Origin of the sequence: Vibrio sp. LaRot3 (assembly GCF_027587025.1) — a bacterium.
Lineage (GTDB): Bacteria > Pseudomonadota > Gammaproteobacteria > Enterobacterales > Vibrionaceae > Vibrio.
In genome coordinates this window covers 1-115,343 of the sequence record NZ_JAPPTI010000007.1, presented here as the reverse complement: position 1 = coordinate 115,343, position 115,343 = coordinate 1, and the positions used below count along the sequence as shown (strand labels likewise).

General features: G+C 43.3%; 115 protein-coding genes, 2 pseudogenes and 1 riboswitch (1 of these 118 running past the window's edge). Of the genes and pseudogenes, 30 read left to right on the top strand and 87 right to left on the bottom strand.

Annotation, left to right across the window (positions count from 1 at the left end):
- From tssM to OH461_RS14715, 5 genes are all read left to right on the top strand, one after another.
- A protein-coding gene (gene tssM / locus OH461_RS14735) for a type VI secretion system membrane subunit TssM (protein ID WP_270021329.1) crosses the window boundary here: on the top strand, positions 1-3,364 show its 3' portion. 32 nt of this gene lie to the left of the window's left edge; the window shows 3,364 of its 3,396 coding nt (coding positions 33-3,396); its start codon lies off the left edge, out of view; it ends in the stop codon at positions 3,362-3,364.
- Positions 3,364-4,008, top strand: coding sequence for a protein kinase domain-containing protein (locus OH461_RS14730; RefSeq protein WP_270021328.1), 645 nt, complete (start codon positions 3,364-3,366; stop codon positions 4,006-4,008). The genes tssM and OH461_RS14730 overlap by 1 nt, the downstream gene beginning before the upstream one ends.
- A gap of 216 nt (positions 4,009-4,224) precedes the next feature.
- Entirely contained in the window at positions 4,225-4,581 is a 357-nt protein-coding gene (locus OH461_RS14725) for a nuclear transport factor 2 family protein (protein WP_270021327.1), read from the top strand.
- Positions 4,582-4,630: 49 nt separating this feature from the next.
- Positions 4,631-5,191: a phosphoglycerate mutase family protein gene (locus OH461_RS14720; RefSeq protein ID WP_270021326.1), complete on the top strand. Its 561-nt coding sequence runs from the start codon at positions 4,631-4,633 to the stop codon at positions 5,189-5,191.
- 9 nt (positions 5,192-5,200) lie between these two features.
- Positions 5,201-5,752, top strand: a complete 552-nt coding sequence (locus OH461_RS14715) for a GNAT family N-acetyltransferase (protein ID WP_270021325.1) — start codon at positions 5,201-5,203, stop codon at positions 5,750-5,752.
- Here OH461_RS14715 and OH461_RS14710 read toward each other — a convergent pair.
- Both OH461_RS14710 and OH461_RS14705 read right to left on the bottom strand, forming a co-directional pair.
- Complete coding sequence (locus tag OH461_RS14710; RefSeq protein WP_270021324.1) at positions 5,742-6,659, bottom strand: helix-turn-helix domain-containing protein; 918 nt, start codon at positions 6,657-6,659, stop codon at positions 5,742-5,744. The genes OH461_RS14715 and OH461_RS14710 overlap by 11 nt on opposite strands.
- A 72-nt stretch (positions 6,660-6,731) precedes the next feature.
- The gene (locus OH461_RS14705) at positions 6,732-7,673 is read right to left on the bottom strand and encodes an alpha/beta hydrolase (protein WP_270021323.1); all 942 of its coding nucleotides are present in this window, start codon (positions 7,671-7,673) and stop codon (positions 6,732-6,734) included.
- 227 nt (positions 7,674-7,900) lie between these two features.
- Here OH461_RS14705 and OH461_RS14700 point away from each other — a divergent pair, with 227 nt between their 5' ends.
- The 4 genes and pseudogenes from OH461_RS14700 to OH461_RS14685 all read left to right on the top strand — a co-directional run bounded on the left by OH461_RS14700 (position 7,901) and on the right by OH461_RS14685 (position 11,224).
- Positions 7,901-8,803 carry an alpha/beta hydrolase family protein gene (locus tag OH461_RS14700; protein WP_270021322.1) on the top strand — a complete coding sequence of 301 codons (903 nt, stop codon included), beginning with the start codon at positions 7,901-7,903 and terminating at the stop codon, positions 8,801-8,803.
- 130 nt (positions 8,804-8,933) lie between these two features.
- The gene (locus OH461_RS14695; RefSeq protein ID WP_270021321.1) at positions 8,934-9,764 is read left to right on the top strand and encodes an AraC family transcriptional regulator ligand-binding domain-containing protein; all 831 of its coding nucleotides are present in this window, start codon (positions 8,934-8,936) and stop codon (positions 9,762-9,764) included.
- Between the two features lie 15 nt (positions 9,765-9,779).
- Positions 9,780-9,935 (top strand): annotated as a pseudogene (locus OH461_RS14690) (helix-turn-helix domain-containing protein); the annotation flags it as partial.
- A 116-nt stretch (positions 9,936-10,051) separates the two neighbouring features.
- Positions 10,052-11,224 carry an alpha/beta hydrolase gene (locus OH461_RS14685; RefSeq protein ID WP_270021320.1) on the top strand — a complete coding sequence of 391 codons (1,173 nt, stop codon included), beginning with the start codon at positions 10,052-10,054 and terminating at the stop codon, positions 11,222-11,224.
- A gap of 99 nt (positions 11,225-11,323) precedes the next feature.
- On the opposite strand, the gene OH461_RS14680 is transcribed toward OH461_RS14685, so the two are convergent.
- The gene (locus OH461_RS14680; RefSeq protein WP_270021359.1) at positions 11,324-11,662 is read right to left on the bottom strand and encodes a thiamine-phosphate diphosphorylase; all 339 of its coding nucleotides are present in this window, start codon (positions 11,660-11,662) and stop codon (positions 11,324-11,326) included.
- A gap of 308 nt (positions 11,663-11,970) precedes the next feature.
- Between OH461_RS14680 and OH461_RS14675 the strand changes: the two genes are divergently transcribed.
- Positions 11,971-12,510: a peroxiredoxin family protein gene (locus OH461_RS14675; RefSeq protein ID WP_270021319.1), complete on the top strand. Its 540-nt coding sequence runs from the start codon at positions 11,971-11,973 to the stop codon at positions 12,508-12,510.
- A gap of 68 nt (positions 12,511-12,578) precedes the next feature.
- Here OH461_RS14675 and OH461_RS14670 read toward each other — a convergent pair whose 3' ends face one another.
- Positions 12,579-13,061, bottom strand: a complete 483-nt coding sequence (locus OH461_RS14670) for a LabA-like NYN domain-containing protein (RefSeq protein ID WP_270021358.1) — start codon at positions 13,059-13,061, stop codon at positions 12,579-12,581.
- 132 nt (positions 13,062-13,193) lie between these two features.
- Between OH461_RS14670 and OH461_RS14665 the strand changes: the two genes are divergently transcribed.
- Positions 13,194-13,739: a GNAT family N-acetyltransferase gene (locus tag OH461_RS14665; protein ID WP_270021318.1), complete on the top strand. Its 546-nt coding sequence runs from the start codon at positions 13,194-13,196 to the stop codon at positions 13,737-13,739.
- Here the strand turns inward: OH461_RS14665 and OH461_RS14660 are convergent.
- From OH461_RS14660 to nirB, 5 genes are all read right to left on the bottom strand, one after another.
- Entirely contained in the window at positions 13,736-14,848 is a 1,113-nt protein-coding gene (locus OH461_RS14660; protein WP_270021317.1) for an HD-GYP domain-containing protein, read from the bottom strand. The genes OH461_RS14665 and OH461_RS14660 overlap by 4 nt on opposite strands.
- A gap of 244 nt (positions 14,849-15,092) precedes the next feature.
- Positions 15,093-15,848, bottom strand: coding sequence for a uroporphyrinogen-III C-methyltransferase (gene cobA / locus OH461_RS14655; protein ID WP_270021316.1), 756 nt, complete (start codon positions 15,846-15,848; stop codon positions 15,093-15,095).
- 134 nt (positions 15,849-15,982) lie between these two features.
- Positions 15,983-16,831 (bottom strand): formate/nitrite transporter family protein, encoded by an 849-nt coding sequence (locus OH461_RS14650; RefSeq protein ID WP_270021315.1) that lies wholly within the window; start codon positions 16,829-16,831, stop codon positions 15,983-15,985.
- A gap of 128 nt (positions 16,832-16,959) precedes the next feature.
- Positions 16,960-17,283, bottom strand: a complete 324-nt coding sequence (gene nirD, locus OH461_RS14645) for a nitrite reductase small subunit NirD (protein ID WP_270021314.1) — start codon at positions 17,281-17,283, stop codon at positions 16,960-16,962.
- 13 nt (positions 17,284-17,296) lie between these two features.
- The gene (gene nirB / locus OH461_RS14640) at positions 17,297-19,861 is read right to left on the bottom strand and encodes a nitrite reductase large subunit NirB (RefSeq protein WP_270021313.1); all 2,565 of its coding nucleotides are present in this window, start codon (positions 19,859-19,861) and stop codon (positions 17,297-17,299) included.
- Between the two features lie 341 nt (positions 19,862-20,202).
- On the opposite strand from nirB, the gene OH461_RS14635 reads away from it, so the two are divergent.
- The gene (locus tag OH461_RS14635) at positions 20,203-21,570 is read left to right on the top strand and encodes a hypothetical protein (protein WP_270021312.1); all 1,368 of its coding nucleotides are present in this window, start codon (positions 20,203-20,205) and stop codon (positions 21,568-21,570) included.
- A gap of 74 nt (positions 21,571-21,644) precedes the next feature.
- On the opposite strand, the gene OH461_RS14630 is transcribed toward OH461_RS14635, so the two are convergent.
- The gene (locus OH461_RS14630) at positions 21,645-22,070 is read right to left on the bottom strand and encodes a hypothetical protein (RefSeq protein WP_270021311.1); all 426 of its coding nucleotides are present in this window, start codon (positions 22,068-22,070) and stop codon (positions 21,645-21,647) included.
- 301 nt (positions 22,071-22,371) lie between these two features.
- Here OH461_RS14630 and OH461_RS14625 point away from each other — a divergent pair, with 301 nt between their 5' ends.
- Together OH461_RS14625 and OH461_RS14620 are read left to right on the top strand one after the other, a co-directional pair.
- On the top strand, positions 22,372-22,497 hold the full coding sequence (locus OH461_RS14625) for a hypothetical protein (protein ID WP_270021310.1): 126 nt from the start codon (positions 22,372-22,374) through the stop codon (positions 22,495-22,497).
- Positions 22,498-23,195: 698 nt separating this feature from the next.
- Positions 23,196-24,011, top strand: coding sequence for a leucine-rich repeat domain-containing protein (locus OH461_RS14620; RefSeq protein ID WP_270021309.1), 816 nt, complete (start codon positions 23,196-23,198; stop codon positions 24,009-24,011).
- Positions 24,012-24,446: 435 nt separating this feature from the next.
- Here the strand turns inward: OH461_RS14620 and OH461_RS14615 are convergent, their stop codons facing one another.
- The 3 genes from OH461_RS14615 to OH461_RS14605 form a co-directional block, all read right to left on the bottom strand.
- The gene (locus tag OH461_RS14615) at positions 24,447-24,917 is read right to left on the bottom strand and encodes a GNAT family N-acetyltransferase (protein WP_270021308.1); all 471 of its coding nucleotides are present in this window, start codon (positions 24,915-24,917) and stop codon (positions 24,447-24,449) included.
- A gap of 72 nt (positions 24,918-24,989) precedes the next feature.
- Complete coding sequence (locus OH461_RS14610; protein WP_270021307.1) at positions 24,990-25,268, bottom strand: hypothetical protein; 279 nt, start codon at positions 25,266-25,268, stop codon at positions 24,990-24,992.
- A gap of 79 nt (positions 25,269-25,347) precedes the next feature.
- Complete coding sequence (locus tag OH461_RS14605; protein ID WP_270021306.1) at positions 25,348-25,974, bottom strand: LysE family translocator; 627 nt, start codon at positions 25,972-25,974, stop codon at positions 25,348-25,350.
- Positions 25,975-26,350: 376 nt separating this feature from the next.
- Between OH461_RS14605 and OH461_RS14600 the strand changes: the two genes are divergently transcribed.
- Positions 26,351-27,169: a hypothetical protein gene (locus OH461_RS14600; RefSeq protein ID WP_270021305.1), complete on the top strand. Its 819-nt coding sequence runs from the start codon at positions 26,351-26,353 to the stop codon at positions 27,167-27,169.
- Positions 27,170-27,259: 90 nt separating this feature from the next.
- On the opposite strand, the gene OH461_RS14595 is transcribed toward OH461_RS14600, so the two are convergent.
- The 3 genes from OH461_RS14595 to OH461_RS14585 form a co-directional block, all read right to left on the bottom strand.
- The gene (locus OH461_RS14595) at positions 27,260-27,661 is read right to left on the bottom strand and encodes a hypothetical protein (RefSeq protein WP_270021304.1); all 402 of its coding nucleotides are present in this window, start codon (positions 27,659-27,661) and stop codon (positions 27,260-27,262) included.
- 625 nt (positions 27,662-28,286) lie between these two features.
- Entirely contained in the window at positions 28,287-29,318 is a 1,032-nt protein-coding gene (tdh, locus tag OH461_RS14590; protein ID WP_270021303.1) for an L-threonine 3-dehydrogenase, read from the bottom strand.
- A 95-nt stretch (positions 29,319-29,413) separates the two neighbouring features.
- Positions 29,414-30,607: a glycine C-acetyltransferase gene (locus OH461_RS14585; protein ID WP_270021302.1), complete on the bottom strand. Its 1,194-nt coding sequence runs from the start codon at positions 30,605-30,607 to the stop codon at positions 29,414-29,416.
- Positions 30,608-31,016: 409 nt separating this feature from the next.
- On the opposite strand from OH461_RS14585, the gene OH461_RS14580 reads away from it, so the two are divergent.
- Positions 31,017-31,943, top strand: coding sequence for a LysR family transcriptional regulator (locus OH461_RS14580; RefSeq protein ID WP_270021301.1), 927 nt, complete (start codon positions 31,017-31,019; stop codon positions 31,941-31,943).
- 51 nt (positions 31,944-31,994) lie between these two features.
- On the opposite strand, the gene OH461_RS14575 is transcribed toward OH461_RS14580, so the two are convergent.
- The 20 genes from OH461_RS14575 to OH461_RS14480 all read right to left on the bottom strand — a co-directional run bounded on the left by OH461_RS14575 (position 31,995) and on the right by OH461_RS14480 (position 49,939).
- Complete coding sequence (locus OH461_RS14575; protein WP_270021300.1) at positions 31,995-32,366, bottom strand: VOC family protein; 372 nt, start codon at positions 32,364-32,366, stop codon at positions 31,995-31,997.
- Between the two features lie 35 nt (positions 32,367-32,401).
- The gene (locus OH461_RS14570; protein ID WP_270021299.1) at positions 32,402-33,259 is read right to left on the bottom strand and encodes a DMT family transporter; all 858 of its coding nucleotides are present in this window, start codon (positions 33,257-33,259) and stop codon (positions 32,402-32,404) included.
- Between the two features lie 17 nt (positions 33,260-33,276).
- Positions 33,277-33,642, bottom strand: coding sequence for a nuclear transport factor 2 family protein (locus tag OH461_RS14565; RefSeq protein ID WP_270021298.1), 366 nt, complete (start codon positions 33,640-33,642; stop codon positions 33,277-33,279).
- A 20-nt stretch (positions 33,643-33,662) separates the two neighbouring features.
- Positions 33,663-34,199 (bottom strand): hypothetical protein, encoded by a 537-nt coding sequence (locus OH461_RS14560; RefSeq protein ID WP_270021297.1) that lies wholly within the window; start codon positions 34,197-34,199, stop codon positions 33,663-33,665.
- 100 nt (positions 34,200-34,299) lie between these two features.
- The gene (locus tag OH461_RS14555; RefSeq protein ID WP_270021296.1) at positions 34,300-35,070 is read right to left on the bottom strand and encodes a carbon-nitrogen hydrolase family protein; all 771 of its coding nucleotides are present in this window, start codon (positions 35,068-35,070) and stop codon (positions 34,300-34,302) included.
- Between the two features lie 3 nt (positions 35,071-35,073).
- Complete coding sequence (locus OH461_RS14550) at positions 35,074-35,838, bottom strand: metallophosphoesterase family protein (RefSeq protein WP_270021295.1); 765 nt, start codon at positions 35,836-35,838, stop codon at positions 35,074-35,076.
- Positions 35,839-35,952: 114 nt separating this feature from the next.
- Entirely contained in the window at positions 35,953-37,389 is a 1,437-nt protein-coding gene (locus OH461_RS14545; RefSeq protein WP_443088464.1) for a PepSY-associated TM helix domain-containing protein, read from the bottom strand.
- Between the two features lie 81 nt (positions 37,390-37,470).
- Positions 37,471-37,854, bottom strand: a complete 384-nt coding sequence (locus OH461_RS14540; RefSeq protein WP_270021294.1) for a hypothetical protein — start codon at positions 37,852-37,854, stop codon at positions 37,471-37,473.
- A gap of 75 nt (positions 37,855-37,929) precedes the next feature.
- The gene (locus OH461_RS14535) at positions 37,930-38,544 is read right to left on the bottom strand and encodes a histidine phosphatase family protein (protein WP_270021293.1); all 615 of its coding nucleotides are present in this window, start codon (positions 38,542-38,544) and stop codon (positions 37,930-37,932) included.
- The gene (locus OH461_RS14530; protein ID WP_270021292.1) at positions 38,544-39,845 is read right to left on the bottom strand and encodes a cobyrinate a,c-diamide synthase; all 1,302 of its coding nucleotides are present in this window, start codon (positions 39,843-39,845) and stop codon (positions 38,544-38,546) included. The genes OH461_RS14535 and OH461_RS14530 overlap by 1 nt, the downstream gene beginning before the upstream one ends.
- Before the next feature lie 19 nt (positions 39,846-39,864).
- Positions 39,865-40,908, bottom strand: a complete 1,044-nt coding sequence (locus OH461_RS14525; RefSeq protein WP_270021291.1) for a threonine-phosphate decarboxylase — start codon at positions 40,906-40,908, stop codon at positions 39,865-39,867.
- A gap of 23 nt (positions 40,909-40,931) precedes the next feature.
- Complete coding sequence (gene cbiB, locus OH461_RS14520) at positions 40,932-41,975, bottom strand: adenosylcobinamide-phosphate synthase CbiB (protein ID WP_270021290.1); 1,044 nt, start codon at positions 41,973-41,975, stop codon at positions 40,932-40,934.
- Positions 41,893-42,666, bottom strand: coding sequence for a precorrin-4 C(11)-methyltransferase (gene cobM / locus OH461_RS14515; RefSeq protein WP_270021289.1), 774 nt, complete (start codon positions 42,664-42,666; stop codon positions 41,893-41,895). Before cobM ends, cbiB begins: the two co-directional genes overlap by 83 nt.
- Complete coding sequence (gene cobJ / locus OH461_RS14510) at positions 42,663-43,493, bottom strand: precorrin-3B C(17)-methyltransferase (RefSeq protein ID WP_270021288.1); 831 nt, start codon at positions 43,491-43,493, stop codon at positions 42,663-42,665. Before cobJ ends, cobM begins: the two co-directional genes overlap by 4 nt.
- A 13-nt stretch (positions 43,494-43,506) precedes the next feature.
- Complete coding sequence (locus OH461_RS14505) at positions 43,507-44,346, bottom strand: sirohydrochlorin cobaltochelatase (protein ID WP_270021287.1); 840 nt, start codon at positions 44,344-44,346, stop codon at positions 43,507-43,509.
- Positions 44,339-46,039 carry a cobalamin biosynthesis protein gene (locus tag OH461_RS14500; RefSeq protein ID WP_270021286.1) on the bottom strand — a complete coding sequence of 567 codons (1,701 nt, stop codon included), beginning with the start codon at positions 46,037-46,039 and terminating at the stop codon, positions 44,339-44,341. Before OH461_RS14500 ends, OH461_RS14505 begins: the two co-directional genes overlap by 8 nt.
- Positions 46,036-46,842, bottom strand: a complete 807-nt coding sequence (gene cobI, locus OH461_RS14495; protein ID WP_270021285.1) for a precorrin-2 C(20)-methyltransferase — start codon at positions 46,840-46,842, stop codon at positions 46,036-46,038. Before cobI ends, OH461_RS14500 begins: the two co-directional genes overlap by 4 nt.
- Positions 46,843-46,854: 12 nt before the next feature.
- Positions 46,855-48,090, bottom strand: a complete 1,236-nt coding sequence (gene cbiE / locus OH461_RS14490) for a precorrin-6y C5,15-methyltransferase (decarboxylating) subunit CbiE (RefSeq protein WP_270021284.1) — start codon at positions 48,088-48,090, stop codon at positions 46,855-46,857.
- Positions 48,087-48,752 (bottom strand): precorrin-8X methylmutase, encoded by a 666-nt coding sequence (locus OH461_RS14485; RefSeq protein WP_270021283.1) that lies wholly within the window; start codon positions 48,750-48,752, stop codon positions 48,087-48,089. Before OH461_RS14485 ends, cbiE begins: the two co-directional genes overlap by 4 nt.
- A complete protein-coding gene (locus tag OH461_RS14480; RefSeq protein WP_270021282.1) occupies positions 48,749-49,939 on the bottom strand; it encodes a cobalt-precorrin-5B (C(1))-methyltransferase in 1,191 nt (396 codons plus the stop codon). Before OH461_RS14480 ends, OH461_RS14485 begins: the two co-directional genes overlap by 4 nt.
- A gap of 238 nt (positions 49,940-50,177) precedes the next feature.
- Positions 50,178-50,292, bottom strand: a riboswitch (cobalamin riboswitch).
- Positions 50,293-50,537: 245 nt separating this feature from the next.
- Here OH461_RS14480 and OH461_RS14475 point away from each other — a divergent pair.
- Positions 50,538-50,975, top strand: a complete 438-nt coding sequence (locus tag OH461_RS14475) for a GNAT family N-acetyltransferase (RefSeq protein ID WP_270021281.1) — start codon at positions 50,538-50,540, stop codon at positions 50,973-50,975.
- A 47-nt stretch (positions 50,976-51,022) separates the two neighbouring features.
- Here the strand turns inward: OH461_RS14475 and OH461_RS14470 are convergent, their stop codons facing one another.
- Together OH461_RS14470 and OH461_RS14465 are read right to left on the bottom strand one after the other, a co-directional pair.
- Positions 51,023-51,574, bottom strand: coding sequence for a GNAT family N-acetyltransferase (locus tag OH461_RS14470; protein ID WP_270021280.1), 552 nt, complete (start codon positions 51,572-51,574; stop codon positions 51,023-51,025).
- Between the two features lie 130 nt (positions 51,575-51,704).
- Complete coding sequence (locus tag OH461_RS14465) at positions 51,705-52,712, bottom strand: tetratricopeptide repeat protein (protein ID WP_270021279.1); 1,008 nt, start codon at positions 52,710-52,712, stop codon at positions 51,705-51,707.
- A gap of 226 nt (positions 52,713-52,938) precedes the next feature.
- Between OH461_RS14465 and OH461_RS14460 the strand changes: the two genes are divergently transcribed.
- Positions 52,939-54,165: a hypothetical protein gene (locus tag OH461_RS14460; RefSeq protein ID WP_270021278.1), complete on the top strand. Its 1,227-nt coding sequence runs from the start codon at positions 52,939-52,941 to the stop codon at positions 54,163-54,165.
- Positions 54,166-54,259: 94 nt separating this feature from the next.
- On the opposite strand, the gene OH461_RS14455 is transcribed toward OH461_RS14460, so the two are convergent.
- From OH461_RS14455 to OH461_RS14435, 5 genes are all read right to left on the bottom strand, one after another.
- Positions 54,260-55,858, bottom strand: coding sequence for a methyl-accepting chemotaxis protein (locus tag OH461_RS14455; protein WP_270021277.1), 1,599 nt, complete (start codon positions 55,856-55,858; stop codon positions 54,260-54,262).
- Between the two features lie 437 nt (positions 55,859-56,295).
- A complete protein-coding gene (locus OH461_RS14450) occupies positions 56,296-56,670 on the bottom strand; it encodes a GFA family protein (RefSeq protein WP_270021276.1) in 375 nt (124 codons plus the stop codon).
- A 51-nt stretch (positions 56,671-56,721) separates the two neighbouring features.
- Complete coding sequence (locus OH461_RS14445; protein WP_270021275.1) at positions 56,722-57,237, bottom strand: GNAT family N-acetyltransferase; 516 nt, start codon at positions 57,235-57,237, stop codon at positions 56,722-56,724.
- A 409-nt stretch (positions 57,238-57,646) separates the two neighbouring features.
- The gene (locus OH461_RS14440) at positions 57,647-58,840 is read right to left on the bottom strand and encodes an acetate/propionate family kinase (protein ID WP_270021274.1); all 1,194 of its coding nucleotides are present in this window, start codon (positions 58,838-58,840) and stop codon (positions 57,647-57,649) included.
- A gap of 488 nt (positions 58,841-59,328) precedes the next feature.
- Positions 59,329-61,368, bottom strand: coding sequence for a TonB-dependent siderophore receptor (locus OH461_RS14435; RefSeq protein WP_270021273.1), 2,040 nt, complete (start codon positions 61,366-61,368; stop codon positions 59,329-59,331).
- A gap of 117 nt (positions 61,369-61,485) precedes the next feature.
- Here OH461_RS14435 and OH461_RS14430 point away from each other — a divergent pair, with 117 nt between their 5' ends.
- Complete coding sequence (locus tag OH461_RS14430; protein WP_270021272.1) at positions 61,486-62,466, top strand: helix-turn-helix domain-containing protein; 981 nt, start codon at positions 61,486-61,488, stop codon at positions 62,464-62,466.
- Between the two features lie 64 nt (positions 62,467-62,530).
- Positions 62,531-62,917: a Cu(I)-responsive transcriptional regulator gene (gene cueR, locus OH461_RS14425; protein ID WP_270021271.1), complete on the top strand. Its 387-nt coding sequence runs from the start codon at positions 62,531-62,533 to the stop codon at positions 62,915-62,917.
- Positions 62,918-62,976: 59 nt separating this feature from the next.
- Here the strand turns inward: cueR and vctC are convergent, their stop codons facing one another.
- From vctC to OH461_RS14400, 5 genes are all read right to left on the bottom strand, one after another.
- On the bottom strand, positions 62,977-63,732 hold the full coding sequence (vctC, locus tag OH461_RS14420; RefSeq protein WP_270021270.1) for an iron chelate ABC transporter ATP-binding protein VctC: 756 nt from the start codon (positions 63,730-63,732) through the stop codon (positions 62,977-62,979).
- Between the two features lie 7 nt (positions 63,733-63,739).
- The gene (gene vctG, locus OH461_RS14415; RefSeq protein WP_270021269.1) at positions 63,740-64,690 is read right to left on the bottom strand and encodes an iron chelate uptake ABC transporter permease subunit VctG; all 951 of its coding nucleotides are present in this window, start codon (positions 64,688-64,690) and stop codon (positions 63,740-63,742) included.
- On the bottom strand, positions 64,680-65,615 hold the full coding sequence (vctD, locus tag OH461_RS14410; protein WP_270021268.1) for an iron chelate uptake ABC transporter permease subunit VctD: 936 nt from the start codon (positions 65,613-65,615) through the stop codon (positions 64,680-64,682). The genes vctG and vctD overlap by 11 nt, the downstream gene beginning before the upstream one ends.
- A gap of 68 nt (positions 65,616-65,683) precedes the next feature.
- Positions 65,684-66,589, bottom strand: coding sequence for a siderophore ABC transporter substrate-binding protein (locus OH461_RS14405; protein ID WP_270021267.1), 906 nt, complete (start codon positions 66,587-66,589; stop codon positions 65,684-65,686).
- Positions 66,590-66,738: 149 nt separating this feature from the next.
- Positions 66,739-67,209: an RNA-binding S4 domain-containing protein gene (locus OH461_RS14400; RefSeq protein WP_270021266.1), complete on the bottom strand. Its 471-nt coding sequence runs from the start codon at positions 67,207-67,209 to the stop codon at positions 66,739-66,741.
- A 539-nt stretch (positions 67,210-67,748) separates the two neighbouring features.
- Here OH461_RS14400 and OH461_RS14395 point away from each other — a divergent pair.
- Positions 67,749-69,449: an EAL domain-containing protein gene (locus OH461_RS14395; protein ID WP_270021356.1), complete on the top strand. Its 1,701-nt coding sequence runs from the start codon at positions 67,749-67,751 to the stop codon at positions 69,447-69,449.
- A 22-nt stretch (positions 69,450-69,471) separates the two neighbouring features.
- Here the strand turns inward: OH461_RS14395 and OH461_RS14390 are convergent, their stop codons facing one another.
- The 6 genes and pseudogenes from OH461_RS14390 to OH461_RS14365 all read right to left on the bottom strand — a co-directional run bounded on the left by OH461_RS14390 (position 69,472) and on the right by OH461_RS14365 (position 76,301).
- A complete protein-coding gene (locus OH461_RS14390; RefSeq protein ID WP_270021265.1) occupies positions 69,472-71,058 on the bottom strand; it encodes an ABC transporter ATP-binding protein in 1,587 nt (528 codons plus the stop codon).
- A gap of 2 nt (positions 71,059-71,060) precedes the next feature.
- Positions 71,061-72,101 (bottom strand): ABC transporter permease, encoded by a 1,041-nt coding sequence (locus OH461_RS14385; RefSeq protein WP_270021264.1) that lies wholly within the window; start codon positions 72,099-72,101, stop codon positions 71,061-71,063.
- Positions 72,101-73,195 carry a microcin C ABC transporter permease YejB gene (locus tag OH461_RS14380; protein WP_270021263.1) on the bottom strand — a complete coding sequence of 365 codons (1,095 nt, stop codon included), beginning with the start codon at positions 73,193-73,195 and terminating at the stop codon, positions 72,101-72,103. Before OH461_RS14380 ends, OH461_RS14385 begins: the two co-directional genes overlap by 1 nt.
- Before the next feature lie 10 nt (positions 73,196-73,205).
- Positions 73,206-74,954: pseudogene (locus OH461_RS14375) on the bottom strand (extracellular solute-binding protein); the annotation flags it as partial.
- Positions 74,955-75,232: 278 nt separating this feature from the next.
- Positions 75,233-75,751: an NUDIX hydrolase gene (locus OH461_RS14370; RefSeq protein WP_270021262.1), complete on the bottom strand. Its 519-nt coding sequence runs from the start codon at positions 75,749-75,751 to the stop codon at positions 75,233-75,235.
- Positions 75,752-75,833: 82 nt separating this feature from the next.
- Positions 75,834-76,301, bottom strand: a complete 468-nt coding sequence (locus OH461_RS14365; RefSeq protein ID WP_270021261.1) for a GNAT family N-acetyltransferase — start codon at positions 76,299-76,301, stop codon at positions 75,834-75,836.
- A gap of 197 nt (positions 76,302-76,498) precedes the next feature.
- Here OH461_RS14365 and OH461_RS14360 point away from each other — a divergent pair, with 197 nt between their 5' ends.
- Positions 76,499-77,497 carry a 2-hydroxyacid dehydrogenase gene (locus tag OH461_RS14360; protein WP_270021260.1) on the top strand — a complete coding sequence of 333 codons (999 nt, stop codon included), beginning with the start codon at positions 76,499-76,501 and terminating at the stop codon, positions 77,495-77,497.
- A 75-nt stretch (positions 77,498-77,572) separates the two neighbouring features.
- On the opposite strand, the gene OH461_RS14355 is transcribed toward OH461_RS14360, so the two are convergent.
- Complete coding sequence (locus OH461_RS14355) at positions 77,573-79,933, bottom strand: Lon protease family protein (RefSeq protein WP_270021259.1); 2,361 nt, start codon at positions 79,931-79,933, stop codon at positions 77,573-77,575.
- 251 nt (positions 79,934-80,184) lie between these two features.
- Here OH461_RS14355 and OH461_RS14350 point away from each other — a divergent pair, with 251 nt between their 5' ends.
- Complete coding sequence (locus tag OH461_RS14350) at positions 80,185-80,679, top strand: tetratricopeptide repeat protein (RefSeq protein WP_270021258.1); 495 nt, start codon at positions 80,185-80,187, stop codon at positions 80,677-80,679.
- A 12-nt stretch (positions 80,680-80,691) separates the two neighbouring features.
- A complete protein-coding gene (locus tag OH461_RS14345) occupies positions 80,692-82,317 on the top strand; it encodes an ABC transporter ATP-binding protein (protein ID WP_270021257.1) in 1,626 nt (541 codons plus the stop codon).
- 123 nt (positions 82,318-82,440) lie between these two features.
- Here OH461_RS14345 and OH461_RS14340 read toward each other — a convergent pair whose 3' ends face one another.
- Positions 82,441-83,340, bottom strand: coding sequence for a LysR family transcriptional regulator (locus OH461_RS14340; RefSeq protein ID WP_270021256.1), 900 nt, complete (start codon positions 83,338-83,340; stop codon positions 82,441-82,443).
- Between the two features lie 157 nt (positions 83,341-83,497).
- Between OH461_RS14340 and OH461_RS14335 the strand changes: the two genes are divergently transcribed.
- Entirely contained in the window at positions 83,498-85,189 is a 1,692-nt protein-coding gene (locus tag OH461_RS14335; RefSeq protein ID WP_270021255.1) for an L-lactate permease, read from the top strand.
- Positions 85,190-85,237: 48 nt separating this feature from the next.
- Here OH461_RS14335 and OH461_RS14330 read toward each other — a convergent pair whose 3' ends face one another.
- Positions 85,238-85,387, bottom strand: coding sequence for a hypothetical protein (locus OH461_RS14330; protein WP_270021254.1), 150 nt, complete (start codon positions 85,385-85,387; stop codon positions 85,238-85,240).
- 65 nt (positions 85,388-85,452) lie between these two features.
- Between OH461_RS14330 and OH461_RS14325 the strand changes: the two genes are divergently transcribed.
- The 3 genes from OH461_RS14325 to OH461_RS14315 all read left to right on the top strand — a co-directional run bounded on the left by OH461_RS14325 (position 85,453) and on the right by OH461_RS14315 (position 87,900).
- Entirely contained in the window at positions 85,453-86,118 is a 666-nt protein-coding gene (locus OH461_RS14325) for a prepilin-type N-terminal cleavage/methylation domain-containing protein (protein ID WP_270021253.1), read from the top strand.
- A gap of 87 nt (positions 86,119-86,205) precedes the next feature.
- The gene (locus OH461_RS14320) at positions 86,206-86,829 is read left to right on the top strand and encodes a lipase family alpha/beta hydrolase (RefSeq protein ID WP_270021252.1); all 624 of its coding nucleotides are present in this window, start codon (positions 86,206-86,208) and stop codon (positions 86,827-86,829) included.
- A gap of 108 nt (positions 86,830-86,937) precedes the next feature.
- Entirely contained in the window at positions 86,938-87,900 is a 963-nt protein-coding gene (locus OH461_RS14315) for a helix-turn-helix domain-containing protein (RefSeq protein WP_270021251.1), read from the top strand.
- Position 87,901: 1 nt separating this feature from the next.
- Here the strand turns inward: OH461_RS14315 and OH461_RS14310 are convergent, their stop codons facing one another.
- The 3 genes from OH461_RS14310 to OH461_RS14300 all read right to left on the bottom strand — a co-directional run bounded on the left by OH461_RS14310 (position 87,902) and on the right by OH461_RS14300 (position 94,123).
- Positions 87,902-89,098, bottom strand: coding sequence for an MFS transporter (locus tag OH461_RS14310; protein ID WP_270021250.1), 1,197 nt, complete (start codon positions 89,096-89,098; stop codon positions 87,902-87,904).
- Positions 89,099-89,146: 48 nt separating this feature from the next.
- Positions 89,147-91,207, bottom strand: a complete 2,061-nt coding sequence (locus OH461_RS14305) for a TonB-dependent receptor (RefSeq protein WP_270021249.1) — start codon at positions 91,205-91,207, stop codon at positions 89,147-89,149.
- Positions 91,208-91,366: 159 nt separating this feature from the next.
- A complete protein-coding gene (locus OH461_RS14300) occupies positions 91,367-94,123 on the bottom strand; it encodes a M16 family metallopeptidase (protein ID WP_270021248.1) in 2,757 nt (918 codons plus the stop codon).
- Between the two features lie 186 nt (positions 94,124-94,309).
- Here OH461_RS14300 and OH461_RS14295 point away from each other — a divergent pair, with 186 nt between their 5' ends.
- Together OH461_RS14295 and arsB are read left to right on the top strand one after the other, a co-directional pair.
- Complete coding sequence (locus OH461_RS14295; protein WP_270021247.1) at positions 94,310-94,648, top strand: ArsR/SmtB family transcription factor; 339 nt, start codon at positions 94,310-94,312, stop codon at positions 94,646-94,648.
- A gap of 78 nt (positions 94,649-94,726) precedes the next feature.
- Entirely contained in the window at positions 94,727-95,794 is a 1,068-nt protein-coding gene (gene arsB / locus OH461_RS14290; protein ID WP_270021246.1) for an ACR3 family arsenite efflux transporter, read from the top strand.
- An 855-nt stretch (positions 95,795-96,649) separates the two neighbouring features.
- On the opposite strand, the gene OH461_RS14285 is transcribed toward arsB, so the two are convergent.
- The 27 genes from OH461_RS14285 to OH461_RS14130 all read right to left on the bottom strand — a co-directional run.
- Positions 96,650-97,027, bottom strand: a complete 378-nt coding sequence (locus tag OH461_RS14285; RefSeq protein WP_270021245.1) for a hypothetical protein — start codon at positions 97,025-97,027, stop codon at positions 96,650-96,652.
- A 153-nt stretch (positions 97,028-97,180) separates the two neighbouring features.
- Positions 97,181-98,071, bottom strand: a complete 891-nt coding sequence (locus tag OH461_RS14280; protein ID WP_270021244.1) for a hypothetical protein — start codon at positions 98,069-98,071, stop codon at positions 97,181-97,183.
- A 133-nt stretch (positions 98,072-98,204) separates the two neighbouring features.
- A complete protein-coding gene (locus tag OH461_RS14270) occupies positions 98,205-98,969 on the bottom strand; it encodes a hypothetical protein (protein ID WP_270021243.1) in 765 nt (254 codons plus the stop codon).
- 126 nt (positions 98,970-99,095) lie between these two features.
- On the bottom strand, positions 99,096-99,542 hold the full coding sequence (locus OH461_RS14265; protein ID WP_270021242.1) for a GNAT family N-acetyltransferase: 447 nt from the start codon (positions 99,540-99,542) through the stop codon (positions 99,096-99,098).
- A 148-nt stretch (positions 99,543-99,690) separates the two neighbouring features.
- Positions 99,691-99,975, bottom strand: coding sequence for a hypothetical protein (locus OH461_RS14260; protein ID WP_270021241.1), 285 nt, complete (start codon positions 99,973-99,975; stop codon positions 99,691-99,693).
- Between the two features lie 142 nt (positions 99,976-100,117).
- Positions 100,118-100,498: an MmcQ/YjbR family DNA-binding protein gene (locus OH461_RS14255; RefSeq protein WP_270021240.1), complete on the bottom strand. Its 381-nt coding sequence runs from the start codon at positions 100,496-100,498 to the stop codon at positions 100,118-100,120.
- Positions 100,499-100,638: 140 nt separating this feature from the next.
- Positions 100,639-101,088: a C-GCAxxG-C-C family protein gene (locus OH461_RS14250; protein WP_270021239.1), complete on the bottom strand. Its 450-nt coding sequence runs from the start codon at positions 101,086-101,088 to the stop codon at positions 100,639-100,641.
- A gap of 153 nt (positions 101,089-101,241) precedes the next feature.
- Positions 101,242-101,688: a hypothetical protein gene (locus OH461_RS14245; RefSeq protein WP_270021238.1), complete on the bottom strand. Its 447-nt coding sequence runs from the start codon at positions 101,686-101,688 to the stop codon at positions 101,242-101,244.
- Between the two features lie 30 nt (positions 101,689-101,718).
- A complete protein-coding gene (locus tag OH461_RS14240) occupies positions 101,719-101,931 on the bottom strand; it encodes a hypothetical protein (protein ID WP_270021237.1) in 213 nt (70 codons plus the stop codon).
- A 331-nt stretch (positions 101,932-102,262) separates the two neighbouring features.
- Entirely contained in the window at positions 102,263-102,958 is a 696-nt protein-coding gene (locus OH461_RS14235; RefSeq protein WP_270021236.1) for a hypothetical protein, read from the bottom strand.
- Positions 102,959-103,124: 166 nt separating this feature from the next.
- Positions 103,125-103,472 (bottom strand): SH3 domain-containing protein, encoded by a 348-nt coding sequence (locus OH461_RS14230; protein WP_270021235.1) that lies wholly within the window; start codon positions 103,470-103,472, stop codon positions 103,125-103,127.
- A gap of 154 nt (positions 103,473-103,626) precedes the next feature.
- Positions 103,627-104,007, bottom strand: a complete 381-nt coding sequence (locus OH461_RS14225; RefSeq protein ID WP_270021234.1) for a GFA family protein — start codon at positions 104,005-104,007, stop codon at positions 103,627-103,629.
- A 143-nt stretch (positions 104,008-104,150) separates the two neighbouring features.
- Positions 104,151-105,128 carry a hypothetical protein gene (locus OH461_RS14215; protein WP_270021233.1) on the bottom strand — a complete coding sequence of 326 codons (978 nt, stop codon included), beginning with the start codon at positions 105,126-105,128 and terminating at the stop codon, positions 104,151-104,153.
- Positions 105,129-105,272: 144 nt separating this feature from the next.
- The gene (locus tag OH461_RS14210; RefSeq protein ID WP_270021232.1) at positions 105,273-105,590 is read right to left on the bottom strand and encodes a hypothetical protein; all 318 of its coding nucleotides are present in this window, start codon (positions 105,588-105,590) and stop codon (positions 105,273-105,275) included.
- Between the two features lie 167 nt (positions 105,591-105,757).
- Positions 105,758-106,258: an opioid growth factor receptor-related protein gene (locus tag OH461_RS14205; RefSeq protein ID WP_270021231.1), complete on the bottom strand. Its 501-nt coding sequence runs from the start codon at positions 106,256-106,258 to the stop codon at positions 105,758-105,760.
- Positions 106,259-106,424: 166 nt separating this feature from the next.
- A complete protein-coding gene (locus tag OH461_RS14200) occupies positions 106,425-106,700 on the bottom strand; it encodes a hypothetical protein (protein WP_270021230.1) in 276 nt (91 codons plus the stop codon).
- A gap of 183 nt (positions 106,701-106,883) precedes the next feature.
- On the bottom strand, positions 106,884-107,171 hold the full coding sequence (locus OH461_RS14195; RefSeq protein WP_270021352.1) for a hypothetical protein: 288 nt from the start codon (positions 107,169-107,171) through the stop codon (positions 106,884-106,886).
- Between the two features lie 196 nt (positions 107,172-107,367).
- On the bottom strand, positions 107,368-107,814 hold the full coding sequence (locus tag OH461_RS14190; protein WP_270021229.1) for a GNAT family N-acetyltransferase: 447 nt from the start codon (positions 107,812-107,814) through the stop codon (positions 107,368-107,370).
- 159 nt (positions 107,815-107,973) lie between these two features.
- Positions 107,974-108,378 (bottom strand): hydrolase, encoded by a 405-nt coding sequence (locus OH461_RS14180; protein WP_224721380.1) that lies wholly within the window; start codon positions 108,376-108,378, stop codon positions 107,974-107,976.
- Between the two features lie 159 nt (positions 108,379-108,537).
- Complete coding sequence (locus OH461_RS14175; RefSeq protein WP_270021228.1) at positions 108,538-108,960, bottom strand: hypothetical protein; 423 nt, start codon at positions 108,958-108,960, stop codon at positions 108,538-108,540.
- 152 nt (positions 108,961-109,112) lie between these two features.
- A complete protein-coding gene (locus OH461_RS14170) occupies positions 109,113-109,370 on the bottom strand; it encodes an antitoxin Xre/MbcA/ParS toxin-binding domain-containing protein (protein WP_270021227.1) in 258 nt (85 codons plus the stop codon).
- A gap of 831 nt (positions 109,371-110,201) precedes the next feature.
- The gene (locus OH461_RS14165) at positions 110,202-110,744 is read right to left on the bottom strand and encodes a YniB family protein (protein WP_270021226.1); all 543 of its coding nucleotides are present in this window, start codon (positions 110,742-110,744) and stop codon (positions 110,202-110,204) included.
- 114 nt (positions 110,745-110,858) lie between these two features.
- Positions 110,859-111,287 carry a hypothetical protein gene (locus OH461_RS14160; RefSeq protein ID WP_270021225.1) on the bottom strand — a complete coding sequence of 143 codons (429 nt, stop codon included), beginning with the start codon at positions 111,285-111,287 and terminating at the stop codon, positions 110,859-110,861.
- Positions 111,288-112,479: 1,192 nt separating this feature from the next.
- On the bottom strand, positions 112,480-112,998 hold the full coding sequence (locus OH461_RS14150) for a GNAT family N-acetyltransferase (protein ID WP_270021224.1): 519 nt from the start codon (positions 112,996-112,998) through the stop codon (positions 112,480-112,482).
- A gap of 136 nt (positions 112,999-113,134) precedes the next feature.
- Positions 113,135-113,668, bottom strand: coding sequence for a shikimate kinase (locus OH461_RS14145; protein WP_270021223.1), 534 nt, complete (start codon positions 113,666-113,668; stop codon positions 113,135-113,137).
- A 358-nt stretch (positions 113,669-114,026) separates the two neighbouring features.
- Positions 114,027-114,362 carry a hypothetical protein gene (locus OH461_RS14140; protein ID WP_270021222.1) on the bottom strand — a complete coding sequence of 112 codons (336 nt, stop codon included), beginning with the start codon at positions 114,360-114,362 and terminating at the stop codon, positions 114,027-114,029.
- Positions 114,363-114,506: 144 nt separating this feature from the next.
- The coding region (locus OH461_RS14130; RefSeq protein WP_270021220.1) for a hypothetical protein at positions 114,507-115,343 on the bottom strand (837 nt) is incomplete at its 5' end.

The following is a 115,343-nucleotide window of genomic DNA, read 5'->3' as shown; positions in this document are numbered from 1 at the left end:
GGCCAAACCTAACATCGCCCTTTGGTCACTGGTTTTTGCCTTGGTTATTTTCGCCATTGGTATCGGCATCACTTGGTACTTTAGCACCATAGAGCACTTATGGATTGGCGCACTGCTTTCTCTGTCTGCCAGTCTCTTACTTAGCCTTTGTCTTTATTGGCTGTGGAACCGAAAGTATCGTCCTAGTGAACAACCCGACCCGCATCAATTACTCATAGAGAAACGAGCCAAACTTCTGGCCGCCCACTTTAAAAAGATGTTGGCGCTACAAAAAAGAAAACGCCGCTTAACAAGCCGTTACGATCAACCTATTTACCTAATGCTGAGCGATCAACCGAGTAAAGAACGATCCATCATTACGCAGATGGGCTACGAAGCATACAAGCTCGATGGCTTTGGTAACGACATCGAATTTCCTATCCTATTTTGGCTCAGTGACCATTCAATTCTTATTACACTGAGCCGAGGTGATGACCAACATCCTTTATATCTGAAAACCCTGTGCGATAGCTTAAAACGTTGGCGACCTCGCCAAGCAATTAATGGAATATTACTCACCACAGATGTCGAACAACTGATCAACTATAACGAAGAGTCAGCCCAATACACTGATCAGCTAAAATCGCAACTAAAGCAGTTTAATCAAACCTTTGGCCTTAATTTACCGATCTACAACTTAGTCAATAACATGGGGCAATTGAGCGATTTTTGTCAGTTCTTCTCTGGGTTTGATGAATCAAAACGTCATGAAGTGTTTGGCGCTACAAGCCCTGTACAAAATCATGGCGGAATTGATGCTGACTGGTTTAACAACGAGTATGACCATTTGATTAGCCAATTGATCTCTAATATGAGCCATGCGCTAGGTAACCAACTCAATCAAGATTACCGCAACGCCATATGCAGTGCGCCCTATCAATTTGGTCTACTGAAACAGAACTTATGGCACTTTTTACAAAGGCTGCATCGAGGGGACCAATACACCGATGGCTTAAACTTCCGAGGCTTCTATTTCACCCATAGTGGCGAGGATTTCCCGCAGCTCGATATGCTTGCCAACGTGGTTAATCAAGAGCTAGGCAACGAACAATATCAACAGCCGCAGCAGGTGCCTGTTCAGCAAACCTTGTTCGCCCAACATTTAATGTCCCATGTCATTTTGAATGAAAACGCGCTTGTTGGCGTTAACAAGAAAAAAGAGAATGGTTTATGGGCAATGCAAACAGCCTATACCTTAATCTGGGTTGCTCTGCTCGTTGGAACTCTAACCTTACTCAAGCTTGATTTTGATTATCAAACCGCTCGTGAAGAGCAAGCCGACACCATGCTTGAACGATATAAAGAAGCAATTGCAGCGCAGCCATATCAAGAAGATGATTTAGCGGCAAACATTCCAAACCTCTATACCATGCATCAAATTTATGCGCTCTATAATAAGCCTGAGCCTTGGTATAGCTTATCGGTTTTGCCTACCGCTACCATTCGACCTCAAGTTGAAGCCGCTTATGTCAAAGAGCTACAGCAAGTGTTACTGCCATCAATGGTACACAGCATTGAAAATGATCTGTACGTTTACGTAAACCTTGAAGACCAAGCCAAAACCTTGGCACTTCTCAACGATTACCGACTATTGTTTGATGCTGAGCGCAGCAATATTGATGAGCTTAAAAGCTACTTCCTAGCCAATTTAGAGCATGAAGGTGAAGCGGACACCACCAACACAGCTCAGCTCAAAGTGTTGCTTGATGACTTGTTTGAGCAACATCTCGTGGCCGAGACACCCAATCAAGAATTGGAGGGTTTAGCCACTGCGGTGATTAACCAATCCAACATCGAAACCTTGATATACCAGCACATACTCAACGATCAAGCATTTGAGCGCCGAATTGATGTTCGTAAAGAGCTCGGTAGTAATTTCGAGCGAATCTATCAATTCAAGGAAGGTTTTGTTGGCTACTTAGTGCCCTATTTATACACTCCGACCGGATTCAATGAACTCGATTTATCGGTGGACTCCAAGGTACTAAAACAAGCATTAGTGGCTTATGAAGGCATTGCCGGCCATTCACCAAGCGCATCCGAAATGCACCGTATTAGCCATGACCTCAAACGGATGTACCAAAACGACTATATCAATTATTGGCGTGACTTCATCGCCAATGTGGAAGTCAAACCGATTACCGAACCAGAACATCTAACCAGCAGTTTAGACGCCTTAACTAACGCCTCAAATCACCCTATTAATAAGCTGTTCACTACCGTAAGCAGCTATACCACGGTGACCATGCCCGAACTTGAAAATAAGGAACAGAAAACAGACGAGCAAATTGCTGATAGCGCACAAGACAATGAGAAAGCAGAATCTGCCCGACTCATCACCTTGGCTTTCAACGATTTTCACCAACAAGTTACCGCTGGCGAACAAGGCACTACGCCTTTAGATTCTTTAGCTGCAAGCCTAACAGCGACAAAACAATGGCTCGACCAATTTTATCAATCTGAAACGCCAGACAAACTGGCCTATCAAACACTATCAAGTGGGCTGAAAGTACAAAGCCCGGTACCAAAACTGGCGGATATTGCAGACGACCAACCTCAGCTTTCCGGAGAGCCAGCTAGCTATATTGCCACCCAAGCCAATGAGTTGATCATGCAAATGGCACATCAATACATTAATCAGCTTTGGCGCTCTGAGGTGTTCCAACCGTATCAAACCACCATTGCTAGCTATTATCCTTTTGCGAAAAACGCAAATAACGATGCCAGCACAGCAGATGTAGCAGCTTTTTTCAAAACCAACGGCACGTTAGATAATTTTTATCAGACGGTTCTCAAAGACTTTTCTTCAAACAAGCGCCTACCTTATATGTCTGGGTTACTCGCAAATACGGGTTTTTCACTCGACTCTGGGATTTGGCTAATGATCAACAAAGCCGAAGATATTCGCTCAGCATTGTTCTTGTCTGACCCTCAGAAAGTCAGTATTCAATTCCAGCTTAAGCCGCTAGAGATGAGTTCAGACCTAACCGAGTTTTCTATTCGTGCCGAAAAGCCCATTTTCACCTATCAGCACGGCCCGATGTTATGGTCAAAACAGACATGGTTGGGAGATTCAGCTCAGCAAGATGAACTATCAATCCAGCTACAACAACAAGCGACAGCGATAGCCAATGAAGAGTTTAAAGGCAGTTGGGCGTGGTTTAAGTTAATTGAGCCAAGGGTCACTAAAAGCTCTGCGCAAAATACTCAAGTGGAGTTTGATTACGGTGACAGCAAAGTAAAACTATCAATAAAAACACAAGGGCAGAATAACCCCTTTGTCCCAAACTTCTTTGCTGGCTTTGTACTGCCTGAGAGCATCTAGTGGATAGTCTCGCCAACCATCAGTTACTGTTCAAAGCCTGTGGTGTCGTTGCTCAGCATGCAATGGCACCCAAAGTCTTTGCCTGCACGCATCCACACTATGGTGACGTGGTGGTTAAAATCGCTCAAACGACTGCAGAGAAAATTGCTCTAATGCGTGAAGCCAAATTTCTCAGCAACTACATGAGCAATTATTGGCCTGCGATTTGGGATTCAGGCTCATTGAATCAAACAGATTGGCTACTACTTGAACGCTTTTCTGGCGTTCATCTCAACAAACTCAGTTGGCAAACCCGTTTGAATCCAATTGCAATTAATCTAGAAGTTGCCTTGCAGCACTTGCACCTCACAGGAATGATTCATGGTGATATCAAACCTTCAAATATCATTGTTACTTCAGAGCACGAGGTAAGGCTGATCGACTTTGGTAGTGTGTTACCTATTGGCTCTCGATACCAAATCCACGCCTCTACCAGCATCACACCAAAATACAGCTCACCTAACGCCAAGCTAAGACTGGGCGTAGTTTCAAGCAAAGACGATTACTACGCCCTTGCACGAAGTATTATTGATACACAACTGAATCAGCAAGCTCACAGCTGTCAGGGGGTATCTGCCAAGTATTACGAAATAACAAGGATTTAAAAATTCACTTGTGAACTATTCAATTTCATTCACTTTTATGAGTCGAGGGAATACTAAAACCACTAAGCGTCCTTTAAAAAGATAACGAAAAAAACACTAACCAAGCTTCCCTCATCAAATAATAGAAAGGCATTTATATAAATTAACACCTCCATATTGCAATCAATATAAATTTGGAACATATTGAATTTTGGCTACTTTCCGTGAGGACATCCAATGGAACCAAAACAAATTGTTGAGAAATGGGTAGATGCTTTTAACCAAGGCGATGCAGAAAAGATCGCTGAGTTTTACAGCGACAACGCAATAAACCATCAGGTGGCCAATGAGCCTGTAATTGGAAAAAGCGCGATCAAGCAAATGTTTACCGATGAGTTTTCTGCGGCAGAGATGGTATGTATTGTTGAGAACATTTTCCAAGATGGAGAATGGGCAATCTTAGAATGGAAAGATCCTATTGGCCTCCGTGGTTGTGGTTTCTTTCAATTTGAAAACGGCCTGATTGTATTTCAGCGCGGATATTGGGATAAGCTCAGCTTCCTAAAAGCACATAACCTACCTATTCCGAATTAGTTTTTATACGCCTTCGATAACATAGCGATACAAAATACAGGGAGGTATTTTGAATATTACCTTAGTTCGTCACGGTAAACCGACAGCAAGCTGTAACCCGACGGTCAAAGCGTCTGGGTTTGCCAATTGGGTTCGAGCATATAACCACTCCTATATAGCTGAAGATAGCCAGCCAACTAAACCGTTACAAGACAAACTGACGGGGCATTTTATCTTCGCAAGCAACTTAAATCGCGCCCGCCACTCAGCACAACTTTGCATTGGCAAGCAGCCAGATATGGTTTTGCCTGAACTTCGAGAGCTCGACATTCCTCGTTTGAAAATTCCATTAAAAATGAAGGTTAACCACTGGCTCGCAATCTCACGGATACTTTGGTTATTTGGCATATCGGGTAACAGTGAATCAATCACACGCGGACGAGCACGAATCAGAAAAGCAGTCGACTCACTTGAACAGCAAGTTACGCAAACACCTAATATTGCTGTTTTTGGACATGGCCTAGCCAATCGGTTCATAGCAAAAGAGCTCGTTAAACGTGGTTGGCAAGTCAAGCAAAAAGGCAGTGGTTTTTGGAGCAGTATCGAATTGACCAAACCGGTCCCGTCTTAAAGGAAATCTATGTTTACTCTAACTATCGATGACAATCTAACTCTTGCTCTTGTCGAGCCTTCATTTGCGCAACTCTATTTGCAAATCATCTCTAAGCAGCGTGACTACCTAAGCCAATGGCTTGCATGGCCACCTCATGCTCATGATGAAGCCTTCTTCCTCTCGTTTGTTGAACGTTCACTACGTGAATACGCAGAGGGCAAGTCCATGGTTTGTGCGATGGTTTATCAAGGACAAGTGGTGGGCAACGTAAGCTTCAACAAAATTAATCAGCAGCTAAAAAGAGTCGAAATCGGTTATTGGTTGGATGCAGACTATCAAGGCAAAGGGATTGTTAGCCGCTCGGTCGCTAAACTGACGGAATTCGCTTTTACTAAGCTAACGATGGAAAAGGTACAAATCTCTGCGGCTACCGACAATCAACCAAGCCGTAACGTATGCGAACGACTTGGTTTTAAACTTGAAGGAATCATTACGCGCAATGAAAACCTAAATGGTCGAATTGTTGATCACGCAATATATGGTTTAAGTCGAGAATCATGGCTAAAGCTTAATGCCTAATATTCTCTGCGCGATACTCTGAAGGGGTTAGACCCACCTTGTTTTTGAATAGACGCGAGAAATATTGCGGATATTCGAAGCCAAGCGCGTAGGCGATTGTCGCGACAGAATCTTTCGTTGATAGCAATAGATCTTTTGAACGTTCGATCAACGCTTTATGTATCCAATCTTTGGTTGTTTTGCCGGTTTCAGCTTTAAGCGCATCACTTAAATATCGGCTCGTCATATTCATATTGCTCGCCAACTCTTCCACTTCAGGAATACTTGTCGACTCTTGCTCAATCGCGGCCATACGTTGTTCTAGCAGTACAGCAAACTTATCGTAAACCGAACTATCAGCTTGCTTACGCATCAAAAACTGACGGTAATAATACCGGTTGGCATACATCAACAACGTTCCTAACTGAGACAAAATCAGCTCTCTGGTAAACTCATCGGTATTATTTTGATACTCCGCATCAATCGCATCAAAAATAGTCGCCATTTGTTGTTCTTCTTTAGGGGAAAGATGCAAAGCCTCATTCACTGAATAATTAAAGAAATGGTATTGCTTTAGCTGCTCTTGTAGCTTGTGGCCTCGGATATAATCTTCATGAAAACAGATCGTTCTCGCGACTGATTCAACTTTAATTCCTACCCCTGTAAGCTCTTGTTCGGGGGCAATAAAGATCATCGTACCATTAGAGCAATCGTATTTAGTTCGGCCATAGAGCAGTTCGCCTGACGTAATATGTTTGAGCGATATGGAGTAGAAGCTTGAACTGATCGTAAAACCACCGTCACAGCTAAGCGGATTATCATCCCGCTTAGAACTCATCTTAATGATGTCGAACAACGGGTGCTCTGGGGGACGAACGCCCAGCGCTTCATTTTGCTCTGCAATGGTATTGAACTGATACTTTTTCATATAACGACCTTATAGAAATTCAAAGAGCATCCCTGCTCTTCGATATCTCAATCAACGTATTTTGTTGGTGAGTTAAGCATTATTACCCGTATGTAGACTGTCAAAGAAATACGCAATTTTCTCTGCGGCGACGGTGACATACTCTTCTACATCATACAAGTCTACATGATTCGCGCCCGGCACTTTAAACAGCTCTTTAGCAGATGTGACCTTGTCATAAAATAACTCTGTTGCAATCGCGGTATCCGCCAGCTCACCCACCACTCCTAGGAAAGGTTGAACCATGCGATCTGCGTATTGCTCACCAATGTTAATCACCGCAGACTCATAGATGTTACTCAAAACTTGGTTAGAGAACCTAGGGTAAGTCTCACTCCCTGCGCGACTTGTTCCGTAAAAATCATAGCCATCTAATTGAGCGCCAGAAAGGTTCGGGTTGTTCTCCAGATAATGTGGGTCATCGTATCCAAACAAGTCGAATGTTTCGGTTTGTTGAGTATCAAACATACGTTGGCGAGCTTGGTTAGCCGCGGTAATCATGCCTTGAAACGCAGAGCTATCAGCAAAAAACATCGCATCCGTTGCTAGCATGGCACTAATAGAAGCAAAGGCTTTAACGCGCATATCCGTTATTAGCACACTACTCATGATATTACCGCCACCACAAATACCAACGCCATAGAGTTGATCATTATCGACAAATGGCTGAGCACTTAAATAAGAGATCGCATTGCGTAAATCTTCATGTTTACGGAAAGCATTTTCGTCATTGCGGAAACCTTCAGCATAGCCTTCTGATTCACCTTTGCTGTTGTAATCAAATGCGAAATATACAAAGCCCATGTTTGCAAAAAGAGGCCCATATACTGCCGGTGTTTGTTCTTTAATTTGATGAGCAGGAGGCGTAACGACTATGGTTTTGTACTGCTTGGATTGATCAAAACCTTGTGGTAGGTAAAGCTCACCGATAAGTGTTAGACCTGCACTTTTAAATTCGACCTTTTGTACATTCATCTTGGTATCTCTCTTTGCTGTTTCGATGTAGCCATACTAAGCAATGCTGATGACTTGGTCAGTGCACAAAACACCGCAATGTGTATACAAAAATCCGCAACAAGCCATTTTCTACATTGGCACGGTTTGCATATTAACTGGCACGCTTGGCTAGTTACCCTCTATCAAAGTCGCGATAAAGTTACCTCATCAACCAAACAGTGAAACACCCCAAAAGAGAGGTAGATATGTTAGACGAACAACAAGCCCTACAAGCCATCAAAAATATCGCTGGCTCAGTAAAACCAATACGTGCTCCTATTCTAAAAACACCAGCTGATTATGGATTGGAATACCAAAATGTGTTCTTCCAAGCTATGGATGGTGTCCCTCTAGAAGGTTGGTTCATTCCGGCTGACTCCAACAAACTGATCATTTTTAACCACCCAGGGACGTTTAACCGTTACGGCTTCCCAGGACACTTAGAACCTTGGAGCAATTTCAGCGACGTTGAAGTAGACCTAGTAAAAATCCAAGCTGAGCTACACAAAGCGGGCTATAACGTATTAGCTTATGATATGCGCAATCACGGCCACAGTGGTGATGCACATGGTGGTGCAGTTGGCCTTGGCTTTTATGAATGGCGCGATGTGATTGGCGCAATGCAATATGCGCAAACCCAACCGCATTTAAAGCAAATGCAAGTAGGCCTATTTAGCCCATGCGCGGGTGGTAACGCCACTATGGTTGCAATGAGCAAACATCCGGAATTTTTTACCGATGTGAAAGCGCTCGTCTGCCCACAACCTTGTTCTGCTGGAGTTCCGGCCCAAATCTTTGCCAATATGGCCGGCGTTGGCGATAGAATGGATGAAATCGACTTAGAACAACGCAAGCTTGGTGGCTTACCAAATTCAGAAATGACGCCACATCCATACGCGGTAAACGTGCATACGCCTACCTTCATTATTCAGGTAAGAGACGATGCATGGACTAAGCCTGACGATGTACAGACAACGTTCGACCTACTCGGCACCAAAGAGAAAAAACTATTTTGGGTAGAAGGCACAACTCAGCGCTTTGATGGCTATAACTATTTTGGTGATAATCCAGAACAAATGATTGAGTTTTTTAATCAATATATGCAGTAATAGCTTTGAGCAGGTGAGAGACACCTGCTCAGCTATTCCTATTTTTTCGTCAATGCGTTGCACAGATTTTCAGATGAGAAAATGAACATATGAACATCACCTAGGTGATTGTACTGAATGGGTAGAAACCATGGTTAAACAATTTAGCGAAGACAAAGTGCGTGTTAATGACGGTTTCTGGCTGATGCTTGAAAAACTTGGAGCATCTCGTCAAGCCATTGCCCAGCATGCGCAAATTCCAACGTCGGTATTGCTGAATCAAGCAACACCGACTACGCAGCAGTTTTTCTCCATTTGGCAATCCTTACCTGCTATAACAAACAATGCAGATATTGGTTTTGATTTCGTTAAAACCATCAAAGTGACACGATTACCTCCTGAGTTATTTGCCGCATCGTTAGCAAAGGATTATCGCAGCGCCCTGTTAAGAGTAGCGCGCTTTAAGCGATTGTGTGCGCCAGAAATCATTACCGTAAACGAGAGTAATGGTATGGCTAAGATCAGTATTGAATGGCTCAATCATCAGCGAATACCCGATTCGCTTGTCGATACTACTCTGAGCTTTTTGCTCGCCCTTGGCCGTGATAATAGCGCGACAAAAATAGAGATTGCGGCCATACATCTACAACGGTCACCATCTAACGAGTGGGACTTGGAACAGTTATACAGCGCGCCGATCAAATTTAACTGCGACCACAATGCTATTGTTTTAAAAGCATCGGAACTGGACACCCCGCTAGAAGGCTATAACCAAGCCCTATCCGACATGCTGTTGCCACAACTTGAACAAGCCATCACTCACCAGCGCCAATCGCAAAGTTATTGCGAACAAGTAAAGTGGATTATTGAACAAGTTCTAAGTGCTGGCAGCCCCACATTAAATGACGTGGCCAAAGAGCTTGGCGTTAGCGTACGTACCTTGCAAAGACGTATTACCAATGAAGGTCATACGTTTAAATAGCTACTTAACCTTGTTCGTTTAGAGATGGCTAAACAGTATCTATTACAAGAGGGGCTCAGCCTCTATGAAATTGCGGTATTGCTTGGTTATGAAGATCAGAACTCATTCTTTCGTGCTTTTAAGCAGCAAGAAGGTAATACGCCATCCAATTGGCGCGAACAAAACAAATAAAAATTGCTGATTCGGAGTTTTGTATACAAGTTACGGCATTTTGTGCACTGACTCGACGACAGCGAGTGTTTACACTCTCTCCACTAGCATCACACTTTGTATTTGAAGTAAACATTATGAAGACACTCCCTTACATTGCCATTTTGCTTGGTTTTGCATTGTCACTTTTAGGCTGCGCTTCAAGTAACCCAATGCCATTGAACCAATCAGAACAGTATTACAATTACATTCAGCCGACGTTTTCAGATTACCTAACGGAAACGCACTCTTGGCTTGTAAAGAATCGTGGCTACATGAGCGATGAGCACGACCAAGAAATTGCCATGAACATGCCGTTTGAATTAAAACCAGATACGGTGACCAATAAGGCCATTTTGCTAGTACATGGCTTGGGCGATTCGCCTTACAGCTTCTCTGATGTTGCTCAAACGCTTCGCCAGCAAGGCTTTTACGTACAAACCTTGTTGCTGCCCGGTCATGGTAGTAAACCATCTGATCTCAACCTACCCCATTACCAAGATTGGCAACACATAGTCGATCACTACGCCAACCTACTAAAAAATGACTATCAGCAAGTATGGTTAGGAGGGTTTTCGACTGGGGGTAACCTTGTAACCATTCATAGTGTTGAACAAGGAGAGATTGATGGCTTAATCCTGTTTTCACCAGGCTTTCAGTCTCGCGCTCCAATCATGGAAAAGTTCGCTCCACTCGCCTCCATTTTCATTGATGGCTATGATGCCGAAGAGAACAACAAAGCACGTTATACCTCAGCCCCTATCAATGGTGCTATTGCGTACACAGAGAGTGCCGTACAGCTACGAAAAAGTCTCAAAAAGCACACGGTGGCTATACCAACACTTATCGCAGTGGCGGAAGCGGATAGCATCATCGACCCAGAAGAAGTCAAAGAACTGTTCGATCAACGATTCACCAATCCAAATAACCAACTCCTTTGGTATGGCGAAACACAATTTGACTCGTCGTCGGTTCAATCTAACACAATGAAGCTAGACAATTTACACATCAGTACGGCGTCACACATGAGCCCACTGTTTGCACCTAGTAACCCTTACTACGGCCAAAATGGTGAACACAGGATGTGTATGAACAGCATGAGCCAAAAAGCGACGGATTATTGCGAGCAAGGGGGCGAGGTTTGGTGGTCTGCATGGGGGTATGAGGAAGAAGGAAAAGTACACGCTAGACTCACTTGGAATCCATATTATCAGCAACTCACGGACAGTATGTCGAATATTACCGCCATTCACTACGTCGCTGAAAATTAATATGAATAGATGCTAAAACGGCCACTCGAACTACGCATTTCGAGTGGCCGTTTTATATGCAAATACAGTAAAAATGCAATTATTAACGTTAGGCAGTGATTAGATGTAGAGCGCTACGATGGCACAGATCATCACAAACACAGCGGCGTACCAGAAGATCTGAGCTTTGCTGTCTGCTACGTTGACTTTAATGTAATTGATTTCCTCATTCGCCATCGTCACAAACTCGTTGTAGGTTACCGATAGCTCTTTTCCTGCTTGCTTCACATCGCTTTGCAGTTTATTAAACGCGGTATCAACAAAGTTAGCTACGCTTTCAACAGAACCTGTTGAAAAAACTAAGTTATCCCATACCACCATTCGCGATTCATACTCGCCTTCACTGACACAATTCAACACACGAAGATCATATTCGCGTTTCGTGCGTTCACTGCCCAAACGATTTGGACAAAGATTAATTAGGTCATTCAAGACAGATACTCCAAAAATTTAGATAGATTTTAGTCTGAGGGATGATCAAAACACCCTCAAAAAACTGGGTAATAAAAAGTGATCCAGCCAAATTTTGTCTCAGTAACAATCTGTGGGGCATATTAGAGTCGTCGCTAAAACGCAGCAACACGCGGTTTTTATCCAAACGACAAACAAAATCAGTTGAAATCAAAGCAAGGTATTGATTTTGATTTTCTCTATCGCCGCAACTACATTTTTACAGGTTCCGGATAACTCAAAAGTACGAGGTAAGAATGAACACATCAATCAAACTCAAAGCTGGCAGTCCATTTCCGAATTTAAGTGCGACGCTGCTCAATGGTGACTCTGTCACACTAGGCAAACCACGCGAGGGCGCGAGTTGGCAGGCGGTATTCGTTTATCGCGGAAAGCATTGTCCGTTGTGCACAAAATATCTAAATGAATTAGAAGGTTACATACAAGAGCTTGCAGATATTGATGTGGATGTATTGGCCGTTTCAGGCGATGCGAAACATCAACTAGAACAGCACTTAGAGAAGTTAAATATCAGTTTTCCTATCGCTTTTGGACTGACTGAAGAACAGATGAAAACGCTTGGTTTGTATATTTCAATCCCCCGTTCAGAACAAGAAACAGACCATAACTTCTCCGAGCCCGGACTATTCGTGATCAACGAAAAAGGCCAATTGCATGTGGTGGATATTTCCAATAACCCCTTTGTCAGGCCGGAGTTAGGTGCGCTAGTTCGTGGGCTTGCGTGGATTAAAGATCCAAATAATCATTACCCAATACGTGGCACGTCAGATTATTAACCTCATAAGCTCTCTAACGAAATGAGCTCAGCACCAAAGCGTTGAGCTGATAACTATTGAAAGGCAAGCTATCCTCGCTGAATGAGAAACGCATGGTCAATTTCAATGTAACGATCGCTCGCGTCAATCAGGTTTTGCGCAGTCAACCCCGGTACGCCATACACATCCACTTTAGTACCAAATCGCTGCTGAATACGTCTTACCAGCAGCTCAAAATCACCATCCCCTGACAGCAATATAATTCGATCAACATTAGCGGCGGCTTCATAGACGTCGAGAGTAATACCAACGTCCCAATCCCCTTTCGCACTGCCATCTTTACGCTGAATAAATGGCTTTAGCTGAACATCAAAGCCGATACCACGCAAAATATGGTGGAATTGACGCTGCTTAGGGTCGTTCGACGCAATAGCATAGGCATTCGCAAGCTCAACTTGATTACCTTGAGTCGCCACATACCAGAACTGGTTGTAATCAAAATTTGATTGGTATTTCTGTTTGGTGGTGTAGTAGATGTTTTGCACATCGACAAAAATGGCCACTTTTTCCATTGGAGTACTCACTTTCATTCAATATCTTATGGTAACAACTGAGTAGAAGAGAAGAAACGTTTTCCTTGTAATATATGCCTGTTGAATACCATTCCATATAATGTTCTACTGAATGAAAACAAGGAGTAATCAATGGAACTGCGCAAAGCAAACTTGAGCGATATCCCCGCTATCGTCGAACTGCAAAACCAATGTCATGTGAGCCAGCTCAATGCGGCTGACAAACAAGATGGTTTTCTCAACACTGTACTCAATGACGAGTATCTCGCACCAGCGATTAACGACGAGCAAAGCGTCTACATTGGTTTGGTTGAAAACCAAGTGGTTGCTATGGCCGTCTGTGCAAGTTGGCACTACTGGCAGTTCTCTGCAACGCTTAAATCTGTGGGTGAAAAACTCGTGCAACCGCAACACAAAGCCTTTGGTATTACCCAAGACAACAGCGTATTTTGGGGCCCAGTTTGCATAGCAAAAGCACACCGAGGACAAGGTAGCTTTGAGCAGTTGTTTGAGTTTGCGAAGAACGCCTGTCAGGTTGACTGTATCTACACCTATGTGCACCAAGATAACCAACGTTCGTTAGCCGCGCACGTAAATAAAGCGCATTTCACGCCTTTAGGGGAACTGGATATCAATGGCCAGCCCTTTATTGAACTAGCCATTAAAACCAACCGTTAATGATGAAGTGACGGCTCAGGGAATTTGATAATGATTTTTTTCAGGTATTGCTGACAACTTCTCAACGCATCCACGCATTCACTGTCGAGCTTACCTTGGTGAACCATTTTCTCCATTTCGAGTAAAGCATGACGTATCGACCAAGCTTGGCGATAGCTTTTATGGGTTGTCATAGCATCAAATATATTGGCGACCGTTATGATGTGGGCTGGGATCGGTAACAGATCCCGAGAGACACCATTGGGATAACCAGAGCCATCCATAAACTCATATTGATTATGCATAATCTGATTAAGCATCATGACGCTTGGATGAGAAGGGCTGCCCACTGAGTCAACGATCTCATTCATAATGCGGATACCGTTATCAATGTGCTCGCGAACGCTATCAAGCTCTGTTTCGCTCAGGCGTTGATCGGTATAAAGCATCTTTTCCGAAACTTCACTTTTACCAATATCGTGAAACTGGGAAAACAGCGCGATGGCTTCTACTTGCTCATCATCCAAACCATAATCGTCTGCAACATATTCGGCGATAAGGCGAGTATAAAGCTTCATTCGTCGGCCATGATAATAGGAGTCGATGCCAAACAATTTTTGCCCACTGATCAACCGCTCTGCAAACGTCGCAATGGTATCGACCACCTGATATTGCGACTCAACCGTAAATTGAACCATCTCAAAGTAAGGGGCTAACGCGCCCAACTGGCGAGAATTAAACGCATTGGTTTGATAAGAGTTGAGGAACACAAAACCGCTAAAGCGACGATTTTGATAACAAGGTACAGCGGCAGAAGATCGATAGCCTTTTTGCAGTAGAAATTGCACTCGTTCACAATGGCTAATCTGACGTAAGTCATTGACGATTCTCGCCACGCCCGTTGAGGCACTGCGTTTTAAATGATTGAGCTTATTAAACCTGTGTTCATGATGAAGGTCATTCCACAAATCAAATTCACTGTCTGCATAGGTGGTCAATCGATCTGTTTCTTTATCGTATTTTGCGAACGAAAGCCGAGCTATTTCTGGCGCGCAAGCGTGCATGCGCTGCATTAAGTCGTGGAGCTGTTGATTGAGTGGTTTGGTGGTTTGGTAATAACGGTTGTTCATCCTTTCCCCCGACGTTTCCATAATCAGCAAATAGCCAATACCGGAACGAGGAATAGGAGCGCGAATTGAAATTATCCTAACCGGCGAGAAAAGAGCCTTTGCTGCTTTATTAGTTGTCTATAAAACATACAAAACAAACCCGAGGTTCAGCCAGTAGAATCGTATAGAATTCGTCCATCTCGTGATCATTATCAAAACTCTATACGATTAGTAAAGCTTCCTTGTTAAATCGGCGCTGCTAGCCCTATTCAAACCAGTTTAATTTTTCGTGTAGCGAGGTCACGCTACCTACCACTATCAAAGCAGGGCTTTGAGCATTCTTGGCCATGTGTGGTAATTCATTAAGGTTACCACGCAGTACTTTTTGCTCGCGGCGAGTACCATTCTCGATGATGGCACACGGCATATCTGCTGCAAGGCCATGAGTCAGCAACTTATCAGCAATGTAACCACTTTGCTTCAAACCCATATAAAACACTAAGGTCGCGTTCGATTGGGCTACTGCTTGCCAATCCACCTCTTTGCCATCTTTTTGAACATGACCCGTGATAAACTGAACCGCCTGAGCATGATCACGATGAGTAAGCGGGATACCCGCATAGGCCGTTGCACCCGCCGCTGCGGTGATGCCCGGAACCACTTCAAATGACACACCATTTTCTGCCAAGGTTTCTAGCTCTTCCCCACCTCGACCAAAGATAAAAGAGTCACCACCTTTAAGACGAACGACACGTTTACCCTCTAACGCTTTGTCTACCAAAATTTGGTTAATTTGATCTTGAGGAACGCAGTGGTAATCCACTTTCTTACCTACGTAGATCATCTCAGCGTTGCTGTCCGCTAGTGCCAAAATTTCAGGCGAAACCAAACGGTCGTAAACCACCACTTCAGCTTGCTGAATGACACGATATCCCTTCATGGTTAATAGATCTGGGTCTCCCGGGCCTGCGCCAACCAAAGAAACAAAACCAGTGTTAGTAGAAGTGCGGGGAAAGCTCATAACATTGCTACTCGTTGTAAATTTGAATATAAGAAGTAAGACTATTTCGAATCACTACTTTTTATAAGCAAACAGATACAAACTATTGAATTTCAATGCCCTACGCCATGACATAGGGCATATACTCTCCAGTTTTATTCTGCGTTTACTGGGTTTAGTGCTGCGCTTTCTTCGCTGTTAATTGCTGGCGCTGTCTTCGCGTGAGTTAGGTAAAGTGGAATACAAGTCATCACAAGACCACCCACAATATTGCCTAAGATAGTTGGGATTAGGTTGAAGTTAAGCCATGTTGCTACACCAAAATCCGCGCCTAAAATCATACCTAGTGGGAACAAGAACATGTTCACTACCGTGTGCTCAAATACCAACGCAAAGAAGATAAAGATTGGGAACCACATCATTGCAACACGACCAGATACCGAGCGTGCAGTCATGTTACCGATAACGCCTAAACACACCATTAGGTTACAGAAGATGCCGCGAACGAAACAGGTGATCCATCCGTCCATTCCCATCGCTTCAAAACCTGCGCTACGCGCTGTTGATACCGCGATGAACTTCTTCGCTACCGCATTCAACTCTAATGAGAAGTTACCTGTTAACGATACTGCGACTAAGTAAGCCACAATCAATGAGCCAATCAGGTTACCTAAACCAACCAGTCCCCAACAACGGAAAATGCGACCCCAAGTAATACCCGGACGATTCGAGAACTTGGCTAAAGGAGCTAGACCAAATACACCGGTTACTAGGTCATAACCCATAACACTCAAAATCACGAAGCCCACAGGGAAGACAAGCGCACCCACAATGCCGACGCCGGTTTGAACGATGGTCGTAATCGCGACCACAACCGCAAGCGATAAAATTATGCCCGCCATCGTGCCGCGCAAAATCAGATCGCGCGTGCTGGTGTTGGTTTTCGCTTCACCCACGTTAATCATGGTTTGAACGAATTCAGCAGGTTTAAAGTCTGTAGACATGAGAGTGTCCTTATTCAAAAGTGAAAGTTAAAAATTAAAAGATTGAATAGTGAAAGGCTCCCTACCCCTTTCCCGATCCCTACGGGCAGGAAGCCTTATAGCTATTAAATCTCTTGGTTAACGCACATCTAAGCCGCTATTTCCACTTTGCCATTTACGACACGAGCAGAAAAAGATTTCACATTAAAACGTTCATCTTCCATGCACGTACCCGTCGCTAGGTTAAAGCGCTGCTTCTTAAGTGGGCTTGCGACCCAAAGCTCATCTTGATGTTCAACAATCAGGCCACGAGATAGCACATTTGAATGAGCAAACGGGTCAGTATTGCTTATCGCAAACACTTGCTCTTCGCTGGTTGGGCGAAAGATTGCCACTTGCTGGCCTTCCACCAATGCACAAACCCCAGTGCCCGGTACGATATCGTTGATGTCGCAAACAGTTTCAAAAGTCATGGTTCACTCTCTCTTAAGCTTCAGTTAGCGCTACGTGTAAGATGTCGCCTTTCGCTTCTGGATGTTTTTCAACATAGGAAGCTGGGCGGTGTTGATCTCGTTCAGAGACAAACACTACGTTATCGTCACGCTTGTCTGAGTTGATGAAGTGTGCAAAACGAGTAAGCTGAGATTCATCATTGATGGTATCTGTCCACTCACAGCGGTATTCTTCGACCAATTTCGCCACATCCGTTTCAAGCTGTTCATTGATGCCCAGTTTGTTATCAACAATCACTTCGCGTAGGTAATCAACGCCGCCTTCCATGTTCTCAAGCCATACTGATGTGCGCTGTAGTGGCGCAGCTGTACGGATGTAGAACATCATGAAACGGTCGATGTATTTAATGAGCGTTTCTTGGTCTAGATCGCTTGCGAGTAGGTCTGCGTGGCGAGGTTTCATGCCGCCGTTACCACATACGTACATGTTCCAGCCAGCATCGGTAGCGATAATGCCTAAATCTTTACCTTGTGCTTCTGCACACTCACGCGTACAGCCTGATACACCAAACTTCATCTTGTGCGGAGTACGAATGCCTTTGTAACGGTTTTCGATATATGAACCTAAACCAACAGAGTCTTGAACACCGTAACGACACCAAGTTGAACCCACACAAGTTTTCGCCATACGCAGTGCTTTCGCATACGCTTGACCCGTTTCAAAACCTGCGTCAATTAGCTTGCGCCAGATATCAGGTAAGTCATCTTTTTGCGCACCAAACAGGCCGATACGCTGAGCGCCGGTTACTTTGGTGTATAGGTTGTATTCTTCAGCCACTTTCGCTAGTTCACCCAACGCCTTCGGTGTCACTTCACCGCCCGCCATACGAGGGATCACAGAATAAGTGCCGTCTTTTTGGATGTTGCCTAAGAAGTTGTCATTGGTATCATGAAGCTTCACAAGCTGTGGCTTCAAGATGTGCTCACCCCAGCAAGAAGCCAGAATTGAACCTACAAGAGGCTTACATACCTCACAGCCGTAGCCTTGACCGTATTTCTCTAATAACTCTTCAAAGGTTTTGATTTCTTCGATGCGGATAAGATGGAAAAGCTCTTGGCGCGAATAAGCAAAGTGTTCACATACGTCGCTTTTCACTTCAACACCAGCTTTAGCAAGTTCTGCATTTAGTACTGATGTCACCAGTGGAATACAACCACCACAACCCGTTCCTGCGCCAGTCACGGCTTTAATATCACCAATTGTATGGTGGCCATCGGCAACCGCTTGGGCAATTTTGCCTTTGGTTACATCAAAGCAAGAACAAATTACCGCGCTTTCAGGCAGTGCGTCTGCACCTAGAGACGGTTTTTCAGCACCGGCATGGGCGGGAAGAATAAGCGTATCTGGATGTTCAGGAAGATCGATTTCATTGAGCATTAATTGCAGCAAATCACCGTAGTCTGCGGTGTCACCAACCATGACAGCGCCAAGCAGCTTCTTGTTGTCTTCAGATACAATCAGACGCTTGTACACTTCTTGCTCTTCGTTTTGATAAACGTAGCTCTTACTGTTTGGAGTTCGGCCATTAGCATCGCCAATTGAGCCTACTTTTACGCCAAGTAGCTTAAGTTTTGCCGACATATCTGCGCCTTCAAACTTGCTCTCAACGTTGCCAAGTAAGTGGTCTACTGCCACTGTCGCCATTTTGTAACCCGGAGCAACAAGGCCGTAGAACATTTCGTTCCAAGAAGCACATTCACCAATCGCGTAGATGTTTTCATCGGATGTTTGGCAGTGGTCATTAATTGCGATACCACCACGTGGCGCAACATCTAGCTCCATCTGACGAGCAAGCTTATCTTGTGGGCGAATACCTGCTGAGAATACGATGAAGTCGGTCTCTAGCTCAGTGCCATCAGCAAAGCGCATAACATTGCGAGACTCTTTACCCTCTGGCGCAATTTCTAGGGTATTTTTACTGGTGTGAACGCGCACACCCATGCTTTCGATTTTCTGACGAAGTTGATTACCACCAGCAAGGTCAAGCTGCTCCGCCATCAGCTTAGGCGCAAACTCTACAACGTGAGTTTCCATACCTAGCGCTTTCAGTGCACCCGCCGCTTCTAGGCCAAGTAGACCACCACCGATAACCACACCGACTTTGCTTTTCTTCGCACACGCTTCGATCTCTTTTAAGTCTTCGATAGTGCGGTAGACAAAGCAATCTTTGCTTTCACGGCCTTTGATAGGTGGAACAAACGGGAATGAGCCAGTCGCCATGATCAGTTTATCGTATTGAATTTCACGGCCAGAGCTGGAGTAGACGATGTTTTTATCCCGGTTAACGTTAATCGCGCGCTCACCGAGTAACATGTTGATACCGTGTTTTTCGTAAAAGCCTTCTTTTACTAACGACAACTCAGCCGCCGTATGGTGAGAAAAGTAAGAAGATAGGTGGACACGGTCATAGGCAACACGCGGTTCTTCACAAAATACGGTGATATCGTATTGAGTTACATCGGTTTTATCTACCAGATCCTCGATATAGCGATGGCCGACCATCCCATTACCGACGACGACTAGCTTCATCTTGCTCATAATTAATTCCAGTCATTAATTTTAGTATCTGACTGGATTGTCATTTATGAAGAAAAATGAATACATGATGTAAATCAATTACCAATTTAAACTACCCTAAAGGGGTAGATAACTCTCTAAAGAGGTAGATATTATTTATTTCGACAAAAATCACGTCATTTACTTTCATAAATTGTCATTTAGTTAGAAATTTACGACCGAAGTGATTAAAAACATTTAAGTGACACACATCACATTCTAATATCTTATTTTGCGGATTTTTCGCTAATTTTCGTTCATTGTTCGCACCTTTGAAACTGACATACTTACGACCATTCTCAATACATAACGGAACAAAAATAATGAAGAAGTTCGTATTAGTTAGCTCAGCAATCCTTGCGCTTAGCGGCTGTTCAGACGTACCAAGTAGCGCCAAAATCACTGGTCAAACCGATCAAATTCAGCGTGAGCTAGATAAAGAAGGCTTATCACTTGGCATGATTTACGTTAGCCAAGAATCGGTAGATGAAGCGAAGAAAAACCGCAAAGTACTCTCTGCGCTGAGAGACTTCTCTCAGTACCGTGAGTTCACCACCGAAAACGAAGGCGTACTAACGTTCGATACCGAAGCATTCAATAAACAATTGGCGGCGTTAGATTCAAGCATTAAATCGGATGTTGAAGACATTTATGCCAACTCTGCGCAGATCACGACTGATCTAAACAACATCTTAAAAGCTCGTAAACAAGAGCAAATCAACAAGCTCAATGGTGATCTTGCGGCTGTACGTGCCAGTGCCGAAAAAGATTACCTCATCTTTGACCAACACACTGCTCACCTAAAGCCTTATCAGCTAAAAGTGGAAACCGCTAAGAAAGCAATCGAAGAAACAAAAGCTAAATTTAACGGCCTAAGCCAACCCGCAATGGTTGCATACAACAAAGAGATTGTTGACCGTGAACTACCTATTCGTAAATATAACGACAACTCGAACATGCTGCGCTACCGCCATGGTAAAGTGAACAGCAATGGCCAATGTCGTGATGGCTACGCGAAAAGCTGGATCATGAACAACACTTGTTACTACATCAACCACCCACACGAAAGCCTAACAAGCGAAGCTGGCTTGAATGCGATTAAAGAAGGTGTAACAGTGAATGTTCAGCTTAAAGAGAAGCTAGGCGAAAACAGTTGGCGCAGATCTTCTGGTCTTTATGGTGAGCTTAAAACCGCTGAGAAAAACCTGAAAGATCAAAAAATTATCGCGGAAAACAAATTCGGTCAGTACAACACGCGCACCATTCGCAATGCTGAGTACAAAGTAAAATCACTCAATGACCAGATTGCCCGTATCAATGACAAAAAATCAATTGGCTATGATGACTGGCAAGTGCTTGATTCAACGATTGCTAGCAACTACAAAGTGCAAGAAAAGATCAAAGCGATTAAAGATGAGTTCGTTAATAACATCGATATCAGCTACTCGACAGAAGACGTTAATCTAAACAAAGAGTTTGATTATGACGCATCTTCAGCAGCGGCTATCCTCTACACCATCGACGGTGACACAATGAGAATGGTTTATGGCTGGAAGCTAGAGTCTGAAGAAAAGCTCGCGAAACAAGAGCTAGACGTGGTCGAACTACCTATTGATCGTCGTTCTTCAATCAACGTAAGCCATCGCAAGTTTACTGACATTGAAAAAGCACTACGCGATTCGTTGTACTAAGTAAGAATCATCGCTCATTTCTCAGGCCACCTTGCGTGGCCTGTTTCTTATTGAACGTAACGCCAGTTCCCAGTTTAAGGCCTTATTCTGTTTTCCACCGAAATGGACAGCGCATACGCTTGTAAAGCCGCAATCGCACCAATAACCAAAGGAACGATGATAGAAACAAACGCGATCGCAATATAGAGCCCTGCCATTATCAATTTATCAAACACACTTACGCTATGCGTCCACCCCATTTGCCCATCAATAAAAAGGCCAAATACACTCATATAGAAAACAAAATACATCACCGCAGATTTTTGCCATGGCTCTCTTTGCAGGTCGAGTACCGTGTAAGATGATAAATAGATCGACAGGCTCACCACGCCTCCCAGAAAAAGATAATCCAACGGGTATTCAACAGCCGTTTTTCGAAAATCGCCCCAAGAGACAAGCCAAACTAACCCAATAGTAATGGCGAGTGTAAAAAGTGCATTTTTAACAATTAATACGTTCATACTCACTGCGGGTCATTTATTAAAGACGCACCAATTGGTTGCGCCCATCATTGCGCAGCCGTCTAATAACGACAGATTGAAGTATGCCTTCCCTGCGCCCTCATCCTCAAAGGCTTTACGTACATGCTTCAGCTTTACCTCAAAAATCATGCTAGTCCCTTCAATTCCATTTAATTAAAGAGAATCTAACACCATGCTCAACATCGTACATAAACTTTCACTGGGTAAGCTCAATCTTTATAAGTAACTTCACACACATACAACGAGATTAATGTAAGAAGACATTCTAGATGGTGTATTCATGTACAGGGATAGTGCCACTAGCTTGTTTATTTATGCGCGGCGCAACATAACGATTGAGCAAGTAACCATCACTATCCAAGATTTAATTGGCAATGTAGAAATCGAGCTCGTTGCTGAAGAGTAACCGCAAATAATTGAATCAATATCAATACGCTATACACGTTAAGACGAGATGCACTCAAGCGATGAGATGGCAGAAAAAGAGTTCGTGGAAGACAACGAGAGCCAGTCTACCATCCACTATTTCGCCTACAACAGGACCATTAATTGGATCATCAACCTAGCAATTTTAGGTGGTTTGTTTTACCTCAATAGCTAATGGGACTGGATATATGTAGTTTCCCTATATTTATTACACGGTTTGATACTAAAATCGCTCCTTTCAAATAGTGCTTGTAAGTTATCAGATGTTAGAAGGCCTGGTCGCATAGCGACTGGGCTTTTTTTGCTTTCGAATAACTTTTATCTTGCCTATCTGATAACGTAAAACGTTCAGCCATATCTAGGATGTAATTCATCACTTCTAGGATTCGAGTAGGCCCTGCGGCGGGAACAAATTGTCGCTCTCCTATCAAGAACAGCGAAACTTGTTTGAACCCTATCTAGTAGGGCTTTACCTTGTTTGGGTCATAAGCCATTTAGCACATTAAGAACCGAAGTTAGTTATAGGATAAAAACATTAAAGTAAGGCGGTGGCGATAATCCATAGCTTCTGCGTCTAAGTAAACGCCGTATCGCCTAAAAGCTATTGACTATATTGCTTATGGGTATGACACTTGTTGGCCAATTCTACGATTGTGCGCCCTTATATTGGATAGAGGAATGATCACTAACACCCGCTTATCTCCGCAATTAATTGTAGTTGCAGCCGCCATGTTCCTCGGGCTTTCAGAAAGCTCAGCTCAACAAATAACAGAAGTCACAGCGCCTAATACAAACAAAGGGGAATTGACCATGAGTCAGTCGCATATACTCACATTAAATGATGTATCTTTTGATAAAACGCAAGGCAGCATTGATGCCTACACGGGCAACCATCAGCACATTATTATCCCGGACAATTTTGCTGGCATTGCCGTTACTGAGATCTCAGATTACGCTTTTTCAGAAGTGGAAGATATTGATGAAGATACCACACCAGAAAATCAGCTTGTAAGCGTTGTCCTTCCTAACACTATTACACATATTGGAGAAGGTGCCTTTCAGCGCAATGCCTTAAAACAAATCGCCATCCCAAGCGCTGTTAAGCGCATCGGTTACGATGCCTTCGCGGAAAACGCCCTCACCCAAGTGGATATCTCAGATTCCGTGACTGAAATTGTTGAAGGTGCATTTCGCGATAACACTATTGAGCAGCTTACTCTAGGTAAGTCAGTGTCGATCATTGACGACTACGCCTTTGCCAACAACGCTATTAAAGAGTTAAATCTACCAGACTCATTAACCGAAATTGGTAGGGAAGCCTTTGCCAACAATGCCATCACTCAGGTGTTAATGAGTAAAAACATCACTTATATCGGCCGTGACGCCTTTATTGGCAATCCACGAATTGGTAGACCAATAAGAGCCTTTGGTGAGAAAAAACCACCAAAAGAAATGACAGATGAAGAGTTTCTAGAAGCGTTTGGAGACTTGTAAGCGCTCAGAGTGCTATTGCTTATGCCCGGTATCCCATATCCCTCTGTTCAAGCGTTCAATACAGTGGAATTAGCAAAGGTGTATATGTGGATTCAATATAAGCAACAACTAAGTGCGGCTCGCTGATGGTGAAGGTTAGTTTAATATTGACTTGTTGCTTGATCAGATCGAGTCTCACTTGGCGAAAATGCGTTGAGCATGAAACTCTCTTAGACTGACAAGAGCGAGAAACATGGGACGGCTGTCAGGAAGCATGCTTTCATTTAATTGGCAGCCGTAGCTCAGTAACCATGGCGTCAAACCGCTATGAAAGCTCTCTTTAATTAGCATCAACATACCTGATACCGAACACCTAACGTAAATCATTCTGCCGCAAATACTAAAGCTCAACCAACCCAAAAGTGCCAAACGTTGCGAATCCATCTTAAACGCTTATTATACGAATTTTTCTAACAGCTCCCTTGTCATAAAGTAACTATGTGGATCGACTTCATAATCAGCAAACGGCTCACAATATGTGAACCCAAATTTCTCATAGAGGTTTCGAGCTGGTTGGAAAAATTCTTGAGTGCCTGTTTCTAGGCTAACTTGCTCAAAACCGTTATCGATAGCTGAATTCAAAGCATGAGTTAGAAGCTTTGTGGCAACGCCTGATTTACGAGAAGAGCTAGACGTTCTCATTGATTTCAATTCAATGTGAACAGGGGTTAGTTGTTTTACCGCAAGACAACCTTGTAGCTCTCCACCGACCCAGCCACTGAAAAATGTAATGTCCGATGATTTCAATGCATCAACGTCTAGAGCATGAACACTTTCTGGAGGAGAAGTGGCATGCATATCTGCTAAGTGCTCTTCGAGAAGCTTAATCACCTCACCGCCCGACAAATCATCTATTTTAATTTCCATATTCCGAATTTTCCTTATTCTGATAACGTCGCATTAAGTAGTAAGCACCATTAGTCTGCCTTAAGCGCCTTGTTATTCGGCATTTCTTCGTTGTAGCTCGGCCTTAAACTTACTTTCTCTATGTAACCAAATACCCCAGTTAACAAACAGCATTAAACATGGAAAAATTAAGTATTCCACAACATGAGCTTTTACGTACATTAATACGCTTTCTGCGTCTGAGGACGGGTAGTTAAACAAGATATTAAACACTATAAAAGCAGATGCCATTACCGCTGTACTTTTAAAAGCCCAGACGAGAAATCCCTGCTTTCTAACCTCGTTCCAGTACCCAAAATCCTTATCATTCATACGTATTCCCTAACCCATTGCTGGTAATGAAAGCGACAACCGTCGTGAATCACTCTTAAATGTATTGTTAGCACTTAAACTATCGCTGCTTCATAAACGCCACTGCTAACCCAGAAGAAACGAATGTAATTCCTGCACCAATATTTAACCCCGACACCAGTCTAGGTTTGTTTCTAAACCACTCAGACAGTTGAGACGAGAAAACACCCATTAAACTAAAGCCAACTGCCGTTAATACCGCAAACCACACTCCATAACCGATCATTTGAGTTGTCACTGACCCTAAGCTTGGGTTTACAAATTGAGGCACAAAGGCAAGAACAAACATACCTGGCTTCGGGTTAAGTGCGGCTGATAAAAAACCAGTTGAGAAGATAACTTTCAGAGACTGTTTTTTCGCTGGTTCCAATGAGAACAGATTTCTCGAACGAAGTACTTTCAAACCTAGCCATATCAAGTAAGCAGCACCAACGAGTTTTACAACGTAAAATGCCACTTCAGAGGTTTGAATTAGAAGAGTTAACCCGAAGGTAGCGGCGACGACATGAAACAAGATACCCGCTCCAGAAGACATCCCTGACATTACTGCTGCTAGCCGACCTTGACTTAAACCGCGACCGATGGCGAGCAAATTATCAGGCCCCGGCGAAATAACTAACAGTAAACAAGCCAATGTATAGGTAGCAAACACCTCTAATGGAAACATAACACCTCCTTTTTGTATGATTCTAAGAGCTAACGCCGGTTAAGTAGTGAGTATGGCTAATCACATACCTTCCCCCAATTACACCGTATATACAAGAGTCAATTAATACCAAATGCTTCATAGCGTTATTCATCAAATCACTCTATACGCTAAAATACACGATACGCTTCCTATTCATAATTAGTAGAATAACCAATTAGCTTAACTGAGCCTTTTAGATAATTTAAAATTTATAAAGTTCTTAATTTCGGCAATATGGTTCGATGAAAATAATACTAGATGTGATTCATATCACTAAAGATTGGCATGATGGCGATGACCCTCCTTATAATTAACATATAATGTTTCGCTAGATTAAACCCTCACGGAAAGAGAAATGATTAAACTACCGAAAACCATTCTTGCCCTTACTCTAAGTGCGGTATCACTTCCCTCATTTGCCAACATGTACTCTACAAACCAAGGAATCAAGACGGACACATTTGATAGCAATTACTTCTTTGGTCAGTGGGACGTTAATTTTAAGCAACGTCCGACGCCACTTGAAATATTCGAACGCAACCCTAAGTTCGTCGTAATATACCCTGGCGACAGAGAAATAACTGAAAAGCGAATGGACAATCTAAGAGAAGCAGGCTTAAGAACAGAATATAGCGTTGCTTCGAAGATTTGGGATGAGTCCCGCAGTGTTTCTTACAAAGTATTTAAGAATAAGGTTATTAGCGAGAACCTCACTCAAGAAGAAACTTTTGAGCACATGAAAGAATACAACCTCATGCAAAACGTTGATGATGACATTGAGAGAGCATTCATCAAGTCTAACGGTAAAAATGTGATTGGCTTTGAGACCTACAGTAAGCACGGTACAGTATCTAACGCTGATGTTATCTCTTTCTTTGATTATCGCAATCTAGGTGCTCTAGAATCTCGTTTGTATGAGAAAGTGCAAAAGGCACAAAAATACCATAAAGAAAACTTCAATTACGACATTAACAAGAACGTTGATCTCTACATGCTATCGAGCGGTTCAAATCTAATGGGCGTCGACATTATCTCTGATAAAAAATTCGTTCTTTACAACTTCACCGAACGTAAACCTAGCGCTCTTGAGTTTACTCGACCGGCAAAGGAATACGATGTTAAATCGTACAATCAGTTCTTCAAAGAGTTTGACGCTCAACAGAAGGCTAAATAATCCCTTCCGCTCACATTAAAAAAATAGGGCCGAGGTGTACTCGGCCCTATTTAAAATAATACACTTAGCGGTATCAGTTCAGACTAAACATTACTTATAACGTTCAACACAAGTTTGAATAGCTTTCTCAGTCTCTTCTTTGTTATTAATTTCTTCGATGATTTTTTCTGCTTTCTCAGGGTGCTTATCTATCTGAGTTAGCATTCTTTCTAATTTCTTAGGTGTTACATCACTAAAATCTCTCAGTACCTTGTTAGCTACTTTGTCCTCAGTGCCTCTTGGTGTGCTATCAGAGATTTCTTTTGCCATCTCAACGGCTGCATCCACATCTTTATCTTCAACAATTAGGCGAGTCACTTCAATTTTAGTATCTGCTAAGAATTGACAACGTTCTTGAATAGAGCCATCAGTAGGGTAATCAGTATCAACACCACCACAACCTACTAATGCCAACGTCATAGCCACTGCGCTTAATTTCATGATATTTTTCATTTAAAATCCTATGGTAATACATTCATATGCAAAGGAAATAAAAATACAAGATATAATGTTAAATATCAATAAATTATATCGTCAAATCAAAAACTTCGTATCCACGTCATACGCTTGTTGAAACGAGTAAGAAACATGATGTATCTGCACTGACTAATATTTCCTGATTGATGTGAATGCCATCCTCTAAGCCAGCTGACGCCAAGGCATACTATGTTAAATATAAGAGCAAAAGAAATTAAGTAAGCATTAGACCCTCACTTAATTTCTCTTTGAGGAAAATACAATAAAACTTGTAGGTATATTACTATTAACCATGCAATATATTATAATTAATCAATTAAAATCATCTATTTTATAAACTACCATTTAGAGAAAAATGAATAAAAGAATTATGTATTAAATAGAATTTTTTAAGAACGGCATCCATGACTTCCAAAGTAACCATCTATTAAATCGAATAATACTTGTACCCAATAAAAAACGACGCATCAATCTCAATTGAGGCGTCGTTCGATTATCTTGGGCATTTATAGGTGTAACGTAGGGTTAGTCTTGCCATTTCGCTCATCGAATAGTGAGTATTCGTATTAACAGAAGTAAGCCCTCTTAACCTAAATTCACCCTACTCCCAATCAAGGATAACTTTACCAGAAGCCCCGCTACGCATAGCATCGAAGCCTTTTTGGAAGTCATCAACTTTGAAGTGGTGAGTGATAATTGGCGTTAGATCTAGACCTGATTGGATAAGGCTTGCCATCTTGTACCAAGTTTCGAACATCTCACGACCGTAAATGCCTTTAATTACTAGGCCTTTGAAGATCACTTGGTTCCAGTCGATGCCCATATCTGATGGTGGAATACCTAGAAGAGCGATGCGACCACCGTGGTTCATGGTTTGCAGCATAGAGTTAAACGCTGATGGGTTACCAGACATCTCTAAACCAACATCAAAGCCTTCTGTCATACCAAGCTCAGCCATAACGTCTTCAAGCTTTTGCTCTGCAACGTTGACTGCGCGAGTCACGCCCATCTTACGAGCAAGGTCTAAACGGTATTCGTTTACGTCAGTGATAACAACGTGACGTGCGCCTACGTGTTTAGCTACCGCTGCTGCCATGATACCAATTGGGCCAGCACCAGTGATTAGCACATCTTCACCCACAAGGTCGAAAGAAAGAGCCGTATGTACTGCGTTACCAAACGGGTCAAAGATTGACGCTAGGTCATCTGAAATGCCTTCTGGGATCTTAAATGCGTTGAATGCAGGGATCACTAAGTATTCAGAGAAAGAACCGGTACGGTTTACACCAACACCAATGGTGTTACGACAAAGGTGAGTACGACCACCACGGCAGTTACGACAATGACCACAAGTAATATGACCTTCACCCGATACGCGATCGCCGATTTCAAAACCGCGAACTTCTTGGCCGATGCCAACTACTTCACCCACGTATTCATGGCCTACAACCATAGGTACAGGAATCGTCTTTTGTGACCATTCATCCCAGTTGTAGATATGAACGTCTGTACCACAGATAGCGGTTTTCTTAATGCGGATAAGCAGGTCGTTGTGACCCATTTCTGGCTTATCTACTTCCGTCATCCAAATGCCTTCTTCAGGCTTTAACTTAGATAGTGCTTTGATTTTCATATTCTTTACCACATATCAGCGCATAAGGTTGGCACTGAAAAATCTATACAATGTTCAAAACACTCCGCTTACATAGAGGTAAGCGGAGCAACAGATTAGATAATGCCCATGTCCTTACCCACTTGGATAAAGGCATCGATAGCGAAATCAAGTTGTTCACGAGAATGAGCCGCAGACATTTGAGTACGGATACGAGCTTGGCCTTTTGGCACAACCGGGAACGAGAAGCCCACGACATAAATGCCTTTCTCTAGCGCGCGTTCAGCAAACTCAGCCGCTACTTTTGCATCGCCAAGCATGATTGGAATGATCGCGTGATCTGCGCCGCCCATAGTGAAACCCGCATCTTCCATGCGAGTACGGAAGTGAGCCGCGTTTTCCCATAGCTGGTCACGTAGGTCGCCGCTTTCTTGAAGAAGATCCAATACGCGGATAGACGCATTAACAATTGCTGGTGCAACTGAGTTAGAGAACAAGTACGGACGAGAGCGTTGACGAAGCCAGTCAATCACTTCTTTCTTACCAGAAGTGTAACCGCCTGAAGCGCCGCCCATTGCTTTACCAAGTGTACCCGTGATGATATCGATACGGTCAACTACATCGTGGAACTCATGCGTACCAGCGCCTGTTTTGCCCATAAAGCCCACTGCGTGAGAGTCATCAACCATCACTAGTGCGCCGTATTTGTCAGCCAAGTCACAAATAGCTGGTAGGTTTGCTACCACGCCATCCATAGAGAACACACCGTCAGTAACAATAAGAGTATGGCGAGCACCCGCTTCTTTTGCGGCGATCAGTTGCTGCTCTAGCTCTTCCATATTGTTGTTTGCATAACGGAAACGCATTGCTTTACATAGGCGAACACCGTCAATGATTGAAGCGTGGTTCAATGCATCTGAAATGATCGCGTCTTCTTTGCCCAAAATGGTCTCGAATAGACCCGCATTTGCATCAAAACATGAGGTGTAAAGAATCGTATCTTCTTTACCAAGGAATTGTGAAAGCTTAACTTCAAGCTCTTTATGAATATCTTGCGTACCACAGATAAAACGAACAGAAGCCATACCAAAGCCATGTTCATCCATACCCGCTTTGCCCGCTTCAATCAACGCAGGGTGGTTAGCTAGACCTAAGTAGTTATTGGCACAAAAGTTAAGTACTTCTTGACCAGTAGAGATTTTAACAGCCGCTTGTTGCTGCGAAGTGATTACGCGTTCAGACTTATACAGACCTTCAGCTTTTACATCTTCGATTTGCTGTTGGATCTGTTGGTAAAATGCAGAAGACATTTCAAATTCCTTCCTAGTTATTATCTTTATGTCAGCACTTGAATCTAAGCCAAGCACTTTGGTTTTTCCTGCTGCTCTAACAAGAAAAACCACTATGGACTAAGTGTAATCTAGGATGAGGATTTGAATTATCCCACGAGGTGGAAAAACATTATTGAATCTCAGGCACAAATAAGATTTACTTACGGTCAGCAAGGACCAAGTTCACACTTGCCAAGATAAAAATAGCGATTGTGACTAAGGTAATGTTTTCGAGTATCGACCAAAGGTCGAACAAGATATTTGCATAAGGCATTTTTGGTCTCCTCTCTTGTTTAAGTGCGCTAACCATACCGCTCGAAAGCGTTGCAAACAGAGAGCTAAATCTCAAAAATCCTTTATTTTCATATATATCACTATATTAAAAAATATGATCAACACTAAGTTAATTACACTGTTACCCGACCTTGCTTCATTCATTCTCGTTGTGAATGAAGGCAGTTTTACCGCTGCGGCAAAGAAGCTCAATGTCACCCCTTCTGCACTGAGTAAACTGATTACCCGACTAGAAAAGTCGCTATCAGTAAAATTGTTTGAGCGAACAACGCGCAAACTTGTGATTACACCTGCGGGGAAAAAAGTGTTCGACCAAGCGGTATTGATGGTAAACGCGGCGCAACAAGCCGTTGAAATATCCACCAGCGATCATACCGAGGCATCGGGGTCATTAACGGTTGCCGCGCCTGAAGCGTTCCTAAATTCGGTATTACAACCTTTAGTAATTCCATTTTTAAATCAATTTCCTGAGATACAGCTGAGATTACGCGTCGCTGATGGTCAAATCGACCTGCTTAGAGAAGGGATTGATGTGGCGTTTAAACTCACCGATAAACCCGATGAAAACTTGGTTTTACGAGAGATAGGTCAAACGCACTTAAGACTGTGTGCCAGCCCGAATTATATCGAAAAGTTTGGCATGCCAAAGCACCCTACAGAATTAATGCTGCATGACTGTTTGTATCTGGCAGAGACAGAAAAAGACAATATATGGGACTTTTTTAAAGACGATGAATACCACTCTGTGAGCGTGTCAGGCCGATACGCCGTCAACCACTCGCAAATGCGTTTGACTGGGGTTAAAAATGGTTTAGGTATTGGTATCTTTCACGACTTCGTGATTGCAGACTCTCTTGCTAACGAAGAAGTAGTCGCGGTCTTACCCGATTGGACCATCAAAAGTAACTATCATGGCTCGATTGCTATGCAGTACGCGCAAACTCAATATATGCCAGCAAGAATGCGAGCATTTATAGATTTTGCGCTTGAACATCTAGTTCACAAGCTCGTTAAGGCTTAACAAATCAACAAGCGCTTAGTAATAGCTGAGCGCTTATTATCTACACCAAAACTAAAGTTGCACTACAGCTTCAAGCTTGTTGCCATCGAGATCAAGCACGTAAGCGGCAAAATAACCCGGTGCATAATGTTCTCGTAACCCCGGTTCTCCCGCACACTGACCACCCATTTCCAACGCTTTTGTATAGAACGCCACTACAGATTGTTCACTTGTTGCATTAAAGGCAATATGTACGCCACTCCCTGCCGTAGAAGAAGTTTGGCAAGAGCACCCAATCCAAAATTCGAACTGGTCACCATAACAAGCGGCTTCACCTTCAATAGTGTGCGTCCTATTCACCGATAAGGTTGCCAATACAGAGTCGTAAAACGCTACTGATTTCTCAAATTGACTCACACCCAGCGACACATGATTAAGAATCATAAAACCTCATATATACATACAGTTAAGTGAATAAATTATTCATTTAACTTAGCATTTCTTGGCTTAAACGTATTGATAAGGTTTCCTGCTAACATCAGTAGTGCACCGATAATTAGAGCGACTTCTATTTTTTCCCCATAAGCGACAGCTCCAACCACCGCTATTGCAGGAAGCCTTAGAAAGTCCATTGTGACAACAACGGTCGCATCTGCATACTTCATCGCTGAAGAGATACAATAATGAGCACTCAATGAGGTAACACCAATAATCCCTAGCCATCCCCATTGGTAATCCTGAGGCCACTGCCAGTCAGAAGCGGCTAGAGCTCCTGCAATAGGTAATTGAATTAAGCTCATGTAAAAGATAATGCTGAGAGGAGATTCTGTTTGGGATAAAGACTTGGTCGCGACATGGGCAAGGGAATATCCAACCGCTGCTGCCAACATAATCATGGTACCGTGGTTAATACTTTCAAACCCCGGTTGGACGATAACAACTACCCCAGCAAAGCCAAAAGCAATTGCCGCTATCTTTCTAACGGTTAGCTTCTCTTTCAATAGCAGAAAGGCTAATACTGCTGTCCATAAAGGGACGGTAAATTCTAACGCAAACACTTCTGCCAACGGCAGCAAAGCAATGGCAAGAAACCATCCATATTGCCCAGCAAGGTGAACCACATTACGAGATAAATGTAAAAACCAACGTTCTGTTTTTACCTCAGTCCAACGCCGAGTAAAAAACAAAATCGACAACACCACCAAAAGGCCTGTTGCACTGCGGAAGAATAAGACTTGAAAAGTATCGAGAGACGAAGACAACTCTCGAGCTGCTACTGCCATTAGACAAAATGACAGCAGCGCCCCTAGCATCCATGCTACGGCTTTATTAACCATGACTACCCTTGAGTGATTTAGTTTACAGCAGAGCTGTGCGCCGCGATCACTTTCAATTGGTTTTCTACTTGGAGCCACAAGCGAGTAAACATGAACGTACCGTTCGACTGTTGCCCATCAAACATGCCTTCCATATCAACCTTTGCATGCACGACTGCGCCATGATTTAGAGGCTTAATCGTCACTTGTGATGTATGGATGTTAGTAATGTCGATCAAACCTAGCTCATGAGCGGCAATGTCTTGTTGTTTGCTAATCACCTGTCCTGTATGACTGACAAACATGAGATCATCTGCCAATATCCCTTGTAATGCTTGAACATCAGATTCCAACATTGCGCGTTTTAATTCTAACTCTGCTAGCCTTACTTGCTCTATTTCCATCGACAAACTCCTTTCTCGTCTTAGCAATTTATCGAACTGTAATAGATATCAGACACTTGCTTGAACTCAAAATGATAGCTTTCGATCAACTTCTCATATTTATGTAACTTAAACTCGATGTTTTTCAGAGCCGGATTCTCAATCTGCTGTTGAATTGAGAATTCCACGTTGATCCAAACTTTAAAGGATGCATCTTCGCTCATAATATGGCTCAGCGTTGTCGAGTTTGGTTGCCAAAGTGTGCCCTGAGCATCCTTTAGCTCAAAATCAAACTCATGCCATTGTTGCTGATCGCTTAAACCATCAACCACAACCATAAAGCTTAGTGGCGAAGTAAAATCGTTATCTGGATATATTCGCACTTCATTCTGAGGCCAAACGCTCATCAGGCCATCTTCAGCCGCTTTGTGGTAACCACAACTCTGGCTTTTCACTTTAGTTTGGTTGTCGAATGGTATGGGTTGGTAATAACTCCGCTTAGTTGGGTAAACAACACAACCAACCTGAAAGCAAACCAGTAACAAGACAATCAACGGCTTCGATAATTTAATGTTCATAACTCTCTCCTTTCAATAAATTATGAACACTGTTTTATTATTTTTAAAGCTTACCTTACATGACCTTACAAATGGTTTTAGTTTCCTAAAACAACTTGCATCACTGTGCACCTTCCAGTTGCAGTTCTATCGATTTGCTCTCTACCAGTGTCCCTTCAATTTGGCATATCAACAGCTGCGTTTGTTGGTTATTCGCGCAAGCGACTTGCTCGCCATTTTGATCCCACATAGCACTTTTACCTGCGGTGTCCCATCCACCCGTTTGACCGATGTGGTTGGCGAGCATGACTGGCATTTGATAGCGCTGAGCCATGGTCGACAAAATTGCGCTATCCGACTCGTAACCGTTGGGTGAAATCAGCGCACTGGAAATATAAAGATCAGCTTCCGCGTCATGAGCATCTTTTGCATGCTCTGGTTCAGAAAAGTCAGCGCATATAGACAGGGCCAATTTGTAGCCATTCAAACGTAAAAAACCATTACTCAGCCCAGAACTTACATGGCTTTCTTCACCTGCATGCAGATACTGCTTCGAATAGAACTCGACTTCTCCGGTCGGCAAACATATCGCCATCGATATATATGGCTTACCAACGGGATTTTTTACTGGGCAACCGACCATGGCGATAATTTGCTTCGCCACAACAAGCTCTGACAATTGGCGAATTTCATCAGACCTTTTATCTAGTGCATTGGCGGAGGCATTTGCTAAGTCATATCCCGTTAAAGAGAGCTCAGGGAAAACCACCAAGTCAGCGCCATGTTCAGCGGCTTGTTGAATGGCTAAGATATGTTGCTTCAAATTATATTGAACATCGCTATCACGCACTGGGACTTGCGCTAAAGCGATTGAAACCTGATTTCTGTGCATCTGTTACTGCTCCTCAACGACAAGGCCTCGGCCAGTCTTTAGAAAATGAACCCAATCTGAGCGATTTCTCAGCTCGGCTTGTTGGATGGCTGAGCCAAAATCATAAGTGACTTTGTGTAAGCTAACCTGCCACCTAGCTTGGGCATCTTGATACAAAGTGGCGTAGCTCGCTTGACTACTGAATGTTTCCATTGAATGGATGCAAGGTTCATCATCGGTATAAGCAGGTAGGCCAACGCTACCCGGGTTAATGACTAACTGCCCTGTCGATAACTCTACACAGCGGGGAGTATGAGTATGTCCACAAAGGATAATAGGCGCTGAGCACCCGGAAAGAAGTTGAATGATCGCGGCATCATCTCGTAGTTGAGCTCTACCTGATTCAACCTCTTCCAACAGATAGATTAAGTCATCTTTCGGCGTGCCATGGCATGCGTAAATCTCGCCATCGATTCGGGCATCAAAAGGCAATGACTTCATCCAATCCAGAGGCTCCTGCCCCAAATCCTGCAATATAAACTGCATGGTAGGGTTGCCTTGTACTTCTTGCTCTGTCGATTGATAAATCTGGCGGTCTTGATTTCCTGAGATAGTGATGGCGTCTAATTGCTGCAAATATTCAAATGTTGCCCTTGGGGCGATTGGGCCATAAAGAATGTCGCCCAGATTAATAAAATGCGTCACACCTTGTTGCTTGGCGTGCTCTACAACGGCTTGCAAGGCGTACACATTACTGTGAATATCTGAAAGAACTGCGTATTTGGTCATTGCACTCGCTCCTTGAGTGGCGTTGTACGTAAATGCTCTTAACCCCTTGATAATATCAGTATTTATAAAATAAATGCACGCTATATTGCGTGCATTCTCAATAATTACTTCTGGTTAGCTCAATGCATATTGCAAACTCTTCACCCGACTAAACAGCACCCAATCGAGTAGCAGCATCGCCACGATGGTTAGCCCCGCTAAAGGAAAACAAACACCAGTCAGCACCACAGTAAACACTCCTGTACGCCACAGGCCATTGTGTTCAAAGCGAGGGGGAACGCCTAAGCGTTTTTGTCCACTCGGGCGACGTTGCCACCACATAATCACACCGGATATGGAAACAGCTATGAACAAAAGGCAAACCAATACATTTGCCCATTTGTTTACTGGCGTAATGTCACCGGTATGCAACGCAATTCCTGCAGCCATTGCTTTGGCCATTAGGTTGTAATCTTGCCAAGTCACATCCGCCAAAACTTGATGGCTATATTGGTCAATATGAGTGGTTCGATCTTGAGTAGGGTTGGTAATATCGCCGCTCATCGTATTAGCGGTAAAGGTAAACACACCCGTTTCTGAGCGAGGTAGATTCAATCGATAATCAGTAAAACCTAGTTGCTGGCCTTGCCTAACGATATGATCAATCTGAGAAGCAAATGAACGATTTGTCTCCATTGCCTCATGCCCCATATTTGCATGATCATGTGAGGCTGGAACAGGAGTTTGTTCCAAGTTCCAAGGCAACTCCTCTTCACTACCGTGATTTAAGTCCTTATGAGTTAAATTAGACAAAGGAACCTCATCCCACTTTTGTGCAGGAAAGCTGCTCCAAGCTTGCACCATTTTTCCTCCCCAAAAACCGGCCCATGCAAGCCCAGAGAGAACAAAGAAGAGCAAAACCAATGCGAATACGCCGCCAATATTAGCGTGGAGATCACGCAGCAATATTCGGCTTCCTTGACTGAATCGAAGCCTCAAAAAGCCTGACTTTGTTACATTGTCCGTCGGCAGCCACATATAGACACCTGTAACCAGTAAAAGAATAGAAAGGCTTGCTGCCACCTCAATCAAGTAATCTCCCATATCGCCAATTAACAGTGTGCCGTGAATATCGTTAGCTAACTGATACCAACTGTCACTGCGATCTATTTCACCTAGAACCTCTCCACTATACGGATTAACGGTCACAAACACGCTACTACCATCTTGATGACGAACGTTGAACCGATTGGCTAAATCAGCTTGCTTGGCAGGTATAAATTGAGTAACAGTACTGTCAGGAAATTGCTTTTCTACGGCCAACAATTGCTCAGATACCGCAGCAGCTTGCTCTCCAACATCAACACTAATGATAGATTGATAGCGAAACTGTTCGATCTCGTCATCAAACAACATGACGATACCGGTAAAACACAGCATCAACATGAATGGCACAACAAACAAGCCGGCATAAAAATGCCAGCGCCAAGTAAGAAAATAACGCGATTTTTTGATCGTTTTGTGCTCTGAACTGGAGCCAGTTGGAGCCATCTTTTTATTTATGCTCGACATGAACAAATCCTTTTTTAGACATAAGCCTCCTCCTTCGAATCAGAAGATGAAGCTTGCTTTGACTTTATATTTTTCTAATTTTTATTGGATTGATGACGAATACGGAGGAGCTCTAGGAAATGCACTCTTATATCGAGAAGAAAGAGTCAAAATTGTGGTCGAAAAGGCCGTGGAAAGCGTGACGACACGGTCAATAACCACAGGTGAAATACTACCTATTTCTAAATACGTGAAATGGCCAAAAGGACATGGTTTACCATGCGGCTTTATTGAGTGGCCTTCTTCTACCTGAACAAGCTCGAAGCCATTAATAGTACAAAGTGTCGCCCATACACCGGCACTTTGACCATGTGCATTAATAACAGGCATAGCAACAACTAACGACCAGCTCAACGCAGTCGCTAAGATAAAACTAGAATAGAGCCTTCGGGGCCATCTTATGGAATAATGAATTGGTTTTAACATTGCTTTCACTTATATGAAAAGCAAATATATAACCTTTTAATAACAAGAAAAGAGAAAGATCGTAAAATTTCTTATCTACGCACGCTTTTTATAAAACCCACCAACAGTCGAAGCGGATTGTTCGCTCATTAGAATATCGCTAGGGAACAAGAATAGCCGACTGTTTTCGGCCATATCCCCTCTAACTTGCCAAAATAGCCGACCATTCAAGAGGCTCTCAAACGCTAACCACCATTCCCCATGCACAATCAACAGTAACGGCTGGCCGCCCCGTTGAATACGAGCAATCAGTTCCAGAGAGGCATTAAGCCTTTGAGAAAATACTCGGCCAGATTCGCTGCCAACAATATTGAGGTTCGGCTGCTGGTAACGTTTATGATACGACTGCCATTGAACGTGCAGATGGGGCTTTTCATCGACGACCTCTCCTTGCAACACACCAAAACCTCGCTCTCTTAAAAGTGAAGAAACCACGATGTTCCCACCAGAACGACGTGCAACAAGCTCGGCGGTTTGGGTTGCTCTGCCAAGATCAGAGCACAAGATAGTGCCACCAGCTAAATTAGGCAGGTTCATTTCATACAGTTCCGCTATTGCAGCCTTGGTTAACGGGCTGTCTAAGTGACCTTGTATGCGGCTTTGCTCATTCCAACGCGTTCGACCATGACGCATGACCCAAATGTGCGCCATTAGTCCAACTCACCTAAAAACATCTTCGCGGTAAGTGAAGGGTTTGAAGCAAAATACCAATGAACATAACTGGCGATTAGGTTGTTAACCCTATATATCGCCTCACTAGGTCGACCATACTGGCTAACGCTTTGCTTCCAAGCCGACAAGGAGGTTGTCGTTTTCGAGTAATGGAAAGTGTGGCCTCTTAACACCTCGTCACTTGCCAGCTCTGCTTCAACGAGCCCTAATGCGGCTAACTTTGTTTGCATTTTGGAGTTGGCCTTTAAAGCCCCGCACATTTGCAAGCTTTTGCCATTCGTTGCTTCGATTGAATCTTGCAAGAACAGCATGCCACCGCATTCTGCGACCACTGGGATACCATTAGTGACAGCGTCACGCAGTATTTCGCGTAACTTGCAGTTATCATGTAATTTCTCTAAATGAAGTTCAGGGTAACCACCAACCAAATAAACCGCATCACACTCAGGCAAACTGTCCCCCGCGACAGGAGAGAAGTAACTCAGTTTTGCGCCCAACTGTTCTAAACAGTCAATGTTGGCTTGATAAAGGAAGCTAAACGCGCAGTCTTGCGCTATCGCAATAGTTTTGCCTTGTAATACCGGTTCGATTGAATGCACAGGTAGGTGCGAAAATACCGTTTCACGGGCGGGAAGCTGCCAATGTGCACCAATACTTTGCGCAGCACTTTCTAAACGCTGCTCAAGATCAGTGAGCTCTTGCGCTTGCACCAAACCTAGATGACGATCTGGAAACGAAAATTGTTCAGACTTAGGAAGATAGCTAAGCAATGGCGTGTCTGATGATACGCTTTGTTGCAGCATGTCAAAGTGCCTTGGTGACCCTACTCGATTAGCAAAACAAGCGGCGACTTCAACATCTTGGCGGAAGTTTGCTAAGCCATACACTATTGCACCAAAGGTTTGAGCCATTGCCCCAGCATCAACCACTACCATTACAGGAATACCGATTTTTGCAGCAATATCAGCGCTAGAGCATTGACCATCGAACATACCCATCACACCTTCGATCAGTATCAAATCTGCCTCTTGAGCGGCTTTGTATAGGAGTTGCTGACAGTGCTCTAAGCCACACATCCAAAAATCTAACTGATAAACAGGCGCACCACTCGCATGAGACAGAAACGCAGGGTCAATAAAATCTGGCCCTGTTTTGAACACGCGTACCTTTTTACCCTGATTTCGATAATATCGGGCAATCGCGGCCACAACGGTTGTTTTCCCTGCACCTGAGCTTGGCGCAGCGACCACCAATGCTGGGCATATCGCTTCATTCACCATCAAACGTCCTTATGTTCAATCATTTATATTCTATTGAAATCGTATTTAACGCACAGATAAGCCGCTCTAATTGCTCAGCATCAGCACATAAGCCAAATCTCAATGCATCTTGTTCGTCAGTTAAACGCACCAGAATGCTTTGTTGGCAAAGCGCTTGATACAACTCGGGAGATTTAGAGTGTTCTAACCGAATAAACAGACCAGCACTCGAGACAATACAGCCAGCAAACACAGACTGAATTCTCTCCAATTGCAGTTCGCTCGCGTATTTGATCTTACTTCTAGCTTGCTGCTGCCATTGTGAATCTTTTAAAGCTTGAGTAACCACCCAACGACTGGCTCCACAAATTGTCCAAGGGCCGAGTTCGCTTCTTAACTGTTCAAGCCAATTTTGATGAGCAGCCACAAACCCAACCCGCGATCCCGCAAGGCCAAAGAACTTACCAATCGAGCGCAGTACAATCACATTATGCGGTAACGCACTGCTCGCGACTTCGTCATGCTGCATTCGCGAGATCGAAATGAGGCGAGATGATTGATCTTGCTCATCCATAAACGCTTCATCAATCACTAATACCGCATGATTTGGTAAATGGCTTTCAACATAGTCCAACTGCTGAGGAGAAGCTAAGAACGTTGATGGGTTATTGGGGTTAATAATTAACACCGCATCACAAGATTGCAATTGTGCTTGGCTAGGTAAGGTTTGGTATTGCTCGATATGCCAGTATGACTTCTGCCATGCTTGGCGATGCTCTTGATACCCTCTTTCCGGTAATAGTACTGTACCCTTTCGGCCTAACTTATGTTCAATCACTCTTGGTAGTAATTGAATTGCCGCCTGAGAGCCCGCTACTGGCAGTAAATCCTGATAACCATAATACGCTTGCGCTGCTTGCAATAAGCCATCTTCCTCTTCAGGCAAGCGATGCCAAACATGCTGAGGAACATCACCGACTTGATAACTAAAAGGGCTAATACCGGTACTAAGGTCAAGCCATTGACTAGGTTGAGTGTTGTATTGCGCCGCGACTTGCTGCAAGCGGCCACCATGATGAAGCATAAAATCCTCGAATTAACGTAAACCTAGACTAACAATGCGATAGCCCAAATAATGACTAAGGCGAGCCAAACAGAACGTTCCAATAACCGACAAGCTCTTGGGATATCTTGAGGCGTGATCTTTTGCTCGCTTCCCATATTGGGTTTATCAATCCATTCGCCGTGATAGCAAACACGCCCACCTAAACGCACATTGAGTGCACCGGCACCCGCGCACATAGCGACACCGCCATTTGGGCTAGAGCAATATTGGGCTTGGGTTTTAACACAATCAATCGCGCGTTTGGTATCACCTAGTATTGCGTAACCAAAAGCCGTAATTCGCGCTGGAATAAAACCAAGCTTATCGTCTGTTTTTGCGGCGAAGCGGCCAAACGATAAATAACGCGGGTTCTTATACCCCCACATCGCATCTAAGGTATTCACTAACCTAAAAAGCACGGCGCCGGGTGCGCCAAAAAGCAGCCCCCAAAACAAGGTACCAATCACAGCGTCGTTACCATTTTCAAGTACAGACTCGACCGCTGCAATGGCGATCTGTTCGTCATCCATTTGCTGCGCGTCTCGGCTAACGATCATTTGTACTGCATGTCGCGCTTGGTTCATATCCCCCTGACTTAGCGGTGCATAAATCGCCATCGCATGCTGCTCTAAACTCTTACCACCTAAACACAAATAGATGATTGCAGCGTGTAGCAGCAATAACAGCCAAGGCCACAGGCCGGCATTAGCTAGCAATAAGAACAACCCGCCAACAACAATAACAATTGGCACTACAGCAATAAGCCACGCGAGGCGACCTTGCCAGTTTGGTGGGCAAGACAAAGCTCGACACCACTTCTCAACTCTGATCGCCCAATTGCCAAAGCCAATTAATGGATGGCATCGACTTGGTTCTCCTAACCATTTATCCAATAACAGTGCACAAGTTAACGCTAATGCTAACTGCCATAGGCTAAGCCCAAGTAACATCTTGCTGTCATCCCTATTGTTCTGATTCCACAACTGAGGCCTTGCGACACGCATGACTAAACGAAGCGTCATAAAGCTTAGAATCGGGGAAATCATTAATTGCCAACACTTTCGACACAATGATCATCGCCGTCGAACGTACATTCGCATCATGCAATTGCTGAGCGATATCGGCCAGTGTACCACGAAATATTCGTTGCTCAGGGTGAGAGGCTTTTTCAACGACGGCAACCGGCCATGTTGAAGGGTAAACTTCACTCAGTTCTCTTACGACTTTACGAATTAAAGTCGCACTTAAAAACAAACAAAGCGTCGCTTCATGAGAAGCAAGGCTTTTCAAGTTCTCTTTTTCAGGCACTGGAGTGCGCCCTGAAGCTCGGCTCAAAATGATGGTTTGGCAGTGCTCAGGTAACGTCAACTCTTGGCTCAATGCAGCCGCAGAGGCTTGAAACGAGCTAACACCGGGAATTACCTGCCAATCAATACCTAATGCTTTCAGTCGGCGCGTCTGCTCAGCTAAAGAGGAATAGATAGACAAGTCACCCGTTTGAACTCTTGCTACATCATCACCCCTGCTATGGGCATCTAAGTAAACTTGCGTAATTTCATCCAAATCCATTCCTGCGGAGTCTAAAACTAACGCATCAGGACGAGCGCGTTCAATTACCGCTTTTGGTACTAAGCTGCCGGTATACAGTACCACTGGGCACTGCTCGACCAACTTTGCTCCTTTGACGGTAATTAAATCCGGATCACCTGGCCCTGCTCCAATAAAGTACACGGTCATTTTAGTACCTCGCTCTCCACGGTTTTAACAGGCTCTGTCACCAAGGTTCTGCCCGGTCGCTGACCTTCTTTTACCGCGCCATCGTCTAAATCATATTTATGCTGATAGCCGCGCGGCGTCACAATCCAATTTTTGTAACGGTAGCTATTGCTGTTACCAACAATCACCGAAGCACTCATGGCAAACTCTAATTGAGTAAAGTCTTTCAAGGTTGTCAACTGCACCTTTTGTTCATCGCGATAAGCGCTATCAATCACCGCAACCGGAGTATCCGGCGAGCGATGTTTAAGCAAAATATCCTTGGCTATTTCGATTTGATTAACTCGCTTTTTAGAACGAGGGTTATAAAAGGTGATGACAAAGTCTGCGATTGCCGCCGCTTCGATGCGCTTTTCGATCACCTGCCAAGGTGTCAATAAATCGGATAACGAGATGGTGCAGCTATCATGTCCCATCGGCGCTCCGACCAAAGAAGCACAAGAAATTGCTGCGGTTACTCCGGGCACGACTTCAACGTTAAAATCCAGCGCTCTTTCCGCCATGATCTCAAACACCAATGGCGCCATAGCGTAAACACCCGAATCCCCCGAGCAAACTAGAGCAACGTTTTTACCTTGTTGAACTAATTCAATGGCTTCATCTGCACGTTGCCATTCTTTGGTCATTCCGCTGCGAATCACATCTTGATTATCTAGTAACGGACGAACCAATCTAACGTACAAACCATAACCTACTACAGCATCAACAGAGCGCACAACTTGCTGCGCTCGCTGAGTCATTTGCTCAATCGAACCGGGGCCTAAACCCACTAAATAAAGCGTTGCCATAGTCAAGTCACCCTTATGCTTGCTTATCGAGTTGAACGTCAAGCTGCATCAAGCCATGTTCAATTTGCTGTGTAATTAGGGTGTACAATGGCTCGAAGCCCAATAAATTAAAGGCTTCACCGTTTTCATCACGGGCTAGTGTCACATCAAATTCCGCTTCTAAGTGCTGCTGAATATCGTGTAGATCATTCATAAAATGGTTACCCGATGCCAGTAGCAACGGGATCACTTCAAGCTCAGGCCTATGATCATCAGCATAGCCAAGTTGTTGCTTCATCTTGAGCAGTTTTCTTTCCACCAACTTAAATGGCCATGCGCCTTCTAGTGAGCAAACCAGCGCATTGGAATCAAGCAGTTCAAGATAATCGCGAACGTAACCAATAGACTGATGTCCCGGGTTGTCCAAATATGGTGCTCCGTGGAATACGTACAGTTTAAGTGGCGCATGATCAAAACGAGTATCTAACTCATCAAGCAACTTACCCGTTTGCTGGCTTTGGTTAAATAAAGCAGGCGTATAAGCGTAATTGGCAAAACTAAATTGAGAGAACCCTTCTACTACCTTTTTGAGTTGAAGATGCTCATCAGTCGGGAATAGGTAGGCACTGACCACCAACACTTGTTTGTATCCAGAGAACTCTAAATCCGCCAACACTTGCGGCAGTGTCTTGAGTGACAATTGTGATTTCTTGATCACCATCTTAGAGCTTACCGCCATGTGTACATCACACTCTGGGTATTCTTGAGCTAAACGATCGGCGAGTTGTTGATAGCGCTGCTGAGCAACGACCGAGCCGAAACAACAAAGTACAATCGCGCATCCTTGCTGATAGTGTCTTAATCTTTTAATCATGCTGCCCTCCTTGGGGGCTGATATCGTGCATTAATAATGGCGAATCAGGATCGGCGAGCGCCGTCTTAAATTCCTGATGGCTAATGACTGGAGCTAGAAAATGAGAAGATAATTGCTGGCGAAGATCGATTCCTTGCGCCAACGATAAAAATAAATCGCACCACTGTTGATGGCTAAACTCTTCAATATTGCGTAACCAAAGAGCATGGTTTGGCCCTATTTGTTCGGCGTTGGCTCGTTCGTAAATCACCAATGTCGCCTTTTGTCGGCACGCACCAACGCACTGAGTACGAGAAACTTTGATTCTCTGCTCGCCAGAGTTCAACCCAACATGCTTCAATATGTCTCGCAGCGCGTGAGTCATCGCTTTGCTGCCTTTCTTGGCGCAGCGTCCACCTTCACACAGCATAATGTGAAAGCGATGATGCAGCATAGGGCGATTCAAATCTGGGTGCCTTGGTTTACACGCAAAGCCCTCAACCACCGGGTTGCCATAAGCATTTAACTTATCGGGTACAGGCGCGACTTCGCCATCTTTTTGTTTAATCAGTTTATTCTTAAACTTTTCACTGCGTAAGCTTTCACTGAACTCTCTGCGGCCGATTGCTAATGTGACGTTTTTTCCATCCTTGCAAAACTTTTGCTTAGCAACCACTAGTTGTGTGGTGTCACTTGATCGAAGCGCAGCCGCTTCGGCTACTGAGCAACTGCCTGTTACTTTTTTCACGTACTCCGATGGATGCAAGATACCCGGCTGAGTGTCTAATTGCTCAGCGGAATAGCAAATAAACTCAACACCAAGCTCTCGCGCATTGGAGACAATCCCTTGCTCATTGGCCTTGAGCTCGATGCTAGAGACGTTCTTTATCGCTGCACTGTGAATGTTGTATTGCTTCAATACCTCATGCAACGCTGCACCAATCACTGTATGTGGCGTATTTCTATCGCAACCTATCCCTATATGGATGCTATTAGGCACCCAGAAAACGGTTTTATCTTGCAAACCCAATTCGACCGCTTTCCTATATGGCTCAATCGAGTCTGAAACAATGATCACCCCAGCCCACTCTCGACCTGAAAGCGCCGCTAGGTCTTGGCTGTAACACAGATGTTTTGGCATTGCTTTATCATAAGGCCACCAAGTTAGATCGCCCGAATCTTGGTAAATCAAAACCGGCAAATCATTCACTACCGCTGCGGAAACTGTAGTCACGGCATGCTCACAACATGGAGCTAGATACCAACCAAACGGCGCACCCATCAAGTCAACCGACAAGGTTTGCTGAACGTCTGAAGCGGTGGTTAAAACAGCTTCACCACGAACGATTCGGGCTAAGCGCTTTGCCAACGCGTTACCACCGCCACGATGGCCACTCACTAATGGAATGACATGCCTTCCCGCTTCATCTAAACACAATACGGTTGGGTCACTACGTTTATCATCAAGTAAAGGAGCAATGGTTCGAACCGCAATACCACTCGCGCAAACAAATACGTGCGCTTCAAAATCAAGCCATTGCTGAGCAACCTGTTTGGCGATTGGCGGTTCCATTACCGTAACAGCATCATGTTCCACCGCTTTTGGCGCAGCAAACACTTGGCTGTAAGGTAGGCTTCTTGCCAAGACCTTCGCTTGTTTTAAGCCACCTTTTGTTAAGGCATAAATGGCGACCTTGTTATGGTTCAACCTCATTCCAGCACCGTTTCAATCTGCTGTTCAATGGGCTGTAAGCCACGAAGTGCGCCGCGCTGTTTGCGGATCGATAATTGAACCATTGAAAAATAACGATGTTCTTTAGGCACTTGCTGTAAACAAGAATAAACCGCCTGTTTATCTGTCGTCGCGTGAGAGACATATTGCGCATATTGGAGCAAATTGAGTTCTTTTAGGCGGTCAGTAAGCTTTTGCACCACACGGCCGACTTTAATAAAAATGATGGTATCAAACTGGGTTGAAAGTTCGGCAATGTGCTCTAAGCCATAGGTTGCAGGCACCACACAAAAGCGCTCTTTTCCATCCGCTAGAGGCTGTTGCGTCACACTCGGAACTGCAGTAATCGAGCTAACTCCGGGAACAACTTGAATACATGAACGAACATTCTCATCCATCTCTAGCAGCTCTTCTTGAATATAGCTCCATGTACTATAAACCGACGGATCTCCTTCAGTCACAAATGCAACACTCAGGCCTTGTTTTAAAAAACCGTAGATTTGCTGGGCGGCTTCTTGCCACGCCGGAACGGTCACTCCGCAATCACGGGTCATCGGGAAATGTAAAAAGCACCGCTTTGTTCCAATCTCCTGTTCACACACGCCAACACTGGCAAATGCTTGTTGAAGGATCTCCCATGCAAAGGAGTCTTGCTGACCTTTATTTCGCTCCGGTATCGCTAATACATCGCACTGTTGAATCAACCGCATTCCTTTTAAAGTCAATAGCTCACCATCTCCGGGGCCAAGACCAATTGAAAACAACTTAGCCTGAGTTAAGGCCATACTTTTTCTCCGTTAATTATTTTTATGAAAGACATACAGATAAACAGGGTTCTCTGCTTGCAGTCTTTGATAGCCGGCTAGCGGCTGAGTGTTCGCTACATTGAGCACTTGTAGCTGATATTGTTGGTTATTGAGTTCAGCCCAAGCTTGAACTTGCTGCTGAGTTTCTAACGTCACTGCGCTGACTACAATTCGGCCATTCACCTGCAATACTTGCCACGCAGCATTCAAAATATCGCTCATCTCTCCTCGAGAGCCACCAATAAAAACACCGTTTGGCGCATCGAAATTGTCAAGACCTAAAGGCGCTTTAGAATGAATTAATGCCACGTTATCAACGCTATGGCTTTGAAGGTTATGCGTTATGGCCTCAATGCATTCGATTTCCGATTCAATCGCCCAACCTTTGCCTTTGTAGGCTTGTTTAGCGAGCTCAATCGCAACCGACCCTGAGCCTGAGCCTATATCCCAAAAGCAATCTGTAGGTGCTAGCCTAAGCCATGCAATTGCCTGATTTCGTACTGCATATTTTGAAATAAGCCCTCGTTTAGGCACTTTTTTGGCAAAGTCATCATCAAAAGCAAACACGCCATACCCACCCCAACGCTCATTTAAGCCGCGCTGCAATAAAACAACGTTGAGGGGGTCAAACTCGTTACTCGATAACTTAGCTAACTCAGCAACGCTATATTGACGTACACGCTGTTTTGCTGAGCCCAATTGCTCGCATACCGCGACACGCCAATCTTGTTGATTATATAGCTCTAAGTGCTGCGCAATCCGCGCTGGGTGATTGGTTTCATCCGTTAGTACGGCGCATAAATCGGTATGCTGCAAAGCGCTGGTTAAGCCGAATAAAGGACGACCATGCAACGAAACAAAGCTGGCTTGCTGCCATGGCCAGCCGAGCTCTGCACAAGCTAACTGCATGCTACTCAAACTTGGAATGTAGCGTGCCGAAACACCTAACCGCTGTTGCAACGTTGCGCCAATGCCAAAAAACAATGGGTCACCAGAGGCGAGAACAACCACCTCTAGACCATCATCCAACCGAGACGAAATAGCGCTTAACCAAGCGTTAAAGCCCATTGCCATATCGAGAAATTCACCCTGAAACTGGGGAAACCAAACTTTATGCCGAGCATGACCCGCTAACACTTCCGCGTTTGCGACACTATTTACCGCTTTACTGGTTAGGCTTAAACAGCCATCTTCCGCGATACCGACAACGGTCAACTGAGGGTTCATAGCGCCTCCGTTAACAAAGCATGAATCGTTGAAACCACCAATGGGCTACCGCCTTTTCGACCGAGACTGGTGATATATGGGATATCCGTTTCAGTGAGCATTTGTTTGGATTCTTCGGCCATCACAAAGCCGACCGGGATTCCTATGATTAATGCCGGCTCTGGCCCACCTTCTTTGGCGATTTCTAAAGCTTCAATAAGAGCTGTAGGCGCATTGCCGACGGCTAGGATTGCGCCTTCTAACAACCCTTGCTCTGCGCAGTAGCGCATGGCCTCAAGCGATCGAGTTCGACCGCTTTGCTTCGCTCTCGCGATCACTTCAGGATGGCTCACAAAGCATACCGCCTCGTTGCTATTTACTGCCAAACGCTTTTTATTCAACCCACTGACAATCATACTGACATCACTAATAATCAACGCGCCGCTTTTTAATGCGACTAAGCCTTGCTCCGTCGCTTTTTCGCTGAACTTAAATAGCTGTTTGAATTCAAAATCACCAGTGGTATGAATCGCTCTGCGAACAATGTTCCACTGACTCGGCGTAAAACCATGCCCACCGTGAATCCGCTCTATTTCATCATCGATAATCGCAAAAGAGCCACTTTCTATCGCTCGTCCTTGCGCCGTCATTTGCTGCATGACGAGTTCAGTATCTGTTGTCATTGTGCTTCCTTATCCATAATTTCAGTGTGATCGCTGCAACCAGATTGGCTGACCATGGATTTACTTTCGTTATCACGCTGGTTAATTGGAAAACTGTTAGCGAGTTGAGGCCCATCGAAATCAACTAAGGTCACCTCTACCGGGAACTGATGTTTGATGTATTCGCTTGCATGCTGTTGTGCAAGTAAACATAAGTCAGCCAGAAACGCTTGCTGTCGCTCCGTTCCCCGAACTAAATCCAGCACTTGTCGACCAGTTCGACTATTGGCTATCTCATTAACTAAATGGCTTGGATAACCACAATGATCCGCTCTATCTGCAAGCAAACCAAAATCGATACCATGGCCAGAGACATGAGTCATCATCCTCCCAGATATCAACTTGCAAAGCTTACCAATCATGACCACTAAATGTATTGAGTTGGCATTACAACGCTTTGCACAGCGCAGCCCAACACCAATGAAATCCCCCGCTTGAATAAACTGCATCGGTACAAACTGCGGGTAAATCTTCATCGCGGCGGCTTCTGTTCGGCCACCCGTGGTCAAACAAAATGCTCGGTGACCATTCTCAGTACCAATTTCAATACTCTGTCTAACCGAAGCAGCGTAAGCGGAAGTAGAGAATGGCTTAACCGTCCCCCGCGTCCCTAATATTGAGATACCGCCAATCAAGCCAAGCCTTTCACTGATGGTCTGCTTGGCGGCTTCTTCTCCTTTGGGCACTGAAATAGTAATGACTAGACCTTGAGTCGGTTGCTCCGAGTGCTTACGCTCTCTTTCGACCATTGCTAAGATATTTGCTTTGGGTACGGGATTTATAGCTGGTTGGCCTACCGCCAGCTCTAAACCGGGTAAAGTAACCGTAGCCACGCCTAGACCACCCTTCACTTCAATGGCATGCCCATTGATCGGTTCAATTAATGCGTGAATGGCTAAGCCATGAGTACAATCAGGGTCATCGCCACCGTCTTTAATCACTTGTGCCAAGACTCCGCTATCCGCAGGCAAGTAGTTCACTGCAAACTCAGCGTTATCACCATTGGGCAAAGTGATCGTAATGTTCGAAGGGTTTTGTTTACTTAACAGGGCACGAGCAGCGGCTGCACTTGCTGCAGCTGCGCAAGCACCCGTTGTGAAACCGGTTCTTAGTTCACCTTTATGGCTTGAACGTTTGAGACGAGACATGATCAGCTACTCAAACGCATCACCAGATTATGACAATTGAGGCTAACTTTATTGAAAGATCGCGAAAAGACCCTGCCATGGTTCGGATGCTGACAGAGTAGAAAAATTGTGGCTAACACGTTCCGTAGCGCCATAAAACACTCCTGTGTTTAACGCCAACAGCTCGAACCGATACCTAAGCATCAACAAATCCGAAACTGGGTGCTCCCGCCCATACTGCCGGCCAACGTTAAGCTTAGGTACTCTGACTCGGTAGTGGCGATAACTCGCATGCAATAAAACAGCACATCTTCGATGTTATCGATCTCTACCTTACAGTTGCGGGTACAGTTTAGGCCTTTCACCTAATTCCCCTAAACTCAGTGGATGCAGCGATAATGACAGGAATGAAAATAGTTCTTATTGATTCAGATCAGTTTGAGAAAACGATTGCGGGATTTTATGTGCTTTGGATTTAAAAAGAGAGTAATCGCCAATCTTTTGCGCTTAAGGTCGATCATTTTCCTGCTCTTTGTAGAACAAAAATCTCTATAAAGCGTTGACCATAAACTCAATTTACGTATGGTTATTATTTATCCATCAAGAAAAGGAATTCTTTGTGACGCAGTATTATGTCAGTGACGATCGCAGCAAAATCGACTTTGACGTCGTCCATCACTTTTTATCCAATAGCTATTGGTCAGCCGGTATTCCTGCAGAAACCTTGCGTCGCGGCCTAAAGCATTCACTCTGCTTTGGCGTGTATGACCAGCAAGATAATCAAGCCGGGTTCGCGCGAGTGATCAGTGACTACGCAACTTATGCGTATATCTTGGATGTGTTTGTATTGGAACAGCACCGTGGACAAGGCTTAGGTAAAAAGCTGATTGATACCATTTTAAAGCATCCTGACTTGCAAGGATTGCGACGTGTTTCGCTCGGCACTAAAGACGCGCATGGCTTGTACGCTCAATATGGTTTTACGCCAATCGATAATCCAGAAAATGTAATGCACATTTGGCAGCCTGAGCTCTATCAATCCAATGAACTAATTTAGCATAAACATAAGCCCTGCGTTTTGCAGGGCTTCATTTTAGCGGCCAATTACCAGTATTTAGCATCATTCAGGGCTTCTACACATCTTGTCGTCCCTGAAACGGGAGTAATGTTGCTCCCGGTTAGTGAAACAGCAAGCCATCCATTTGGGTAGCTTAGTGGGAAAGGAGCTGGAATAATGCTTTCTGCGATCTGCTTGAACCCCACTTTGCTATAAAAGCTTGGGTCCCCATAAGTAACGGCTATAAAATTGCCTGCCTTTGACATTTGATTCAACCCATAGTTAATCAATGCCTGCCCAATCCCTTGCCCTTGAACTGACGTTGAAACAGCAACAGGAGACAGCAAACACATCCTTTCTCTTTCATTTGAGTCAACTTCATTGTCGAGCGGCGTAAAGACAATCGCTCCCATGATTTGTTCATCTTCACTAATAGCGACAAAGCACTCTAGATCATGGCTCGCTGTCTTGACGAATAAATCTTTGACTAGCATTGCAATTACTTGGCCTTCTTCAGCACCTTCAGAATCGGCAAACGTATCTAAAAACAACTGTTCAATCTGGCTTGTTTGGGTGGCTAGGTAACGCGAGAACTTCATTTAATTCCATAATCACTTCAAATAGACCCCGATATTATATAACCAGTTTAATTGTATGTAGAAACAAAAGAGCCCAAGCATGGCTTGGGCTCTAAAAATACAATCACGAGTGATAGTAAGGCGAAATCAGTTACCAGATCTCATCAGTAATGGTTTCTTTATATTGCTCAGATTTAGCAATATCTTCCTTCGACATGTATTTCTTCACATCGCGAATCTCTTTCACTGCATCTTCATCACCATTCTCTTCGGCAATCTCAAACCAAGCGAGTGATTTCACAAAATCGCTAGGGATACCATGACCATTGCGATACGCGTAACCAACCATATATTGAGCGTAAACATTGTCTAGCATGGCCGCTTTTTCAAAGAACAAAAACGCTTGGGCGTAATCTGTCTTTTTAAAGCCACAACGTTGTTTGTATTCAGGGTAGTAATAGATATCGCCCATCTTTGCAAACGAACGTGGGTGCTCGTCAAATTCAATCGCACGTTCTAGCCACTGCATCGCTTTTTTACAGCTGGTTTCAACACCTTCGCCATTCAAGTAAGAAATACCTAGGTTGTACATTGCGCTGATGTTTTCTTTTTCAGCTGCTTGCTCAAACCAATAGGCGGCTTTGGCGTAGTCTTGAGTCACACCTACGCCATCATTGTAAGAAAACGCTAGCTGGTACATCGCATCGTCAGAGCCTAACTTAGCGGCTTTTAGGTAGTAATCGTTGCCTTTGCGAACATCTGCCTCTGTGCCTTCACCGTCGAAGTACATAACGCCAAGGCTGTATAAAACATAAGGATCGTTGCCAGCTTCTGCTTTATGGAAAAGCGCTAATGCTTCTTCATAGTTTCCGTCCATGTACTCCATGTCCGCTTTAACGGTTTCTGCACCATCATGGCCAGTTTTTACCGCGCGTTCGATGTAGTCATGACCAAGATCTATCCCATCTTGCATAATTGAGTTATCAATCAGCAGTTGGCCGGCTTGGAACAACACGTCGGGATCATTTGAGTTTTGAGCCTGCTTTAACAATTCTAAGTCTTCGCCTTCGAATTCTTCCCAACTTAAGTCATAGCTATGAGCTTGATATGAGATCAACAACGCAGCAGAGGTGAGGAGAGCTAATGAACGTTTTTTCATAATTACCTAAATATAATTTATTGAATTTATTAGTTTTAGCCAATCCTATAGATCAATCCTTCCAAGCTCCAGACAAATAATAGACAATGAAACTTCAATCATTACAATGTGATAAAAGTCACACTAAGAGCCTTTAATTTACGGATTTCGCCTTCAATTACGTTCATTGTTTCCCTTTTTTAACCCCTTCATACTCTTCATCAAACTCAATAGATGCATGAAAAATATGAATAAATTAAAACTTACTACCCTCTCTATTGCTATTGCACTTCTCGCTGGTTGTGGCAGTGACGAAGCTAGCGATAACACGTCAAACAATGGCAATACTCCTAACACGTCAAAGAACCAAGTCTTGTTGGATAAAGCTGCGAACGTTTCCATCACCGATTCTGGCTCGTTTCTAAGTAAATGTACCGGCGGCGTTGGAAACACTTACCAAACCGAAAACCTCTTCATTGAAGCAACGGCTGCCAATATTACAGCAAGCCAGCTGCAACAAGCTGGTCAAATTGCGCAGGTCGCACTAAACGAGTTGATGGCAGATGCTAACCTAACTTCCGCAGAGCTTGGATTAAACAACAGTCGTTGGACAGTATGTTTTAACGACCCTAACGGTGCGGGTTACTCTGGTTCTGCTTACGAGAATCGCTGGGAACAACACCTTAAATCCGATCCTAGCGATCTGTACCGCCTAGCGAAGCACGAGATGACACACGTTGCGGGTTTTGAATTCTTTGGCGGTGAGACCAACAGTGGTGAAGTGTATAAGTGGTTCACTGAGGCACTTGCAGTTTATATTGCCCAAGCAGATAAAATTGTCCCTGCACGCGAGATAGACAATTACGCCAGCACTTCAGGCATTGTTTCACCAATCACTGTTGACACTTACTTGACCGAAGACACCGTTAAACAAAAATACGAGAACGTCTACGATGTTTACGTGACAACTATTGCCGTGCTTAGCAAAAAATACGGTATTTCGGTACGAGAATGGTTCGATCTTTACACACAAGCTAAGTCATCTGGCGACTTTAAAACCGCTTTTGATGCCTTTATGGCTGCAAAGAGTGCGACAGGGATTACACATACTCATCTAGAAAATCTGACAAACTGGAAAAACCTAGTAGCAGATTACGTTGAAAGTGATATGTCTAATCAGATAAACATCGAAGCAGACTACCCTGCAGAATTTGTGTTTATTGAGGCAATCAACTACAAAAATAGCGGTGTTTCAGCCCAAATTGGCCGCAGCGATGTAGCTGCTACAACAGGAACGGTCTACTACAATGGTGACAGCATCGCCGATGGCACGCACAAGGTCTTCACTGAAAGCGAAATCAGCGGCAAATGGTACATGATTGGTCCAGTAAACGTCGAGTTTAGCAATGGCGACGTGGTCAATACCAACACCATTAACTTTAAAGGCGCACCTAAGGAAGAATATACTGACTAACCTGATTAAGAACTCAATCGACTTAGATGAATTCATCAAATAAAAACAAAGCCCTTAGTAGGGCTTTGTTTTCTCTATATAAACTCAATACAATTTAACTACGCTCGTTAAAGGTATCTCTTAGCCCGGTAAGCTCAGTCGCTTTAACCGAAATATCACTTGATTGAGAATTTACTATCTCAGCTTGTTGCGCATTGTGCTGAGAGAGACTGTCAATTTGTTCAATGTTACTGCTGATCTCTTTCGAGAGATGGGCTTGATGCTGTGCTACTTCACTGATCTGCTGTGACAGTTCAGAAATACTTGCCATTGACCCCATGACAGCTGATAAAGATTGCTGAGATTGCAGTGCTTGATCAACACAGTGATCGACCGTCTCTTTCTCTTTACCCATTTCAGATTGCCAATGACGTAGTGTTTCTTGCATTCCAGAAATAGAAGCCTGAATTTGCTCTGTTGCAGAATTCGTTCGAGAAGAAAGGTTTCGCACCTCATCAGCTACTACTGCAAAGCCACGGCCAGACTCCCCTGCCCTTGCTGCTTCAATTGCAGCGTTGAGTGCAAGTAAGTTAGTTTGTTCAGCAATGCCTTTAATCTCTACCATGATGGCATCGATTCGTTCGGCTTCTTGAGTCAGCTCAGCAGAAGATTCGCTCGATTTCTGAATTTGACCCGACAAAGAATCAATCGCCGTTTTGGTTTGATGCATATTTGATTCTGCATTAATGCATTGCTGATTCGCTTGTTCCACTTGCTCGGAAGCTTGCGTAATGCGCTGTTCAACATCATCAATAGCGGTCACGATTTTCTCTACCGAATGGCTAATATGATGAATCTCTGTTGCTTCTTGCTCTACGCCGCCTTGTGTATCTTCAGCGGCCTTTTTCAAATTCAGCACGTTTTGCTCAAGGCCGCTGCATTGATCCTGAACACGGCCAAGTATTGTATGGATTTTCCCGTGCGCCATTTTCAAGTGGTAATCTGCAACGCCATGTGGTTGAGCCCCCGAGAAAACCAAACGAGAGACACTGTCGTATTGACCTAATAACTTGGTGTAGAACTGCGGAGCTGAGAAAATTTCAGGTTGGAAGCAGACAAAAGGCAACGCCAACAGTAATACGCTTAATAACGGTAACCAATAGCTACCAGCGACAATTGCAGCGCCTAAAGAAATAAAAGCCACCAATCGAAACTTAAACTGACTCCAGAACGGTACGAGTGCTTTACCTGCATTTACCTTTCTGTATAGACGTTCAGCCCGTTGTTTAAGCTTATCATCAAGGGGAGAACGTACCGACTGATAGCCCACTACCGAACCATTGCGTAAAATAGGCGTCACAAACGCATCTACCCAATAGTAGCGACCATCTTTACAACGGTTCTTCACCGCTCCACGCCATGAAGCGCCAGCTTCAAGGTTAACCCATAAATCTTTAAATGCGGCTTTGGGCATATCGGGATGACGCACAATATTATGATTAGTGTTCACTAATTCTTCTTGGCTGTATCCGCAAACCCGAGAAAATGCCTCATTGGCGTAAGTAATTACGCCTCTCTTGTCAGTAGTAGAAACCAGTTCTTCACTAAATTTAACTTCTTCATCTACGACATTCTTATTTCTGCGACCCATTTCTTGTCTCATCTCTGCGATAAACGCCGCATAAGTTACACTTTTTGGGTAGTTGATATCCACATTTTCCGTAGAGTTAATTCTATAAATTTGAAGTTAATAGAATTAGTGCATTATTTAGACAAAATGTTGCATACAAGTTTGCATAAATTGCATCAATAAGCGCCTAAATTTTCTTGATTAAGAAGGAGGGAAATTGAAGTTTTAACAAGAACTTAAGGAAGGAAAAATAAATAAAATGATCAATTAAACAATTATAAAACAAACACTTTTTCCAAAAGTTAAATAATCAAACACCTGTAATCATCTCAAATTATAGAAGCAAAACACATTCATAAAATCTATGCGTGCGACGTACATCAACATGCATGTGCCACAAGCGATCAAAAAGCACCCAACAAGTTACTGTTTTGTAAATACTTTAGATTAATAAATAGTCAACTTTCATGCACAAAATGAGTAAGCACGAAAATCGTACTCATATCGACCAAAAATAACGTTTAGCGATCTGAGGGATGATTAATACCATCGTTAATCGGCACAGGCTCAAGATCATAAGGATTAATATCATCTAAACAGGCGACATTAATTGCGTATTGATATGGATTGGATCGACGTTGATGATGGGTGTATATACCACAAGTCTTACAAAAGTAATGTTTTGCGGTCATAGTATTAAATTGATAGCAGGTCAGATTGTCTTCCCCTTCAATCACCTTTAAGTTTTCTAACAGCACTGATGCTGCCATAGCACCACGTTTCCTACACATCGAACACGTACAGCGCCTTGGGTCTTCAATTCCATTCGGCAGAGTCAGTTCTAATACCACAGTGCCGCAATGACAGCGGGCTTGGTGTACAGGCTTAACATCCATATCTAGCTCCTACTTAAAAAAATCAGTGCCATTAAATTGAGTTGCAGATTTTTAAATTGAAACCCAATATCTTGCCAATTGACACTGAAAGGTTGCGCCAAAAATAACGTTATCTAACTGACCTCCGTTAGCCTCTATAACACGACGTGAAGCAATATTGTCCTCATCAGCGGTAATCAATGCTCGGGATATATCTAATGATTTTAGTTCAGGTAGTACAGCTGCCAACATTGCCTTTCCGTACCCCTGTCCACGCTGGGATGGAGCAATGTCATAACCTATATGACCGCCTTCTTGGCTAAGAAACGTATTATCTATGTTATGACGTACTCGTATCACTCCCACGATCTGCCCTTGTGGATTGATAAACCAATGATGAGAACAAGGAACATAAGTCGGTTTTAAGTTGATTCCTTGCGCTTCATCTAGCAAAGAGCGTACATAGGCAGAGAAATTCGACATACATTCCGCATAGCACTCACCATTTACTGGATCGTTCTTCACGTAGTCAAAGTAGAATTGCTCAAATGCGTGTTGATAGTTTGGGGAGGGAACAACTAGCTCCATGTCTTATCCTCTCATTACATCAAATAACTAAGATAAGACAAAGAGTTAGTAAGGGGAAGTAATAAGACTAAAAACCCAACGCAGATATCAGCCGATAAGGCCAAGTCACACTACCAGAATTAATAACGTCGAAAAGAGTGAAAAACACCACACAAATCACTGCCAGCTTAGCTAGCCTCTTAAACAAAAACATAATCTTATCCGTTACTGATCAATGCCTTCACGCATCATGAGGCAGGTATGACGTTAGTATATCCGAAACTGATTAGCATGCATGAAGATAATCAAGTCGATTCGTTAGTAGATGTAAACTCATACTCTATCAGCACACCTCTTCATCTGGCAGATAAAAGAAAAGCCCTTTCCAAACGGAAAGGGCTTTAGCTTAGTTCCCAAAATGAGTAGAGTTTTATAGCAGCTCTACTGACTGCTGTGCAATTACGAATTCTTCGTTAGTAGGGATAACCATTGCAACTGCATCTAGCACTGCAGATTTCGCGATAACACCTGCGTTACCAAAGCGAGCATCTTCATTACCCTTAGCGTCTTCTACAAAACCAAGAAGTTTCAGATTGCTTAGAATCTCACGGCGAATTGGCAGTGAGTTTTCACCAATACCACCAGTGAAGATGATGCCGTCGAATGAATCTAGCGCTGCAAGGTAAGATGCAATGTATTTAGACACACGGTATGTAAATACTTGGAATGCTAAAGTTGCACCTTCGTGACCCTCTTCCATCGCTTCTAAAATACCGCGAGCATCGCTTGTTAGGCCAGATACACCTAAGAAGCCAGAAGCTTTGTTCAATGAATTGAACACTTTCTCTTGAGACCAACCTTTCTTAAGAAGGTACTCGATGATGCCTGGGTCAAGGTCACCACAACGTGTGCCCATCATCAGACCAGACAGTGGCGTGAAGCCCATTGAGGTATCAACAGACTCACCATTATTAATCGCACAAACAGAAGCACCGTTACCTAGGTGAACAGAGATGAAGCTTGATTCTTCTACAGGCTTGTCAATCATCTTCGCAGCTTCACGGCTCACGTAGTAGTGGCTAGTACCGTGGAAACCGTAACGACGCACACCAAATTCAGAGTAAAGTTCTTTCGCAATCGCACCAGTGAATGCTCTCGCTGGCATGGTTTGGTGGAATGCCGTGTCGAATACTGCAAACTGAGGTAATGCAGGGAAAGCAGTCATAGCCGCTTGAATGCCTTTCGCACCAGCAGGGTTGTGGAGCGGAGCTAGGTCTGAAAGACGTTCAATCTCGGCTAAAACATGCTCATCGATACGTACTGTCGATGTAAACTTCTCACCACCGTGAACAATGCGGTGGCCTACTGCTACTAAGTCTGATGAGAAACCTAATGTCTCGATAAGCGCAACAATGCGGTTAATCGCATGTTGGTGATGGTTATCTGCCGCAGTGATGGCTTCTTCGGTTTTTTCGCCGTTATATTTCCAACTGATAACTGCTTCAGGTAAACCAAAGCATTCGCCTAAGCCACTAACAAGCGCGTCGCCCGTATTTGAATCGATGACTGCGAACTTAAGAGAAGAGCTACCAGAGTTAATAACCAACACTAACGAGTTAGACATGAGGTATGTATCCTGTTTCAGACTTAATGTAGAAGCAGATGCTTCATTGTTTAATGAGTTTAAATATTAAAATAATTTTTAAATCTTTCAACTTTCTTTTAGCTTTAATTGCAGGACAAACGTTTTTTTCTTGATCTAAAGCAAGAATCAATTTTATTTGCGGTTGGAAATTATTCGAAAAGCATTCAATACCTTGCATAGACCTACTAAAAACAAGGCATAGCGGAAAGTGAGCAACTCCATTTTAACGTCTTACATCGCCTGTTCACATGCCTCTTTTGAGGCATTTTATGCACAAAAATCGACTAGATAAAGCGCAAAACATAAACAATGACCATCAATGCAAACTTTCAAGCATTACAAAATTTTTGAATCGAACTCATAGTTTGATGACAATTTGAACAAGTCTATATGGCGTTCAACTAGATTTTAAACCAAAAAAAACTGCCCAAAATGGGCAGCTAATGCAACAACACATTTAATGAAGGTTAAAAATGGTAAGCTGCAGACAGTTTAAAGTTACGGCCCGGCTCAAAGTCATCCGCTAAATACGTACCTACCGGATTGCGTGATGAGTCGTATAGTGTCCCTACGCCACTGGTTGAGGCATGTGATGTGTAAGTCTCATCAAACACGTTATCAATACCAAACGTAACAGACAGGTTGTCATGTTGTGTCGGTACCCATTGAACATAAAGGTTGTGTACGTCGTAGCCTTCTTTCACTGGATTACCTTGAAGAACATTGTCTTCGTCCATAACAAATTGTGAGTTCCAACCGAAGATAAGACCTAAATCATCCATTTGATAATCAAGCGTCAAAGACACTGAATCACCAATATCTTTACTGCGCGGCATGCTACCGGTTGAAGCGTATGGACCACCATCTGTTACGTTGTCAGCATCGCTTTTCGCATAGCTTAGCTTACCGGTGAAACCTTGGTAACCGTACACACCAGACAGCTCGAAACCTTCTAGTTCAATATCGAAACCGTTTTGGATGTAATAGCCACTGATGGAACGATCATAACCTTCAATGATGTAGTCATCGATTTGGGTTTTAAATACCGTTAGGTTAGACCCGAAGTAGTGTTCCCCCGCCCAGTGATTAAACTTAAACCCGACTTGGCTATTTCGACCCGTTTCTGGACGCAGCTCCTCCGCCAGAACCGTACTTTGTTGGAACTGGATGAATGTCTCTAACAGTTCAGGCGCTTTAAACAGCGTGCGCGTGCTTGCGAAAACTTGGAATGAATCCGTTACATCAAACTCACCAGCAATCGCCCAAGTCACTTCGTCGTAGCTGGTATCACTGGTTTCCGCTTTGCGATGATAATCGTCGTAGCGAATACCTAAAGTTAGCGCAAACTGCTCAATGAGTTGAATCCTATCTTCTAGGAAGATAGCCGTGCTGATTGCATCTTCATCCATGTATTGAACACCGTCGTAGGTGCTCGACGAGTTTTTGTCCATGTAATCAAAACCGTAAGTAACGGTATTACCGATAGAGCCAAGCTCAATATCCGATTGCACCTTAGCACTCAAACCCACGTTTTGGTTCTTCGCTGTATTGATACTGTCTCTGTTTAAGACCCCCCACGACGTCGGGGTTTCATCACGAGTAATTTCTGTGGTTGAGCTGTATAAGGTGACATCTGCATTATGATTTGCACTGGTAAACTCATACCCTAAGCGAACCGTATCGCGATCGTATTCTGTCGGTAACAACAAATCAGCGTCACGACCTGTTGTATTCGCATCTTGACCACGGTCAGGACGCGCACTGTATTCACCTTCGTCACGATATAAATCGTAAGACAGTTCGAATCTATGCTGGTCAGACGGTTCAAAACCAAATTTGCCTAGGATGTTGTAGATTTCACCATCGACGCCATAAGTCTCTGTACCGTTGCCATCTTCAAAGTTGTCATTGTCCACGCCATGTATGTACAACATGCCATCGATCTTGTCGCTCAATTGCGCATAACCGGTGATTGACCCTTTATGGCTGGCGTTACTTGCATATCCACCATATACGCGGACACCTACGCTTTCGCCGCCACGCAGCAGTTCTTTGGCATCTTTGGTTTCAAAATAGACTGAGCCACCTAGGCCACCTTGAACAACCGAGTTGTTACCTACTTGAATCTCAGCCGACTTTAGAATGTCAGGGTTAAGAGTAAGGTTACCAATATGGTGGAACATATTGGCGTGCTGAGAAGCGCCATCAAGGCGAATGTCTAAATCGGTTTCACCTAAACCACGGATATTAATACGCTGATTGACTGAATGCGTACCGCCAACATCAACGCCCGGTACATCACGCAGCAAGTCAGACATATGATCAGCCTGCTTTAGCGACATATCATCAGCACCGATAGACTCCGAGCTACTTGATACTTTCGTCCCCCAAACGACTACTTCGTCGAAATATGCACTTTCTTCGGCCAATGCAGAGAATGAAAGCGCCAGACCAACGGCCAAACACACGACTGACTTATGGGGTTTAACTCGAATGTCCCTTTTCATGAACTTCCTCTTTAAATCTAAATGATAACAATTCGCAAGCATGATAGGATTGAACCCTCATTTCACAAAGTGAATTGAGTTATGCACAATCGCATTCATGTTATGAGGAAATACAGCATGGGCGTCGGTACTAAATCTCGACCAAGACTAGAAAAAGTAGCACTTACTAAGAAAATTGAGGAATCAGAAAAGCAGCTCATCGTCGGTGTTAGCCGCAGAAACAATGGCCCGTTAGTCGAAGGACATTTTGTCTCTCATCGCGTCGATGATTGTTTTACATTGCATGGCAGCAGAAGCGAAGAACTGACTGATTCTAATATTGTCTCAACAGCGCCTGTCTCCATCATCGTAACGCTACTGCTGCAAGGCCACTTAGAATTTGGCTATGATGATTTAGAGTTTAATCTCGATGCGCGTATAAAAGCGGAAGGCATTCTAGTTAACCTGACAAAGCCTGCGAACTTTCGACGCCGCATCACCAAAGGTAACCATGTCACCAAACTAAATCTAATGCTGAAACCCGATTGGATCTTGGCGCGCAGTTCCGAGACATGCCGCGTGCGTCAATTTTTAAAGGGCCACAAAAACTCAATCCGATTCGACCTTACTCCAGAGATCTACCAATTGGTGGACCAAGTGCTTGATTTGCACAACGCCACCAGTTTCCTCAATAAGATAAAACTCGAAAAGATTTCGATGCAGTTAATGGAAATCATTTTTGCTCAGCTTGAACAGCAAGCGATCGCGAAATCTGACACTAAGTTTGAACCCATTGCACAAGCCGATGTGGAAGATATTATCAGCTATATCGAGACCAATTTAGATAACCCGCTGACCATAGATTTAATTGCACATCGGTTCGCAATGAGCCCATCTAACATTCAACGCAAGTTCCGTAATCACATTGGCTGTACAATCAATGGCTACATCCGCACCCGACGATTAGAGATCGCTAAGCAACATTTAGAGCGCGGTATTATCTCTATCACCGAAGCCGCATACGAGGCAGGCTATACCCACCCTTCTAACTTTACCATCGCGTTTAAGAAGGCCTTTGGCTATCCTCCAAACGCGATGATGCGCAAAGACATGAGTTAATGCGGCTACATGTAATAAAATCAACTGTGGTAAGCTAAGTGGATTCTCATTAAAGGTAAACGCCATGAACATTGGTCAAGTTGCCCAATTAACTGGGCTATCAAGCAAGTCAATTCGCTTATACGAAGATAAAGGCATCATCACTCCCCCATTGCGCAGTGCGTCGGGGTATCGCGAATATGGCTCGCAACATTTGCAAGAGCTAAACCTTGTTTCCCGTGCAAAAAACGCTGGATTCTCCCTTGCAGAGTGCAAAGAATTTGTTGAACTTGCCCATAACCCACATAGAAAAAGCAGTGAAGTCAAAGCCAAAGCACAAGAAAAGCTCAAAGAAGTGGAGATGAAAATCCACCAGCTGCAAGAAATCGAAAAACAGCTCAAACAGTGGGTCTCATCATGCCCCGGCAACGGCAGTAGTCAGTGCCCTATCATTGATGACTTAACTAAATAGATGATTTAACCAAATAAAAAGGCTTCCCAGTGGGAAGCCTTTTTTAGACAGAGTTGCAATCAGTAATAGGTACACATGCGCTTACCATCTTGCTCGATGATATTAAAAGGCGTTTCATAGATGCTTTCCAACACATCGGCCTGAATCACTTCCTCTACTGACCCTTGTGCTACCACTTCACCTTTCTTAAGAGCGATGATCTTGTCGGAGTAACACGCAGCAAAGTTGATGTCGTGAATCACCACCACTACTGCTTTATCCATTTCACGCGCTAAGCGACCAACGTTACGCATAATTTGCAGTGAGTGTTTAATATCTAGGTTATTCAATGGCTCATCTAAGAACACGTAGTCCGTATCTTGCGCGATGACCATTGCAATAAACGCCAGTTGTCGCTGACCACCACTCAACTCATCAAGGTATTTGTTTTGAATGTCAGCAAGATCTAAGTATTCAATCGCTTGGTTAATTACCGCTTGGTCTTGGTCGGTAAGCTTACCTTGGCTGTAAGGAAAACGGCCAAAAGCGATCATCTCACGTACCGTAAAACGCATAGTAATGTTGTTAGCTTGGCGCAGCACTGCAAGACGCTTCGCCAGCTCTTTGGTATCCCAATCGGCGAGCTCTTTGCAGTCGATGTACACTTCACCTTTGTCTTTCTCAACAAGGCGACTTGCCATTGATAACAGGGTACTTTTACCCGCGCCGTTAGGGCCAATGATTGCTGTCACTTTCCCTTTTTCAAACTCAGCACTGGCGTCGTTCACGACGGCCGTTTTACCGAATAATTTAGTTAGGCTTTGTAATTTAATCATAATGACCCTAAACGATTTTGTTTCGTAGCAACATCGATAGGAAGTAGATGCCGCCAATAAAGTTAATCACCACGCTCAACGTCGTTGAGAACCCGAAGACATTTTCCACAATCCATTGACCACTCAATAGAGACGCCACAGACAACAGCGAAACGCCCAATAGCAAAACTCGGTGCTGGTACGACTTAAGCATTTCACGCGCTAAGTTGGTCACCAGTAGGCCAAAGAACATAATTGGACCAATCAATGCTGTCGAGATAGCAATCAATGCTGCAGATAGAATCAACACCTGTAGCGTCACGCGTTTTACATCAATCCCCAAACTGGTTGCGTTATCGCTGTCTAGCCAGAACACATCCAACACTCGGTTTAAACGGAACAGTAAAAAGCTGATTATGGCTAATAGCGGCGTACACAAATACACCAACTCAACTTTGATGTTATTGAAGCTGGCAAACAAGCTTGATTGCAGCGCAGCAAAGTCATTCGGGTCCATCAACATAGTCAAAAACGATGAGATGCTGCCAAACAGCTGACCTAAGATCACACCCAATAACAGCAATGCCATTAAGTTTTTCTGTTTGCTGCCAAAATAGAAACTGAACAACAACACCGAGAAACCAAGCATAACACTGACAGACAGTGAAAAGTTTACATAGTCATTAAGCACGTACGAACTCATACCGCCGAACGCAACGACAACCACCACTTGCGTGAACATGTACAAGGAATCAAAACCCATGATACTTGGCGTCAAAATGCGGTTGTTAGTGATGGTTTGGAAAGCTAAAGCCGACTGGCCAATCGCAATACCGGCTAAAATCATTGCCATCACTTTAGGTACACGACGAGACAAGAAGTATTGGTAGTTATCGGCATTCAAACCTAAACCAATGAACAAACCTGCAAATACTAAAGCGACAATCGCTAATAACAGTAATTTAGTTCTATCCTGCATTCTTTTGGCCTCGCAGAATAAAGAAGATAAAGATACCACCACCTAACATGCTAATGATCATCGAGATTGGGATTTCATAAGGGAAGATAATCGTACGGCCGACAAGGTCACAGCACAGCACAATAAGCGCGCCTAATACCGCCGTGAGTGGAATGTTTTTGCGCAAGTTATCGCCATAGAACTTACTCACTAGGTTCGGCACGATTAGACCAAGGAAAGGCAACTGACCGACGATCATCACCACGCTGGCCGACATAATAGAGACCAAGGTGACACCTAAAATAATCACTTGGCCATATTTAAGACCAAGGTTGGTTGCAAAGTCTTTACCTAAGCCAACCGCAGAAATACGTGTCGCAAATAGGTAGCCAATGACCGCGATAGGGATAGCGATATAAAGCAGTTCATAGTCGCCTTGCAGCAAGTTAGCGAAGTTGGCAACCGCCCAACCGGACATGTTCTGCAACGCATCGTATTTATACGCGACGAAAGTGGCTAATGAATCCACCACATTACCGAAAATGATGCCGATCAGTGGTACAAAAATAGCGTTCTTAAATTGGATTCGATTAATAAACTGCACAAACATTAGTGTGCCGAGCATCGAGATTAAGAAGATTAACCAGATTTGCTGACCACCAAAGAAAACAAGGCTTAATACATAGCCCAACATCGCACACTCTATCGTGCCAGAAGTCGATGGTGCTGCGAATCGGTTTTGGCTGATCTGCTGCATAATCAAACCAGCAATACTTAAACCTGCACCTGCCAGTAGCACGGCCACCAAACGAGGAATACGGCTGGTAAACAACAAGTTCCAACTGCTTGCATCCCCTGCGAGCAATGCCCCAATGCTTAATTCTCCCACCCCTACGAAAAGGGAAGCAAAGCTAAGCACTATCAAAATTGGCAATAACTTTTTCAAAATTTGCCTCTAACGCTAAAAAGCCCAAGCAAACATGTTTGCTTGGGCAACTTTATTACTTAATTCTTTTAAAGGTCGATTGAAGATTGAACATCTTTAATCATTCGTTCTGTCGCTTGAATGCCTGAAGCCGCTAAGTACCAAGCATTGATGTCTAAATAAGCCATGTGCTTGTTTTGGTATGCATCAGTCGCTTTCACTAATTCGTTTTCAAAATCACGCTTAGTCGTGCTCGTACCTTTGTTGATTAACATGTCTTTATCAACAATCAGTAACGTTGATGGGTTAGCATCACGAATAAACTCGTAAGACACCAGATCACCGTGGCGGCTTGCTTTAATGCCTTTTACTGACTCGTTAAAGCCAAAATCGCGGTAAATAGCTGAGAAGCGAGAATCAGCACCAAAAGCCGTAATGTTACCACCGGCACTCATTACCGTAAGCGCATCAACAGAGTTAGTCTGGTTGTAATCGCGAATCGCTTTGAACTGGCTGTCCACTTGAGCGATCTTCTTCTCAACAAATTCTTGCTTGCCGAAAATCGTACCTAGATTACGCCATTGTTGCTGCGTGCTTACCCAGTAACCTTGCTCGTCGTTTGGAGCGAACACTACCGTTGGCGCAATTTTGCTTAGCTCTTCGTATTGGCTTGCACCACGAGAGCCGACAATAATAAGGTCAGGTTTTTGAGTAAAAATCGTTTCAAAGTTTGGCTCAGACAGGCTACCTGCAGAAATAAAATCACCGCTACGGTATTTCGCAAGGTAATCAGGGAACATACTCACGGTAGATAGTGCAACAGGCTCAACACCCATTGTAACAACTGCATCCAATGCACCTACACCAATCACAACTACGCGCTCTGGGTTTGCTTCTAACTTTGTCGTACCTTGAGCGTGTTGGATTTCTACCATTTCAGCATTGGCGCCAAATGCCACCAAACCGGATAGTAGTGCTAACGTTGAGACTTTCATACTTAACTCCATAACCATTAATGCAATGCATTATCATTTAGATTTGTATCAAAGTCATCTCAGATTTACGTTTTTTACAAAAACCACAATAGCCGCAAGGCAATAAAAAAGGAGGCTTTCGCCTCCCTTTAACTGTCTGTTTTTTTTGATTAGAAGAAATCTATCGATGAACGGCCATTACTTGAACGCTTTGGTTTTTCTGCCTGAGGCTTATCGCTCTGTTTGCTTTTCGCTTGGCTTGGCTTGTTGGCTTTTTTGCCCTTGGCAGGCTTTTCTTTACGAGCTTTTGATGGCGCTTTTTCTGCTTTAACTTCGCGCTCCGCTTTTGGCTCAGGCTCGGTTACTGGCGCATCGCACACCACAACGTAGTACTCTTGATTAAACTCAAAGAAGTCACCGTCGTACATCTTGCGGCGCTTACGCGTTTCTAACTCACCGTTAACCGCCACATACCCTTCAGAGATAAGGTGCTTCGCCTCCCCCCCGCCACCAACTAAGTTAGCAATTTTGAAGACTTTATACAGTTCAATAGGATGTGATGATACTTCGATACCTATCGCTTCAATCTCTATTTCTTCGCCTTGATCTTGCCAATCAGCATCACCTTGATACTCGCTCATCACATCACCTCTTTTTCAAAACCCGAAGTCTAGCCTTTAACATCAGATTTTAACAAGTAATTTCGCCGCTAGCCCTTACAAATCCGCGCAAACGCTTGCTTTTACGTAGCGCAATTTGATCGCTAAAATGCCGCCCTTATCTTATAAAAACGCTAAAGAAACCGCATAACCAGTCGCTATATTGATAGATTAATAAATAACATTTCTCTGTCATGCTTGCTCTACCATCGACTTAATGATGGGAAGCCAATCAAAACAGTCAGTTATTGCTGAATCTTTTGCGAATGACTACGCAAATTTAAATAGCTCAACTCTATTTAGACTAAAAAACCACCATTCAGTATCACGTGATGATCTTTATGGTCACGATGTGAATTCGGCGGTAGTCGGTAATTAAATATTCATGTACAAACGCTACTATGCAGCTGGCCGTAGATTGGCTAGAAGTAGTCCCATTAACCAAATTGATTAGGTCGTAAGAATCAATGGCTAAGCCTCAACCATATCGTCAGTTCTCATTAGTATCATCAGAGTCTATGATGAACAACAGTGCTTTTACGCCGCTGATCTCCATCGCTGAACTCGATATGTTGATGGGCCATCATTTCATGCACATGTTCGATGTGATGAATGACGGTCTGTTTTACATGACAGACACCGACAATGTTATTTTCTACAACCCTTCGTTTTACCAACAATTTGGCATTGCTGATGGGCAGATCCTGTTTAGCAAATGGCTCGATCTTATCCACCCCTTTGACCGCCAAATTCTGCTGGAAAAGGTAGAACACCATCTAGATACCAGCAATGATAAACAGGTAACGCAGTACCGAGTGCGCAAAACCAATGGTCAATATGTGTGGATTGAAGGCTCAGGGATTACCAAAACCGTCAATGGCCAAACATTCATTATTGGTTGCCATCGCGATATTTCAGATGCCAAACTGATGGAAACTTATGTCCATCAAGCTGCATTTCGGGACAACGCATCAGGCTTATCGAACAGCCACAAGTTATCGGTCGACCTATCTGGGCTGAGCCTACAAGCGAGCGAGGAATACTCGCTGATCTATATCCATTTAGAAGATATCCGCTCATACCAATCGCTGCACGGGCCACATATATTGCGAGACTTGATGTCTCATCTACTGTCATCGCTTAACACTTTCCCCGATGAGTTTGTCGACATTTATCGTGTCCAAACCGACGACTTTGCCATCTTGGTCAAAGGTCAATACAACGAAGGCGAGATAAACGCATTAGGCGAGCGTATTTTAAGCTCTTATCGCCAATCGATAGAGATGAATGGTTACCTGTTTGGTACCGATATTAGTATTGGCATAGTACCCAATTTTGACCGTGCTCTACCGCCAGAAGAACTGGTGCAAATAGCAGCACGAACTAGTCAATTTGCACGAGCAAAACACGAAAACTACCTTGGTATCTACAACGCAGCTACCAAGAAAAAAGTCGATCGCCACTTTCATATTGAAAGAGAACTCGCACAAGCGATTAAAAACGATATTCTGAGCGTGCGTTTTCAACCAATCATCAGCACCAAGGACAACGCCATCGCTAGCTTTGAAGCCTTAGTTCGTTGGAATGATTCGACTTTAGGACAAATCTACCCAGACGAATTCATCGCTGTTGCAGAAAAAAATGGCCTAATCGTTGACCTTGGCTATCTCGTGGTCAACAAAGCATGCCAATTTATCAAGCAATATCAGCTCAACCACAACAGTAAAGTCCGGGTAAACATCAACGTTTCGGTATTGCAACTGCTTAATAATCAATTTCCCGATCGCGTTAAGATGATGATTGATGAGTATCAAATCGATGCCGACCGCATTGTATTGGAACTCACGGAGACGATTATCCTCGAAGGCAATAAAAGCGCCGAATCGCAGCTTTGTCGCCTTAACGAATATGGTTTTCGATTATCGCTGGATGATTTTGGTGCTGGCTACAGCTCACTCAACAGTTTCTTTGAGCTGCCGTTTAAACAAATCAAAGTCGATAAAATGCTGGCTTGGCGCGCGTTAGAAAACCCAGCGACGTTCGAATACTTAAGCTTCATTACTCGGCTATGTACTGACAACAAAGTCGACGTGGTGATTGAGGGGATCGAAAACGCCGATATGCAGCGTAAGTTCACTAAGATGGGCGTGCACTATTTGCAAGGTTTTTGGTTCGCAAAACCTCTATGCCTCGCCAGCGCTAGCCAAGTGACTATGGTTTAATATAGCCACTCAGCTAACTGAATTAAGACAACGCCACCAGCTCTTGGGTATAAGATTGCTTGGGCTGCTCAAACAGGCGCTGGGTTTCACCCTGTTCAATGATCTCTCCCTGCTTCATGACGATCGTGTAGTGACATAACGACTTCACAACATTGAGGTCATGGCTGATGAACAAATAAGTAAGCTGATACTTTTGCTGTAACGACTTTAGCAAATCCAATATCTGCGCCTGTACCGTTCTATCTAACGACGAGGTTGGCTCATCAAGCAGGATAAACTCAGGTTTCAATACTAAAGCTCTGGCAATGGCAATACGTTGTCTCTGACCACCCGAGAACTCATTGGGGTAGCGAAAACGAGTTTGTGGGTCTAAATCCACTTCTTTCATCGCCTCGACTATCACATCATCGATTTCTTGTTCCGACATGTCAGTATGAACGGTTAACCCTTCACCGATGACTTGAGCCACGGACATACGTGGATTAAGTGCCGAAAACGGATCTTGAAACACCACCTGCATCTTACTGCGATAAGGCAGCATGGCTTTACGATCTAACCCTTGAATTTCATTGCCTTGATAGCTGATAGACCCTTCTGAGCCCACCAAGCGAAGAATCGCCATGCCCGTCGTCGACTTACCTGAGCCACTCTCTCCGACTAAACCGATAGAATGCCCTTGGCGTAGCTCAAAGCCCATATTGGTCACTGCTTTAACATGGGAAATGACACGCTTAAACAAGCCGCCGGTGATCGGGAACCAAACACGAAGTTGCTCTACAGAAAGTAAAGTCGGTGCATTCTCACTCACTGCAACCGGTAACCCTTTCGGGTCTGAATTAATTAACTTCTGTGTATAGGCATGCTCTGGCGCGTTAAACACTTGCTGACACTCCCCTACCTCGACCAACTCACCGTTTTGCATCACCGCGACTCGGTCAGCAATTTTGCGCACAATGCTTAAATCATGAGTAATAAACAGCATCGCCATGCCAAGCTCTTGTTGGAGCGCTTTGAGTAGGTCTAATATTTGCGCTTGAACCGAGACATCTAAGGCGGTAGTTGGCTCATCTGCAATTAAAAGCTCAGGTTCATTGATGAGCGCCATCGCGATCATAACCCGCTGCCTTTCTCCACCAGAAAGCTCGTGAGGATAAGCGGATATCTTAGATGCTGGATTGCGAATGCCCACTTTTTCTAGCCATTCGAGCGCAAGTTGTTCAGCCTTCTGTTGGCGCAACCCTCTATGAATGGCTAACGTCTCAACCAATTGCTTACCAATCTTATGCAAAGGGTTAAGCGACACCATCGGCTCTTGGAAGATTATTCCGATGCGGCCGCCACGAATACCGCGTAGCTGACGCTCGGAGCAACTCAACATATCTGTGCCATCGAAAGTGATTTGGCCATTGAGATAATGAGAAGAACCTTTAGGCAACAGCTTAAGAATAGAATTGGCCGTCACAGATTTACCAGAACCACTCTCACCGACTAGGGCTAGGGTTTCCCCCTTTTTAATCTCTAGCGAAACGCCATGAGTGACGGTTTCAATTTTGTCCGCTCTACCAAAGCCGATCGACAAATCTTTTACTGTTAGGATTGTTTCAGTCATGGCTAACGTCCTTGATGATGAGGGTCAAATGCGTCACGAACAGCTTCACCAATGAACACCAACAATGTCAGCATGACCGATAAGACAGCAAATGCGGAGATACCAAGCCAAGGCGCTTGCAAGTTCGCTTTACCTTGGGCCAATAGCTCACCCAGTGAAGGAGAACCCGCGGGTAAACCAAAGCCAAGGAAGTCCAACGAGGTAAGCGTGGTAACCGATCCCGATAGAATAAATGGCATCATCGTGAGCGACGCGACCATCGCATTGGGCAACATATGACGCAACATAATACGATTATCACTCACGCCCATCGCCTGCGCCGCACGCACATAATCAAAGTTACGGCAACGCAAAAACTCCGCGCGAACAATACCCACTAAACTCATCCAGCTAAACAGCACCATAATGCCCAGTAGCCACCAGAAGTTAGGTTCAACAAAGCTCGACAAGATGATCAGCAAGAACAAAGTCGGCATACCAGACCACACTTCTATAAATCGTTGACCGATTAAATCAAGCCAGCCGCCGTAATAACCTTGCGTCGCGCCAACAATGACCCCAATAACACTCGAGATAACGGTTAAGACAAAACCAAACAGCACCGAGATACGGAAACCGTAAATGATCCGCGCTAACACATCGCGACCTTTATCGTCTGTACCCAACCAGTTTTCTGAGTCAGGGGCTGAAGGGACTGCACCGGAGATATTGAAGTTGATCGTATCGTAACTAAAGCGAATGAGCGGCCAAACAATGTAACCATTTTCTTCAATCAACTCGATAACGTAAGGGTCGGTATAATCAGCCTCGGTTTCAAACTCTCCGCCAAACTCTGTTTCAGCATACTGATTAAAAACAGGCACAAACCACTGTTGGTCATATTCGACTAATAGCGGTTTATCATTGGCGATGAACTCAGCAAACAAACTCAACACGAACAAAATCGCGAATACCCACAACGACCAAAAACCTCGCTTGTGCGACTTAAATCGTTGCCAACGCGCCTGATTAAGAGGATTCGGAGCTTTGTTTTTATTCCACATTAGCGCGCCTCAAAATCAATTCTTGGGTCAACCCAAGTGTAAGTCAGGTCAGAGATGATACTGAGCACCAAACCCAGTAAGGTCATGATATAAAGTGAGCTAAATACCACGGGGTAATCACGCTGAATGGTCGACTCAAAACCGAGCAAACCTATCCCTTCGAGTGAGAACATCACCTCAATCAGCATTGAACCCGTAAAGAAAATACTAATAAATGCGCTCGGGAAACCGGCGATAATGATCAACATGGCATTACGAAATACATGACGATACAAAATACTCTGTTCGTCTAATCCTTTCGCGCGTGCTGTCACGACATATTGCTTGTTAATTTCATCCAGAAAGGAGTTTTTGGTTAGCATACTCAATGTGGCAAAACCCCCAATCACCATGGCGGCAATAGGTAAAGCCAGATGCCAAAAGTAATCAACGATTTGTTGATACCAAGTCATTTGGTCAAAATTAGAAGAGACCAATCCGCGCAGTGGGAACCAGCTGAAATAGTTACCGCTGGCAAACAGAATGATCAAAATGATTGCAAATAAGAACCCGGGAATCGCGTAACCGATAATGACCAGAGCACTCGACCAAATATCAAACCGAGAGCCATGATGAATCGCCTTCATAATGCCAAGGGGAATAGAAATCAGATAAATAATGAGCGTACTCCACAACCCCAAGGAGATGGAAACAGGCAGTCGCTCGACAATCAAATCAATCACATTACCACCTTTAAATAGACTTTCACCAAAATTAAAGGTCGCGTAGTTTTTGAGCATATCGAAGTATCGCTCATGGAGCGGCTTATCAAAGCCAAACTGCTTTTTAATCTCTGCCACAACTTCAGGGTCAAGTCCGCGAGAGCCTTTATAGCCCGCTGCGCTATCGTCACTGTTTAAGTCCGTCGCGCTGCCTGCTTCGTTACCTCCACCAGCAAAGCGCTCCATAATACCGGAACTGTGCCCTTCCATTTGGGCGATAGCCTGCTCTACAGGCCCGCCCGGTGCAATCTGAATAATGAAGAAGTTGATGGTGATGATCGCCCACAAAGTGGGGATCACCAACAATAATCGGCGAAATATGTACGCAGCCATTTATCCCTCTTTAACGGCGTTTCTCTGGTAGTTTTAGGCTTTTCTGCTCTGAAATCCACCATGTGTCGATGCCCAAATCGTATTTCGGCATTAAGTCTGGACGTTCAAATTTGTCCCACATTGCCACACGGTAAGAGCCTGAATGCCATTGCGGAATAATGTAGTAATTCCATTGCAGTACTCTATCAAGCGCTCTACCCAAATCTAACAACAGCTCTGGATTACTCTGATTGTCGGCAATTTGTTGAGTCAACGCGTCCACAACTGGGTCAATAACGCCTGCCTTATTGTAAGACGAATCAAGGAAGTGAGAGTTCCATACAATCATTAGATTCGGCCCCGGATAAGGGTTGGCACCGAACTGACTCGAAATCATGTCAAAATCACGATCGCGCATTCGCTTAATGTACTGAGTTGTATCCACACTGCGGATTTTCATCTCAATCCCCATGCGCTTAAGGTTTTTCTGTACCGGAATGACGATTCGCTCGGTAGTTGGGCTGTAAACCAAAATTTCAAACGCCAACGGCTGACCCGTTTCAACGTTAGTCATTACCTTATTTTTCAGCTCCCACCCCGCCTCTTTGAGTAACTTAAAGGCGGTGCGCATTTGGCTGCGAATTCGACCTGAGCCATCCGTAACAGGAGGTTGATATTCCGAAGAGAACACACGCTCTGGTATTTGATCTTTGAAAGGGGCCAAAACCTTGAGCTCACCTTCGCTTGGTAACCCTTTCGCTTCATAATCCGTGTTTTGGAAATAACTGCGGGTACGCGAATACTGGTCATAGAACATGTTCTTGTTCATCCACTCAAAGTCCATCGCGTAGTTCAGCGCTTCACGCACTTTAGGGTCTTTAAATACCTCTCGGTGCGTATTGAATACAAAGCCTTGAGTAGTTTCTGGTTTTTGATGGGGTATTTGCTGCTTAACAATAAAGCCTTTATCGAAGTTTTGCCCGGTGTAAGAGTTGGCCCAAAACTTGGCTGAGTTTTCGATTCTAAAATCAAACTCACCAGCTTTAAACGCCTCTAGCATCACCGTATCATCGCGATAATAGTCATACTGGACTTGCTGGAAGTTATGACGACCAACATTGACCGGAAGATCTTTCGCCCAGTAACTGTAGTCTAAGGTGTAAGTAACACTTTGGCCTGACTTATAGTCGGTAATTTTGTAAGCAGAGCTACCGACTGGCGGCTCAGAAAGTGGCTCGGCAAAGTTTTTGTCATGCCAAAAGTGTTTTGGCAGCACTTTGGTGCTTTGCGCGAAACTAAATAGCTTTTCTCGGTTTGGCGTCGCCATTTCAATGCGCACAACCAAATCACTTTTCGCGGTCACCGATTTGATGTCTTTATAATAAACGCGATATTGCGGCACACCTTCTGCCATGAATTTATCGAAGGTAAAGGCGACATCATGGGCAGTGATGGGCTTACCATCTTGAAAACGCGCCTTAGGGTTGATGTCTAATTCGAGCCAAGTGTAATCATCGGAGTAGCGCACGCGCTGAGCAATAAGAGGGTAATAGGCATCTATTTCGTCGCTAGGAGAAAACATTAACGAGTCATATAACTCCCCGCTCCCTTGCGCTGCGACCCCACGAGACGCATAACGGTTGAAGTTGTCATAAGTGCCAACCACACCATACGTCATTTTGCCAAACTTTGGCGCATCAGGATTAACATAATCAAAGTGCTTAAAATCCTCTGCATATTTGGCATGGCCAAAGCCAACCAAAGAGGTACTTTCAATTACTTCTGCAAAGCTTGCGCTGCTGCATAGTGCAAGCATTCCGCTGATAACGACATGTCGCAATTTAGCCATAGCTACTCCCTTAGCTGGTTTCTCTCTACTTTGGCATTAAACCTTGGGTAATTTTAATATTATTAATTCAATCACTTGAGTAAGTATATACTGAAATTGTTCAATGAGATGATTTGTTATGAAACAAAATACGTTTTCATCTCATCCATCTATCTTTTCCTATCTCACCATTTCGCAGACAAAATAAAACCCACCGTAGTGGGTTAATTCTATAACATTTCTTGTGCAACCAAGTGAAGTAAGAAAGTCTCGCGCTCAATGCTCATGCCTTTCTTTGGGCTTTCAGCCATGGTCTTCTCATTGTGAGCGATAGCATCATGTATGTTCATCCACACTGGCTTCATGCCGTTCTTGATTTCGTAATCTTCGTAAGCGGTCTCGCCTAACTCTCGGTCAATCTTGCACGTGTAGCAATATGACGTCATGTGCATCACATCGGCATCGTCTTTGTACCAAGGTCGAAACTCTTCATAGATACCAAATGGTTTGATGTTATGAATGTTGTTTGCGCCAGTTTCTTCTTCTAGCTCGCGAACCATCCCTGAGATAACATCCTCACCTTCATCTAAACCACCGCCAGGAATGGTGTAGTCATGGTAACGCTCTGTGTAGAGCAGAAGAATGTCTTCACCATCGATAACTATCGCTCGTGCGGCTTTACGCTGAAATACCGATTTATCGTCTAGATGGTCGATGTCAGGATGGATGGTAGTTTTTAAATGACGCATAACTTTTTACAACTGGCAGAAAAGCTGGCGATTTTAGCACAGTCACCATTTACCACAACGTGAGCTTAATTCTCGTTAATGATCAAAAGTGCATCTGCATAATGTGCTGAGGCCCTGCTGCACCACCATGATATAACTTACCGGTATCCATAAACCCTGCTTTTTGATAACAACTGTAGGCTGCGGGGTTTTTGCAGTTCACAGTTAAATAGACCGACTTAAACCTCGGATAGTTCAAACTCAAATGACCAGAAAGCGCCTCTACCGCTCTTGTTCCGTAGCCTTTTGCTTGCTCGGTTGCATCAATAAAGAACGCTCTTAGCCCTAAGCCATCTTGCAGGCAAAAGTCATAACCATATTGGTAATAGGTATCGATGAGGAAAAAGCCTACCACCTTATCTTGATGTAAGATCACATGAGGGTGCACCTCATCATTCACATCCGATAAAATCTCATCCATCGTCCCTACAAATTTCTCTTGTTCTTCTACTACTTTTAATAGTGAAACCTGAGCAAGATGGTCAGAGTTCATTTCTGAAATAGTGATCACTTGAATATTCCTTTATTATCTTTTTTGCAACATCATTATAACTATCAACGCTACTCAGGCAATATATTCTCGGTTACCACAAAATATTCATGGTTTATTTTTCTGTTCGTTGCGTATATCTATAGTAATTAGATTTTGGATGTTTAATTCCACAAATAACTTATGGAATAGCACCGCCCATTATTGAGGTATTTTCTATGGTAGATGTCGCCGTATTCAGTTCTAAGTCTTACGATGAAGTTTCATTCAACAAGAGTAATCAAGCATACGAATATAACCTTCACTTTCATGATTTTCAGCTAACTGAAAAAACCGCCAAGATGGCACAAGATTGCCAAGCGGTTTGTGCATTTGTAAATGATGACCTTTCCCGCCCGGTGTTAGAGGAACTTGCTGAGCAAGGCATCAAACTGATCGCCATGCGTTGCGCGGGGTTTGATCGCGTTGACCTACCTGCAGCGCAAGAACTTGGTATTCAAGTCGTACGAGTTCCTGCCTACTCGCCAGAAGCAGTCGCTGAGCACGCCGTTGGTATGATGATGTGTCTAAACCGACGCTTCCACAAAGCTTATCAACGCACCCGAGATGCTAACTTCTCATTGGATGGCCTAGTCGGGTTCAACTTCCACGGCAAAACGGTTGGTATTATTGGTACGGGTAAAATCGGTATCGCGACCATGCGCATCTTGAAAGGTCTTGGCATGAACATCCTTTGCTTCGACCCATACGAAAATACCGCAGCCCTTGAGATGGGTGCAAAGTATGTATCGAAACAAGAGTTGTTTGAAAAAAGTGACGTCATCACGTTGCATTGCCCGATGTCGAAAGAAAACTACCACCTACTTGATGATGCCGCGTTCGACAAAATGAAAGATGGTGTTATGATCATCAATACCAGCCGTGGAGAGTTACTTGATTCTGCTGCAGCAATTGAGGCACTAAAACGTGGCCGAATTGGCGCACTTGGTTTAGATGTTTACCACAATGAACGCGATTTGTTTTTCCAAGACAAATCGAACGATGTGATTGTCGATGACGTATTCCGCCGCCTTTCGGCCTGTCATAACGTACTATTTACTGGTCATCAAGCGTTCCTAACTTCTGAAGCGCTAGGCAATATTTCTGATACCACACTCAACAACATTCAATCGTATTTTAAAGGTCAGTTATCTGGTAATGAATTAATTGAATATTAAAACCATTGAGTGACATAGAATAAAGGCGCTGATTGAAGCGCCTTTATTATTGTCAACGATTGTTGCAAGCCGTGGCTATTTTCTTAACGCATTAAGCTTAGCTTGAGCGATACCAAAAATAGTATCGATTGGGTAACTGCCCTCATCACTTGGCGTACCCGCTGGTTTACCAGTAAAGATCTCTATCGCCTCGGTGACATGATCAATCGCCCAAATGTGGAACTCTTCTTTCTCAACCGCTTTCACGATGTCAGGTCGAAGCATCAGATTGTGCATGTTAGAGCGAGGAATAATCACCCCTTGGGTGTTGTTACGCCCTTTGATAACACAAACATCAAAGAAGCCTTCGATTTTCTCGTTCACACCACCAATTGGCTGAGATTCACCAAACTGGTTCATTGAGCCAGTAATTGCGATGTCTTGTCGGTTCGGTTGTTTGGAAAAGGCAGAAACCACCGCACAAAACTCAGCCATGCTGGCACTGTCACCATCCACGCCACCGTAAGATTGCTCGAAGGTAATCGTCGTCGTAAGTGGCACTCGCGCCGTTTTACCAAATACCGATGACAAGTAAGCCGTCAAAATCATCACGCCTTTAGAGTGAATACTGCCACCAAGGTCAACACTGCGCTCAATATCAATGACATCCCCTTCTCCATAACAGGTCGTGGCAGTAATGCGGTTTGGCGCGCCAAACATGTATTCACTGGTGCTCAGCACAGAAAGCGCATTAACCTGCCCTACCGCTTCACCATGGGTATGAATCAGTGTCGTACCATTAATAAAGCCTTCCATCACGGTATCTTTTAAACGACTGACGCGAAGCTCTTGATTCGCCAGCGCTTCTTCAACATGAGAAGAGCGAATCATATTGGCGTTGGCTTGTCTTGCCACGTAGTTTGACTCACGCAATAGGTTGGCAATATGGGCAGAGTGGAGCGAAATCTTATTCTGATCACCGGCTAAACGAGCACTGTGTTCAATGATGCGTCCGATGGCTTTGCGATCACAATGCAGCATGCCATTATCGTGCACCACACTAGAAATAAAACGTGCGTAATGGAGCTCTGAGTCTTCAGTCCGTTTCATCTCATCTTCAAAATCAGCAGTCACACGGAACAGCTCACTAAACTCCGGATCGTAATGTTGCAGCAGTTGGTAGGTTCGGTAATCACCAAACAGGATGATTTTTACATCGAGCGGAATTGGCTCAGGATCGAGCGAAACTGCACCGGTTAACGTTAGCTCCTTCTCTAATGAAGTAAAACTCAATTGACGCGAACGCAGTGCGCGCTTTAAGCCATCCCACACGTAGGGCTGCTCAAGCACTTTTTGCGCATCCATCAACAGCACACCGCCATTGGCTTTGTGTAAACTACCCGCACGAATCAGTGAGAAGTCAGTAAACACGGTGCCTTTAAAGGTGGCCGTTTCAATGTAACCAAACAAGCTGTGATAGTTCGGGTTTTCTTCCACCACAACCGGAAACTCACACGCAGGTCGATTAACCAATACGTTCACTTTATAGCGACGCGGAAGCTTCTTATCTAAAGAGGCGGCGGCGATCTCTGCTTGCTCATTGGATTGTTCGAGGAAAATATCCGCGTTATCGACAATATCTTTCTGTAATTCAGTCAGGTACTGTTTAATATCGGAATAGGTTGAGTAATCCGCTTTCAGTTGTTTAATGAAGTGAGCAACCACATCCAAAGTGACATCTTCATTTAATTTTTTGATTTTCTCGCTGTAAGACTCTTCCCATTCGGTCAGCTCACGCACCATGTCACGCAACTGAACCTCTAGCGCGTCAATGGTGTCGCTAAAGCGTTCTTGCTCTTTATCACTCAGCTCATCGAAAGACTCTTCGGTATGCAAATCTTCGCCATTCATTGCAACAAACTGATAGTCGCCTTGATTGGTCACCGTTAAACTGATGTTTTTTTGTTTGGCCTCTTTACTGATGGCCTCTAGTGCGATTTGCTGTTTCTGCGCGAGCTGATTTTTGAGCTTGTCAGCACGGGTATAGTAGAGCTCGTTATCGAACGCTAATGGCATGGCGACCACCAGCTTGGCAATCATTTTCTCAATGTCATGTTTGAATCGGTTACCGACACCGCATGGCAATTTGAGCACTCGAGGGGTTCGGGTATCCTCAAAGTTCGCCACATAACACCAATCAAACAAGCCATCCGTATCGTGCTTATGTCGATTGAGGTAACGCAGCACCATGGTACGTTTACCTAAGCCATTTTGGCCGATGGCGTAGATGTTGTAGCCTTTCTCCTTGATCGACATGGCAAACTCAACCGCCTTTTGCGCACGTTCTTGACCAACAATTTCATCGATCGGAGGTAATTCTTTTGTCGATTTACTAGGCAGCTTATCCAATTGAGTTTCTTGATAAAGCTGCGCAGCTTCTAGCCTTTGAATGGTCATTATTATGTCCTTATTAAACCCTCACTAATATTAGACTAGACGATTTCCATTTACATTTTAGTGACTTACACCGAAATCACGTCTAACCGCTCAAATATCCATCAATTCAACCTTAAAACAAGCTCATAATGATAATTATTTGCATCCGTTAATGAATTGCATTTTAATATATGGCCAAGCAAGCCTGAGTGCAGAATTATCAAGTTCTTCGCTAGTAGGTGAAAGGATTTAAACCCAAGGAGTAAGCTCACATGGATCTACAGCAATGCTGGACTCATTACTTGAAAGCTGAGCAGTTACTAGAACAAGGTCATTGGCCAGAAGCCCACTATCTCTTCGAGCAAGTGCTGTCACATATGCCAGAGCATGTGCATGCCGCTTTGAACAATAAAGAAACCAAACCTTGCCAGTTTTCATGCCTAGTGACAGGCATTCGTGATGCCTCCGTTTCTCAATCCCAAATTCTTAATCGCATGGGCCAGCATCAAGAAGCCTTTGATACGCTTAATCAAACCTATGCGTTACTGCAATTTATTTCTATCGAACCTTCTGATTTGGTTCGAACCACGGATCATATTCTTAGAAAACATAGTGAAGACTTGTTGCGCCATATGGGTGCATTTTGTTCAGCACAACGCAATGCGCAATGGATGTTGGAATTTGAACAAGTGCAAAAAGCCCATCACCACTTTGATAGTTTGAAGTATCAAGGCAGCAACCACGATCATTCACACGTGATAAATTGATAAGGAAGTACAATGTCACAAGCACCTATTCTTACTGTTCGTAACCTCTCGGTTAGCTTTACTACCAATGATGGTATCGTTGACGCGGTAAAAGACGTTAATTTTGACCTTTTTAAAGGCGAGACTTTAGCCATTGTGGGCGAGTCTGGTAGTGGTAAATCCGTTTCTACCAACGCTTTAATGCGCCTTTTGCCGGGTAACTCGATTGTTCACCCAGACTCACGCATTGCGTTTGAAGGCAAAGAGCTTACCGAGCTTTCTGAAAAAGCGATGCAGTCGATTCGTGGCGATCGTATTGGCATGATCTTCCAAGAGCCGATGACGTCACTGAACCCATACATGCGTGTCGGTATCCAAGTTGCAGAAGCGATCATGTGTCACCGACCAGTGAACTCACGCCAAGCCAAAGAGAAAGTCATCGAACTGTTTAACTTGGTTCACTTACCTAACCCAGAAACAGCATACAAAAAGTATCCACATGAGTTTTCTGGTGGCCAGTTGCAACGTATCATGATTGCGATGGCGTTAATCAATGAACCAGACATTCTCATTGCGGATGAACCGACGACCGCACTAGACGTAACAGTACAGGCCGAGGTGCTCAATCTTATCAAAGAGATTCAAGCTAAAATGGGCATGGCCATCTTGTTCATCACTCACGACTTAGGTGTGGTGAAACACTTTGCCGACCGCGTGATTGTCATGTGTAAAGGTGACGTTGTAGAAGAAGGCCAATGTAATGCCCTATTCGCTGAGCCTCAGCACGAATACACGCAAATGCTGATTAACTCGATTCCGAAAGGCAGCAAAGATCCTATCGAAGAAAATGCAGCGCCACTGCTAAAAGCGCAAGATATTCGCGTTAAGTTCCTGATCAAGCAGAAGTTCATTCAAAGCAAAAACGAATACTTTGAAGCCGTGAAAGGCATTTCACTGGAGCTAAAACAAGGTGAGACGTTAGGTATCGTGGGGGAATCTGGCTCAGGTAAATCCACTCTAGGCCGCGCTTTAATTGGTTTACTGCCAAGTTCAGGCAAGATCGAATACAAAGGTCGTGATATTGCGACCCTAAGCAACAAAGAGAAATTTGAACTGAAAAAAGACGTTCAGATGGTATTCCAAGACCCTTATGGTTCTCTTTCTCCACGTATGACGATTGGTGACATCATCACAGAACCGCTCACCGTGCATCAACCAAACTTATCTCGTACTGAACGTATGAAACGCGCTCGCACAGCATTGGAAGAAGTGCGTCTAGACCCGCATTCGATCAACCGCTACCCACACGAGTTCTCTGGTGGTCAGCGTCAGCGTATCGCGATTGCGCGTGCTCTTATCCTTGAGCCATCTTTTATTTTACTTGATGAGCCAACGTCAGCACTTGACCGTTCTGTACAGCTAACCGTTATCGACCTTTTGAAAGATATTCAGAAGAAACACAATATCGGCTTCCTATTTATCAGCCATGATTTAAGTGTTGTAAAAGCACTGTCTGATCGCGTACTTGTGATGCAGAAAGGTGAGGTAATGGAACAAGGTACTGCAGAAGAAATCTTCCACAATGCGCAAAATGACTACACCAAAAAGCTGATTGACGCTTCATTTGATCTCGACGAAGAAGAAGTCGCTGTCGCATAGCTTTATGCTTGAACGTACAAACGCCCAGCACAATGCTGGGCGTTTTTGTTTGTGTCATCAACTCATGCGCTATTCGCTAACAGCAGCTTCGTCAACTACAGGTTCACAAATTACGCTCTGGAGTTAAAAGCAGTGAGCTATCTCCAGATAACGATTCTTTATATGCTCAATCAGCAGCTTCACTTTCTTTGGCGGTTGGCGCGTAAACGGGTAGACGGCGTAGATACCTAATCGCTTACCTACTTGCTCTGGAAACAGGTCTATCAGCTCACCTGAGTTGAGATCTTGATAAACAAGACATCTTGGCATGTAGGCGATCCCAAAACCGCCTAGAGCGGCTTTACGCAGCGCAGTTGCATTATCTGTAGAAAATGAGCCTGTCACCTTAACGATGTAGTTTTTAGTCGGCCCTTTAAACTCCCAATCACTCGCGCCTGTGGTTTGATACGCGTATTGCAAGCAGTTGTGCTGCGTCAAATCATCAGGCTTCATCGGCCTACCGTAACGTTTAACATATTCCGGAGAGGCGCAAACCACCCATTGTGAATCGAGTATATGACGAGCAATTAAGCTCGAATCTTCCAAGTACCCGGTTCGAATCACCAAGTCGTAACCACCGTCGACCAAATCAACAAAGCGATTATCTAGTGACATATCAATGGTTAAGCCCGGATGCATCGAACAAAACTCCGCCACTGCATGAGCTAAAACGAGGTCGCCAGAGATCGTCGGCACCGACATTTTGATGTGTCCGGTGACTTTTTCACCAAAGCCTGAAACCGAGTCCATAGCCTCTTGAGTGGCCTGCTTCACACTTTTAGCACCTTGTAACAAGGCTCTTCCTGCTTCAGTTAAGGTTAATTTGCGCGTGGTTCGATACAATAACTGCACACCAGCTTGCTCTTCCAAACGCGCGATTCTTTTGCTAACTACCGAATTTGTAAGGTTATTTTGTTCAGCCACCTTACTAAAACTGCCCAATTCAAACACCTGAGAAAAGAGAATTAAGTCATCTGCACGCATTTTATTATGCCATTTTGGGAATCAATCATTTTCATTATCTCCCTATATTCACAAAAAATAAAGCGTAACATTCACACCGAATTAACACATATATCACAACTACTCTAATAAAAAATTCGTCAGCTTAAACTGAACTCAGCCCGAACGAGGAAGTTCCATGAATGAAACCCTACTTGCCTTAGTGGCATTCTCACCCATTGTGGTGGCAGCCATTCTTTTAGTTGGACTTAACTGGCCAGCAAAGAAAGCCATGCCAATTGCATTTGGCCTGACCGTCATCATCGCCCTAGTATTTTGGGACATGTCGGTAACTCGCGTAGTTGCCTCAGTATTCCAAGGCTTAGGCATTACCGTCTCCGTACTTTGGATTGTGTTTGGCGCCATCTTCTTACTTAACACTCTCAAACACACCGGTGCGATTACCACCATCCGTAACGGCTTTACAGACATCTCCGCTGACCGTCGTGTACAGGCCATCATCATCGCTTGGTGTTTCGGTTCATTCATTGAAGGTGCATCTGGCTTCGGTACACCAGCAGCGATTGCAGCACCACTATTAGTCGCGATCGGTTTCCCTGCGCTAGCAGCGGTACTGATGGGCATGATGATTCAATCAACACCCGTCTCTTTTGGCGCAGTTGGCACACCGATTATCGTTGGTGTTAACAAAGGCCTAGACACACACATGATTGGTAACCAGCTTGTCGCAAATGGTTCAAGCTGGGAAGTTTACCTACAACAAATCACATCAAGTGTGGCTCTAATTCACGCTGTGGTTGGTACGCTGATTCCAGTACTCATGGCCATGATGCTCACCCGCTTCTTTGGTAAAAATAAGAGCTGGAGTGAAGGCCTAGATATCCTGCCTTTCGCGCTATTTGCCGGCATCTCATTCACCGTTCCATACGCATTGACTGGTGTATTCTTGGGCGCTGAGTTCCCATCACTTATTGGTGGTCTATTTGGTCTGGCGATTGTCGTAACAGCAGCGAAGAAAGGCTTCCTTGTGCCTAAGAGCAAATGGGACTTTGAATCAGAAGATAAGTGGCCAGCTGAATGGCTAGGCTCTCTAAAAATCGAACTTGATGACAACAAACAAAAACCAATGGGCCTTGCGCTAGCGTGGGCACCGTATGTTCTTCTTGCAGTCGTGTTAGTTGCTAGCCGCGTGAGTTCAGAGTTCAAAGGTTTACTAAAGAGCGTTAGCTTATCGTTTAGCAACATTTTAGGTGAAGCGGGTATCAGCACCGCGATTCAGCCACTCTACCTGCCGGGCGGAATATTGGTCTTCGTTGCACTTATTGCGGTATTGATGCAAGCGAAGAGTGTTAAGCCGTTAGGCGCAGCATTAGCTGAATCAAGCAAAACATTGATTGGTGCGGGTTTCGTTCTACTGTTCACCATCCCGATGGTACGTATTTTCATTAACTCAGGAGTCAATGGCGCCGATCTGGCGAGTATGCCGGTCACGACAGCAAACTTTGCCGCAGGTCTTGTGGGTAGTGCATTCCCATCACTGAGCGCGACAGTGGGTGCTTTAGGTGCCTTCATTGCAGGCTCCAACACCGTATCTAACATGATGTTTAGCCAGTTCCAATTCGAAGTGGCACAAACACTGTCTATCTCTAGTGTTATCGTCGTCGCTCTACAAGCGGTTGGTGCAGCTGCAGGTAACATGGTGGCTATCCATAACGTTGTTGCCGCATCAGCAACAGTTGGTCTGCTAGGTCGTGAAGGGGCAACACTGAGAAAAACGGTTATCCCAACATTCTACTACCTAGTTATGACGGGCATTATTGGTCTCATCCTTATCTACGGTGTCCAATTTACCGATGTACTAATGAAGTAAAAGCTAAGGAGCTGCGCTAATCCCTCGTCGGCGTGGCTCCGCCTTATCCTACCCCCCAAACCATTGGTGTTGATGCTCATTTAATCCGACAAGACCCGCTTTGTGCCCTACCACACTAGCAACCCCACCGAGCGTCAGCACCAATTTTCCTCCTTCTGTTTTGCGATTCTGTGCTTTTGCACCGATTGTTTTTATCATTACCGTTTACATTCCGGTAAAATTATCGTTACTATGAAGCTAAGGTTCATTAGTGAGACAGTGGTATGAAACGTGTTCCGAAGCAGGGCTTTACGTTAATAGAACTAATAGTAGTTATCGTAATTTTAGCGGTCATCGCTGTGGTGGCACTGCCTCGTTTTATCAATTTTAGCCAGCAAGCTGAAACGTCAAAAGTCACCACGCTTTTTGACCACTATCGCTCGGCGGTAAACATTTACCAAGCAGCCTGCTATGCGCGCGGTGGTGATCAAAGCTCTGGTAAGTTTGATAACTCAAACCCATTTGAAATTGACGGTATCAAATCGAGCTTTTCTGGTAGCTGTTTCCCTGCTCGCGCGAACTCTCGCAATATCAATAACCCCAATAACTGTTTTGCGACCTTTGCAACCTTACTCAACTCCGATCACTATGATAACCACCCGAGGTTTAGCAGCACGAACCCGCAACAAGGGGGCGAAAACGCCAATCGCGTCAATTATGCTGATATGCTGGTGGCCCAACAAAACGGCTACAAAGTCTTTATTCATCAACGCCGTCGCTATCATTCCTATTGTCATTTCTACAGCTTAGAAGGCGACTTAACCGACGCACCATTTATTCTTTATAACGCAGTGGATGGCGAAATGGTGACAGGAACTACGGACTTAAGCCAATCACTAAGTTGGAATGACGAACTACTCAAATACAACCAAGCGACTGAACCATTTTGATCTTATAATTTGCGTTATTGAACAACGTTTTTTACCGACCGTTCTGGCATGATTTACATAAGCTTGTTTATCTAAGAGTTGTTGTAAATGAAAATCGTCATCCTGCATGGGCTCTATATGCATGGCCTTGTGATGCAGCCATTGAGCCATAAGCTAAGAAAGTTTGGTTTTGATACCCAAGTTATCACCTACAACACCGTGGCGATAGAACAAGAGAAGGTGTTCTCCCGCATCGATAATGCCCTATCAGATTCTCAAACCAATATTCTGGTTGGTCACAGCTTGGGTGGCTTAATCATTAAAAAATACCTTGCTTCGCGCCGCCCTTCCCTACAACAGATCAGCCACGTAGTGACAATAGGATCACCGATTAAAGGGGCTTCTATTGTGAACCGGATTCGAGATTTAGGAATGGATGCCATCTTAGGTAACTCGCCAGAGCATGGACTTAACATGCATGATGACATTTGGGACTTTGAGCAAAAGCTCGGCAGCATCGCGGGTACACTTCCGTTAGGGGCTCGAGCGCTATTAATGATGGATAACTCCATCATGTCTGATGGTACTGTCACGGTCGAAGAAACCAAAATCGAAGGTATGACCGACCATATTCAAATCCCAAGCTCACACACCAGCATGATTTATAGCTCGTATGTGCCTGAGCAAATTAAATATTTTTCTGAACATAATACCTTCCAACATCAAACGTAACTCCCTCACTTTCCATTGATATATTTGCGGGGGATTCATCGCTAATCCCCTCTACTTTATTGATAAACCTGATAGAATGGTGCAACTGATAATCATTTACAAACAGCCATGACACAGAGTCCAACTACTCCAGTACTCTCTACTGATAGCGAACAAGGTATAGTACCAAGCCATACTTTTGTTAAAGGATCAGAAAGCCATGAAATGGTTCAACTCGACGGTGCTGAGTTAGAGGTTTCTCGTTTTAAGTTTGATGAGATAGAAATCATCACTTTTCGAGGACAAGTTCACCAAAAGACAACGCTGCCTATTCAAGATTCTGGTGAATATGTGTCCCTTGCTTTTGTCAAAAATGGCACTATTACGACAACATCCAATCAGTGTAACTACCACCACGTCGCGAAACCAAACACGGCCAATCTTTGCAGCCACCATCAATTTAAGGGTACTGCTCAGTTTGAACCAACCAAAGATCTGCAAATTGTCTCTATCTGCGTAACCAAAAATTATTTAACCGAATTCAACACGTTGTTAGAGCACTGCGACGTTGCAAAAGCCAATGGCTACATGCACATTTCGATGAACAACAATGTTCCAATGCAAAACTGCATCGACTTACTACTCAACCCTCCAGTGTCTGGCTCAATCAAACAAGTATTCCTCAAAGGCAAAGCCTATGAACTCATCGCATTGAGTATTCAGTCACTGTTTAGCCAACCGTTAGAGACAGGAAACATTGAGAATAAAACTCGCAAGCGAGTTGAACATGCGCAGCACATTCTCAATCAATCATTAAGCTCCCCTCCTAAACTGTTTGAGTTAGCCAAAATGGTTGGAACCAACGACTGCCAATTGAAAAAAGACTTCAAAGCGGTACTTAATACAAGCCCTTATGCGTATGTGATTCGCCGTCGAATGGAAAGTGGTTATCAAATGATTACTACGATGAACCATTCTATTACCGATATCGCCCAAAGCCTTGGTTACAATAATCCTAGCCACTTTTCATCCACATTCTACAAGCACTTTGGCGTTAAACCTAAAGACCTAAAACATAGTCGAAAGGCTTAGACTAACTGGTCTGGATTGGTTTGGAGCTTCGCGCACCTGCCGCTGTTACTATCAACGTTAAAATAGCTAAGACGACCGCGAACAGCCAGAAAGGACTCTCGGTTTGTAACTGGTACAGACTCGCTGCTAGCAGCGGCCCTACAATGTATCCGCCTGCTTGCGCACTCGCAGCTAGGCCCGATACCGCGCCTAGCTCTTGTTGACTAACCGCTAAAGTGACACTGGTATTGAACCCTGTTGTCATCAGGCCAATTGAAATACCAAACAGTGCAAACATTCCGTGAACATGCCATAACTCCTGTGTCTGAGTCATAAAAGCAAAAGCGATCGCCCCTAAGGCCAAACCGAACTGAACCATACGTGACGCAGGCAGCTTTAACTTGCCCATGATCATGACTTGAGTGGCAATCGTTGCAAGCGCGGAGAACACAAAGCCAATACTACTTTGTGCCGCCGCAGCACTTGGCTCCAAAAAAAACAGGTCTTGATAACGAAATGCAGCAAGCTGCAACAAACCGGATAACGTAATGAAATAGACAAACCCAGTGATCAGCATAAGGAAAATACGGCGATCAGTAATGAGCAATTTAACTTGCTCACCCTCTCTGATTGCTGGCTTGCTGTTTGGTACTAATCGTATGACTAGCAAAGCAGCGATTGCGGCTAAAGCACCAGACACGTATAGAGGTAGCGTAATCGATACAATCACCAACAATGAGGCAATGGCTGGCCCACCGATCATTCCCAAACCGAAAGCCGCTTGAATTGAAGCCATAACCGATGCGCGCTTTTCATCTGGGGCGGACTCTGCCATTGCGGCTTGAACAGACGGAAACACTCCACTTGAAAGCAATGCATAACAAAGACGAGCACCCGTCATAAACAAAAACGCACTAAAAGCAGAAATAATACCAACTCGGCCTAAATCCCCAAACACACCAAACAAAGCCGTCGAAATGGCATAGCCTAGGAAGCCGAAAACAATCAGCTTCTTACGCCCCCATTGATCACTTTTCTTACCCCAAAAAGGAGCAGACAGCATGAATGCAATGGCCGCTAAGGTAAAAATCAGCGCAATTTGATAATCTGGAATACCTATTTCTCGCCCGAGCGGAGGTAACACAGAAAATATAATCGACTGCCCTGCCCCTACCGTCGCTAAACCACACAGTAAAACCCAATTGGTCAACTTGCTCATATTGTCTACTCCTTCAGAATCAGTATTAGAAACGGACTTTAACCAAAATTAGAATTCAGCTGAGACCCCTAAGCCAAAGGTCCTTGGTTGTCCGATTCCCGAAATTGGCGCGGGGCCGGGAAACGGCAACGCGTAATAGTTAGTTTGATACTCTTGATCCGCCAAATTTTGAGCAAAGAAATAGAACGAGTAGTCATCAATTCGATAACCCAATTGGCCATCCCACAAACCATAACCATCAATTTCAAGAGTGTTGTCTGCATCGGTATAAGTTGCAGAGCGATAGGTATAACTCAGCTGACCATAAAGCCCCGCAAAATCACCATATGCCAACGTTGTCGCCGAGGTAAATTCAGGGCTGTTTGCCATCTGACTACCATTAAACTCACCCGATTTGTATTCTGCTTTGTTGAACCCCAAAGAACTGCTTAACCACCATCTCTCTGCAAGCTGCCAACTAACATCAGCCTCTGCGCCGAAACTGGTCGCTTTGTCTACATTAAAGAATGTGATTTGATTTAAAGCATCAATACTGCGGCCGTGAGCATCGGTAATATCTAAATAAAATAGATTTAAATCGAAGCTGATAGCGTTATCTAACCATACCGTCTTAAAGCCCAACTCATAATCTATCGTCTTTTGTGGTTCATACATCGACGTTAATGGATCCATCGCAGTAAAGTTAAATCCACCCGCTTGATAACCTTTTGAAACACTGGCGTAGATCAAACTACCCGCATCCGTTTTATATCCAAAAGCGATCTTTGGTAACCACACATCCCAATCTGCTTGTTGCGAAAATGTCATCACTGTCTCACTGCCAAACATGACACTTCGGTTGACTGAGTCAAATTCTTTGTCATCTCTTTGCCATCTCAAACCAAGCGTGGTTTCAAATTTCTCTGTGACTGGTATACGAACCTGGCCAAAAACAGCATATTGTTCAGCAGCCACATCCGAGCTATTGTGCGCTTCCATTGGCCCAAACAAGGAGTTTGGCACGTAGTTACCATTGTCCTTGGCATCATAGAGACTATCTTGATAATAAATCCCTGTTACCCATTTAAAATCACTATAACGAGAACTTAGTCTCAACTCATGGGTCATACTGCTCACTTCAGAATCATCAAAAAACTTCGCGCCATTAAAGTCACCAAGCAAAGGAGAAGAAGACCCGAACGTCCTATCCATATCTGACTCATGTTGAGCGCTCGTCGCTTGATTGGCAGCCAAATAAGTCACCGTAACTGCATCCGCTTCATGCTCAAGCTTTAGCGACTGATCAGACACTTGTACGCGGTTAAATGCATCTACCTCTTGGCTGGTTTTAAAACTGCCATCATTTTCAGCATAAAATGGTAAGCCGCCGTTATCACTATCCTCATGATTAAATGAGATAATGACGTGGGTCTGCGGTGAGATGTTCCAACGAACATTACCATTCCATTGACCCACTTGAACTTCGTCATAGTTACGCTTAGACGTTGGAAACTCATTTTCCAAGTATCCTTCACTGCCTCTATAGCGCGCAGCAATACCAAAACTAAGCACGTCTTCAATCAGGTCTTGTCGATAAGAGCCAAAATACATTTGACCATCGTTTTCACTAAACTCAGCGATGACTCGACCTTCAGGGTAACCACTAGGTTGCTTTGTCTTAATGTTAATCACGCCACCAAGGCTACTTTGCCCATATAAGGTACTCTGCGTTCCACGTAAGAATTCAATCTGATCGACATCTAATAACCCTAAGTTCATGCCATACACTGACGAATGAGGCACGCCATCGATAAACACAGTAATCGGCGATTCTTGGGCGAATGCCGACGTCGCTAAACCACGATAATTGGGTGACGAAAAAATCCCATAATTGTTTGATACCGCAACATTAGGTAACTGCTTTAGAAATGGCTCTAAACTATATATCGCTTTTTGCTCTAGCTCTTCACCACTCACTACCTGAACCGATACTGGAATATCTAGGACGTTTTCTTCCATTTTGCTTGCGGTAACAGTGATAACTTCAACATCTGAGGCGTCACTCGCTGACACCATTTGAGGCCATGCAGCCCCAAAAGCGATAGCAAGTACGGTTAATCGAACTGACATTTTAATCCTTTGAAATAACACAACAATGATGAAGGGAATGATATTCAATATCAATTGATAGCAATGTTGATATTCGGAGTTTTTACACCACTATTGGGAATTTTTTGGATTAAATGTTTAACAGATAATAAAAGCCCCACGGAAGTGGGGCTGAGACGTTTATTTTTTCTGAGGTGACAATGTGGTTTTAAATCTCTGCGTATCCTTACCAAAGTACAGTTCAATTTGTTGCTGTACGTCAGCAAGCGTAATATCTTTAACAGTCGCATCAAGATCAAATAAGCTTTCTACCCCGTAATCATGCAGCAAGTAACGGGTGTAGAACCACGCTCGCTGACCTGCATCGTCATTAATTGGATACAGATCGACCGCAAGTTGCTTCCCGGCGTTGCTCACCTCTTGAGTACTGATTGAATCAACAAAATTTTTCACCACTTTATCAATTGCTTTCTCAACTTTACTTGCATCGTTAGGGGCAACTTGTGCTTCAATAATCCAATCAGAATCTGAGTTGCCATCAGCGTGAATCACAATCGCTGACGGTGCGTAATCCAAACCTAGATCTTCGCGAACATATTCCGAAAGACGGTTATTTAACATGCGCTGAATAATATCATCTATAAACACGCTTTTAGCACTGTTCAGTCGCACATCTTTGTGAATGAACCTAGCCGAATAAATCGTACTCTTCTCATTGTTTACCGCTAAATCAATATGAGGTTCAAACTCAGAATTGTACTTAGCCGAAAATGGCTGAGGATTACCTGCTTCTAGAGGAATTGATGCTATGTATTGACGAAGAACCGCCGATAGTTGCGCTGGTTGTAAGTCACCAATAATCACCAATTTCTGGTTTAGTTTCGTTTGGAACAGCGCTTTGTACGCCTGACGAATTTGCGCAACTGTGACCAAAGCAATATCTGGGTTGCCGTACTCAAAGAACACGCTGTCTTTTTGGTAAATATTGTGACTAATTGCTTTATTCCAACGGCCAATTGGAGAGTTAAAGTAACGTGCACGTTCTTCAAACAGCTCTTGCTTCACTACTTCAACATTACGTTCGTCAATATTTAAGTCTGTATGGATGTTGTATAGCAGCTTAAACGCTTCAGCCACAGAAGCTTGAGTAGTGGATATTTCAAAGCTTTGATCAGTCACACCCAAGAATGGATTCACACTAATTGAACTGCGACGCAGATGGGCATCTAACGCTGAGCCATTCAGTTCCCCAATACCACTACGTAAACCTACTGGCGTCAGCATATTAGCAGCAGGGATCAATTCCGGTTTTAGTGCTTCTTTACCACCAAGATTGGCATACACTAGGAACACTTGATCACCAATACTCTTGTCTTGCTCATACCAAACTTCAACACCATTTGATAATTGCCAAACGTACATACCATACTTTTCTTGTTGAGAAACAATAGTGCCTGGCTGCTCTGGTTCAGCGAGGCCAGAATCCGCAAGAGCAAGTGTCAATGGTTTTGCGCCCGGTTGAGATAGACGATTGTCCATCGGAGCAATAGATGCCAATAACGGTTCGCGCGCTTCTGCTTTAGATCGGCCAATCACCGTCGTCATCTCTTCACTTAACAAATCACGAATCTGGAAGTTGATTTTGTCAAGATCAGCCTCATCGAGTAGTTCTTCTAGACTTCCCCGATATTCCTTGCGTGTTAGATACGGCTCGTCACTGGTAAGTGACCAAGACATGTCATCTGCAAAATCGGAAGCCGTTCGTTTATTCCAGTACACGTTAACGTCTTCTAGATCTCGCTGGTATGACGCTAACACAGAGTCCAGCTCTAGCTGATTTACACCATGGTCACGAAGAGAGGCAAGTGTATCCACCAACAAATCTTGAGACACTTTACGTTGCGACTCTGCAAACGAAACAGAAAATAGGTTATAACGACGCTGAGAAATATAGTAAGGCATCGCCACCAACTCTTGCACCGGTTGAGCCGCATCGTCATAAACGCTGTTTAGGCGAATTTGTATCAAGCGTAACGCGATATCATCCAGCCAGTTTTCAACTCGCTGCTCACGGTTCATAATCAGAGCGCTACCACGTTCGTTCAAGACACTGAAGCTTGGTGATTCAGATTCTCCAACCACCTCAACCCAATCAGCTAAAGCTAATTCATGGTAAGGTTTTTGGGGGCGTGGTGCTCTCTGCGTTGCTTGCCAATCTGAGAACATTTCTTCAATTAAACGTTGCGCTTCGCGATCATTAATATCACCAGTCACAATGAGCTGTGCATTTTGAGGTTGATACCACGCCTCATAAAAAGCACGCAAACTCTCAGCACTCGCACCTTTTACTGACTCAACAGATCCCAATACGTCATGCTCAGCGTAAGGCGTACCCGCGATCATTTTTAGATAAAATTTCTCCGAGAGATTCTTATTTTCAGGACGGCTCAAGCGAATTTCACCGAGTACCACGCCTTTTTCTTTATCAACTTCGGCTTGATCAAGAGTTAAACCATTACCAATATCACGCATCCATAGTAATGCTTTAGAAAGCTGTGATTTATTTGGCAAATCAATCTTATACACTGTTTCGTGGTAACTAGTATAAGCGTTTAAGTCAGCGCCAGAAGCAGCATCGACACCTTCAAACATCCTATCAACTTCATTAGCTGTAAAGTTCTTACTGCCATTAAATGCCATATGTTCAACAAAGTGTGCATACCCTTGCTGCTGAGCGTTTTCTTGGAAAGACCCAACGTGAAAAACCATTCGAATGGAAACAGGTTCCTTATCTGTTGGGTAAATGTGGTATTGCATGCCATTGGTTAGCTTGCCTTCATACCAGTGATCTTGAGACTTATTCGATGCTGTGCGATCTGGTTGACTACAACCTACAAAAAACACAGCCAAGAATAAAAGCAATATGCGTTTAGCCATCTTTGACGCCTTATATTGTTATTAAAATCCATAATTTATGGTAATGGTTTGATTTATAAAATAATGCTTTATTAGATTAAAATAAACCCAATTATCAAAAATGCGTTGCTTTATTACGATCAACATTTGACCTCTGATGCAAGTAAGGATATATTATCGTTATTCGACGATTAACTATCATCTACTATGAATCAATGTGAATTAGCTAACCAATCTGCACTAGAGGCAAGCGATCAGACCTTGGCCGATGAGAAATCTTTTGCGTTACAAGCGAAAGCGCTATCACACCCAGCCCGAGTTCGTATTTTGAAAATTCTGCACACTCTAGATGAACTGGGTGGTTGCCTAAACAATGATCTAGTCAGCCAACTTGGCCTTGCTCAATCAACGGTTTCTGAGCACTTACGCATTCTAAGACAAGCAGGCTTTATTACAGCAGAAGCTCAGCCTCCAAAGATGTGTTATCAGCTTAATCGAGCGCAGACTGAGCAATTCCGCCAACTGTTCAACGCATTATTTAAGTAATACAACAAGACTTTACCTTATGGTTTAGTCTGCACCTTAGCATCGCCTTTCGACGATAAACGAATGAGATATTATCAGATGAGTAATTCTGCAATTTCAACACCGGCAACGCCTAAAATGAGTTTTCTCGATCGTTACCTTACTGTCTGGATTTTCGCTGCAATGGCAATTGGCGTTGCCATTGGCGCCCTCTTTCCACAAGTAGCTGAGTGGAACGAATCGATGAGTGTGGGTAGCACCAATATTCCATTGGCGATTGGCCTTATTCTGATGATGTACCCGCCGCTAGCAAAAGTTAATTACAGTTTGCTAAGCAAGGTACGCAAAGACAAAAAAGCCATTAAGCTCTCACTCATTATGAACTGGGTCGTTGGCCCAATACTGATGTTTGTATTGGCGCTGACATTCCTTGCTGACAAACCCGGATACATGGTGGGTATTATCCTTATTGGCCTAGCCCGCTGTATTGCAATGGTGTTGGTATGGAATGATATTGGCGGCGGTAACAAAGAGTATGGCGCCGCTTTAGTGGCAATAAACAGCGCTTTCCAAATCGTGACTTATAGCTTTATGGCATGGTTGTTCATTACAGTTCTGCCACCAATGTTTGGTTATCAAGGCTTCGCTGTAGATATCTCTATGCTCGATATCGCTGAAAGTGTCCTTATCTATTTAGGTATTCCATTTCTGGCTGGCTTTTTAAGCCGTAAATGGCTAGTCGCAGCCAAAGGTGAGCAGTGGTACAACGAAGTTTTTATTCCAAATATCTCCCCTATTACGCTAATAGCTCTACTTGGCACTATCGTATTAATGTTCAGCCTTAAAGGTGAAATGATTCTACAGTTACCGATGGATGTCGTGCGCGTCGCCATTCCACTGGTTATCTACTTCGTATTGATGTTCTTTATCAGCTTCTTTGTGGGTAAGAAGATGGGCATCGAATACGATAAAAACGCATCGATCGCCTTTACTGCGACGGGCAACAACTTTGAGCTCGCGATTGCAGTATCTATCGCGGTATTTGGCCTTAACTCTGACCAAGCCTTCGCCGGTGTGATTGGCCCACTGATCGAAGTGCCTGTGTTAATCGCCTTAGTCAACATTGCACTGCGAATGAAGCAAAAATACAAACTTGCTCGAGTTTAGCGTTGAATAATATTGAAGATTGAAAAGGCAACTTTTTGAGTTGCCTTTTCTTTATAAGCCACAAACCACCAGCACCCTATAATAAATTAAGAAGCTAGTTACCTTACTAGTCTATATCTAAGCAAAAAATATGAGTATAGGTTGCGGAGAAGCAAACTTACTTCAACTTGAAATCATCTATTTATGCACCGGAGTACCTATGACCAAATCGAACAGCAAGCCAACGAACTACTAGCGACGTGGGGGGCGAGCAAAGCGCAAATAGACTCGATATTACTCAAAGTAACCGACGACAATGAACGCCAAATTAGAGTTAACTTACTGTTCTCTATCAACGACTGCTTACAATTACTCATTAGAGACGAGAAACATCGCAACCGCTACATGAGAACCAAAAATCTAGGACCATTTTTCGATGGAAGAATACCTTTAGATATTATTGCGAGCGGCAATCTAGCAGACCTTACAGATGTTCAGCTACGGATTAGAAATATGATTTGTATATGAAGGCTGATAGACTTATTCGAATATCTATTTGGCCTTGCCACACTTTAAGCCCTCTTAAGTTTCAACGAGCCTTCACAAAAGACCACTGAGGTAACCCTCGAAAATTGGCATGTTTTACGTGCTGGAAGATTCAAGAATTTAGACCAACTAACTGAAATTACTAACACCAAAAAACTGATGGCCTAAGAGATCGAAAACAACGACTTTAGATAATTTTTCCGACTTCATATAACACCCAATTAAAGTGTGAGCCACGCTGCCACTATACTTAACCTTACCACCGTAAACACAAAACCCAACGATGGAATGAAAAATACCAAGCGTTGGGAATCCGTCTTAAACGCTTTGTTATGCGATTGGTGATGATAACCGTGAATTTGCCATTCGCACAACTTGACGTATCGGTTGTAATTGAATTTCTGAAATAATCGCTGAAACATACCCAACAACTATAACGGGGATTCCAACCGACAAACCAAACCACACGGATCCGCTTAATTCAGGTTGCCCCCACTGACTGTAGAGCGATGACATGATAGAAGAAAAGATCAACGTCAAAGATAGAAGCTGAATCCAAGCATGGCTAGATACGACGAAAGAACTCGAATAATGATTTTTGCTAATTGTAGCCTTACCGGCGAAACCTCCAATTTTTACTCTAATCTTTGAGTTACTACCAGATATTTCGTAGCCCTGAGAAACCAATTGATCAATTATTTCTTCCACTTTGAAACTCCTTTTTTACTGGGTCGCATAACGCCTTGTTAAGGGGTGAGCAACGCACCACCTAACTCAACCATACCACCATAAACACTAGACTCAACAATTAGCACTGAAAATGGCAAGCGTTGGGAATCCCTCTTAAACAATTTGTTAGTTTCATTTTTCAAGCATAAGGCTCTGATATTGAGCTATTTTACTAAAATCTTCTGTGTGCTGAGGAAATTCTGCCTGCAACAAACACAAAGCATCAGCCAATGTTATTTGGTGTAAGTTGGAAGTGTAACCAAAAATTAAACGATTCACCTGTGATTCAAAATACTCTAACCCTGACTCTGTCTTGCATTGTTCCCAATTGGCTAAATCAATATTGTCGTCTGGGTCTTCTACAGGGCTATTAGCCTGCACATATAGATTTGATAGCATGGCTTCATATTGTAATGATGAAAGCTCATCTTTACATCGTAATAGCCAAGCTAAAGTAATGAGATTATGTCCAAAGAAATCAAACTGTTTGATACAAGACGATAGAACATCAGCAACATTTATTTTTACTGACCCTAGTTTGTCATTACCCACATTTGAAAATGTCGACGTAACAAACTCTGTAAATCGGTTAAGGAAAGTTGGAATTTGCTGTTCATTTAGTTGTTCGTAAACACTATTCATCGCAAGTAAGATTGTCACATTGTGCGACAAAGATTCCTTAACTGAGGCTGCTTTCGTAGCGTAATGATTAAAAACATCTTGAAAGCCTTTCTTGTTATGCCACTGCAAACTGGCTTGGTAAGCTGCAGGATAAACACCACTATTAAGAATTCTATGAATTCGGAACTCTTGAAATTCTGGTGCTTGAATTGACTCTGCATAAATTGGTGGAGCTACGACTGAGTCATTAGCCATCAACATGGATGTATGAGAGAAAATTTTACAACTTTCACCAAAGCGCTCTGCAAGATAGTTTGCAGATAAGACTGCTTTTAATGCATGTGGTTGATGAATTACCGCTCCACTATGCAGAGCTTGTTCTAATAGTTCTGAATTTTCCATGTTTCCTCCATGAAACTAACGCCCAGTTAAGGTGTGAGCAACGCAATACCGATGCAGCCGCATACCGCCTTAACCACTATAAGCAACGCATAGTAAAAATGCCACGCGTTGCGAATAACTCTTAAACAGATTGTTATGTTGCGGTGTTTAAGATTAGCGACTGAGCAAACTCTCGCATGTGTCGTGCATTGTCTGCTTTGTCTTCATCACCACAGGCTTTCCCATAATATTCAATGTCCGGTGAGGAATACACTGGCAACACTTTTTCTGCATACGTCATCACTGTCCCCGCTTCACGACACAAAGCCCCAAATGCATAAGGTTTTATGAACTTATGGTTCTCTGACAGCAGTTGACCTTTAAGCCAGTACTCTGGCGTATCGTTGTGCCATGCCCAAGCCAAATGACCGAGTTCATGTTCGAGTACATGTACTTCTGCGTCAGATGATAAAACCAGAAAACTGCGACTAAAATTCACATGAGCAGTACCGGCACTTCCGTCCTGTGAAAATGGGTGGTCTTTAGGAAGAACTAGTGCATAGTAGCTCCCCTCATGTTGCAGTGGCTCTAACACCGAGTCGCCTACAGCTTGCGCTAACTGATTATGCAGCTTACCACTACCACCTTCTTCGAAATCTGCAAGGTCAAGCCTAGTAATCCCTGACAATGTTCGTTGCATCGGCACACATGAGTTTTCAAGAACAAAATTAGAGTAGTCTATGAATTCATTGATTTTTGACTCGCTTATAGAGTCATCCGTAAAGAAATGAACTGGAGTTTCTACCTTTTCAGTCAGTTCACAACCTGCTAATGACAGTTCTTCTCCACTGCGTTTCCCGACGAAAAATAGTGCGACAACACCTAATAATGTGCAGCCAACCACAAGATTTTTCTTCATTAGACTGTCCTTTTTACTCTAGCAACATAACGCCGCATTAAGGTGTGAGCGATACTTGGCTATACTTGAGCGAAGCGAAACCGCCAAGCGTTGAGAATCACTCTTAAATGCTTTGTTATGTGCGTACTAAATATTTACGTACAATCTCAGCATGTCTTTGTGTTGAATACCATTTTCATAGATTGGCTCGGGGTAGTTTAGCAAAAAATGGTCTTTGATGATTGAGTCTACTCGAAAACCTAAACGCTGATAATATGTCAGTTGATAGCCAAATGTACCCGTACCAAGCTCAACACGATTGATTCCCTTACTTGGTAGCTGAGATAGAACAAGCTTTAGTAACTTAGAACCAATACCCTGACCTTGCAGCTCTGGAGATACCGATACATTAAATATCTCAGCAAGGCTGTTGGTCTGCGCTTTAACTATACAAGCAGCAAAAACTCGTCCGTTGTCTAATGCAGCAAAACACCATGAGTCAGGTAAATATGAAGCGATACTAGCTTCAGAAGGATCGGCTTCGAGCAATAAATCTAGTGGAATTTCGCTACTCTTGACTTCGATATATTGCATATTTCCTCCAAGCACATAACGCCGCGTTAAGTGGTGAGCAACGCAAACCACCCTACCTAAACCATTGTGCCTTTAACACTAAAGCCGATTCAAACTGAAAGCGCCATGCGTTGGGAATCCGTCTTAAACGCTTTGTTATGTGTTTGGTTTAACCAGTTCGCTTTGATTCTAATCTCTTGATTTTATTGGTACATGCCTTACTAAAGCAGCCAAGTTCTTTTTCCCACTGTTTATTGCTTATAGGCATAACGCGCAAGTCCCCTAAAGCTTTGGGATGGCACCAAGACTTTAAAGCCTTCAAAACACTTATTTGCTCGCTAATATTGCCCTGAGCATATTGTTCCCTTAAGCGTTCTAATTCGAGTCGTGCCTGCGAATGATTGGATTCCTTAAGTATTTGAATTACTCCATTTAGCTTTTCATCCAAAGTCATACCCCTAGCCTCCTTAGAACACATAACGCCGCGTTAAGTGGTGAACAACGCCAACCACCCAGCCTAAACCATTGTGACATAAACACTTAAACCGAAGAAAGCCGAAAACGCCAAGCGTTGGGAATCCGTCTTAAACGCTTTGTTATGAGCGTGGTTCAGCTAGGTGATCTATGCCCAATTCTCGTTGCTTACGCTTACTTAAACCACTCGCGACAATTCGGTATGATTCCGATAAATAGTACTTTAGGTCATCGTCTAATTTGCCTGAAGTCTCAACCTGCTGTATCCACTTCATTCCACGACTAGCAAAATATGGAGCCGGTTTATAACCTTCACAATCACCTAGAAAGTCGAAATTTAAGTTGGAGGTTTTAAACGTGAATGCAGCTTGGGAACCATCGCTCCAACCACCTATGGCAAAGACTTTACCACCAACCTTCCATACATCGGAATTGCCCCATTGAACGACGTGACTCGTTCCAGCAAAAGAACCGCAAAAATGGTTAAATTCTTCGTAGTTCATGCTGATTCCCCTATTAGCTCATAACGCCGCGTTAAGTGGTGAGCAACGCCAACCACTCTACCTAAACCATTGTGACATAAACACTTAACCCAAAGTAAGCCGAAAATGCCAAGCGTTGGGAATCCGTCTTAAACGCTTTGTTAGGCATCTTTGCTCAAGATTTGCACTGCTATTTCAGCGGCTTTTCGAGTGTAGTTACTACAGTTAGACCGAAGATTATGAGAGCGAAAGTGAGCCATACCCTCTTCTGTACCAATGTCACAACCCAAAAGATCATGACAGTCTTTAGCCCCAAATTCATTTAGAAACTTTTCAACTAACTCCTGCGTTGCTTCGTACGTATTCACGGCAGTATCACTTTGGGATTCACGACCTAGAACTAAGCTAATGCCCATAACAGCGCCTGATAAAGCACCACATGGTCCGCAGGTTCTAGCCATGCCACTACAAAATCCAGTCGCCATTTTCGAGGCTAACCGATCATCCACCCGGTGATATTCAGCGATAGCAGAAACGACACTTTCAGCACACAAAAGTCCATTTTCAAAATGAGCTTCCGCTAACTTCCCAAATTTTATTGCTTCTTCCATGACAGCAACCTCCTTGATGCCTAACGCCGCGTTAAGTAGTGAGCAACGCAACCACTGAACCTAACCTTACCACCGTAGACACTGAACTCAACGATGGAATGAAAAGTGCCATGCGTTGTGAATCTGTCTTAAACGCTTTGTTAGGTAAATATGCTAAATATAGCTACCTGCCCTTTTGGAAAATGCCCTAATTATAAACTCATCCGTAAATAAGAGTCTTGTACGATAAAAGCCTGATTCGAATAAGTTGTATCTAACCGTTTCTACTTTATTCCAAAACTCTAACTCTTCGACCATATGAATGTAGTGAGAAATAGCGAGACGATCGTCTAATTGCCCTGTTCGACGAATAAAGACATGGTTATCGATTTGATGCTGCATAGCCTGAACCGCATCAAACAGCAAAGGAAAATTATCATCACTGGCAAGTTGGTTCAATTTCCTTAAGCTATTCCTAAAATGAGAGAAACTTAAGTTTATATACTCCCAGTTGTCCCCCTTACATGGAATTAAATGATTTAAGTGCTCAACATGCTGCTGCCCACCATTTAACCTTAGTAGTCTATTGATCTTTTCAGCCTTTTCCTTGCACATCGCCATATCATCTTTCCAAGATGAATAGTTCATAGACTAAAAATTGGGCTGATACTGAATATTACTGAGGTTGGAGTTCTTAACTTCCGATATTTCACCGATAATCTCAGCAACCTTGATTGCTGCTTTAACCTTTTGTTGCTCTTTAGGAACAATAGTAATTATCGTGTCAAATATACAAGCCGCTGCTACAGAGACAAGCAAGCTTTGAAACCAATTAGGATCAGCAGTAAAACTAATACATGCCATTGATACTACGAATAGAATATAAGTGAACTTCTTCCTTACTGAGTTAGGTGTGACTAAGTTCACTATAAAATTTAGTATCTGACTGTCAGTAGAAATTATACGATGATTTCTAGATAGATTACGATAGAGACGAAGGTAGCATCTACCTTTAATTTTATAATACGTTTTCATAATACAACTCATATGGATATCACCGTTTACCTAACGCCCAATTAAGGGGTGAACAACGCCTCCATCCAAACCTAACGCATTGTGCCATAAACACTAAATTTGAAGTAGAAGCAAAAGTGCCAAGCGTTGTGAATCCCTCTTAAATTGCTTGTTATATTTACTAACCACCAAGCCCCAACCAACCTGTTAGTAAAAGGACTAACACTCCAGATGCAACACCTGCAAAAATAATTGAAACTATATGGTCGATAAACCACTGCCCAACACTTTTCCTTGATGATGATTTTATGTTTGTAATGGAACTGCCATTGCCTGTTTGAACATTTTCTACAGGGGCATTGAAATTATTAGTAACACTAGAATTTTCTTCTTTTTTACTCATGTTTTCATATTTCTTCTTAACAATAACTGCGTGCCCACTAACGGTTTTTTCCATATTTGCCACATAGCCCAAAACGCTGCATTTAGGTGCTGGTTTGAAGCCGTTTCCCATAAGTCGGCTATCAACATCAGCCATATGACGATAAACCGTTGCTACCATACCATTTAAAGCAGATAAACATTCTTGGATAGCGGTGTCGATTGAAACACCGCAGTTATATGCAGTTTTACCAACTTGCTCAAGGATTTCTAAACTATGGTTCTCCAAATATGGTTCAATGTAACCACACCAAAATGCCTGCCGTGGAGAGCCAGTGAATTTTATCCCTTGATATCTGATTGGCGTGCCATCGTATTTTTGGGTTTCAAACGGAGGGCCGACAGAAATAAATGACCACCTAATAACCATATCTGCTAACTTTTTTTGTGTTTCTGATACTAACTTATTAGTCAATGGATAAACTTCTGAAGCCATTCAGCACTACCTTTTAGCTCGAGATTCAATGTAAATATAACGCCCAATTAAGGTGTGAGCAACGCTACCCCGAAACCCAACGATACCACCTTAAACACAAAACCCAACGATGGAATAAAAAATGCCAAGCGTTGGGAATCACTCTTAAATTGTTTGTTATGTGAATTTACTTTTTAGTTAGGTGATTTAAAGGAGCCCATGCCAACTCACCTCCTTCCCCTAACTTTGAGCACCAGATCCAACCATTGAGATCGTACTCTCTAATTAAGGTTTCGCCCACTGTAAGCGTATGCTCTTTGGCAACATAGTCCTTGAGAACTGTCACTTGTTCACTATCGATAGTTAGAACTTGCTTTGGAACCCAACCTTCTTTTCTTGTTCCGCGACAAAAGACCCAATTTGGCCAATCACCTTCCGGATTTGATTCTTCCACAAACTGCAATTGTTCACCTTTTACTACATGAATAGGTGACTCTGGAGCATCTTGATATTCTTTAACGACTTGGTATTCCATTTGTTATATTGACTCCATTGACATAACGCCGCGTTAAGTGGTGAGCAACGCCAACCACTCTACCTAAACCTTTGTGACATAAACACTTAACCCAAAGTAAGCCGAAAATGCCAAGCGTTGGGAATCCGTCTTAAACGCTTTGTTATGTACGTGCTCAAAGGGATGCCCCATCTATTTTTACGACCTGAATTTCACTGATATTTAACCCACTAAGACAACGAGCATTTACAGCCCAACCAGTAAATGGGACTTTGCCTACCTCGATTTCAGCTTTAGTCAATTGGCTAGGTTTACGAAATGGCAGAATACCGCATTTAGGACAAAAGTAGTCTTCTGCTGTCTCACTGCCCCATTTGTATAAACCTGCATTTTCGAGAGGAGTTAGAACCGTCAAATTCTCTTCTGGCACTCTAAAAATTAGCGCACCTCTACGGATACAGATGGAACAATTACACTCTCGAAGATGGTCAATATCAGCTAAAACTTCGAATTTAATGAGACCACAGTGACATGAACCGGAATACGTTTTTGGCATCCTGCCTCCTTAGTACATAACGCCCTGTTAAGGTGTGAGCAACGCAATACCGAAGTTTCCGCATACCACCATAAACACTAAATACAACGCATAGTAAAAATGCCAAGTGTTGCGAATCACTCTTAAACAATTTGTTAAATGCATCATGTGCGCATGACTAAAGGCACATCTTCTGCGTTAGGCAAAGAATCACTATTTCCCATATGCCTATAGATATTTTGTCGATCTTCAACGCTTAGTTTTTCCCATAAAGAGGGGCTGATACATACGTCTTCGGATTCGGTAAATGCATACATATTAAGAATAGAGATCAATTTCTCATCGTTTACTAAGTTTTTAAAATCCGAGCAAAGCTCATCGAACTCAGCAAACCAGCAGAATGAAACTAATGTCCGATTTTGCGATGGCACAATACTGAGAGCAATAAAAGGTTGAGGGGATTCAAAATGCTCAGTCATCCATTCAGAATGCTTTTCACGTAGAGGAGAAAAGCAAGTTGTACACGACACACCTAAATTCCCGTGAAGTTCGAAAGAACGGAAAGTAACGCTATCACTATAACTGTTTGCTTCATCTATTTCCTTTAGTCTTTGGAAATAAAATGGCGAATCTTTATCTAAAAATAACTTAATACCTGCGGTCGAAGCTTCATAACCACTTCGACCTTGGGGATGCATCAGCTCCCCAATTTGCTTGAGGATATCGATTTGCCTAAGGTAGGAGTCCCTTTTGTTTGCGGATTCATAACTAACACTCCGAAGCAACAAAAGGTAATTGTGATAAGCATCAGTAACATCGAGATTTTCATTTTCTATAGGAGAAAAAATCTCTGTATCGTGACTGTTACAATAACCTTTGTACCTAGACGATTCAGTTATGGTTTTTTTAACAAGTAGCTCTCGTGGCTTTCCAGAAAAAATATTATAAAGCCCCTTCTCTACACTATATACCCACCCACCCTCAGCAATTGAGTCAAGTTGGCACTTCTTTTGTTGAGAATGGGACTTTATTGCTTTTTCTTTACAGCCAATTTCCATACAGGAATATTCACGGCGATTTGATGCCTTCTGAGCCTTTCCTATTCCAGCTTTAATCAACTTTATCCTTTGAACTTCTCTCATAAGCCTTACCAATCCAATGTGCATTTAACGCCGCGTTAAGTAGTGAGCAACGCTAACCACATAACCTAAGCCATTGCACCATAAACACAAAAGCCAATTAAAACCAAAGTCGCCAAGCGTTGCGAATCTGTCTTAAACGCTTTGTTATGTGTCTTCCATCTCCATCAGAGTCAGACACCAGTCGCTCCAATCTGACGCATCTAAGTGGTCAACAACAAAATCTGGATTTTCTTGCCCCCACCAAGCTAGCACTATTCGATATTCCTTTTCTGATAATGTGAAAGGAGTCCATCCCCCCATCAACCCATCTTGGTCACATGGGTCACTTCCACCTCTTAAAAAGTCATTAAAAAACTCTAACGGAGGGAAATATTTTTCACCATCTATATAACCGAATATGCCATAGCATACTTTTTTGTTCTCCGACAATATACGAATTGCTAAACCCGAATTATCTTCCATTCTGTTACCTGTTTTCTTTTGACACATAACGCCCTGTTAAGGTGTGAGCAACGCAATACTGAAGCCACTGCACACCACCTTAATCACTTAAACCAACGCATGGTAAAAATGCCACGCGTTGCGAATCACTCTTGAACAGTTTGTTAGTGCGCTTTTTCAGCGATCCCCTAACCTTTAAGCGCGTTACGCCAATACTCGACCGTTTTGTCTGAAACCATGCCGGTTTCTCTGGCTGCAGCCACTAGAAAGTCACACAACTTAGCTGCTATCTGCTCATTACCGAGTAAATACAAACTACGAATTGCTCGGGTCAGGCGGAGTTGATTGTGGTCATGACTTTTAAGCCAGACGTGATTAGCAGGACTTAGTTCTAGTAATGAAGAAATTTCACACCCGTCTCGATGCAATCCCCAAAACTCAAGTAAAAGGTCGAGAGCTTTTAAGTGAGCTACACGCAATTCTTCTGAATTAGCAAAAGCCTCTCGATCCGCTTGAGTTACCAAAGGAGCATGTTGATTGAACTTAGTACCCTCATCTATCGGGAAAAGAACTTGAATGTACTTATGATCATGCTCTAGCCAGAAGTGGTTGTAAGCTAACAACTGCTCTACATTGCGACCAAATTTATCTGGAGCTTCACCAGATATGAAACGAGCAATTTCACTCATTTTAAATCCTGCTAATTGTAATTTTTATCTTTGCGCACTAACGCCGCGTTAAGTAGTGAGCAACGCCAGCACCTAACCTAAACCATTGCGCCGTAAACACAAAACCCAACAATGGAATGAAAAATGCCAAGCGTTGGGAATCTGTCTTAAACGCTTTGTTATAACACTATGCCAACAGTTCGCGTTTAACTCTTTGAAACTCTCCACCACGGTTCGGGAATACAAGATAGACACGAAACGCCAAGTTCTCACTAACCATTGGAAAAAAGATTTCAATCGCTTGCTTTTCTTCATCGATATTAAAGTGTTGTATCTGTTCTTTATTGAGATACGTTTCACCTTTTGAATTATATGAAAGTCCAATAGTTGCACCATACCAACCCCCGGACTGATCTTGTACGCCACCATCCTTGACTACAATTTTTATTAGGTTTTTATTCATTTTTTATCCTTTTAATACCAACTCAGTACAAAATTTATCGTTGTGTTATAACGCCCAATTAAGGGGTGAGCCACGCGACCACGATACAAAAATTGGACGCCGTAAACACTAAACCTGACCCGAACCAATAATGCCAAGCGTGGGGAATCCCTCTTAAATTGTTTGTTATGTGGCTGGTTCAGTTTATAAGACTAAGCAAACTGATAAAGGCAAAGCAGCCGAAAGTAGAAACTTACCACCCAAACCTGTAGATTCTAATTTCGTTACCACTGTGCTTTTCGGTGTTTCATTATCAATTAAACTACTTGCTGCCACCCCAGCTACATTGCTTGGGTCACAATACCCTACTTTGTGACCAGAAAACGAAAACAATGTTCCTAGCCCAAGTTGAAGTAGCATTGAGTAGAAGAAATAGTCACTAACATACTGAACACTCAACGAATTAGTAACTAATTCAAACGTATAGACCACCGCGAAAAAAAACGAATTTGCTATAAATATAAACAATAATAATTTACGCACCTTACTCACCTATTCTTGATTGCCAAATAACGCCGCGTTAAGTAGTGAGTAACGCTGACCACTGAGCTTAACCTTGCCACCGTAAACACCAAAACTCAACCAAACCAAAAATGCCCTGCGTTACGAATCTGCCTTGAACGCCTTGTTATACGCGTGGTGGGTTTTTAAGTCGAACTTTCATCACGCTATGATTTGGCTCACTTTCGATATCAACAACAGACCAACCCAAAGATTGATACAACAAAGGAACATTCGTATAAGCATACAGGTGAGCTTGACCGATTTCTGATGCTTGATTCACACCACGATTTATTAGTTCACTTGCTATACCTTGACCACGATATTCTGGAGAAACATAAACCGCATTAATCCAAACAACTTCAGAATCACCATGTGGTTCTTGAAAGTGAGAAAAAGCCAAGCCACCGATAACCACATTCCCTCTGAGAGCAGCAAGTACCTGCGGAAGCTTAGAGTCGGGTTTGTATGTGTCAGAGAACAAAAAATCTGACCATTCACTTTGAAATAGCTTTTCTAAAGCAATCCAATACCGACCATTTTCACTACAATTTCTGAATACTATTTTGTTCATATTGGATATTTTCCAAGAAAGCGTATAACGCCCTGTTAAGGGGTGAGCAACGCAATACCGAAGCCGCCGCAAACCACCTTAAACACTAAAATCAACACATAGTAAAAATGCCACGCGTTGCGAATCCCTCTTGAACAGTTTGTTATGTGCGTGCTTACTTTATGCACCAAACTGCTTTATACGCTTGGCACCAATAAAAAACCGATACTTACTTTGTTGAAGTAAGTCTAAATGGCGCTCAAACTTGGGTAAGCCATTGGACAAAGACAGATGGTAGACGAGTCCATTACCGGCGTACACTCCAACGTGTGCTCCGTATGAGTCAGCAGAGTCGTTGTACAACATGATATCTAGCGGCTTAAACTCAGTGACCACCTCACTCAACTCTGAGTCATTCCACAGTTCACTAGAACGGTAGTTAGGTGGATTTAGACCGAAGTCTCTGAGCAGATTATACGCAAAGACCTGACAGTTAGCTCCAAGCGTTAAGTCGGAATCATCTTTGCAACCTGGAATGCGGGATGAAACGTATCTTACATTTTTGAATCTATCGGGAATATCCATGTCCATTTTCTCCCAAAGCACATAACGCCGCATTAAGTGGTGAACAACGCGACCACCCAAGCCTAAACCTTGCCACACAAAACACTGAAGCCGACCTAAACTGAAATTGCCAAGCGTTGAGAATCCGTCTTAAATGCTTTGTTATGTGAATTTCTGCGCTTATCCAATATTGCTATTTTTACTTTTTAGACTTTCGTTCTCTAGTTCGAGTTTTTGAACTTGAAGCTCTAAAAACCGGTCTAGATTAGGCTGAGTAAAAACAAACCACCGAATAAAGCCAATTAACATTGCTACAAAGCCGAACACCAACATTCCAACAGACACCCCTTGCTCCAACTTTTTATCCGACGGTTTGATGCTGATGAGCTTTTCAATAGCTATTACTTCTAGTTTTTCTGTTTCGGTAGGATTAGCAATGCTGTTTAACTCTGAGGATCTCAAAACTAACTCAATAAACTCATCATTAAACCTTTCATTAGATAAGTTAAACAAGTAGCCCCCTCCCAGCATTAACAACAACCCAGCTATCGTAAGAAATTTATACAAATTATCCGTTGGTATTGTTACGTTTGCTTGATACATACTCGTAAAACTCCATATTCACATAACGCCGCATTAAGGTGTGAGCAACGCTACCACGAAACTTAACCATACCACCGTAAACACAAAACCCAGCGATGGAATGAAAAATGCCAAGCGTTGGGAATCACTCTTAAATGCATTGTTAGCTGCCTTTAACAAGGAATACGCCAAATAACCTGCCTAACAGTGTCTGCTCTACCTGCTGATATTTCCTTACTAGGAATTTTATTTTCCAAAGCTGGTATCGGGCTATCCATCCATTTTAATGAGTTGTCTTGTGAATGATAGTAAATGGTTATGGCAATATCCCTATTTCCACCGCATTTACCTAAAAGCTCATCTTTGAATGTGCAACTTTCAAAGTTGTCTTCCAAGCAAGATACATATTTATTCCAACCTTCAAAATTCACTATGACTCCTTATGGCAGCTAACGCCGCATTAAGGTGTGAGCGACGCTTGGCTATACTTGAGCGAAGCGAAAACGCCAAGCGTTGCGAATCACTCTTAAATGCTTTGTTAGGTCTGTGTAACTAACTCCCAAGAGTGCAAGCGTTGGTTTTGCACTAGAACCTGAGCTCTTCCGATTTTGATACCTTCTTTTAAACTCCACCATGTAGGATAAGGCATAGCTGTAAGCGTTATAGCCAATAACATTAGCGCTTCTGAGTTTGATAATTCAAGCCAACTCTTAAGATAAATTGGACATGTCATCACCATAAAACATGTCATATATAGCAATAAATAACATGCAATTAATACCCGCCGTTTATTTTCAGACTGGTATTTTCTTTTAAATCTTAGATGGTTGTTACCCAGTGATTCTACTTGCTCTAAGTAATCACGAGATAAAACGTAATCTCTTAAACACTGAGCTGGGTTCACCAATGATAATATGTACTCTATTTCGGATGCTGGTACATTGTTCGTGCCTGCAAGCGCTTGATAACCTTTTTCTTTAGCATAGGGATGTAAATTTTTTTAGAGTCAGACAAAAACTCTTTTGCGAAACGATATTCCTCTCTGAGCTTTGCTCGCTTACCGCTAACTACATCGTATAGTATTTTGCTAATCGCCGCGAAGCTAGATACTCCGCCAATAATCTTTATCAATAGGAATATGTCCACACGTCCTCCGAAGACCTAACGCCGCATTATGGTGTGAGCAGCACTTGGCTATACTTGAGCGAAGCGAAAACGCCAAGCGTTGCGAATCACTCTTAAATGCTTTGTTAGCAATATGTTCAAAAACCTAGCACCTTAACTAAAATAGCACCTAATACTGCCACTATAATGGGCGCTACATACAATTTATGGATATTTGAGAACATCCCACTATTTGGAATATAAACTGTTTCAGCAATCTCGGAATGTGTTCTAGCAACACTGCCTTTTACCGATTCTTCGATAATCTGGTCTTCAATTTTCTTCCTAATTTTTCGTAAACGAACAGACAATTGCTTACCTAAACCCCAAAATGTGAGCCCCACAAATATCGTTAGGTATATTATGATGAAAGGTATGTTGTCCGGTTCTGCTAAGTGCATGTGATTTGGGGTTGGTGATTTTTCCCAAAAAATCATTAGAAATTCTGTGTTCTGATAAATAAATGCTACTAAATTTTTGAATGGAGCAGCAAATGCCGAACCAAGTCGAGACCCATCATCTAACCGGAAATAAATCATTTTTAGAAATGAAATAACCGTAGAGACCACGCAAGGAACAACAATTGTGAACCCAACAATTCTATACAATATAGATTTCCGTTTTGCTTCGTAAAAATTCAAAATACTTCCTTATATTGCTAACGCCTGCAATAACGTGTGCCACGATGAACTCACCAAGCGCACTGAACTTCGTACCAAAACCGCCGAGTAAAAGGCATCACCTTGATTACTTTGTTAAACGGGTTCTACCCACGAATACTGTTGTCCCTCCAACAATCGGGTAGCAATCTTATTTATCAATGTTTTTCGCCACTTTAAAATCAAATATTCTTCAATTTCTGCACGCCCCAATTCAACAGGAATGTAAGACATTTTATAGTTTTCTGTAATGTACTTACGTAAAGTTCCTAATTCCTTGAATCCGTACTTACTCTTTATTTTTTTTGTAAAAGCATGATTATACGGCCTCATTAGATCCGCCATACGGCTACGAATACCCGATGTTTCGCCGACATAAACAGGAGTTGAGCCTTCCCATATCACATACACGCCACCATGATCAGGGAAGTCATTTCGCCAACCGTCAAGAAAGGGTATATGTTTCTCAGCGTAACTCAATTCTGCTTCAATCTCAGATAAAAACTTTTTCGTATCAAATTTCAAATTTTCACATCCCGTTTAACGCCTTGCTAAGGTGTGAGTAACGCAATACAAAAGCTACCGCACAGCACCTTAATCACATAAGCCACCGCAAAGTAAAAATGCCACGCGTTACGAATCACTCTTAAGCAATTTGTTAGTACATGCGCTACTTCTATTTGTGCGCTCCAAGATATTGAAAACTGGCATGATATGAAAGGCTTTGAACACTGAAGTGAGACGGGCAGCTACAAAACTTTACCGCCATTGAGAGACAAAAGTGAGCTAGAAGAAAAACACACTGAGCTGCCCTACTTTCACTTGCTTCAAATTAGAAAAGGATTCGTTCCTCGCACTTCGACAGCAACACCAAAGAAAGACAATTTTGACTTAGTAAAAACCACGAAAAAGAACAAGCAATAAAAAAATAGGCTAAGAGTTAGAAACCGTAAACGGTGAAATCAAAGCGAACACTCCGCATATAGTGCCACCGGAAAGAACGTGAAAGGTACAAACCGAAAGGTGTAAAGACGAGCGCCAAAACAGATAAACACCAAAACTTATGACCTTTGATGTCAAACCCGTACTAACGCCCTGTTAAGGGGTGAGCAACGCTACCACCAAAACCTAAAGCATTGTGCCATAAACACTTACGTTGAAGTAGAACCAAAAATGCCAAGCGTTGGGAATCCCTCTTGAACAGTTTGTTAGAACGATGCTCAATAGCTCCTTAGATGCACCAAGATATTGAAGAAAAAGGCAAAACAAAAGGCTGCAAACACGAAAATAAGAGGGACAACTGCCAAAGCAAAACTCACCCTCAAACCCTAAGCTGGCGTAGAAGAAAAGTACTCCAAAATACTGCCCTACCACCATTTTCAAATTAGCAAAGGATTCGAGCGTAGAACCCAAACAACCACGTCAAAGAGCAAGGTTTAAGACGATAAACTTTCGCAGCCAAAGAAACCGCGCGAAAGAAATAGCTACAGTGTTAGAAACAGTAACCGGTTAATTTGAAGCACCCTCTCCGCACATAGTGCCACCGGAAAGAACGTGAAAGGCACGCTGACTCAGGTGAAAAGCAAAGCCAAGAACAAGATTAACTCTGAAATTTTAGCCTGTGATTTTCAACCCGTTTCTAACGCCGCGTTAAGTAGTGAGCAACGCTACCACAAAACTTGACCATACTACCGTAAACACAAAACCCAAATTAGCACTAAAATCGCCAAGCGTTGGGAATCTGTCTTAAACGCTTTGTTATAAGCGATTTTTCCATTGTCGCCAATGCCCAAACTTCACCATTTATGACACGTGACTCACGATCCACTGACTTAACTTTAAAACCTAATTTTTGGTAACAGTTTTGAGCAACTCGATTTCGCTCAAAGACACCAAGACTTAGTTTCCAAGCCCCAAATTCAACAACGGCTTTATCAATGACAAGGTTCAGCATGAGTTGACTAAATCCTTGTCCACGATATTGCTCTGCAATTAGTACCCTACAGATTCGGTAGTGACTATTTGTAATTTGGAATAGTTCAACGAAACCTATTGGCTGTGAGTTGTTGAACACAATAAAGGGATTTACTTCCGACTTTGAACAATGAGCTTTAATCTGAGTACGATCAAGTGGGAATGAGTAAGTTGGACCACTCCACAGGTACTTCTGCTCTTGGCTTTGAACCCAGCCAATAAGCAAATCATAATACTGTTCTGAAAATGGCTCTAATCTCATTTCTACGCCCTAGCTTATAACGCCGCATTAAGGGGTGAAGCAACGCTACCACTAAACCTAATTTGACTACCGTAAACACCAAAACTCAACCAAACCAAAAATGCCGAGCGTTGCTGAATCCCTCTTGAATGCTTTGTTATGTGCGTAACTCGCCCATGAACGCCTTTGCCTTTTTAGGGCTTGTTATTCTTACGAATTTGATATGACTATACTTCGGATCGTTTAGCAATTCTGTGTAACGAGACCGTTTTTTACTGTAAGTTTTTAACGTCCAAAGGATGATAGAATTTTTACTAAGAAAAGACTTCCTGAACGACTCAACATTACCTGTTTTATCCCATAGTTCCTGCTTGGTGACTGTGCGAACTAAAGCCCGTTTCAGAGCTTGAAACAGTGTTCTTACGAAGGAATAATCAACCCAAATGATGGTATCGACTCTGCGCCATTTAATTTCAGCAGTTCGATTGTAGTTACCATCAAGAACCCAGTGTTCTGCGTTCAATCTGTCAGCTAAATTTGCAAAGAACTCTTCATCTGAAGATTCTTGCCAGTTGGGCTTCCAGAATATGGCATCCATTTCAACATAAGGATACTTTAGCTCACTCGCGAGCATACGACTGAAAGTACTTTTTCCACTGCCACTAGTGCCTATTACATTGATTCTTTTCATCGTCTGACCTGATTTTCAGCCCTAGCACATAACGCCCAATTAAGGTGTGAGTAACGCTACCACGAAACTCAACCATGCCACCGTAAACACTGTACTCAAATTAGAACCAAAAGTCCCAAGCGTTAGGAATCACTCTTAAATTGTTTGTTAAGCATATGGGGGCGCCAATAAGAATCCCATAACTCTTTATTAGTAGTCGGTGAATTTCTACTTTGAGTAGTTGGATGAGGTGCCTTTACAACCACATGATCAAAAATCGCAACCATATCTAACATATGATGAGCATCACCACAGGCTAAAATCAACTCAGAACGATCCAGAATAGGAAAGTTGACACCAAAAGCTTTATTTATGCACCCTAAATGCTTCTTTTGTGAAATCTTCTCATTTCTAAGTAATGATATGACGCATTGAGCAAGACAATACCAAATTTTAACAATGCGAAGGCGCAATCACTTGGAGTCGCATAATCGCTTTTAGGGATACAGCCGAATAGTGACGAAAATATACTATAACCTGCACTTCCTTTTTTAAGGTCGTCCCAAGAGGCCTTAACAAAAGGAATATTTTCAGCTCCATTTGGGTATGGATCTCGTCCTAAGATAACTAACCTGACAGTAGAAACTGAAAGAGCTTCCTTTAGATAATCTTCATTCAAAGGAAACTCAGAATATTTGTATTTAATTTCAATCATATACACTCAATTAATATGCTTAACGCCCTGTTAAGGTGTGAGCAACGCAATACCGAAGTCACCGCATGTCACCTTAAACACTAAACGCAACGCATAGTGAAAATGCCTCGCGTTGCGAATCACTCTTAAACAGTTTGTTATGTTTTATTCTACGATACACCGCACTATACTAAATGAGCTTGGAACAGTAATGATGCTTTGAGGTTCTTGTTTTAATTTAAGAGTTTCATAGATACTAGGATTTAGCTGGATAGCGTTGTCGACAAGCACAGTAGTCATTTGAGGACCAAGGAAAATTACTGACTTATTTTCACCTAAATTGGAACAAAAGTGTTTCGTACTAAAGTCAACTTTATGTGCGACAGCATAAGCCTTAAGCTTCATATGCTGCTCACTATCAAAGTACCTATTAGTAAACACCCACCCAGTGAGAGCAGAGGCTAAATACCCCACCCCCAGGAGAAAAGCCAACCAACCATACTTGTTCTCTCCTCGATACGCCCACGCACTAAGAGATAGCATCACAAACGAAACTAAAAACACAACTCTAAGTACAACCTCGAGAGTCAAAACAGTATTTAAAAATGTAAGTGCAATTTGAGTATAAGGAAAAGCAGACGCATCAACACCAAAAACTGCATTTATTGTTGCCGAAGCCGTGTAGTTTGATGAATAAACAAGCAATGAAAAAGCTAAAGAGATCGCAAACTTCACTGAATTGTACTTCCACAGCTCAGAGATATACGAATTTCTTTCAAAAAAAGCTGCAATGTAAACCAATAGCCAGGCAATACCACTAAAAAAACTTAAATGAATATACGGTTTAAACCAGTCCTCATCGATTAAAGCCAAAGGGATAACAACCGTAAGCAGAAACCCTAAAGTCCCAAATAAACCTAGTTTGAACTCTTCATCATATTTCTTTTTTTTAGCCTCTAGCTCTGAGGGTTCCGTATTTCCCAATGTAACCTCCTGTAAACA

Coding starts and splice junctions, on each gene's coding strand:
- OH461_RS14210 (WP_270021232.1), bottom strand. CDS start 105,590: ATGGAAGATAATTCGGGTTTAGCAATTCGTATATTGTCGGAGAACAAA.
- OH461_RS14190 (WP_270021229.1), bottom strand. CDS start 107,814: ATGAACAAAATAGTATTCAGAAATTGTAGTGAAAATGGTCGGTATTGG.
- OH461_RS14200 (WP_270021230.1), bottom strand. CDS start 106,700: ATGAATAAAAACCTAATAAAAATTGTAGTCAAGGATGGTGGCGTACAA.
- OH461_RS14525 (WP_270021291.1), bottom strand. CDS start 40,908: ATGCTTCATCATGGTGGCCGCTTGCAGCAAGTCGCGGCGCAATACAAC.
- OH461_RS14350 (WP_270021258.1), top strand. CDS start 80,185: ATGGATCTACAGCAATGCTGGACTCATTACTTGAAAGCTGAGCAGTTA.
- vctG (WP_270021269.1), bottom strand. CDS start 64,690: ATGCAGGATAGAACTAAATTACTGTTATTAGCGATTGTCGCTTTAGTA.
- OH461_RS14625 (WP_270021310.1), top strand. CDS start 22,372: ATGTACAGGGATAGTGCCACTAGCTTGTTTATTTATGCGCGGCGCAAC.
- OH461_RS14615 (WP_270021308.1), bottom strand. CDS start 24,917: ATGGAAATTAAAATAGATGATTTGTCGGGCGGTGAGGTGATTAAGCTT.
- OH461_RS14300 (WP_270021248.1), bottom strand. CDS start 94,123: ATGGCTAAACGCATATTGCTTTTATTCTTGGCTGTGTTTTTTGTAGGT.
- OH461_RS14245 (WP_270021238.1), bottom strand. CDS start 101,688: ATGGCGATGTGCAAGGAAAAGGCTGAAAAGATCAATAGACTACTAAGG.
- OH461_RS14450 (WP_270021276.1), bottom strand. CDS start 56,670: ATGGATGTTAAGCCTGTACACCAAGCCCGCTGTCATTGCGGCACTGTG.
- OH461_RS14600 (WP_270021305.1), top strand. CDS start 26,351: ATGATTAAACTACCGAAAACCATTCTTGCCCTTACTCTAAGTGCGGTA.
- OH461_RS14715 (WP_270021325.1), top strand. CDS start 5,201: ATGTTTACTCTAACTATCGATGACAATCTAACTCTTGCTCTTGTCGAG.
- OH461_RS14240 (WP_270021237.1), bottom strand. CDS start 101,931: ATGGCATGTATTAGTTTTACTGCTGATCCTAATTGGTTTCAAAGCTTG.
- OH461_RS14405 (WP_270021267.1), bottom strand. CDS start 66,589: ATGAAAGTCTCAACGTTAGCACTACTATCCGGTTTGGTGGCATTTGGC.
- OH461_RS14465 (WP_270021279.1), bottom strand. CDS start 52,712: ATGAAAAAACGTTCATTAGCTCTCCTCACCTCTGCTGCGTTGTTGATC.
- OH461_RS14460 (WP_270021278.1), top strand. CDS start 52,939: ATGAATAAATTAAAACTTACTACCCTCTCTATTGCTATTGCACTTCTC.
- OH461_RS14250 (WP_270021239.1), bottom strand. CDS start 101,088: ATGGAAGAAGCAATAAAATTTGGGAAGTTAGCGGAAGCTCATTTTGAA.
- OH461_RS14570 (WP_270021299.1), bottom strand. CDS start 33,259: ATGGTTAATAAAGCCGTAGCATGGATGCTAGGGGCGCTGCTGTCATTT.
- OH461_RS14500 (WP_270021286.1), bottom strand. CDS start 46,039: ATGAGGTTGAACCATAACAAGGTCGCCATTTATGCCTTAACAAAAGGT.
- OH461_RS14305 (WP_270021249.1), bottom strand. CDS start 91,207: ATGTCAGTTCGATTAACCGTACTTGCTATCGCTTTTGGGGCTGCATGG.
- OH461_RS14320 (WP_270021252.1), top strand. CDS start 86,206: ATGAAAATCGTCATCCTGCATGGGCTCTATATGCATGGCCTTGTGATG.
- OH461_RS14605 (WP_270021306.1), bottom strand. CDS start 25,974: ATGTTTCCATTAGAGGTGTTTGCTACCTATACATTGGCTTGTTTACTG.
- nirD (WP_270021314.1), bottom strand. CDS start 17,283: ATGACTTTTGAAACTGTTTGCGACATCAACGATATCGTACCGGGCACT.
- OH461_RS14345 (WP_270021257.1), top strand. CDS start 80,692: ATGTCACAAGCACCTATTCTTACTGTTCGTAACCTCTCGGTTAGCTTT.
- OH461_RS14260 (WP_270021241.1), bottom strand. CDS start 99,975: ATGACTTTGGATGAAAAGCTAAATGGAGTAATTCAAATACTTAAGGAA.
- OH461_RS14265 (WP_270021242.1), bottom strand. CDS start 99,542: ATGCAATATATCGAAGTCAAGAGTAGCGAAATTCCACTAGATTTATTG.
- OH461_RS14325 (WP_270021253.1), top strand. CDS start 85,453: ATGAAACGTGTTCCGAAGCAGGGCTTTACGTTAATAGAACTAATAGTA.
- OH461_RS14485 (WP_270021283.1), bottom strand. CDS start 48,752: ATGACAACAGATACTGAACTCGTCATGCAGCAAATGACGGCGCAAGGA.
- OH461_RS14595 (WP_270021304.1), bottom strand. CDS start 27,661: ATGAAAAATATCATGAAATTAAGCGCAGTGGCTATGACGTTGGCATTA.
- OH461_RS14550 (WP_270021295.1), bottom strand. CDS start 35,838: ATGACCAAATACGCAGTTCTTTCAGATATTCACAGTAATGTGTACGCC.
- OH461_RS14180 (WP_224721380.1), bottom strand. CDS start 108,378: ATGGATATTCCCGATAGATTCAAAAATGTAAGATACGTTTCATCCCGC.
- OH461_RS14530 (WP_270021292.1), bottom strand. CDS start 39,845: ATGGTGAATGAAGCGATATGCCCAGCATTGGTGGTCGCTGCGCCAAGC.
- OH461_RS14390 (WP_270021265.1), bottom strand. CDS start 71,058: ATGACTGAAACAATCCTAACAGTAAAAGATTTGTCGATCGGCTTTGGT.
- OH461_RS14255 (WP_270021240.1), bottom strand. CDS start 100,498: ATGAACTACGAAGAATTTAACCATTTTTGCGGTTCTTTTGCTGGAACG.
- OH461_RS14140 (WP_270021222.1), bottom strand. CDS start 114,362: ATGATTGAAATTAAATACAAATATTCTGAGTTTCCTTTGAATGAAGAT.
- OH461_RS14575 (WP_270021300.1), bottom strand. CDS start 32,366: ATGATTCTTAATCATGTGTCGCTGGGTGTGAGTCAATTTGAGAAATCA.
- OH461_RS14725 (WP_270021327.1), top strand. CDS start 4,225: ATGGAACCAAAACAAATTGTTGAGAAATGGGTAGATGCTTTTAACCAA.
- cobA (WP_270021316.1), bottom strand. CDS start 15,848: ATGAGCTTTCCCCGCACTTCTACTAACACTGGTTTTGTTTCTTTGGTT.
- OH461_RS14700 (WP_270021322.1), top strand. CDS start 7,901: ATGTTAGACGAACAACAAGCCCTACAAGCCATCAAAAATATCGCTGGC.
- OH461_RS14360 (WP_270021260.1), top strand. CDS start 76,499: ATGGTAGATGTCGCCGTATTCAGTTCTAAGTCTTACGATGAAGTTTCA.
- OH461_RS14235 (WP_270021236.1), bottom strand. CDS start 102,958: ATGGCTTCAGAAGTTTATCCATTGACTAATAAGTTAGTATCAGAAACA.
- OH461_RS14685 (WP_270021320.1), top strand. CDS start 10,052: ATGAAGACACTCCCTTACATTGCCATTTTGCTTGGTTTTGCATTGTCA.
- OH461_RS14340 (WP_270021256.1), bottom strand. CDS start 83,340: ATGCGTGCAGATGACTTAATTCTCTTTTCTCAGGTGTTTGAATTGGGC.
- OH461_RS14440 (WP_270021274.1), bottom strand. CDS start 58,840: ATGTCTAACTCGTTAGTGTTGGTTATTAACTCTGGTAGCTCTTCTCTT.
- OH461_RS14230 (WP_270021235.1), bottom strand. CDS start 103,472: ATGGAATACCAAGTCGTTAAAGAATATCAAGATGCTCCAGAGTCACCT.
- OH461_RS14585 (WP_270021302.1), bottom strand. CDS start 30,607: ATGTCTTCTGCATTTTACCAACAGATCCAACAGCAAATCGAAGATGTA.
- cueR (WP_270021271.1), top strand. CDS start 62,531: ATGAACATTGGTCAAGTTGCCCAATTAACTGGGCTATCAAGCAAGTCA.
- cobJ (WP_270021288.1), bottom strand. CDS start 43,493: ATGGCAACGCTTTATTTAGTGGGTTTAGGCCCCGGTTCGATTGAGCAA.
- OH461_RS14270 (WP_270021243.1), bottom strand. CDS start 98,969: ATGAAGAAAAATCTTGTGGTTGGCTGCACATTATTAGGTGTTGTCGCA.
- OH461_RS14665 (WP_270021318.1), top strand. CDS start 13,194: ATGGAACTGCGCAAAGCAAACTTGAGCGATATCCCCGCTATCGTCGAA.
- OH461_RS14650 (WP_270021315.1), bottom strand. CDS start 16,831: ATGTCTACAGACTTTAAACCTGCTGAATTCGTTCAAACCATGATTAAC.
- arsB (WP_270021246.1), top strand. CDS start 94,727: ATGAGTAATTCTGCAATTTCAACACCGGCAACGCCTAAAATGAGTTTT.
- OH461_RS14435 (WP_270021273.1), bottom strand. CDS start 61,368: ATGAAAAGGGACATTCGAGTTAAACCCCATAAGTCAGTCGTGTGTTTG.
- OH461_RS14385 (WP_270021264.1), bottom strand. CDS start 72,101: ATGTGGAATAAAAACAAAGCTCCGAATCCTCTTAATCAGGCGCGTTGG.
- OH461_RS14315 (WP_270021251.1), top strand. CDS start 86,938: ATGACACAGAGTCCAACTACTCCAGTACTCTCTACTGATAGCGAACAA.
- OH461_RS14710 (WP_270021324.1), bottom strand. CDS start 6,659: ATGAAAAAGTATCAGTTCAATACCATTGCAGAGCAAAATGAAGCGCTG.
- OH461_RS14505 (WP_270021287.1), bottom strand. CDS start 44,346: ATGATTAAAAGATTAAGACACTATCAGCAAGGATGCGCGATTGTACTT.
- OH461_RS14370 (WP_270021262.1), bottom strand. CDS start 75,751: ATGCGTCATTTAAAAACTACCATCCATCCTGACATCGACCATCTAGAC.
- OH461_RS14535 (WP_270021293.1), bottom strand. CDS start 38,544: ATGGCGCACATTTGGGTCATGCGTCATGGTCGAACGCGTTGGAATGAG.
- OH461_RS14670 (WP_270021358.1), bottom strand. CDS start 13,061: ATGGAAAAAGTGGCCATTTTTGTCGATGTGCAAAACATCTACTACACC.
- OH461_RS14400 (WP_270021266.1), bottom strand. CDS start 67,209: ATGAGCGAGTATCAAGGTGATGCTGATTGGCAAGATCAAGGCGAAGAA.
- OH461_RS14330 (WP_270021254.1), bottom strand. CDS start 85,387: ATGATAAAAACAATCGGTGCAAAAGCACAGAATCGCAAAACAGAAGGA.
- cbiB (WP_270021290.1), bottom strand. CDS start 41,975: ATGATTTCCCCGATTCTAAGCTTTATGACGCTTCGTTTAGTCATGCGT.
- OH461_RS14480 (WP_270021282.1), bottom strand. CDS start 49,939: ATGTCTCGTCTCAAACGTTCAAGCCATAAAGGTGAACTAAGAACCGGT.
- OH461_RS14565 (WP_270021298.1), bottom strand. CDS start 33,642: ATGGAAATAGAGCAAGTAAGGCTAGCAGAGTTAGAATTAAAACGCGCA.
- OH461_RS14695 (WP_270021321.1), top strand. CDS start 8,934: ATGGTTAAACAATTTAGCGAAGACAAAGTGCGTGTTAATGACGGTTTC.
- OH461_RS14355 (WP_270021259.1), bottom strand. CDS start 79,933: ATGACCATTCAAAGGCTAGAAGCTGCGCAGCTTTATCAAGAAACTCAA.
- OH461_RS14430 (WP_270021272.1), top strand. CDS start 61,486: ATGGGCGTCGGTACTAAATCTCGACCAAGACTAGAAAAAGTAGCACTT.
- OH461_RS14310 (WP_270021250.1), bottom strand. CDS start 89,098: ATGAGCAAGTTGACCAATTGGGTTTTACTGTGTGGTTTAGCGACGGTA.
- OH461_RS14660 (WP_270021317.1), bottom strand. CDS start 14,848: ATGAACAACCGTTATTACCAAACCACCAAACCACTCAATCAACAGCTC.
- OH461_RS14295 (WP_270021247.1), top strand. CDS start 94,310: ATGAATCAATGTGAATTAGCTAACCAATCTGCACTAGAGGCAAGCGAT.
- OH461_RS14630 (WP_270021311.1), bottom strand. CDS start 22,070: ATGAACGTATTAATTGTTAAAAATGCACTTTTTACACTCGCCATTACT.
- cobM (WP_270021289.1), bottom strand. CDS start 42,666: ATGACCGTGTACTTTATTGGAGCAGGGCCAGGTGATCCGGATTTAATT.
- OH461_RS14610 (WP_270021307.1), bottom strand. CDS start 25,268: ATGAATGATAAGGATTTTGGGTACTGGAACGAGGTTAGAAAGCAGGGA.
- OH461_RS14560 (WP_270021297.1), bottom strand. CDS start 34,199: ATGAACATTAAATTATCGAAGCCGTTGATTGTCTTGTTACTGGTTTGC.
- OH461_RS14635 (WP_270021312.1), top strand. CDS start 20,203: ATGAAGAAGTTCGTATTAGTTAGCTCAGCAATCCTTGCGCTTAGCGGC.
- OH461_RS14580 (WP_270021301.1), top strand. CDS start 31,017: ATGATCAACACTAAGTTAATTACACTGTTACCCGACCTTGCTTCATTC.
- OH461_RS14675 (WP_270021319.1), top strand. CDS start 11,971: ATGAACACATCAATCAAACTCAAAGCTGGCAGTCCATTTCCGAATTTA.
- OH461_RS14620 (WP_270021309.1), top strand. CDS start 23,196: ATGATCACTAACACCCGCTTATCTCCGCAATTAATTGTAGTTGCAGCC.
- OH461_RS14705 (WP_270021323.1), bottom strand. CDS start 7,673: ATGAATGTACAAAAGGTCGAATTTAAAAGTGCAGGTCTAACACTTATC.
- OH461_RS14225 (WP_270021234.1), bottom strand. CDS start 104,007: ATGCCAAAAACGTATTCCGGTTCATGTCACTGTGGTCTCATTAAATTC.
- OH461_RS14445 (WP_270021275.1), bottom strand. CDS start 57,237: ATGGAGCTAGTTGTTCCCTCCCCAAACTATCAACACGCATTTGAGCAA.
- nirB (WP_270021313.1), bottom strand. CDS start 19,861: ATGAGCAAGATGAAGCTAGTCGTCGTCGGTAATGGGATGGTCGGCCAT.
- OH461_RS14470 (WP_270021280.1), bottom strand. CDS start 51,574: ATGAAGTTCTCGCGTTACCTAGCCACCCAAACAAGCCAGATTGAACAG.
- OH461_RS14540 (WP_270021294.1), bottom strand. CDS start 37,854: ATGTTAAAACCAATTCATTATTCCATAAGATGGCCCCGAAGGCTCTAT.
- OH461_RS14545 (WP_443088464.1), bottom strand. CDS start 37,389: ATGTCGAGCATAAATAAAAAGATGGCTCCAACTGGCTCCAGTTCAGAG.
- OH461_RS14145 (WP_270021223.1), bottom strand. CDS start 113,668: ATGAAAAGAATCAATGTAATAGGCACTAGTGGCAGTGGAAAAAGTACT.
- OH461_RS14215 (WP_270021233.1), bottom strand. CDS start 105,128: ATGAGAGAAGTTCAAAGGATAAAGTTGATTAAAGCTGGAATAGGAAAG.
- OH461_RS14175 (WP_270021228.1), bottom strand. CDS start 108,960: ATGTATCAAGCAAACGTAACAATACCAACGGATAATTTGTATAAATTT.
- OH461_RS14280 (WP_270021244.1), bottom strand. CDS start 98,071: ATGGAAAATTCAGAACTATTAGAACAAGCTCTGCATAGTGGAGCGGTA.
- cbiE (WP_270021284.1), bottom strand. CDS start 48,090: ATGAACCCTCAGTTGACCGTTGTCGGTATCGCGGAAGATGGCTGTTTA.
- OH461_RS14150 (WP_270021224.1), bottom strand. CDS start 112,998: ATGAGATTAGAGCCATTTTCAGAACAGTATTATGATTTGCTTATTGGC.
- OH461_RS14395 (WP_270021356.1), top strand. CDS start 67,749: ATGAACAACAGTGCTTTTACGCCGCTGATCTCCATCGCTGAACTCGAT.
- OH461_RS14380 (WP_270021263.1), bottom strand. CDS start 73,195: ATGGCTGCGTACATATTTCGCCGATTATTGTTGGTGATCCCCACTTTG.
- cobI (WP_270021285.1), bottom strand. CDS start 46,842: ATGGCCTTAACTCAGGCTAAGTTGTTTTCAATTGGTCTTGGCCCCGGA.
- OH461_RS14335 (WP_270021255.1), top strand. CDS start 83,498: ATGAATGAAACCCTACTTGCCTTAGTGGCATTCTCACCCATTGTGGTG.
- OH461_RS14205 (WP_270021231.1), bottom strand. CDS start 106,258: ATGAGTGAAATTGCTCGTTTCATATCTGGTGAAGCTCCAGATAAATTT.
- tdh (WP_270021303.1), bottom strand. CDS start 29,318: ATGAAAATCAAAGCACTATCTAAGTTAAAGCCTGAAGAAGGCATTTGG.
- vctC (WP_270021270.1), bottom strand. CDS start 63,732: ATGATTAAATTACAAAGCCTAACTAAATTATTCGGTAAAACGGCCGTC.
- OH461_RS14555 (WP_270021296.1), bottom strand. CDS start 35,070: ATGCACAGAAATCAGGTTTCAATCGCTTTAGCGCAAGTCCCAGTGCGT.